At 68.7% G+C, this 112,247-nt stretch carries 110 protein-coding genes and 5 pseudogenes (2 of these 115 only partly in view); 67 read left to right on the forward strand and 48 right to left on the reverse strand.

The window, feature by feature from the left end; genetic code table 11:
* Together RNB18_RS03985 and RNB18_RS03990 are read left to right on the forward strand one after the other, a co-directional pair.
* Positions 1-1,065 carry the 3' portion of a Gfo/Idh/MocA family protein gene (locus RNB18_RS03985; RefSeq protein WP_311712726.1) on the forward strand. Its footprint begins 132 nt before the window's first position, so 1,065 of the gene's 1,197 nt are visible here — the last part of the coding sequence; the start codon falls outside the window, past its left edge; the stop codon is at positions 1,063-1,065.
* 25 nt (positions 1,066-1,090) lie between these two features.
* Positions 1,091-2,089 (forward strand): sugar phosphate isomerase/epimerase family protein, encoded by a 999-nt coding sequence (locus tag RNB18_RS03990; protein WP_311712727.1) that lies wholly within the window; start codon positions 1,091-1,093, stop codon positions 2,087-2,089.
* A 57-nt stretch (positions 2,090-2,146) separates the two neighbouring features.
* Here the strand turns inward: RNB18_RS03990 and RNB18_RS03995 are convergent, their stop codons facing one another.
* Both RNB18_RS03995 and RNB18_RS04000 read right to left on the reverse strand, forming a co-directional pair.
* Positions 2,147-2,419 (reverse strand): pirin-like C-terminal cupin domain-containing protein, encoded by a 273-nt coding sequence (locus tag RNB18_RS03995; protein WP_311712728.1) that lies wholly within the window; start codon positions 2,417-2,419, stop codon positions 2,147-2,149.
* Positions 2,389-3,411, reverse strand: coding sequence for a LacI family DNA-binding transcriptional regulator (locus RNB18_RS04000; protein WP_311712730.1), 1,023 nt, complete (start codon positions 3,409-3,411; stop codon positions 2,389-2,391). The genes RNB18_RS03995 and RNB18_RS04000 overlap by 31 nt, the downstream gene beginning before the upstream one ends.
* 280 nt (positions 3,412-3,691) lie before the next feature.
* Between RNB18_RS04000 and RNB18_RS04005 the strand changes: the two genes are divergently transcribed.
* From RNB18_RS04005 to RNB18_RS04025, 5 genes are read left to right on the forward strand one after another with little or no spacing between them, the layout of a single operon-like run.
* Positions 3,692-5,647, forward strand: a complete 1,956-nt coding sequence (locus tag RNB18_RS04005; protein WP_311712731.1) for a glycoside hydrolase family 127 protein — start codon at positions 3,692-3,694, stop codon at positions 5,645-5,647.
* Between the two features lie 42 nt (positions 5,648-5,689).
* Positions 5,690-6,937, forward strand: coding sequence for a sugar ABC transporter substrate-binding protein (locus tag RNB18_RS04010; RefSeq protein ID WP_311712732.1), 1,248 nt, complete (start codon positions 5,690-5,692; stop codon positions 6,935-6,937).
* A 9-nt stretch (positions 6,938-6,946) separates the two neighbouring features.
* The gene (locus RNB18_RS04015; RefSeq protein WP_059203652.1) at positions 6,947-7,933 is read left to right on the forward strand and encodes a carbohydrate ABC transporter permease; all 987 of its coding nucleotides are present in this window, start codon (positions 6,947-6,949) and stop codon (positions 7,931-7,933) included.
* A complete protein-coding gene (locus tag RNB18_RS04020; protein WP_311712733.1) occupies positions 7,930-8,751 on the forward strand; it encodes a carbohydrate ABC transporter permease in 822 nt (273 codons plus the stop codon). Before RNB18_RS04015 ends, RNB18_RS04020 begins: the two co-directional genes overlap by 4 nt.
* Before the next feature lie 49 nt (positions 8,752-8,800).
* On the forward strand, positions 8,801-10,555 hold the full coding sequence (locus RNB18_RS04025) for an RICIN domain-containing protein (protein WP_311712734.1): 1,755 nt from the start codon (positions 8,801-8,803) through the stop codon (positions 10,553-10,555).
* Between the two features lie 757 nt (positions 10,556-11,312).
* Here RNB18_RS04025 and RNB18_RS04030 read toward each other — a convergent pair.
* The 7 genes from RNB18_RS04030 to RNB18_RS04060 all read right to left on the reverse strand — a co-directional run bounded on the left by RNB18_RS04030 (position 11,313) and on the right by RNB18_RS04060 (position 16,331).
* The gene (locus RNB18_RS04030) at positions 11,313-11,801 is read right to left on the reverse strand and encodes a Rieske (2Fe-2S) protein (RefSeq protein ID WP_311712735.1); all 489 of its coding nucleotides are present in this window, start codon (positions 11,799-11,801) and stop codon (positions 11,313-11,315) included.
* On the reverse strand, positions 11,798-12,265 hold the full coding sequence (locus RNB18_RS04035) for a hypothetical protein (protein WP_311712736.1): 468 nt from the start codon (positions 12,263-12,265) through the stop codon (positions 11,798-11,800). Before RNB18_RS04035 ends, RNB18_RS04030 begins: the two co-directional genes overlap by 4 nt.
* A gap of 576 nt (positions 12,266-12,841) precedes the next feature.
* Positions 12,842-13,939: a HoxN/HupN/NixA family nickel/cobalt transporter gene (locus RNB18_RS04040; protein WP_311712737.1), complete on the reverse strand. Its 1,098-nt coding sequence runs from the start codon at positions 13,937-13,939 to the stop codon at positions 12,842-12,844.
* 153 nt (positions 13,940-14,092) lie between these two features.
* Positions 14,093-14,410, reverse strand: a complete 318-nt coding sequence (locus tag RNB18_RS04045) for a nitrile hydratase accessory protein (RefSeq protein WP_311712738.1) — start codon at positions 14,408-14,410, stop codon at positions 14,093-14,095.
* Positions 14,411-14,443: 33 nt separating this feature from the next.
* Positions 14,444-15,067 (reverse strand): nitrile hydratase subunit alpha, encoded by a 624-nt coding sequence (gene nthA, locus RNB18_RS04050; protein WP_311712739.1) that lies wholly within the window; start codon positions 15,065-15,067, stop codon positions 14,444-14,446.
* A complete protein-coding gene (gene nthB / locus RNB18_RS04055) occupies positions 15,064-15,816 on the reverse strand; it encodes a nitrile hydratase subunit beta (protein WP_311712740.1) in 753 nt (250 codons plus the stop codon). Before nthB ends, nthA begins: the two co-directional genes overlap by 4 nt.
* Entirely contained in the window at positions 15,813-16,331 is a 519-nt protein-coding gene (locus RNB18_RS04060; RefSeq protein WP_311713016.1) for a DUF1097 domain-containing protein, read from the reverse strand. The genes nthB and RNB18_RS04060 overlap by 4 nt, the downstream gene beginning before the upstream one ends.
* A gap of 595 nt (positions 16,332-16,926) precedes the next feature.
* On the opposite strand from RNB18_RS04060, the gene RNB18_RS04065 reads away from it, so the two are divergent.
* The 3 genes from RNB18_RS04065 (at position 16,927) to RNB18_RS04070 (ending at position 21,208) form a co-directional block, all read left to right on the forward strand.
* Complete coding sequence (locus RNB18_RS04065) at positions 16,927-17,994, forward strand: GlxA family transcriptional regulator (RefSeq protein WP_311712741.1); 1,068 nt, start codon at positions 16,927-16,929, stop codon at positions 17,992-17,994.
* A 254-nt stretch (positions 17,995-18,248) separates the two neighbouring features.
* A complete protein-coding gene (locus RNB18_RS53600; protein WP_394817579.1) occupies positions 18,249-18,695 on the forward strand; it encodes a DUF6042 family protein in 447 nt (148 codons plus the stop codon).
* A 245-nt stretch (positions 18,696-18,940) separates the two neighbouring features.
* A complete protein-coding gene (locus tag RNB18_RS04070; protein WP_311712742.1) occupies positions 18,941-21,208 on the forward strand; it encodes a M4 family metallopeptidase in 2,268 nt (755 codons plus the stop codon).
* A 96-nt stretch (positions 21,209-21,304) separates the two neighbouring features.
* On the opposite strand, the gene RNB18_RS04075 is transcribed toward RNB18_RS04070, so the two are convergent.
* The 4 genes from RNB18_RS04075 to RNB18_RS04090 form a co-directional block, all read right to left on the reverse strand.
* Positions 21,305-22,216: an NAD-dependent protein deacetylase gene (locus RNB18_RS04075; RefSeq protein WP_311712743.1), complete on the reverse strand. Its 912-nt coding sequence runs from the start codon at positions 22,214-22,216 to the stop codon at positions 21,305-21,307.
* A gap of 864 nt (positions 22,217-23,080) precedes the next feature.
* Complete coding sequence (locus RNB18_RS04080; RefSeq protein WP_311713017.1) at positions 23,081-23,899, reverse strand: oxidoreductase; 819 nt, start codon at positions 23,897-23,899, stop codon at positions 23,081-23,083.
* A gap of 106 nt (positions 23,900-24,005) precedes the next feature.
* Positions 24,006-27,245, reverse strand: coding sequence for an amidohydrolase family protein (locus RNB18_RS04085; RefSeq protein WP_449657634.1), 3,240 nt, complete (start codon positions 27,243-27,245; stop codon positions 24,006-24,008).
* A gap of 326 nt (positions 27,246-27,571) precedes the next feature.
* Complete coding sequence (locus RNB18_RS04090; RefSeq protein WP_311712745.1) at positions 27,572-27,715, reverse strand: hypothetical protein; 144 nt, start codon at positions 27,713-27,715, stop codon at positions 27,572-27,574.
* 543 nt (positions 27,716-28,258) lie between these two features.
* Between RNB18_RS04090 and RNB18_RS04095 the strand changes: the two genes are divergently transcribed.
* A complete protein-coding gene (locus RNB18_RS04095) occupies positions 28,259-28,384 on the forward strand; it encodes a helix-turn-helix domain-containing protein (RefSeq protein WP_311712746.1) in 126 nt (41 codons plus the stop codon).
* Between the two features lie 27 nt (positions 28,385-28,411).
* A complete protein-coding gene (locus RNB18_RS04100; RefSeq protein WP_311712747.1) occupies positions 28,412-28,570 on the forward strand; it encodes a hypothetical protein in 159 nt (52 codons plus the stop codon).
* Between the two features lie 113 nt (positions 28,571-28,683).
* Here the strand turns inward: RNB18_RS04100 and RNB18_RS04105 are convergent, their stop codons facing one another.
* Entirely contained in the window at positions 28,684-29,739 is a 1,056-nt protein-coding gene (locus tag RNB18_RS04105) for an aldo/keto reductase (RefSeq protein ID WP_311712748.1), read from the reverse strand.
* A 247-nt stretch (positions 29,740-29,986) separates the two neighbouring features.
* On the opposite strand from RNB18_RS04105, the gene RNB18_RS04110 reads away from it, so the two are divergent.
* Complete coding sequence (locus RNB18_RS04110; protein ID WP_311712749.1) at positions 29,987-30,598, forward strand: TetR/AcrR family transcriptional regulator; 612 nt, start codon at positions 29,987-29,989, stop codon at positions 30,596-30,598.
* Positions 30,599-30,844: 246 nt separating this feature from the next.
* On the opposite strand, the gene RNB18_RS04115 is transcribed toward RNB18_RS04110, so the two are convergent.
* Positions 30,845-31,522 (reverse strand): nucleoside/nucleotide kinase family protein, encoded by a 678-nt coding sequence (locus tag RNB18_RS04115; protein WP_311712750.1) that lies wholly within the window; start codon positions 31,520-31,522, stop codon positions 30,845-30,847.
* 69 nt (positions 31,523-31,591) lie between these two features.
* Positions 31,592-31,918: pseudogene (locus RNB18_RS04120) on the reverse strand (IS701 family transposase); the annotation flags it as partial.
* Between the two features lie 184 nt (positions 31,919-32,102).
* On the opposite strand from RNB18_RS04120, the gene RNB18_RS04125 reads away from it, so the two are divergent.
* Positions 32,103-32,765: an HAD family hydrolase gene (locus RNB18_RS04125; protein ID WP_311712751.1), complete on the forward strand. Its 663-nt coding sequence runs from the start codon at positions 32,103-32,105 to the stop codon at positions 32,763-32,765.
* On the opposite strand, the gene RNB18_RS04130 is transcribed toward RNB18_RS04125, so the two are convergent.
* Both RNB18_RS04130 and RNB18_RS04135 read right to left on the reverse strand, forming a co-directional pair.
* Complete coding sequence (locus tag RNB18_RS04130; RefSeq protein ID WP_311712752.1) at positions 32,749-32,970, reverse strand: hypothetical protein; 222 nt, start codon at positions 32,968-32,970, stop codon at positions 32,749-32,751. The genes RNB18_RS04125 and RNB18_RS04130 overlap by 17 nt on opposite strands.
* 45 nt (positions 32,971-33,015) lie before the next feature.
* Positions 33,016-33,912: a phosphotransferase gene (locus tag RNB18_RS04135; protein ID WP_311712753.1), complete on the reverse strand. Its 897-nt coding sequence runs from the start codon at positions 33,910-33,912 to the stop codon at positions 33,016-33,018.
* Positions 33,913-34,568: 656 nt separating this feature from the next.
* On the opposite strand from RNB18_RS04135, the gene RNB18_RS04140 reads away from it, so the two are divergent.
* From RNB18_RS04140 to RNB18_RS04150, 3 genes and pseudogenes are all read left to right on the forward strand, one after another.
* Positions 34,569-34,940 carry a DUF1330 domain-containing protein gene (locus RNB18_RS04140; RefSeq protein WP_311712754.1) on the forward strand — a complete coding sequence of 124 codons (372 nt, stop codon included), beginning with the start codon at positions 34,569-34,571 and terminating at the stop codon, positions 34,938-34,940.
* A 225-nt stretch (positions 34,941-35,165) separates the two neighbouring features.
* Positions 35,166-35,870: pseudogene (locus tag RNB18_RS04145) on the forward strand (transposase); the annotation flags it as partial.
* A 352-nt stretch (positions 35,871-36,222) separates the two neighbouring features.
* The gene (locus RNB18_RS04150) at positions 36,223-36,588 is read left to right on the forward strand and encodes a hypothetical protein (RefSeq protein ID WP_311712755.1); all 366 of its coding nucleotides are present in this window, start codon (positions 36,223-36,225) and stop codon (positions 36,586-36,588) included.
* Between the two features lie 37 nt (positions 36,589-36,625).
* On the opposite strand, the gene RNB18_RS04155 is transcribed toward RNB18_RS04150, so the two are convergent.
* The 5 genes from RNB18_RS04155 to RNB18_RS04175 all read right to left on the reverse strand — a co-directional run bounded on the left by RNB18_RS04155 (position 36,626) and on the right by RNB18_RS04175 (position 41,722).
* Entirely contained in the window at positions 36,626-37,726 is a 1,101-nt protein-coding gene (locus RNB18_RS04155; RefSeq protein ID WP_311712756.1) for a PDR/VanB family oxidoreductase, read from the reverse strand.
* A gap of 23 nt (positions 37,727-37,749) precedes the next feature.
* Complete coding sequence (locus tag RNB18_RS04160) at positions 37,750-38,661, reverse strand: metal-dependent hydrolase (RefSeq protein WP_311712757.1); 912 nt, start codon at positions 38,659-38,661, stop codon at positions 37,750-37,752.
* Between the two features lie 70 nt (positions 38,662-38,731).
* The gene (locus RNB18_RS04165) at positions 38,732-39,664 is read right to left on the reverse strand and encodes an alpha/beta fold hydrolase (protein ID WP_311712758.1); all 933 of its coding nucleotides are present in this window, start codon (positions 39,662-39,664) and stop codon (positions 38,732-38,734) included.
* Entirely contained in the window at positions 39,661-40,797 is a 1,137-nt protein-coding gene (locus RNB18_RS04170; RefSeq protein WP_311712759.1) for an MBL fold metallo-hydrolase, read from the reverse strand. Before RNB18_RS04170 ends, RNB18_RS04165 begins: the two co-directional genes overlap by 4 nt.
* Positions 40,798-40,801: 4 nt before the next feature.
* Positions 40,802-41,722, reverse strand: a complete 921-nt coding sequence (locus RNB18_RS04175) for an SDR family oxidoreductase (protein WP_311712760.1) — start codon at positions 41,720-41,722, stop codon at positions 40,802-40,804.
* A gap of 149 nt (positions 41,723-41,871) precedes the next feature.
* Here RNB18_RS04175 and RNB18_RS04180 point away from each other — a divergent pair, with 149 nt between their 5' ends.
* A complete protein-coding gene (locus RNB18_RS04180; protein WP_311712761.1) occupies positions 41,872-42,513 on the forward strand; it encodes a TetR/AcrR family transcriptional regulator in 642 nt (213 codons plus the stop codon).
* Positions 42,514-43,018: 505 nt separating this feature from the next.
* Here the strand turns inward: RNB18_RS04180 and dgoD are convergent.
* The 3 genes from dgoD to RNB18_RS04195 all read right to left on the reverse strand — a co-directional run bounded on the left by dgoD (position 43,019) and on the right by RNB18_RS04195 (position 46,170).
* Positions 43,019-44,164 carry a galactonate dehydratase gene (gene dgoD, locus RNB18_RS04185; protein WP_311712762.1) on the reverse strand — a complete coding sequence of 382 codons (1,146 nt, stop codon included), beginning with the start codon at positions 44,162-44,164 and terminating at the stop codon, positions 43,019-43,021.
* A gap of 192 nt (positions 44,165-44,356) precedes the next feature.
* Positions 44,357-45,124, reverse strand: a complete 768-nt coding sequence (locus tag RNB18_RS04190; protein ID WP_311712763.1) for an SDR family NAD(P)-dependent oxidoreductase — start codon at positions 45,122-45,124, stop codon at positions 44,357-44,359.
* Positions 45,121-46,170 (reverse strand): LacI family DNA-binding transcriptional regulator, encoded by a 1,050-nt coding sequence (locus RNB18_RS04195; RefSeq protein WP_311712764.1) that lies wholly within the window; start codon positions 46,168-46,170, stop codon positions 45,121-45,123. Before RNB18_RS04195 ends, RNB18_RS04190 begins: the two co-directional genes overlap by 4 nt.
* Positions 46,171-46,668: 498 nt before the next feature.
* Here RNB18_RS04195 and RNB18_RS04200 point away from each other — a divergent pair, with 498 nt between their 5' ends.
* The 13 genes from RNB18_RS04200 to RNB18_RS04260 all read left to right on the forward strand — a co-directional run bounded on the left by RNB18_RS04200 (position 46,669) and on the right by RNB18_RS04260 (position 61,031).
* The gene (locus RNB18_RS04200) at positions 46,669-48,015 is read left to right on the forward strand and encodes an extracellular solute-binding protein (protein ID WP_311712765.1); all 1,347 of its coding nucleotides are present in this window, start codon (positions 46,669-46,671) and stop codon (positions 48,013-48,015) included.
* Positions 48,012-49,055, forward strand: a complete 1,044-nt coding sequence (locus tag RNB18_RS04205; protein WP_311712766.1) for a carbohydrate ABC transporter permease — start codon at positions 48,012-48,014, stop codon at positions 49,053-49,055. Before RNB18_RS04200 ends, RNB18_RS04205 begins: the two co-directional genes overlap by 4 nt.
* Entirely contained in the window at positions 49,055-49,876 is an 822-nt protein-coding gene (locus tag RNB18_RS04210; RefSeq protein ID WP_311712767.1) for a carbohydrate ABC transporter permease, read from the forward strand. The genes RNB18_RS04205 and RNB18_RS04210 overlap by 1 nt, the downstream gene beginning before the upstream one ends.
* Positions 49,877-49,973: 97 nt before the next feature.
* Complete coding sequence (locus RNB18_RS04215) at positions 49,974-50,645, forward strand: bifunctional 4-hydroxy-2-oxoglutarate aldolase/2-dehydro-3-deoxy-phosphogluconate aldolase (protein ID WP_311712768.1); 672 nt, start codon at positions 49,974-49,976, stop codon at positions 50,643-50,645.
* Positions 50,642-51,616, forward strand: a complete 975-nt coding sequence (locus RNB18_RS04220) for a sugar kinase (protein ID WP_311712769.1) — start codon at positions 50,642-50,644, stop codon at positions 51,614-51,616. The genes RNB18_RS04215 and RNB18_RS04220 overlap by 4 nt, the downstream gene beginning before the upstream one ends.
* Positions 51,617-51,662: 46 nt before the next feature.
* Positions 51,663-52,736: a lactonase family protein gene (locus RNB18_RS04225; protein ID WP_311712770.1), complete on the forward strand. Its 1,074-nt coding sequence runs from the start codon at positions 51,663-51,665 to the stop codon at positions 52,734-52,736.
* A 71-nt stretch (positions 52,737-52,807) separates the two neighbouring features.
* Positions 52,808-54,340: an arabinosylfuranosidase ArfA gene (arfA, locus tag RNB18_RS04230; protein WP_311712771.1), complete on the forward strand. Its 1,533-nt coding sequence runs from the start codon at positions 52,808-52,810 to the stop codon at positions 54,338-54,340.
* A gap of 165 nt (positions 54,341-54,505) precedes the next feature.
* Positions 54,506-55,423, forward strand: coding sequence for a glycoside hydrolase family protein (locus tag RNB18_RS04235; protein ID WP_311712772.1), 918 nt, complete (start codon positions 54,506-54,508; stop codon positions 55,421-55,423).
* A 41-nt stretch (positions 55,424-55,464) separates the two neighbouring features.
* Positions 55,465-55,983, forward strand: coding sequence for a hypothetical protein (locus tag RNB18_RS04240; protein ID WP_311712773.1), 519 nt, complete (start codon positions 55,465-55,467; stop codon positions 55,981-55,983).
* Entirely contained in the window at positions 55,980-58,361 is a 2,382-nt protein-coding gene (locus RNB18_RS04245; protein ID WP_311712774.1) for a carbohydrate binding domain-containing protein, read from the forward strand. Before RNB18_RS04240 ends, RNB18_RS04245 begins: the two co-directional genes overlap by 4 nt.
* Before the next feature lie 435 nt (positions 58,362-58,796).
* Positions 58,797-59,444, forward strand: coding sequence for an HD domain-containing protein (locus tag RNB18_RS04250; protein WP_311712775.1), 648 nt, complete (start codon positions 58,797-58,799; stop codon positions 59,442-59,444).
* A gap of 8 nt (positions 59,445-59,452) precedes the next feature.
* Positions 59,453-60,442, forward strand: a complete 990-nt coding sequence (locus tag RNB18_RS04255) for a GlxA family transcriptional regulator (protein ID WP_311712776.1) — start codon at positions 59,453-59,455, stop codon at positions 60,440-60,442.
* Positions 60,443-60,539: 97 nt separating this feature from the next.
* Complete coding sequence (locus RNB18_RS04260) at positions 60,540-61,031, forward strand: winged helix-turn-helix transcriptional regulator (RefSeq protein ID WP_311712777.1); 492 nt, start codon at positions 60,540-60,542, stop codon at positions 61,029-61,031.
* 172 nt (positions 61,032-61,203) lie between these two features.
* Here the strand turns inward: RNB18_RS04260 and RNB18_RS04265 are convergent, their stop codons facing one another.
* Positions 61,204-61,689 carry a winged helix-turn-helix transcriptional regulator gene (locus tag RNB18_RS04265; RefSeq protein ID WP_311712778.1) on the reverse strand — a complete coding sequence of 162 codons (486 nt, stop codon included), beginning with the start codon at positions 61,687-61,689 and terminating at the stop codon, positions 61,204-61,206.
* A 61-nt stretch (positions 61,690-61,750) separates the two neighbouring features.
* Here RNB18_RS04265 and RNB18_RS04270 point away from each other — a divergent pair, with 61 nt between their 5' ends.
* Together RNB18_RS04270 and RNB18_RS04275 are read left to right on the forward strand one after the other, a co-directional pair.
* Positions 61,751-62,134, forward strand: a complete 384-nt coding sequence (locus tag RNB18_RS04270) for an MFS transporter (RefSeq protein ID WP_311712779.1) — start codon at positions 61,751-61,753, stop codon at positions 62,132-62,134.
* The gene (locus tag RNB18_RS04275; protein ID WP_311713018.1) at positions 62,131-62,400 is read left to right on the forward strand and encodes an MFS transporter; all 270 of its coding nucleotides are present in this window, start codon (positions 62,131-62,133) and stop codon (positions 62,398-62,400) included. Before RNB18_RS04270 ends, RNB18_RS04275 begins: the two co-directional genes overlap by 4 nt.
* Positions 62,401-63,086: 686 nt before the next feature.
* Here the strand turns inward: RNB18_RS04275 and RNB18_RS04280 are convergent.
* From RNB18_RS04280 to RNB18_RS04295, 4 genes are all read right to left on the reverse strand, one after another.
* Positions 63,087-64,058, reverse strand: a complete 972-nt coding sequence (locus RNB18_RS04280; RefSeq protein ID WP_311712780.1) for an alpha/beta hydrolase — start codon at positions 64,056-64,058, stop codon at positions 63,087-63,089.
* A gap of 179 nt (positions 64,059-64,237) precedes the next feature.
* Positions 64,238-64,858 carry a TetR/AcrR family transcriptional regulator gene (locus RNB18_RS04285; protein ID WP_311712781.1) on the reverse strand — a complete coding sequence of 207 codons (621 nt, stop codon included), beginning with the start codon at positions 64,856-64,858 and terminating at the stop codon, positions 64,238-64,240.
* Positions 64,859-64,998: 140 nt separating this feature from the next.
* On the reverse strand, positions 64,999-65,781 hold the full coding sequence (locus tag RNB18_RS04290; RefSeq protein ID WP_311712782.1) for an SDR family oxidoreductase: 783 nt from the start codon (positions 65,779-65,781) through the stop codon (positions 64,999-65,001).
* A gap of 81 nt (positions 65,782-65,862) precedes the next feature.
* A complete protein-coding gene (locus tag RNB18_RS04295; RefSeq protein WP_311712783.1) occupies positions 65,863-66,441 on the reverse strand; it encodes a TetR/AcrR family transcriptional regulator in 579 nt (192 codons plus the stop codon).
* 700 nt (positions 66,442-67,141) lie between these two features.
* On the opposite strand from RNB18_RS04295, the gene RNB18_RS04300 reads away from it, so the two are divergent.
* A complete protein-coding gene (locus RNB18_RS04300; protein ID WP_311712784.1) occupies positions 67,142-67,729 on the forward strand; it encodes a TetR/AcrR family transcriptional regulator in 588 nt (195 codons plus the stop codon).
* A gap of 10 nt (positions 67,730-67,739) precedes the next feature.
* On the opposite strand, the gene RNB18_RS04305 is transcribed toward RNB18_RS04300, so the two are convergent.
* A complete protein-coding gene (locus RNB18_RS04305) occupies positions 67,740-67,931 on the reverse strand; it encodes a hypothetical protein (protein WP_311712785.1) in 192 nt (63 codons plus the stop codon).
* 170 nt (positions 67,932-68,101) lie between these two features.
* Here RNB18_RS04305 and RNB18_RS04310 point away from each other — a divergent pair, with 170 nt between their 5' ends.
* The 6 genes from RNB18_RS04310 (at position 68,102) to RNB18_RS04335 (ending at position 72,977) form a co-directional block, all read left to right on the forward strand.
* On the forward strand, positions 68,102-68,935 hold the full coding sequence (locus RNB18_RS04310; RefSeq protein ID WP_311712786.1) for an alpha/beta hydrolase: 834 nt from the start codon (positions 68,102-68,104) through the stop codon (positions 68,933-68,935).
* Between the two features lie 76 nt (positions 68,936-69,011).
* Positions 69,012-69,854, forward strand: a complete 843-nt coding sequence (locus tag RNB18_RS04315) for an alpha/beta fold hydrolase (protein ID WP_311712787.1) — start codon at positions 69,012-69,014, stop codon at positions 69,852-69,854.
* A gap of 125 nt (positions 69,855-69,979) precedes the next feature.
* Positions 69,980-70,570, forward strand: coding sequence for a TetR/AcrR family transcriptional regulator (locus RNB18_RS04320; RefSeq protein ID WP_394817581.1), 591 nt, complete (start codon positions 69,980-69,982; stop codon positions 70,568-70,570).
* 425 nt (positions 70,571-70,995) lie between these two features.
* Positions 70,996-71,814 carry a GNAT family N-acetyltransferase gene (locus RNB18_RS04325; protein WP_311712789.1) on the forward strand — a complete coding sequence of 273 codons (819 nt, stop codon included), beginning with the start codon at positions 70,996-70,998 and terminating at the stop codon, positions 71,812-71,814.
* A 523-nt stretch (positions 71,815-72,337) separates the two neighbouring features.
* The gene (locus RNB18_RS04330) at positions 72,338-72,805 is read left to right on the forward strand and encodes an ATP-binding protein (protein WP_311712790.1); all 468 of its coding nucleotides are present in this window, start codon (positions 72,338-72,340) and stop codon (positions 72,803-72,805) included.
* 4 nt (positions 72,806-72,809) lie between these two features.
* Positions 72,810-72,977, forward strand: coding sequence for a hypothetical protein (locus RNB18_RS04335; RefSeq protein WP_311712791.1), 168 nt, complete (start codon positions 72,810-72,812; stop codon positions 72,975-72,977).
* Positions 72,978-73,605: 628 nt separating this feature from the next.
* Here RNB18_RS04335 and RNB18_RS04340 read toward each other — a convergent pair.
* Entirely contained in the window at positions 73,606-74,523 is a 918-nt protein-coding gene (locus RNB18_RS04340; RefSeq protein ID WP_311712792.1) for an NmrA family NAD(P)-binding protein, read from the reverse strand.
* 369 nt (positions 74,524-74,892) lie between these two features.
* Between RNB18_RS04340 and RNB18_RS04345 the strand changes: the two are divergent.
* Both RNB18_RS04345 and RNB18_RS04350 read left to right on the forward strand, forming a co-directional pair.
* Positions 74,893-75,190 (forward strand): annotated as a pseudogene (locus tag RNB18_RS04345) (aldo/keto reductase); the annotation flags it as partial.
* A 201-nt stretch (positions 75,191-75,391) separates the two neighbouring features.
* Positions 75,392-75,514, forward strand: a complete 123-nt coding sequence (locus RNB18_RS04350) for a hypothetical protein (protein WP_311713035.1) — start codon at positions 75,392-75,394, stop codon at positions 75,512-75,514.
* Positions 75,515-75,569: 55 nt separating this feature from the next.
* On the opposite strand, the gene RNB18_RS04355 is transcribed toward RNB18_RS04350, so the two are convergent.
* Positions 75,570-76,175 carry a CGNR zinc finger domain-containing protein gene (locus RNB18_RS04355; RefSeq protein ID WP_311712793.1) on the reverse strand — a complete coding sequence of 202 codons (606 nt, stop codon included), beginning with the start codon at positions 76,173-76,175 and terminating at the stop codon, positions 75,570-75,572.
* 239 nt (positions 76,176-76,414) lie between these two features.
* Between RNB18_RS04355 and RNB18_RS04360 the strand changes: the two genes are divergently transcribed.
* Positions 76,415-77,263 (forward strand): MBL fold metallo-hydrolase, encoded by an 849-nt coding sequence (locus RNB18_RS04360; RefSeq protein WP_311712794.1) that lies wholly within the window; start codon positions 76,415-76,417, stop codon positions 77,261-77,263.
* A gap of 304 nt (positions 77,264-77,567) precedes the next feature.
* On the opposite strand, the gene RNB18_RS04365 is transcribed toward RNB18_RS04360, so the two are convergent.
* From RNB18_RS04365 to RNB18_RS04380, 4 genes are all read right to left on the reverse strand, one after another.
* Positions 77,568-78,827, reverse strand: a complete 1,260-nt coding sequence (locus tag RNB18_RS04365) for an MFS transporter (protein WP_311712795.1) — start codon at positions 78,825-78,827, stop codon at positions 77,568-77,570.
* 102 nt (positions 78,828-78,929) lie between these two features.
* On the reverse strand, positions 78,930-79,499 hold the full coding sequence (locus RNB18_RS04370) for a TetR/AcrR family transcriptional regulator (RefSeq protein WP_311712796.1): 570 nt from the start codon (positions 79,497-79,499) through the stop codon (positions 78,930-78,932).
* A gap of 122 nt (positions 79,500-79,621) precedes the next feature.
* Positions 79,622-80,626 (reverse strand): zinc-dependent alcohol dehydrogenase family protein, encoded by a 1,005-nt coding sequence (locus RNB18_RS04375; protein WP_311712797.1) that lies wholly within the window; start codon positions 80,624-80,626, stop codon positions 79,622-79,624.
* A gap of 150 nt (positions 80,627-80,776) precedes the next feature.
* Positions 80,777-81,394, reverse strand: a complete 618-nt coding sequence (locus RNB18_RS04380; RefSeq protein ID WP_311712798.1) for a TetR/AcrR family transcriptional regulator — start codon at positions 81,392-81,394, stop codon at positions 80,777-80,779.
* A gap of 257 nt (positions 81,395-81,651) precedes the next feature.
* On the opposite strand from RNB18_RS04380, the gene RNB18_RS04385 reads away from it, so the two are divergent.
* From RNB18_RS04385 to RNB18_RS04400, 4 genes are all read left to right on the forward strand, one after another.
* Complete coding sequence (locus RNB18_RS04385; protein ID WP_311712799.1) at positions 81,652-82,380, forward strand: flavin reductase family protein; 729 nt, start codon at positions 81,652-81,654, stop codon at positions 82,378-82,380.
* Positions 82,377-83,603: an alpha/beta fold hydrolase gene (locus tag RNB18_RS04390; RefSeq protein ID WP_311712800.1), complete on the forward strand. Its 1,227-nt coding sequence runs from the start codon at positions 82,377-82,379 to the stop codon at positions 83,601-83,603. The genes RNB18_RS04385 and RNB18_RS04390 overlap by 4 nt, the downstream gene beginning before the upstream one ends.
* A 26-nt stretch (positions 83,604-83,629) precedes the next feature.
* Positions 83,630-84,520: an alpha/beta hydrolase gene (locus tag RNB18_RS04395; RefSeq protein ID WP_311712801.1), complete on the forward strand. Its 891-nt coding sequence runs from the start codon at positions 83,630-83,632 to the stop codon at positions 84,518-84,520.
* An 82-nt stretch (positions 84,521-84,602) separates the two neighbouring features.
* On the forward strand, positions 84,603-85,391 hold the full coding sequence (locus RNB18_RS04400; protein ID WP_311712802.1) for an enoyl-CoA hydratase/isomerase family protein: 789 nt from the start codon (positions 84,603-84,605) through the stop codon (positions 85,389-85,391).
* A 90-nt stretch (positions 85,392-85,481) separates the two neighbouring features.
* On the opposite strand, the gene RNB18_RS04405 is transcribed toward RNB18_RS04400, so the two are convergent.
* Entirely contained in the window at positions 85,482-85,967 is a 486-nt protein-coding gene (locus tag RNB18_RS04405) for a winged helix-turn-helix transcriptional regulator (protein WP_311712803.1), read from the reverse strand.
* Positions 85,968-86,094: 127 nt separating this feature from the next.
* Here RNB18_RS04405 and RNB18_RS04410 point away from each other — a divergent pair, with 127 nt between their 5' ends.
* Complete coding sequence (locus RNB18_RS04410; RefSeq protein WP_311712804.1) at positions 86,095-86,949, forward strand: alpha/beta fold hydrolase; 855 nt, start codon at positions 86,095-86,097, stop codon at positions 86,947-86,949.
* Between the two features lie 2 nt (positions 86,950-86,951).
* Entirely contained in the window at positions 86,952-87,266 is a 315-nt protein-coding gene (locus RNB18_RS04415; protein ID WP_311712805.1) for a putative quinol monooxygenase, read from the forward strand.
* A gap of 104 nt (positions 87,267-87,370) precedes the next feature.
* Here RNB18_RS04415 and RNB18_RS04420 read toward each other — a convergent pair whose 3' ends face one another.
* On the reverse strand, positions 87,371-87,760 hold the full coding sequence (locus RNB18_RS04420; protein WP_311713019.1) for a TetR family transcriptional regulator C-terminal domain-containing protein: 390 nt from the start codon (positions 87,758-87,760) through the stop codon (positions 87,371-87,373).
* Between the two features lie 44 nt (positions 87,761-87,804).
* On the reverse strand, positions 87,805-87,948 hold the full coding sequence (locus tag RNB18_RS04425; RefSeq protein WP_311712806.1) for a TetR/AcrR family transcriptional regulator: 144 nt from the start codon (positions 87,946-87,948) through the stop codon (positions 87,805-87,807).
* Positions 87,949-88,187: 239 nt separating this feature from the next.
* Here RNB18_RS04425 and RNB18_RS04430 point away from each other — a divergent pair, with 239 nt between their 5' ends.
* A complete protein-coding gene (locus RNB18_RS04430) occupies positions 88,188-88,742 on the forward strand; it encodes a hypothetical protein (RefSeq protein WP_311712807.1) in 555 nt (184 codons plus the stop codon).
* 548 nt (positions 88,743-89,290) lie between these two features.
* Positions 89,291-89,926: a peroxiredoxin gene (locus RNB18_RS04435; RefSeq protein ID WP_311712808.1), complete on the forward strand. Its 636-nt coding sequence runs from the start codon at positions 89,291-89,293 to the stop codon at positions 89,924-89,926.
* Here the strand turns inward: RNB18_RS04435 and RNB18_RS04440 are convergent.
* Together RNB18_RS04440 and RNB18_RS54065 are read right to left on the reverse strand one after the other, a co-directional pair.
* Positions 89,899-90,530 (reverse strand): annotated as a pseudogene (locus tag RNB18_RS04440) (transposase); the annotation flags it as partial. The gene RNB18_RS04435 and the pseudogene RNB18_RS04440 overlap by 28 nt on opposite strands.
* A gap of 1 nt (position 90,531) precedes the next feature.
* A pseudogene (locus RNB18_RS54065) lies at positions 90,532-90,631 on the reverse strand (phosphotransferase); the annotation flags it as partial.
* A gap of 539 nt (positions 90,632-91,170) precedes the next feature.
* Between RNB18_RS54065 and RNB18_RS04445 the strand changes: the two are divergent.
* Both RNB18_RS04445 and RNB18_RS04450 read left to right on the forward strand, forming a co-directional pair.
* A complete protein-coding gene (locus RNB18_RS04445) occupies positions 91,171-93,237 on the forward strand; it encodes a putative Ig domain-containing protein (RefSeq protein WP_311712809.1) in 2,067 nt (688 codons plus the stop codon).
* Positions 93,238-93,406: 169 nt separating this feature from the next.
* The gene (locus tag RNB18_RS04450) at positions 93,407-93,733 is read left to right on the forward strand and encodes a hypothetical protein (RefSeq protein ID WP_311712810.1); all 327 of its coding nucleotides are present in this window, start codon (positions 93,407-93,409) and stop codon (positions 93,731-93,733) included.
* A 464-nt stretch (positions 93,734-94,197) separates the two neighbouring features.
* Here the strand turns inward: RNB18_RS04450 and RNB18_RS04455 are convergent, their stop codons facing one another.
* Together RNB18_RS04455 and RNB18_RS04460 are read right to left on the reverse strand one after the other, a co-directional pair.
* Positions 94,198-95,001, reverse strand: coding sequence for a maleylpyruvate isomerase family mycothiol-dependent enzyme (locus RNB18_RS04455; protein WP_311712811.1), 804 nt, complete (start codon positions 94,999-95,001; stop codon positions 94,198-94,200).
* On the reverse strand, positions 94,998-95,612 hold the full coding sequence (locus tag RNB18_RS04460) for a TetR/AcrR family transcriptional regulator (protein ID WP_311712812.1): 615 nt from the start codon (positions 95,610-95,612) through the stop codon (positions 94,998-95,000). Before RNB18_RS04460 ends, RNB18_RS04455 begins: the two co-directional genes overlap by 4 nt.
* Before the next feature lie 72 nt (positions 95,613-95,684).
* On the opposite strand from RNB18_RS04460, the gene RNB18_RS04465 reads away from it, so the two are divergent.
* The 4 genes from RNB18_RS04465 (at position 95,685) to RNB18_RS04480 (ending at position 101,946) form a co-directional block, all read left to right on the forward strand.
* Complete coding sequence (locus RNB18_RS04465; RefSeq protein ID WP_311712813.1) at positions 95,685-96,473, forward strand: SDR family NAD(P)-dependent oxidoreductase; 789 nt, start codon at positions 95,685-95,687, stop codon at positions 96,471-96,473.
* An 88-nt stretch (positions 96,474-96,561) separates the two neighbouring features.
* Positions 96,562-97,989, forward strand: coding sequence for a coniferyl aldehyde dehydrogenase (locus RNB18_RS04470; protein WP_311712814.1), 1,428 nt, complete (start codon positions 96,562-96,564; stop codon positions 97,987-97,989).
* 918 nt (positions 97,990-98,907) lie between these two features.
* A complete protein-coding gene (locus RNB18_RS04475; RefSeq protein WP_311712815.1) occupies positions 98,908-99,639 on the forward strand; it encodes a flavin reductase family protein in 732 nt (243 codons plus the stop codon).
* 615 nt (positions 99,640-100,254) lie between these two features.
* A complete protein-coding gene (locus RNB18_RS04480; RefSeq protein WP_311712816.1) occupies positions 100,255-101,946 on the forward strand; it encodes a GMC family oxidoreductase in 1,692 nt (563 codons plus the stop codon).
* Positions 101,947-102,056: 110 nt separating this feature from the next.
* On the opposite strand, the gene RNB18_RS04485 is transcribed toward RNB18_RS04480, so the two are convergent.
* From RNB18_RS04485 to RNB18_RS04495, 3 genes are read right to left on the reverse strand one after another with little or no spacing between them, the layout of a single operon-like run.
* Positions 102,057-102,824 carry an SDR family NAD(P)-dependent oxidoreductase gene (locus RNB18_RS04485; protein ID WP_311712817.1) on the reverse strand — a complete coding sequence of 256 codons (768 nt, stop codon included), beginning with the start codon at positions 102,822-102,824 and terminating at the stop codon, positions 102,057-102,059.
* Positions 102,821-103,861 (reverse strand): phosphotransferase family protein, encoded by a 1,041-nt coding sequence (locus tag RNB18_RS04490; RefSeq protein WP_311712818.1) that lies wholly within the window; start codon positions 103,859-103,861, stop codon positions 102,821-102,823. The genes RNB18_RS04485 and RNB18_RS04490 overlap by 4 nt, the downstream gene beginning before the upstream one ends.
* The gene (locus RNB18_RS04495) at positions 103,858-105,051 is read right to left on the reverse strand and encodes an acyl-CoA dehydrogenase family protein (protein ID WP_311712819.1); all 1,194 of its coding nucleotides are present in this window, start codon (positions 105,049-105,051) and stop codon (positions 103,858-103,860) included. The genes RNB18_RS04490 and RNB18_RS04495 overlap by 4 nt, the downstream gene beginning before the upstream one ends.
* A 136-nt stretch (positions 105,052-105,187) precedes the next feature.
* On the opposite strand from RNB18_RS04495, the gene RNB18_RS04500 reads away from it, so the two are divergent.
* From RNB18_RS04500 to RNB18_RS04545, 10 genes are all read left to right on the forward strand, one after another.
* Positions 105,188-105,316, forward strand: coding sequence for a hypothetical protein (locus RNB18_RS04500; protein WP_311712820.1), 129 nt, complete (start codon positions 105,188-105,190; stop codon positions 105,314-105,316).
* Positions 105,317-105,480: 164 nt separating this feature from the next.
* Positions 105,481-105,714 (forward strand): hypothetical protein, encoded by a 234-nt coding sequence (locus RNB18_RS04505; protein ID WP_311712821.1) that lies wholly within the window; start codon positions 105,481-105,483, stop codon positions 105,712-105,714.
* A 392-nt stretch (positions 105,715-106,106) separates the two neighbouring features.
* The gene (locus RNB18_RS04510; RefSeq protein WP_311712822.1) at positions 106,107-106,559 is read left to right on the forward strand and encodes a DUF6841 family protein; all 453 of its coding nucleotides are present in this window, start codon (positions 106,107-106,109) and stop codon (positions 106,557-106,559) included.
* Positions 106,552-107,457: an alpha/beta hydrolase gene (locus RNB18_RS04515; protein ID WP_311712823.1), complete on the forward strand. Its 906-nt coding sequence runs from the start codon at positions 106,552-106,554 to the stop codon at positions 107,455-107,457. The genes RNB18_RS04510 and RNB18_RS04515 overlap by 8 nt, the downstream gene beginning before the upstream one ends.
* A complete protein-coding gene (locus tag RNB18_RS04520; protein ID WP_311712824.1) occupies positions 107,454-108,290 on the forward strand; it encodes an alpha/beta fold hydrolase in 837 nt (278 codons plus the stop codon). The genes RNB18_RS04515 and RNB18_RS04520 overlap by 4 nt, the downstream gene beginning before the upstream one ends.
* A 147-nt stretch (positions 108,291-108,437) precedes the next feature.
* Positions 108,438-109,322: an MBL fold metallo-hydrolase gene (locus RNB18_RS04525; protein ID WP_311712825.1), complete on the forward strand. Its 885-nt coding sequence runs from the start codon at positions 108,438-108,440 to the stop codon at positions 109,320-109,322.
* A gap of 56 nt (positions 109,323-109,378) precedes the next feature.
* Positions 109,379-109,807: a PaaI family thioesterase gene (locus RNB18_RS04530; protein ID WP_311712826.1), complete on the forward strand. Its 429-nt coding sequence runs from the start codon at positions 109,379-109,381 to the stop codon at positions 109,805-109,807.
* Between the two features lie 53 nt (positions 109,808-109,860).
* A complete protein-coding gene (locus RNB18_RS04535; protein ID WP_311712827.1) occupies positions 109,861-110,850 on the forward strand; it encodes an LLM class flavin-dependent oxidoreductase in 990 nt (329 codons plus the stop codon).
* Between the two features lie 103 nt (positions 110,851-110,953).
* The gene (locus RNB18_RS04540) at positions 110,954-111,643 is read left to right on the forward strand and encodes a winged helix-turn-helix transcriptional regulator (protein WP_311712828.1); all 690 of its coding nucleotides are present in this window, start codon (positions 110,954-110,956) and stop codon (positions 111,641-111,643) included.
* A gap of 42 nt (positions 111,644-111,685) precedes the next feature.
* Positions 111,686-112,247: the 5' portion of a long-chain-fatty-acid--CoA ligase gene (locus tag RNB18_RS04545; RefSeq protein ID WP_311712829.1), read on the forward strand. It continues 947 nt past the right edge of the window; the window shows 562 of its 1,509 coding nt (coding positions 1-562); its start codon is at positions 111,686-111,688; the stop codon falls past the right edge of the window.

The raw sequence follows: 112,247 nt of genomic DNA on the forward strand, positions 1-112,247 counted from the left end.
ATCGCCGATGCCAACATCGCACTCGGCGAGGACGCCGCCCGCCGCTACGGCTACGAGAAGGCGCTGCCCAGCTGGGAGGCCGTCGCCGAGGACCCGACGATCGACGCGGTCTCCATCGTCGTAGGAAATGATCTGCACCGTCCGATCGCGGAGGCGCTGATCGCTGCCGGAAAGCATGTGCTGTGCGAGAAGCCGTTGGCCGGGTCGCTCGAAGAAGCCCGTGCCATGGCCGAGTTGGAGCAAAGTGCCGAGGTGGTGACGGCCGTCGGGTACTCCTTCCGGCGTTCGCCCGGCATCGCCGCAATCCGTGAGCATGTGCGTGCCGGTGAGCTGGGTGATCCGACGTTGTTCAGCGGCCGTTACTGGTGCGACTACGCGACCGACCCGAACGGGCCGCTGAGTTGGCGGTTCAAGGGCGGCGCCGGTTCCGGTGCGCTCGGGGACATCGGTTCGCACATCATCGACACCGCCGAGTACGTCGCCGGGCCCATCATCTCGGTCTCCGGTGCCTCGTTGTCGACGCAGATCACCAAGCGGCCGCTGCCGCTGGGCGCGCTCGTCGGGCACAACGCCGCTCCCGTCTCCGACGAGGTGGGCGAGGTCGAGAACGAGGACACCGCGTCCTTCACGGCCCGTTTCGAGTCCGGTCTGGTCGGCACCTTCTCGGTGACCCGCACCGGCTTCGGCCTGCCCAACGGGCTCGCCTTCGACGTTCTGGGCGCGGGCGGGCGGGCCGCGTTCGACCAGCATCGGCCCGCCGAGTACCTCTTCGACGATGCGCAGCCGGCGGGCCGTACGCGCGGGGCCCGGCAGGTCATCGTCGGCCCGCAGCTGCCGTACTTCGCGGGCGGTGTCCCGATGGAGGCGCCGGGTGTGGGCGCCTCCAACGCCGACCACTTCACCTACCAGGCCCGGGCCTTCCTCGACCAGGTCGCGGGGGTCGCCGAGCCGTTGTCGGCCTGCGCCACTTTCGCCGACGCGCTGCGGACCATGGAGATCATCCGCGCGGTCGTCAAGTCCTCCCTGGGCGGTGGCGCCGCCGTACAGGTTCCGCCCGCGGTCTGACCCTCACGTATCAAGGAGCACCCTCATGGCCCTCAAGCTCGGCGCCTACACCGCCTGTCTGCACGACCGCACCCTCACCGAGGCGCTCGACATCCTCAAGGAGAACGGCCTGACCTCCGTCGAGGTCAACACCGGCGGCTTCATCCCCGCCCCGCACTGCCCGGTCGACCTGCTGCTGTCCTCGGCCACCGCGCGGGAGGAGTACCTGGCCACCTTCGCGGACCGCGGGATGGAGCTCACCGGCCTCAACTGCAACGGCAACCCGCTCAACCCGCTCCCGGGTGTCGGCCCCAAGCACGCCGACGACCTGCGTCGCACGATCCGCCTCGCGGGCCTGCTCGGTGTGAAGCACGTCGTGACCATGTCCGGTACGCCGGGTTCGGACCCGGATGCCAAGTACCCCTCATGGGTCGTGAACCCATGGGACGGCGTGTACATGGACGTCCTGGACTACCAGTGGGGTGTGGCCGTCGAGTTCTGGAAGGAGATCGACGCGCTGGCCCGGGAGAACGACGTCCGGGTGGCCGTCGAGATGCATCCGCACAACCTGGTGTTCTCACCGGTCACCCTGAAGCGGCTCGTCGACGCGACAGGCGCGACGAACGTCGGTGCCGAGATGGACCCCTCCCACCTGATGTGGCAGGGCATGGACGTCATCGCCTCCACCAAGTGGCTCGGTCCGCTGGTCTTCCACGCCGCCGCCAAGGACGCGACGCTCTGCCCGGGCGCCGACATCCGCGGCGTGCTCGACACGTCGTTCACCCGCGTGCCGGCCGACGCGCCCGGCAAGGTGCCCACGGGGTACGGCTTCTGGTGCAACGCCTGGCCGGAGAACCCGGCTTGGAAGTTCGTCGCGGTCGGGCTCGGCAACGACGTCCCCTTCTGGACCGAGTTCCTGCGCGCCCTCGCCGAGATCGACCCGCACATGGCCGTCAACATCGAGCACGAGGACGCCGCCTACTCGCAGACGGAAGGGCTTGCCCTGGCCGCCAAGAACCTGCACAGCGCCGCGGCGGCCCTCTGAACGTCCGCTGATGGGACGTCCCGCGCCCACCGATCGACGGGGGCGGGCTTCCTGAAGTCATCGGTGCTGCAGCCGGGCTTGGCGCGGGACGGTGCCGAACCTGCCGGTGTGGAAGTCGCGGAACGCCTGGTCTATCACGGCCCGGGTGTTCATGACCATGGGCCCGCCCATCGCGACGGGCTGTCGGATGGGTGGGCCGCTGAAGGTCAGGACCTCGCTGGTGACGGCGACGCCCGAGAAGGGGATGGCGGGCAGGCGCCGGGCCCGTCGCCGGGGATTGCACGGGCCGGCGCCCGCCTTCAGCTGGATTCGCGCACGACCAGCCGGCACGGCACGGTGTGCGCGCCAGGCCGGGGCTCGGTGTCGATGGCCCGCAACAGTTCCAGGGCCGCGATCCGGCCGATCTCGGAGAGGTTCATGTCGATGGTGGTGAGGGGCGGGCGACTGGCCAGGGCCATGGTGTCCCAGTTGTCATAGCCGACGACGGCCATGTCTCCCGGCACCGCCACCCCGCGCTCACGCAGGGCGTCCGTCACGCCCCGGGCGATCTGGTCGTTGCCGCAGAAGAAGGCGTCCGTGTCCGGCGCTGTGCGCAGCACCGCCTCGGTGGCCCGGCGGCCCCACGCCTCGCTCCACTCGCCGTGATGGATTCGCCCGGTGGACGGTTCCAGCGCGGCGGCCTGCAGCTGTTCCACCGCGTGCCGGGCCCGCTCGCGGGCGGCGGCGTGGTGCTGCGGGCCGGTGACGTGAGCGATCCGGGTACGTCCGGTGGCCACGAGATGCTCGACCGCCAGGCGTGCGCCGCCGCGGTCGTCGGTGACGACAGAGGTGTCGGTCGGGTCGGTGGAGGGGGACAGGGCGTAGACGACCGGGATGCCCTCCACGCCGGGCAACGGCGGCCGGGGATCGGTGCGACGGCCGGTGACGATGATTCCGTCCACCCGGCGGTCCATGAGGTTCTGCAGATGGTGCTGCTCCCGGATGGCGTCGCCCCGCGTGTCGCACAGCAGGACGGAGATCTTCCCCGCCCCGAGCGCGTCCTCGGCGCCCAGCAGCACCGGGGTGCTGAAGCGGCCGATGCCGTCCGTGGTCATGAGGCCGACCGTCCAGCTGCGGCCGCTGTGCAGGCTCTGGGCGTGCTGGTTGGGGCTGAATCCGAGCTGCGCGACCGCGTCCAGCACTCGTTGCCGGGTCTCGGTCCGCATGCGTCCGGCGCCGTTGAGCGCCTTGGACGCCGTTCCGACGCTGACGCCGGCGAGGGCGGCGACGTCGGCGAGCCGGGCCCGCCCGGCCGGAGGAGAGTCTGGAGCAGCAGGAGTCACGGGCAAACCTTTTCCTGGATGAGTCAGACGCCGACATCGTGACAGGCGCAGGGGCGTTGCGCCAGTCCGGGGAAAAGGTGAGAAAAGTCCTGGCGTAAGTCTTGACCTGTCAGGTGGTCTGCCCTCTACATTCTCGGCGAGAAAACGATTGCTCAAAACGGGTTCCAGGTAGTCGGTCACCCGCCTTCGATGCTCCTCGTGCACGGGGAGCGGGCCTTGGCGAAGGCCGCCCGTCACGGCCGTACGCCGGTCTCGTCCCACCACTCACCACCGGAGAGCCATGCCCCGCACACGCTCCGACCTGCCCGCGACGGGACCGGTCCGACTCGGCCCGGACAGCCGGGCCGCACTGCGCCCCGCCGCTGTCGGCATCGATACGGGGTTCTGGCAGGCCCGCCGTGCGAGCAACGCGCATGTCTCCATCCCGCAGGGACCGGCACTGCTGGAGGCCGCCGGAAACCTGCACAACCTGAGGCTGGCGGCCGGCACGGCCGCGGGCGAGTTCCAGGGCGCCTATCCCTTCGTGGACACGGACGTCTACAAGTGGCTGGAGGCGGCCGCCTGGCAGCTCGCCCAGGCCCCGGACGGAGACCTGGCCTCGGACGGAGACCAGGCCCCGGACGATGACCTCGCCGCCGAGGTCGGCCGGATCGTCGCCCTGGTCGCCGGCGCCCAGCAGCCCGACGGCTACCTCAACACCTGGTTCCAGCTGGTCAAGGGCGGCGAGCGCTACAAGGACCTGCGCTGGGGCCATGAGCTGTACTGCGCGGGCCACCTCATCCAGGCGGCCGTGGCCCACCACCGGGCCACCGGCAGCGGCGAACTCCTCGACGTGGCACGGAAGTTCGCGGACCACGTCGACTCCGTCTTCGGGCCGCCCGGCAGCGGCAAGCCCATCGACGGCATCGACGGCCACCCCGAGGTCGAGACCGCCCTGGTCGAGCTGTACCGGGAGACCGGCGAGCGCCGTTACCTCGACCTGGCCGCTTACTTCGTCGACCGCTACGGCCACGGGCTGCTCGGCGGCGAGGCCTACTGCCAGGACCGGGTCCCGCTGCGCGAGGCGACGAACGTCGAGGGCCACGCCGTACGACAGCTCTACCTGCTGGCCGCCGCGGCCGACCTGGCCACCGAGAACGGCGACGCCGAACTCCGCACCGCCGCCGAGCGGTTGTGGCAGGCCATGACCACCACCAAGACCCACCTCACCGGCGGCCTCGGCGCCCACCACGAGGAGGAGGACTTCGGCGACCCGTACGAACTGCCCAACGAACGCGCCTACTGCGAGACCTGTGCCGCCATCGCCTCGATCCAGTGGAGCTGGCGCATGGCCCTGCTCACCGGCGAGGCCCGCTACTCCGACCTGATCGAACGCACCCTCTACAACGGCTTCCTCGCCGGGGTGTCGCTGGACGGCGAGCGCTGGCTGTACGTCAACCCGCTCCAGGTCCGCGACGGCCACACCGACCCCGGTGGCGACCAGTCGGCCCGCCGCACCCGCTGGTTCCGCTGCGCCTGCTGCCCGCCCAACGTCATGCGCCTCCTGGCGAGCCTGGAGCACTACCTGGCCAGCAGCGACGACAACGGCCTGCAGATCCACCAGTACGTCTCCGGGCGCTACGCCAGCGACCTGGCCGTCATCAGGGCCGAGACCGACTACCCCTGGCACGGCACGATCGCCCTCACCGTCGAGGAGACTCCGGCGGAGCCCTGGACGCTCTCCCTGCGTATCCCGCAGTGGTGCCGGGAGTTCCGGGTGCGGTGCGGGCAGGAGACGTACGAGGGTTCCGTGGCCGACGGCTGGCTGCGGCTCGAGCGGACCTGGTCGCCCGGAGACCAGGTCGTCCTCGAACTCCCCCTGGAGCCGCGCCTCACCGCCGCAGACCCCCGCGTGGACGCCGTACGCGGCTGCGTGGCCATCGAACGCGGACCCCTCGTCTACTGCCTGGAAGGGGTCGACCACCCCGGCGGCGGCCTGGACGACATCGTCGTCGACACCACCCGCCCACTCGCCGTGAAGCACCGCCCGGACCTGCTCGGCGGCGTCACCACGGTCGTGGCGGCGGGCAGCCGGCGGCACCTCCCGGACGTGGGCTGGTGGCCGTACGCCCCAGTCGACGAGTCGCCCGACTCCTCCCAACAGGACGGCGAGCCCGTCGAGTTGACCGCCGTCCCCTACTACGCCTGGGCCAACCGCGAGGACGGCAGCATGCGCGTCTGGCTGCCCACCTCCTGAAGCCCCTTGCCTTCCCCTCTTCCACGACAACGAGGTCACCCCGTGATACCCACCCGCCGCACACTCCTGGCCGCGCTCGCCGCCGTCGGCACCCTCGCCTCCCTCACCGCCTGCTCAGGCGGCTCCGACGACGGGTCGGGCTCCACCGACGCGTCCGGAGGGACGTACACCTTCTGGGACCCGTACCCGCAGTTCGACGCCTCCTCCCCGTGGGGCAAGCTCGTCACCGACTGCGGGACGAAGGCCGGGGTGACCGTCAAGCGCACCGGGTACGACACCACAGACCTGGGCAACAAGGCGCTGCTGGCGGCCCAGCAGGGCAACGCGCCCGACGTGATGCTGGTGGACAACCCGGTCGTCTCCACGCTCGTCGAGGCGGGGATCCTCAACAAGACGAGCGACCTGGGCCTCGACACCAAGTCGATCCAGAAGAACATCATCGGCGCGGGCACGATCGACGACGCCTCCTACGGCGTCCCGATCGGCGCCAACACGCTCGCCCTTTACTACAACAAGAAGGTCCTGACGGCGGCGGGCGTAGACCCGGCCTCCATCAAGGACTGGAAGACCCTCACCGCGGCCCTGAACAAGGTCAAGGCGGCCGGCAAGAAGGGCATCACCTTCTCCGCGATCAACACGGAGGAGGGCAGCTTCCAGTTCCTGCCCTGGTTCTGGGGGGCGGGCGGCGATCTGACAAAGCTCAACTCCGACAAGGGAGTTGCCGCGCTCTCGCTGTGGAAGGGATGGGTGGACGACGGACTGGCCCCCAAGGACGTCCTCCAGAACACCCAGACCACCAGCTGGCAGGAGTTCGCCACCGGCGACTACGCGTTCGGCGAGAACGGCACCTGGCAGCTCGGCAACGCCGACAAGGCCGGCTTCGACTACGGCGTCATCAACATCCCCGCGCAGAACGGCGGTTCGGCGCCGGTGCCCACGGGCGGCGAGTTCGTCACCGTCCCCGTGCAGAAGGACACCGCCCGCTACGACATCAGCAAGAAGATCGTCGAGTGTCTGACCAACGACACCAACCTGCTGGCCACGGACACGACCCTGACGTACATCGCCCCGACGGCGGCCGTGCAGGCCAAGCAGGTGGCGGCGAACCCGAAGCTCGAGCCGTGGGTGAGCGCGGTCGCCGCGGCCCGTGGCCGCACCAGCGGCGGTCTCGGTTCGAAGTACCCGACCATCTCGCAGCCGATGTGGACCGCCGTCCAGTCGGCCCTGTCCGGCGGCAAGAGCCCCAAGGACGCCCTGGACACGGCCCAGTCGAGCGCCGAGAAGGGCTAGGCCTCCGCCATGACCATCGCCCGAGTCGACCGCCCGCGGCGGGCCGGGACCGTGTCGAAGGCGAGCGGTACGGGTGGCACCGGCTCCCTGCCGCTCCGGCGCCGACAGCGGCGCCGGAGCCGGCTGACCGCCCTCGCCTTCGTCACCCCGCTGCTCGCCTACCTCGCCGCGTTCTACGTCTATCCCCTCTACCGCAACCTCGACCTGAGCCTGCGCGACTACACCGTCCGGTCGTTCGTGTCGGGGGACGCGCCGTTCTCCGGCTGGGACAACTTCCAGAAGGTGCTGGACGACCCGACGTTCGGCCCGGCGATGCGCCACACCATGATCTTCACCTTCGTGTCGATCGCCTTCCAATACGCCATCGGCCTCGCCCTCGCGGTCTTCTTCAACCGGCACTTCCGCCTGGCCCCGACCCTCCGCGCCCTGTTCCTCATCCCCTGGCTGCTGCCACTGATCGTGTCGGCGTCCTCGTGGTCGTGGATGCTCAACAGCGAGTCGGGCGTGGTGAACTACTTCCTCCACTTCTTCGGCGTGGACCCGGTGGGCTGGCTCACCTCGCCGGACTGGGCGCTCACCTCGGTGATCATCGCCAACATCTGGATCGGCATCCCGTTCAACCTGGTCATCCTCTACAGCGGACTGCAGAACATCCCCGGCGAGCTGTACGAGGCCGCGTCCCTCGACGGGGCGAGTGCCTGGCAGCAGTTCCGCCGGATCACCTTCCCGCTGCTGCGGCCGGTGTCGGCGATCACCCTGCTCCTCGGTCTCGTGTACACCCTCAAGGTGTTCGACCTGATCTGGATCATGACCAAGGGCGGCCCGGGTGACGCCTCCTCCACCCTGGCGACCTGGTCGTACCAGCTGGGCTTCGGCTCCCTGCTGCCCAAGTTCGGGCCGGGGGCGGCGGTCGGCAACATCCTCATCCTCATCGCCCTCGTGTTCGGCCTGCTGTACATCCGCGTCCAGTCCGGCCAGAGGAGGCAGGAGACGTGAAGTCACCTACCGGTTCCCGCCGTTACACCCTCATCGGGCTCCTGCTGACGGCCCTGATGCTGTTCCCGGTGTACTGGATGCTCAACGTGTCCCTCACCCCGCAGCAGGACATGCGCAAGACCCCGCCCGACCTTTTCCCGCTGCACCCCACCTTCGAGGGCTACCGGGCCGTCCTCGACGATCAGATGCCCTACCTCGGTACCAGCCTGCTCATCGGCCTCGGCACGGTCGCCCTCACCCTCGTCCTGGCCGCCCCGGCCGGCTACGCGCTGGCGAAACTCCGCCCGTTCGGCGGAGGCGCCCTCGGCCTGGTCCTGCTGATCGCGCAGATGATCCCCGGCATCGTCATGGCGATGGGCTTCTACGGCATCTTCCTCGATCTCGGGCTGCTCAACTCCTGGTGGGGCCTGATCGTCGCGGACTCCACCATCGCCGTGCCCTTCGGCGTCATGATCTTCACCGCGTTCATGTCGGGCATCCCCGGCGAGCTCATCGCCGCCTCCCGCATCGACGGCGCCGGGACCTTCCGCACCTTCTGGTCGATCGTTTTGCCGGTGAGCCGCAACGCCCTCGTCACCGTCTCGCTCTTCAGCTTCCTGTGGGCCTGGTCCGACTTCGTCTTCGCCAACACCCTGGACGGCGGAGGCGACTGGAGGCCGATCACCCTCGGCATCTACAAGTACATCGGCAACAACAACCAGGAGTGGAACGCGATCATGGCCACCGCCGTCGTCGCCTCCGTCCCCGCAGCGGTCCTGCTGGTCCTCGCTCAGCGCTACGTGGCCGCGGGTGTGACCGCGGGCGCGGTGAAGGACTGAACCGCGCAGACCTCCAATCCCATCCCCTCCGTTGAGGAGAACCCCTGTCATGAGCCGCACAAGACCCCCCACGCCCGGTCGTCTGACCGCCGCCCTCGGCGCCGCCGCACTGACCGTCACGGCACTCGCCCTCACCGTGCCGTCCGCCGAGGCGGTCCCCACCTCCGCCACCACCCTGGTCGTCAACGCCAACCAGACCCTGCGCCCGGTCACCCACGTCGCTACCGGCAGCCTCTACGGCCTCGCCGACGGGACCACCCCCGCCGACAGCGTGGTCCAGGCGCTCAAGCCGAACACCTTCGTGCAAATGGCCCCGGGCGGCAGCCAGCTGCCCAACGGCGAGCCGAAGCCCGCCGGCGACGCGCTCGTCGTAGCGCCCAAGGCGGCACGCGCGGGCGCCAAGGTGGTCGTCCGCATGCCGGACTGGTATCCGAACTTCCCCTACAAGTGGGTGAGTTGGGCCGACTGGCTGTCCGCCGTCGACAAGCAGGTCGCCTCCGTGCAGTCCTCCGGCGCCACCAACATCAGCGCGTACGAGCTCTGGAACGAGCCCGACTGGACCTGGGACACCACCAACGCGGGAACCTTCAACGCGGGTTGGGCACGCACGTACAAGGAGGTCCGCGCCAAGGACACCACGACCCCCATCCAGGGCCCGAGCTACTCGGCGTGGAACCAGTCCTGGATGAGCTCGTTCCTCACCGACGCCAAGGCGAGCGGCACCGTCCCCGACGTGATCGCCTGGCATGAGCTCCAGGGCAGCCGGGACATCGCCGCGCACGTCTCCGCGTACCGCGCGATGGAGAGCAGCCTCGGCATCAGCGCGCGGCCGATCTCCATCGAGGAGTACGGCACGCCCGCCGAGATGGGCAACTCCGGCGCCCTCATCGGCTATGCCGCCAAGTTCGAGCGGACCGGTGTCCGGGACGCCGAACTCGCCTTCTGGAACCACTACGGTACCCTCGGCGACACCCTGACCGACACCGGCGGCTCGCCGAACGGCTCGTACTGGACATACAAGTGGTACGGCGACATGTCGGGGAACATGCTCGTCACCACGCCTCCCGCACAGACCGGCATCGACGGCATCGCCTCCCGCAACAGCGCGGGCAACCAGATCAGCGTCGTCGCCGGCGGCTGCACGGGATCCTGCGCCGTGACGGTCAACGGCCTCTCGTCCCTGTCGGCCTTCGGGAGCACGGTCCACGTCAAGGTGGAGTACAGCCCGGGCACCGGTCGCACCACGGCGTCCCCGGGCCCGATCACCATCTCGGACGCCGACTACACGGTGTCCGGCGGCTCCGTCACCGTACCGGTGACGATGAACGCCACCGACGGCTACCACGTGGTCGTCACCCCCAGCGGCACCAACACCTCACTCGCCGGGCGCTACCAGATCACCAACAAGAACAGCGGTCTCGCCCTGGACACCCTGAACGCGGGCACCGCTCAGGGCACTTCGGTCGTCCAGGCCACATCCACCACCGGCACCGACCAGAACTGGACGCTGGTGGCGGCCGGTTCGGGCCTCTACAAGATCGTGAACCAGAAGAGCGGGCTGGTACTGGGCATCAACACCATGAGCACGGCCGACGGCGGCACGGCCCTGATCTGGGGTGACAACGGCACCGCCGACCACCTCTGGCAGGTCATCCCGGCCCGCGACGGCTACTACAAGATCGCCAACTACAACAGCGGCCTGCTCCTCGGCGTGCAGGACATGAACACGTCCTCCGGCGCCCAGGTCCTCCAGTGGACCGACAACGGCACCGCGGACCACCTCTGGAAACTGACCGCGCGCTGACCCACGGACGTCCGCGTCCCTGGCCGATGTCGGCGGCCGGGGACGCAGGCACGGGGCCACGGAACTCCGTGACCGGGTCAGTCCTTGCGGTCGGGGCGATGCGCCCAGGGCGGCAAATCCGCCGACCCCGACCACGGCGAGGGGGTAACGGCAGGACGAGGACCACCGGAACTGGTCACTCGGCACCCTTGCGGCCGGCGGCTGAGCCGGAAGTGACCACACCCGGCTGGACGGAAAAGTCACAGTGGTCCCTGCCGGGCCGCGCAGCCGCAGCGCTGGACGCCATCCGAGCGACAGCGCCCGGAGCTGGCGACTGGTCCTTGCGCAACGGCTCGTCCTGCAGCGGGGCCGGACGCTACTGGCGGGCCCCGGGTGGGAAGACGATCACTCTCCGGAGTGGGTGCGCCGTGACGGGCACTTCGGCAGCGCATTGACATCTGCGTTGTTGACGTCGCCCCGTCACTCAGAAGTGATCGTCATGGCGCGAGCGTTGACGGTCACGCCGATCAGCCGGCCAATTTTACGGCGAGCGACGCCTGTTGGAAGACCTGACCAGTCGTGACCGGTGTCTCGGCCGGAGTGGCGATTCCCGACGCCGTCAACCGCGGCGGCTACAGCCGTCGCCCCGAGCGAGGCCATCGCTGGGGTGCCCTCCGACTTGCACCCCCGCGGTGATCCGCCCCACACTCCCGCTGGTCGCACGCTCGCGACCACGGACGAGGTGCTGGACTGCTCGAGCGGCCCCGGTGTACGTGCGTCACGCCAGGGCGATCGAGTCCCCGCTCACGGTGATCTGCTCCGCGGGCAGCGCCTTGGTCGCGGGACCCTTCTTCACGCTTCCGTCCGCCACCGAGAACTCGCTCTTATGGCACGGACAGACGATGACGCCGTTGGCGATGCTGGCCACCGCACAGCCCTGGTGTGTGCACTTGGACGAGAACGCCTTGTAGGTGCCCGCCGTCGGCTGGGTGACCACCACGCCCTGGTCCTTGAAAATCTTGCCGCCGCCCTCCGGGATGTCGGAGGTCTTGGCGAAGGCCGTGCCGCCGGAGCCGGACGAGGCGCTGCTGCTCGCATCGCCGCCGCTCGCATTGGCGCCGGCCTGAGTGTTCGAGGAGGAGGAGTCGGAGGACCCGTCGTCCGATCCGCACGCGGTCAGCGCGACGGCGAGCCCCGCTGCTCCGACCGCCGCCACGATGGTACGGCGGGCCGGTGCTCCGGTGGGCTGAAGTGATTCGCTGGTCATGCTGAGGTTCCCTTCGCTGGCACATTTCGTAGATCTGTCCATGGGGCACAGGCGCCGATCGCCTGTGGTTCAGACCGTGTCGAGATCTTGACCTGTTCAAGTCCAGGGGTGAGTAAAAGCGCGCTGTCGCCTTGCTGTCGATTTGGATGTCGGCATCCGTTCCCCGGGGTGTTGTCTGCGCCCACCAACACCCCAGCAACTGGGGCGATGCTCAAGGAAGTCACCGCGACCCGCCGGGCGGCTCGCTGCCGGGGCTCGTGGAGAGCGACGACGGGCATGCTGCCCATCACCTCGGCAAGGCCGTGGGCGCGGAGGCGGGCTGCGGTGAGCTTGTCGATCTCGGCGATCTCCTTGCTCAGCTCCAACACTTCCTTCGCCAGGGTGTGGACCACCCGCGCGCTGACCGTGTCCCCGGGCAGGGCGGTGTGCTGACGTTCGGTCGCCCCGAGCGCGGCTGCGGCCAAGGCGTCGCGGCAGCGGACCTTGCGGTTGCGCAGCCATGCTTCCAGCCGCCTGGGGCCGATTCCGACGCAGCGCGACCGGGGTCAGGTAGCCGCTCAGCAAGACAGTGGGACGAGATTGCCCAGATCCAGGGCACGCTCCAAGACTGGGAGGATGCCGGCGGGTTGCCCGCCCCTACGGTTGATCTTCCGGATGCGGTCGGTGACGAGATCGGCCCGGCGATTGGTGAGCACCCGCAGCGGAGTACCGACGTGGCCGCACCGGGCAGGGGGCGGGCGACGAGGCGCCGTTCGAACAGGGCTGGCAGGACAAGGCGGGCGACACCCTTCGTCACATCCGAATGTGAGACGGGGCCGTCGGCTGGACAGACCCCAGACTCGCGTCGCGGCGGCGACCGCCTCCGCCGGGCTGTCGGCCGCGGCGGCCCGGTGAAATAAGGCTGGTGATGCGGGTGGTGGAGCATGGCAAGATCCTTGGCATGTGAGCGGTTGACGGCCTCCAGGGACGGCGTGTCCCATCGCCCCCAATAGGCGACTCACCGCGCCGTCGGCACCTCGGGGATGAGCCGGAACCGGAGCTCAGGATCGTTGGGGCGGGTCATCAGCGGCGCCTTGCCGGTCGCCGTACTTCTCGGCGAGTCCGCGGAAGCGCCAGATGGCGGCGGCGCAGAGCCAGGAGGCCGCGAAGATGGCGACCACGATGTAGCCGAGCAGTTCGAAGTGGTCGGCGAGGGAGGCGTAGGCGGTGACGAGTGTCCCGGCTCCGGTGGCGTCGGCGACGAGCCCCGCGACGTAGACGCTGGCGATGAACGCGGCCACGGCCACGGTCATGCCGGTGGTGGCGATGTTGTAGTAGAGCCTTCGTGCGGGGCTGCGGTACGCCCACGAGTACAGGCGGGTCATCAGCATGCTGTCGGCGGTGTCGAAGGCGCTCATTCCCGCGGCGAAGAGCAGCGGGAGGGAGAGGACGGCGAGGGTCGGCAGGCCGGACCCGTGGGCGGCGGCGCTGGCGGACAGGGCGAGCAGGGTGATCTCGCTGGCGGTTTCCAGACCGAGGCCGAAGAGAATGCCGACCGGGTACATGTGCCATGACGAACGGATCAGTCCGCGGGCGCGGTGGCCGAGGAGACGATTCATCAGGCCTCGGTTGAGCAGCTGCTGCTCGAGCTCGTTCGGGTCGAGCCCACCCTGCGTCATACGCCGCCACAGGGCAACGATGCCGGTCAGCACCATGAGGTTGAGCACGGCGACGAGCAGCAGGAACACCATGGCCACGATCTGCGAGACCAGGCCTCCGACGTGGCGGAAGGTGTCGATGCCCGTACCGGCGGCGCCTGCGGCGAGGGCGACGACGAAGGCGAGGGCGAGGACCACGGTCGAGTGGCCCATGGCGAAGAAGAAGCCCACGCCGACGGGTCTGCGTCCGCGTTGCATCATCAGTCGGGTGGTGTCGTCGATTGCTGCGATGTGGTCGGCGTCGAAGGCGTGCCGCATGCCGAGTGTGTAGGCGAGGGTTCCGGCTCCGGCGAACGCCCCGGCGCCGGCCGGGCCGCGGGCGTAGAAGAGGTACAGGCTCCATCCGATGACGTGCAGGGCGGCGATGACGCCGACGATGCCCGTGATGCGCAGCCGCTCGGCGCGGGTCCATCGGCCGGCGGTGATGGTCGTTGTGGTCACACACACATCCTTGGCAGGGGCACCGCGCGGTGCCGTCGTCAGCAGTGAGAGGGGGCGGGGCCGGCCGCACCCGCCGGTCGTGAGCCATTGGCGGGTGCGGCTCTGGCGGACGGCCGGAACGGACGTTCTGGGTGGTCCGGGCCTTGATGCGGGTTACGCCCCGAGCAGGGCACGCATCTCGTCGTCGGCGACCAGGTCGTGATCGACCAGTACGCCTTCGAGCGCCGCGAGCCAGTGCTCGTAGTACTGCCAACTGCCCTGCTCGGTCGCTGAGGTGGCCTCCCATGCACCGATGGCGGCGATGAGTCGCTGCTGGAACGCGTCCCAGGGGTAGTGGCCGAACTCCGACAGGGCGACGGCGACGCCGAACGCCCTGCGCTGCCAGTCGGCGTCGAAGGTGGGCGCGTTCATGTCGGTGACGCAGGTGTCGTGCAGGGGCGGAGTGGGCGTGGTGGTGGCGGTGGCCTCCATGGGATTCCCTTTTCTGTGGTGTCCGGGTGCGGCTCAGGCGGCGGGTGAGGGAACCGCGGCGATGCCGATCATCGATTCGGTGGTGACCAGGGCGGCGAGTTCCTCCTCGGTCATGTCGTCGGTTCCGGAGGGCCGCTGCGGAACGACGAACCAGCGGGAATGACCGCTGCTGTCCCACACCCGCAGTTCGACGGACGGGTCGAGGTCCAGGCCGGTCTCCTTGAGCACCACACGGGGCTCCCGGGCCGCGCGGGCACGGAAGGTCGGGTCCTTGTACCAGTACGGCGGGAGGCCGAGCACGGGCCAGGGGAAACAGGAGCACAGGGTGCAGATGACCAGGTTGTGCACGCCGGGGGTGTTGGCCACGGCCTGCAGGTGTTCGCCTTCGGCGCCGTCCATGCCGATGGGGAGGTCGAGTTCCGCGACGGCAGCCGGTGTGTCCTTGACGAGTCGTTCCGCGAACTCCGGGTCGGTCCAGGCACGGGCGACGATCTTGGCTCCGTTGAGCGGCGTCATGTCGGTCTCGAAGTAGCCGAGGACTTTGTCGACCGTGGCGTCGGTGATCACGCCCTTTTCGATGAGCAGGGCTTCCAGCGCCCGCACGCGGGCGGCGCTGCGGGCTTCGCGGTCCTCGGGGTAGTCGAACTGCACGGTCACTGCTGTTCCTCCGTCGCGTGGGTGAGGTAGACCTGGTAGAGCTCGCCGTAGAGCACGGCGCCGGGTTCGGCGAGTTCTCCCCAGAGGTCGGTCGGTTCGAAGCGGACGGCGTAGACGGGCATCGGCGCTCCGATGCCGTCGGGGCCGGTGGAGCAGAAGTAGCCGTAGTTGCCGTCGAAGACGCGCTCCACGGTGCCGGTGCGGCCGCGCAGGTTGCCCGGCAGCCGGGTGTGTTCGGTGGGCGGCACGTCCGTGACGGTCACCCGGTCGCCGACGGCGAAAGCCGGGGACTCGGCCGGACCCTGGCGGGGGGAGTCGCCCTCGCGCAGGTAGCGGATGACCTGGTCGTCGATGCGTTCGTCCCCGCCCTCGGGCAGGTCGAGTCCCGGCTCCTGGAGGTACTCCGCGGCCTTCGCGTCCAGCTCCTCCGCGGTGATGTAGCCCTGGGAGACGAAGAACCCGCCGATGCCGCCGAGCCACTTCTCGTAGTAGCGGTACTGGAAGTAGGCGAAGGGGTGCATGGCCTCGGCGCCCTTGCGCAGGTCCGCCCAGGTCCAGACGGAGGAGAAGGCGGTGGGCACGTCGTCGATCGGGTACTGGGGCACAGCGTCGCCGAGGTGGGCGCTCAGTCCCATCATCGCGACGTGGATGCCGAAGATGCGCTGCTCCCAGTCCTCGACGAAGACGCGGGGCTCGTAGGCGACGGGGCCGAGGTTTTCCAGGCCTCCGAGATGGTGCTGAAGTTTCATGACTGCCCTTCCGGGGTCGGCTCGGCGGCCGGGCGTGCGGTCATCGCGGCTCCCCAGTACTCCGAGGCGATGCCGAACACCGAGCCCAGCACCATGGACAGCGCCGCGACGAGCGCCGGGTTGCTGATGGACGCGGTGGTGATGTCGTGGCCGGTGGCGGCCACGGTGCCGACCGTGGAGGCGAATCCCCACACGATGGCCGGGAGTTTCGAGAGCAGGGGGATCTTCGACGCCTGCACCATGGCGGCGCTGCCGACACCCACGGCGATGGCTGCGATGGCGGTGCCACCGCCCAGCGCGTGGATGACCAACAGCGTGAGCGAGGCGATGACAATGCCGGTCAGGTTCGAGGCGATCGACCTCGCCATGCCGTCGGTGCCGGCTCCGAGAATGAAGAAGGAGGCCCAGGCAATGAAGATGACCCAGACCGGAACGGTCAGGACGGTTGCGGTCATCAGCGTGGCGACTCCGCCGAGTACGCCGATGCTGATCGACAAAGCATTTAGCTGGCGCATGGCCAAACCACTCCTCTGGCGCCGGGGTTCTCACGGCCGGCGGAATTCGTGCCCGAACACGGGCAGGTGATAATTGGCCCGTTGAGGGGCAGAAGAGAATGGGAATCCAAGGCGCGGAAATTTCGCGCGCAGGCTTGGTTGCTGGTGCCGAATCCGGTACTTCGCGTTATTCGATTCGGACGTGGACAGGTGTACTTCTTCGGCTTCTGCTGCCGAATATGTCCTGGCAGGGAGCCCCTCGGTGAGACATCAATAGGTTCCGGCTACCGTGTTTCACGCAAGTTAACGGTGGCTGAATAAATGATGTCCTGAATTGACAGCGGTGGCTTTACCGTGTGAACGCATGAAAAGCCGCCCAGGCCTGTCGGTGAGGCCATGGGAGGCTGCGAAGTCGATATGAGCACTGGACCAATCAGGTCTCTGTGCGGTTAGTATTCCCCACCCGGTATTTCCGGGAACCCGGATACCCGGCCAGGTGATTTGCTTGGCTTCTACGTTCCCGCCTGGAGGGGGCAGGGGCCAAGGGCTGCAACGGACACACGAGCCACGATTTCGGACACGAGGGCAAGCCTCGCTCCACTGAGGAGGTCGGAGTATGAACCGGAGTATCGCGGCCGCGGACCACGGCGCCGAGCGGACCATGGTCTTCGTCCTGTACGACAAGGTGACGCTGCAGGACGTGGCGGCGCCGCTGGAGATCTTCGCCCGGGCCAACGACTTCGGGGCCCGCTACCGGGTGCTGCTGATCTCGCCCACGGGGCAACCGGTCGGGACCACCGCCTTCACCCGGCTGAGCGCGGACATTCCCATGACCGACGCTCCCGACTCCATTGACACCCTCCTGGTGCCGGGAGGTGTACCGGCCGACTTCACGTTCGCTTCGGGCACGCACGACATTCCGGAGGAGCTGACCCCGGACACGGTCCCCGAGGCACTGACGATGGTCCAGGAGCTGGCGCCCCGGGCATCGCGGATCGCCTCCGTCTGTACCGGGGCCTTCGTGCTGGCTGCCCTCGGGCTGTTGGACGGACGCCGAGCGACGACCCACTGGGCGCACTGCGCGCGACTCGCTCGGGAGTACCCCCGTATCAAGGTGGATCTGGACGCCCTCTTCGTCCAGGACGGCCCCTTCGTCACCGGTGCCGGCATCAGCGCGGGCACCGACATGGCCCTGGCCATCGTCGAGAACGACTACGGCACCGACGTCGCCCGCAGGGTCGCCCGGTGGATGGTTGTCTTCCTGCAACGCCCGGGCGGCCAGGCCCAGTTCAGTGTCTGGTCCGAGGCGGGCGCCCCGACCACGCGCGGCCTGCGCAAGGTCCTGGACGCAGTGGTCCTCGACCCGGCCGCAGACCATTCGACTGCCGCGATGGCCGCCCGCGTCGCGGTGAGCGAACGTCACCTGGGGCGGATGTTCCGCGACGAGGTGGGCATGACGCCGGCCCGCTACGTGGAGCAGACCCGGCTCGAGGCGGCCAAGCTTCTCCTGGTGAGCGGCGATGAGAGCCAGGAGTCCGTCGCACGGCGCGCCGGCTTCGGCTCCCCGGAGACGATGAGACGGATCTTCCGCCGCAACCTCGGAGTCTCGCCGGGCGGCTACCGCAGCCGGTTCCGTACCACCGGCATCGACCGCCAGGAGACAGAGCCCGACGAGGATGACTGATCCGGTGATGTCCTTCCCCCCCGCGTGCTCCGGCAACGGCGTCGACCTTCCCGGAAGCGCGCCGCTTCACGGAATCCGGGAGGCCATGAGCTGCGAACCGGACCGGGCTGCCGCTCTTGAGCCGGGGGCGTTCGGGATCGCCGTGGCTCGGGCGGGCGGTCGAGGGGCTGTAGCCGGAGCCGGGCAGCTGACCAGGCCGTGAAGACGGTCCGTTGAGTTGTGACAGGAACGGCGTCGGGTCGGAGTGCAGATTGATGCGGTGGTCGCGGACGACCAGGAGCTGGTGCAGGCCGGGTCCGCCTGATCCCGGACGCGTGGCGTTTGATCCGGTGGGCGTGCGACAGCAGGAGACCACCACGAGCCTTGATCGTCTGCCGCGGGTGATCGACGGGCACTCGCACGACACACGCGAGGCGGTGCGTCTCCTCCTGGAAGCGCAGGATTTCACGGCTGCCACGGACATCTCCGCGCTGCCCCGGCGCGAAGTCTTCCGGCTGCGCTGCGGCTCGGCCAAGTTTGACGCGCACCGGATGCGCGCCCGGTCAGTTGCCAGGCCATGTCGTTGTGGAGCATGTACAGGATGCCTTGCAGGCACAGCCGGTCCGCCACCTGCCGTGGCTCCGGCGACCGCTCCGGCCAGGGCGGCAGCGCAGCGTTCGTGGGAGGCCGAAAACCGGCGACGTGTGTACCGATTTGCCTGACCTGCCTGATCAATTCAAGCCGTTGGCTTGAGGCTTGCATGACAAGAACGCGTCCGCGGTGTCACTCTGCTCCGGGAATTCACAGCTCCCTTACAGGTTCATCACGCGGCTCAGCCGTGCTTCCTCCACCCCCCACCTCCTTCCACCCGCATGCCGTGCAGCGCTCCGGACCGGCCCACCCCGCCGATCCGTCTCGTCCACGGCCCCCACCACGGGTCGGCCGTCGTACCGAAGGAGAACCCCCCTTGCCCCTGCGACAGAACGCCCTCGTGCGCCCCAGACGCCTCACCGCCCTCGCTCTGGCGGCCGTGGGCTCCCTGCTCGCCCTGGCCGTCCCGGACTCCGCCACCGCGGCACCGGCGCACCCGGCACGCGCGAAGATCGCCGCCACGCCTCGGGCCGACGCCGCCCAGACCCCGCTGTCCCCCGCTCGCCGCACCGCCCTGATCAGAAGCGCCCAGTCCGAGGCGGCCGGTACCGCGCAGCGCATCGGCCTCGGCGCCAAGGAGAAGCTCGTCGTCAAGGACGTCATCAGGGACGCCGACGGCACCACGCACACCCGCTACGAGCGCACCTATGCCGGGTTGCCCGTCCTGGGCGGCGACTTGGTCGTACACGACGACAGCGGCCGTACGACCGTCACCAAGGCCAACGCGGCGCAGCTGTCGGTGCCCTCGCTCAGCCCGAAGATCACAACCGCAGGCGCCACCGCCAAGGCCCTTACCGCCTCGAAGCAGGATCAAGTCAGGGGCGCCAAGGTGGCCGACGCCTCCCGTCTGGTCGTCTGGGCCGGAACCGGCAAGCCCGTGCTGGCCTGGGAAACCGTCGTGGAAGGCGTCCAGCGGGACGGCACGCCCAGCGAGCTCCAGGTCGTCACCGACGCCGCCACCGGCAAGCAACTCCTGGCTGCCGAGAAGGTGCACACCGGCACCGGCACCGGCCAGTACGTGGGCACGGTCCCGCTCGGCACCACCCCGTCCGGGCCGACGTACCAGCTCGCAGACCCCGACCGCGCCGGGCACCGGACGTACGACCTGGGCCAGGGCACCTCGGGCACCGGCACCCTGTTCACAGACGACAACGATGTCTGGGGCGACGGTCTGCCGTCCAACCGCCAGACCGCAGGTGTCGACGTGGCCTTCGGCGCCGCGGCCACCTGGGACTTCTACAAGGAGGCCTACGGCCGCAACGGGATCCGCAACGACGGCGTCGCCGCCTACAGCCGCGCTCACTACGGCAGCAACTACGTCAACGCCTTCTGGCAGGACTCCTGCTTCTGCATGACGTACGGCGACGGCTCGGGCAACACCCACCCCCTGACAGCGCTCGACGTCGCCGCCCACGAGATGAGCCACGGCGTCACCGCCGCCACCGCTGGCCTGGTCTACTCGGGCGAGTCCGGCGGCCTGAACGAGGCGACCTCCGACATCTTCGCGGCGGCCGTCGAGTTCCACGCGAACCTCGCAGCCGACCCCGGTGACTACCTCGTCGGCGAGAAGATCGACATCAACGGCGACGGCACCCCCCTGCGTTACATGGACAAACCCTCCAAGGACGGCTCCTCCCGCGACAGTTGGAGCTCCACCCTGGGCAGTGTCGACGTCCACTACTCCTCCGGTCCGGCGAACCACTTCTTCTACCTGCTCTCCGAGGGCAGCGGCGCCAAGACCGTCAACGGTGTCTCGTACGACAGCCCGACCTACGACGGTCAGGCCGTCAGCGGCATCGGCATCGAGAACGCGGCCGCGATCTGGTACCGGGCGCTGACGACGTACATGACCTCGACAACGAACTATTCCGGCGCCCGCACCGCCACCCTGGCGGCCGCCGCCGACCTGTTCGGCGCCTACAGCCCGACCTACCTCGCCGTGGCCGACGCCTGGGCCGCGATCAACGTCGGCAACCGCATCGCCCTCGGCGTGAACGTCGCCCCGGTGGCCGACCAGATCAGCGGCGTCAACCAGGTCGTCAGCCTGCAGTTGGACGCCTACACCACCAACACCGGAGCCTCGCTGACCTACGAGGCCACCGGCCTGCCGGACGGTCTGACCATCAGCCCGGACGGTCTGATCAGCGGCACCCCGACCACGCTCGGCACGGGCGACATCACGATCAAGGTGACCGACAGCACGGGAGCGACCGCCTCGGTCACCTTCAGCTGGCAGATCGCCTACGTCTACGCCAACGCCTCCCGCGTGGACATCCCCGACAACGGGGCCGCCGTGGAGTCCCCGGTGACCATCACAGGCCGCGACGGCAACGCCTCCGCGACCACCAAGGTCTACGTCAACATCGTCCACACCTACCGCGGTGACCTGACCGTCGACCTCGTCGGCCCCGACGGCACCGTCTACTCCCTGCTCAACCGCAGCGGAGGCTCCGCCGACAACGTCGACCAGACCTTCACGGTCGACGCCTCCACGCAACCGCTCAACGGCACATGGAAGCTGCGCGTACAGGACCGGGCGTCCATCGACGTCGGATACATCGCCCGCTGGCAGCTGACACCCTGACCCGGCGCCCTCGCCGCCCGGGCCCCTCGGGACCCGGGCGGCGAGGGCGGAACACCAGCACGAGCGAGGCGGCGTCGAACGGTTCCCGCGCGTTTGTCAGGGCTCCGAGCGGAGGATCATCCCTCCGTCGACAGGAATGTTCAGAACATCTGCGACAGAGTGCAGGGCGGCTCCCAGCGGGAGGCTGACCCGGGAATGGGCGAGCTGGTCACCGCGGGTGGGATCCCGGTTGATGATGAGGACGCGCTTGCCCGCCTGAGCGGCTTGGCGGACGAACCTGAGCCCGGACATCACCGTGAGCGAGGAGCCCAGAACCAGCAGCGTGTTCGCCTCACGGACCAACTGGCGGCAGTACTCGATCCGTTGCGCGGGCACGGTCTCGCCGAAAAACACCACATCGGGCTTGAGTATGCCGCCACAGTCCGTACAGGGCAGGACACGAAAGTCGGCGACCTGTTCATCGGACAGGTCGGCGTCACCGTCGGGGTTGATTCCCGCGGCCACCGGCTCGAAGGCCGCATTGGCCTCTTCCAGCCGTACGGAGAGGTCCTGGCGTGAGGTGATGGCGTCGCAGTCCAGACACCGAACTCTTGCCAGGCCCCCATGCAGCTCCACGACCCCCTCGGTGCCGGCGGCCTGATGGAGACCGTCGACGTTCTGGGTGATCACTCCCGAGAGCAGACCGTGCTGAACGAACGCGGCGACGGCCTGGTGCCCCGCATTGGGACGAGCCCGGCCGAAGGTACGCCACCCGAGATGACTGCGTGCCCAGTATCTTCGCCGTGCCTGGGCGGAGGCCGTGAAGTCCTGGTACGTCATCGGCGTGTGCCGACTCAGACTTCCGCCTTCGCCCCGGTAGGCGGGAATGCCCGACTCCGTGGACATGCCCGCCCCGCTGAGCACCAGCACCCTGCCGGCACTCAGCGCATCGACCACCGGCTGGAGGTCGGAGGTACCCGGCGGCAGGTCCGGGGGAGGGGACCAGTGAAGTGTGGGACGCGTCCGCATGCGTGCAAGGGTACGAAACCGGGCCCGCTTGGCCCCGAACTTTGCAGGTCGCTGACTCGGATGACCTGGCCACTACCCCACAGCTCACCTGCCGGCGGGGACAGAGCCCGCATCGCCGTGACGACTTGCCTGACCGCGGCCTCGCCGCCACCGAAGACACCGGCATGGACGAGGATGCCACCGTCGGCCGACACCGCGAGCCCGGCATGGGCCTGCCGCAGGTCGAATCGCCGGTCCGTCAGGCCCGTAGCCGATGAGCGGGTATTGCTCGTCCTGGTCCTGCTCTGGGTGGGCGCCATGAACCGGCACGGCTGCCCGAAGTTCGAGTGCTGGGCATCGACGAGACCCGGCGCGGTGGCAACTGCCGGGAGCGGAATCTCGACAAGGGGAAGTGCAGCCGGCACGGGACCGCTGGCACGCCGGATTCGTCGACGCACACGGCACCGGTGTGCTCGGCCAGGTCGAGGGCCGCACCGTCGCCGATGTCCTGCCCCTGGTCGCGGCAGGCGGCGGCCACCTCGTCCAGGTGCCAGGCCATCTCGCCGACGACAGTGCGGCGCGGGCCGCGGGCCGCGGGCCTCGGCGGTCCCGTCCAGTTTTCCGAACGCCACAGTGTCCGGAATGATCCTGAGCTGCATGTTCGCGTGGCGGCCACATACGGATGGACGAGTAACGAGGGCCGGAGACCGGAAACGGCCGCAGGCCGGACCGGCGAGACGCCGGCCCGGTCCGCGTCGGCCCTCTCAGAGGCCGCTGCCGCTGTCCATAATCACCGAGACCTCACCCTTGACCCGCTCGATGAGTTTGTCCAGGAACCGCAGGATCCCCACTCGCGCGCAGTCAGGTCGATGTTCGGGGGCTGTGTCAGACGGGCAGCTGGTTGAGTTTGCGGATCTGCTGGTCGAAGACGCGGGCGGGGACGAGGCGACGGGCTTTGCTGACGCGTGAGGCCACGGGGCCGGCGGTGTAGCGCAGGTTCGGCTTCTTGTCGGTGGCTGCCTCGACGATCACCTTGGCGACGACGGCGGGGTCGTCGCCGTTCTCTATTCCCGCCGCGATGCTCTCGTCGAAGACGCGCCGCCGCCGCTCCGCGTACAGAGGCAGCGGGGTGTCGGGCTGGGAGACGTTGGTGTCGAAGCCCGTCTTGGTGAAGGCGGGCTGGACGAGGAGGACCCGGACGCCGTGCTCGCGGACCTCGTGGTCCAGCGATTCGGAGTAGCCCTCGATCGCGTGCTTCGTCGCGACGTAAAGGGCCATGAAGGGCTGGGGGGTGACCCCGAGGATGGACGAGATGTTGACGACCCGTCCGCTTCCCTGGGCGCGCATGTGCGGCAGGACGGCCCTGGTCATACGGAAGACGCCGAAGACATTGACGTTGAAGATGCTTTGGGCCTGGGCGAGGGAGTTCTCCTCGACGGCACCGGCCGAACCCATACCGGCGTTGTTGACGAGGACGTCGATCCGCCCGAACCGGTCGATCACCTCTCCGACCGCAGCGGTGGCCGACTCGTCACTGGCCACGTCGAGATCGAGGTACGTCACCCCGGCGGGCGGGGTGAGCCCGGAGGTCTTGCGGCCGGTGCCGATCACTTCGAAACCCGCCGTGACGAAGGCGCGGGCCGCCTCCTTGCCGATCCCCGATGAGGCGCCTGTCACGAGCGCCACCGGCCGAGTTGTTGCCATCATGAACTCCTTGAAGCATTGGATTGCGACCGTTTGTCTTGCTGCTGTAGGGCATTGGGGGAGGGCGGCGAATGGCAAGTGGTCGACTTGATCCGCCGGACTGCCCCTAGACGTGGAAGGCGTGCCGGGAACAGCAGGGTTCGCGGCGCAATTCTCGGCTGACGGTGAGCCAGTCGGTGTGGTCTGCGGTGCGTTGTTCAGCCGACTTCGTGGCGAACGCGCCGACCAGGTCGTCCTGGCGGTGCACAACGCCGTCGCGCATGACCCACGACGTACGGATCAGGTCGTCGAAGTCCTGGAAGGGGTTGCCGTCGATCGCCACGAGATCGGCGAGCTTGCCCGGTTCCAGGGTTCCGAGGTCGTCGCTGACCCCGAAGAGTTGCGCGGGGACGGAGGTGGCCGTGCGCAGCGCTTGCGCGGCGGACAGGCCGACGTTGTCGTGCAGGGCGCGGAGGCCGAGATGGAGGTGGAGGCCGATGGGGGTCAGGGGGGCGTCGGTGCCCAGGGCGAGTGTGCCGCCGTCGGCGACGATCTTCCGGAAGACAGCCGCGTCCTGCTGGAGGGCGCGGGTGGCGGCATCGCTGAGCGGGGTCGCCGCGATTCCGTTGACGAAGGCGGTGTCCCACGGGGGCATGAGCGTGGTGACGCGTGGGTCCTTGGCCAGGGAGGGGTCTGACATGAGCAGCGCCAGAGCGATGAACGGCGTGACAATGATTTTGAAGTCGTCGCCTGCGTACATCTCGTGGACGTCCTGGTAGGCGTGCCCGGTTGGGGAGAGGGAGTGTCCGTACTCGGCACGCTCGGTGGCCTGCAGATGAGAGGTGAGGTCCTGGCCGACGGCTGCGCCTGGCGACAGGAAGTGGCTTCCCGAGAGGACTCCGAGTTTCTCGTGAGCGGTTCGGACGGCCTCCCGCATGATCCAGGTAGGGGCGCGTACGTAGGTCTTGACGAAGTCGTAGTCGAGGTCGACCGCCCGTTCCAGTGATCGCCTGACGCCGTCCTGGGTCCGGTGCGCCCTGCCCATGCTGTAGGCCACCCGGCTGCCGTCGATCAGCTCACCGGTGGCGAACAGCCGAGGTCCGTTCATGCTGCCTGCGGCCACGGACTCGCGGATGCGCACCGCCTCGTGAGCGAAACCGCCCAGCGAGACGTTGCTCGTGATGCCGTAGGCGAGCATGAGGCTGTTCTGCCGGCCGCCGTAGGTGTACTGCCACGGGTGCGTGTGGGAGTCCCACAGTCCCGGGATGACCGTGGAGCCGGACGCGTCGATCAGCTTCTCGCCCGCCGCTGTCCGTGCGCGGTGGGGTTCGACGGCGGCGATGCGGTTGCCGCGGACGACGATGTCGACATCCTCTCGGACCGTCTCGCCGGTCCCGTCCCACAGGCGTCCGATGTGCACTCTGGTGACGTCGGAACGGGAGGGCAGGCAGCGGCGGTACCGCAGCGGTACGGGGATGGTGCGTCGGCCGGTGCCGTCGCGGTCGATGAGCCTGAGCCGACCGCTCGATTCGTAGAGCAGGCTGTTGGAGTCGCCCGACCAGGAGGGGTGGTCGGCCGCCTCGTCGGTGAGGCGCGATGGATCACCGGCGGGTGTGCCGTCGGGGTGCACCGGCATGACCCACAGCGCGGACTCCATGATGAACGCCATGGCCGAGCCGTCCGGCGACCACGCCGGCCCGCCGTGACCACGGTCGGACAGGGAGGCGTGCGGTGCGGGCTGATGGGCGGTCCACTGCCCGGTAGCGGTGTCGACGACGCGGATGACGTTGTATCCCTCGCGGAACCGGGCGTTGAGCTGGTTGCGGTCGCAGAACGCGATGTACTTGCCGTCGGGCGACCAACTCGGGGGACCGGGCAGGCCGTTGGCGCCGAGCGGCGCGACGAGCGTCTCCTCGCTTCCCGTGGCCAGGTCACGGATGAGGAGGTTGCCCGTGGAGTCGTGGCAGGCGAGTCGCGAGCCGTCGGGGGAGAGCACGGGGTGCAGGCGGCCGCCGGTTGCCAGCACATCGGCGCGATCGCTGCCCAGCCAGTGACGGTGGACGCTGATCAGGCTGCTGCCGTCCGGGTCTCCTTCACAGGAGAACAGGACGCTCTCTCCGTCCGGTGCCCAGGACGGCATCTGCACATAGGCGGACGCGTGCGCCTGCACCAGCTTCCGGGGACGACCGCCGATCGGCATCACCCACAGGGCATTGAGTGCGGCGAAGGCAACGGATTTCCCGTCGGGGGAGAGCACCGGAAGGTGGATTCCCCGCACCTCGCGGTCGGCCAACGAGTCGAAGTCGTAGCGCTTTTGGCGGTACTCCGGCCGGGAGAGGCTCAGTGACGCTGTGAAGGGGATCTGTTCCGGCGCGGAGTGTGCGGTGCCCGGACGCCGGACCTTCACCTGCCCGTCGCCGACATAGAAGAGCTGACCGTCCGGGGACCAGCAGGGCGGGAACGGAGAGACGTCCTCACCGTCGGTCAGGGCCTTGCCGTCCACCATGAGGACGGAACTCGCCGCATTGAAGGGGGCGGCGAAATCGCCCACGTGGACGTAGGCCACCCTGCCGTCCATGGCGACCGCCGGACCGACCAGTGTGCCCGCGTCCACCGTACGTTCCACCGACACCTCCCCGCCCCCGGCCGGGACAGAGGCCAGGGTCCGTCCGCCCTTGGCCCCGGCTCTGACGAACACCAGCCGGGTGCCGTCCGGGTGCCAGGCCGGGTCGTAGTCCTCCACCTCCGCATCGTCGGTGAGCTGCGCCAACTCGCCCGAGCGCACATCCACCGTCCAGATGCCGTAAGAACTTCCGGCTACCGGATCCCCGCCGCGCTCGGACGAGAACGCGATCCGCGAACCGTCGGGCGACCAGGACACACCCCGGTCGTCCCAGGGGCCGGATGTCAGCTGACGTAGACCGGAACCGTCCGCCGCCATCGTCCACACATGGAACCCGCCCCCCTGATACGCGCAGACGGCGACCCGCGAACCGTCGGGCGACCAGGACACACGGGCCGGTTCCAGGTCCGCCGAGGTCAGCGCCGTCGCCGTCCCGCCCGCACGTGGAACCGACCACAACACACCCTGCACCGCGGCGATCAGCCGGCCGTCGGCGGGCGAAGCGGACACGAACGCATTGGTGCCGGCGGTGAACTCATAAGTCCTGGCCGGTGCCGAAGGCGCAGCCGCACCGTTGGCAGAGGAGGAAACAGAAGAGGAGGAATCGGGGGAGGAGGAGTCAGAAGTGGGGGAAACAGAAGATGCCGAGGCTTGTCCTGAAGGCAGCGAAACGGCTGCGCCTGCCAGCCCGCCCAACCCGGCCCTCAGAGCGCGTCGACGAGACAGTTCATCGTGCTGGTCCATCAATCCTCGCAAGTAATCAGTGCATCGGCAGGGGCCCGGTAGACGGGATTCGGGCGTGGCTGGCCACTCGTTCTCCGTCGGCCGGACACCTGCCGACGCCTCTTGGTTTCTTCGGAAGTACCGTGCGGTGACCGGGCCCGGCGGCCGCTGCTGGGACAGGGAATCGGCCGCCGGGCCCGGTCCAGCGCGCCAATCCCCGTCCCCACGGGTCGGCACGCGTCGGGGCCGTCCTCCTCCGCTCTGGGATACGGCCCCTGTCTTTTCGCGATGGCTTGGCGCCGGTATGCCGAGCTACCGGTATGCGCATCGCATCCCGTTGACACGGGTCATCGCGTGGCTTGCGCCGACTTGAGCGGCCAGAGCAGCGCCGACCGGGTCGGCGCCGCTGCGCTTGCCGCGCGGGAGGCGTCGTCGAGGAGCGCGGCCGCTGTCCGGCCGGCGCTCCCGGCCTCGGCGATCGCAATCGCCACGTCATCCTCCTGCGGTGGGGCGCGATGGGAGTGATCACGTCCCACGCTATGGAGGGCGGCCCGGAAGTGGATCTGTCACCGTATCCGTCAGCGCGTCACCAGATCGGGATGAACCGGGCCATCGCGAGTGGCTCCGGCGGCAGCAGACCCCTAGTCACAGCGGCCTGGGGCGAAAAAACCGAAAGTGCCTTCCGAGCTTGGACGATGAACCTTGTCGAGAGGTTCTGTCGGTCCAAACGGAAGGCACTTTCTACGCGCAGGGCATCGGTTCTCGTCCCAAGCTCCCGATCTACGTGTCGAGGTGATCGACGCTCAGGAGCTGATCGGCATGGACAGCCTGCTGCGAGAGCTCGAGAGTGTGCAGCCCCGGAGCGACCTCCGCCGCCGGCTCCATCTGCCGGGCGGCCGCACCGTCGCCGTGAACTGGCCCACGTCCTGCTCGGCCACGAGGCACGTGAAGGCAACAGACCGGCGGGCACCCGTGGTATGCCCCGGTTCTGATGCCGGGCTGCTGGACGATTGACGATCCGGCAGCCTTCGGAGGTGACGGTCGGCAGCTGTCCGCCCGAGTTCCGCCGCAAGGTCCTCGACCTCGGCGCATCCGGAAGGAAGGTCGCCGAGGTCGCTCGGCTCCTCGGCATCAGCGACCGGACGATCTATGCCTGGTGACGCCAACTGATCATCGATACGGGGCAATTGACCGGAAGGACCAGCGCCGACCAGTCGGAACTCGCTGAGGCCCGCAAACGTATCGCCGAGCCGGCGACCGAGTTGGCCATCCATCGCCGTGCCGCCGAACCGGCGGGCGAGGCGGCCGCAGGCAACGCACCATGGCTCCTCGAGGAGATTTATTGACACGATGAGGCTCTGGCAGCTGGCGGGACGTGCCGCGGCCGGGCAGACGGCACCGCCCCGGACCGTGGGCACGATGCGGGACGGAAAGTGGCGTCGACGCCAGGATCTGCGGCTCAGGCCAGAGGTACGGCGGGCTGGACGACGCGGGAGGCGGAACCGCCCTGGACGGCGTCTCGGGCAGCGGCGGTCGCCTCGTGGGGCACGCCGAGGGGGATCGCGCTGACCTCGGACAGACGCGCGAACTGCTCCGGAGCGAGTCGGACGTCCAGGGCGCCCAGGTAGTCGTCGAGCTGGGTGAGGTTGCGCGGGCCGATGATCGGGACGAACGAGGTGGACGCCTGGGCGGCACGCTCGCGGAGCCAGGCCACCGACACCTGGGCGGGCGTCGCGCCGCTCTCCTCGGCGACGGCCAGGACGGTGTCGACGACGGCGGTCTTCTGGTCGGTGCTCTCGGTGTGCACGAGCGTCTTGAAATCGCTCAGCCGTCCCTCGGCGCTGCGGCGGTACTTGCCGGTGAGAAGTCCGCCGCCGAGCGGGGACCACAGGGCGGCGCCCAGGCCCAGGCTCTCGGCCATCGGCAGCAGCTCGCGCTCGGGGGTCCTCTCGACGAGGCTGTACTCGATCTGGATGCCCGTGACCGGTGCCCAGTTCTTCAGGTCCGCGAGGGTGGCGGCGCGGGAGACGCGCCATGCGGGGAAGTTGGACAGGGCGGCGTGGAGGATCTTGCCGGAGCTGACCAGGTCGTCCAGCCCGCGCAGGATCTCCTCCATGGGAGTGAGATCGTCGGGGAAGTGGACCCAGTACAGGTCGAGGTAGTCGGTGCCGAGGCGCTTCAGGCTCGCCTCCAGTGAAGCGACCATGTTCTTACGGCTGTTGCCCGTCCTGGAGATGCCGGGCTGCGGGCTGGCTCCGTTGGTGAACTTGGAGGCCAGGACGAAGTGGTCCCGGTCGGCGGCGACAAACCTGCCCACCAGTTCTTCGGACTCGCCGAACTGGTAGCCGTCCGCAGTGTCGAGAAATGTTCCGCCGGCCTCGGCGAACCTGTCGAACATCCGGCGCGCTTCGTCCGGCTCGGCACCGGCACCCCAGCCGGTGCCGAAGTTCCCCGTGCCGAGTGCGTACTCGGAAACGCGCAGTCCGGTCCGTCGTCCGAAGGTCGTGTAACGCATCAGGTCTCCTTGGTGCTGATTTCGCATCGGTGGTCGGGGCGGGTGGCGGCGGTCGGATGCCGGTCCGGACGTTGACCCGGTCAGGCGTGAAAGGAGCGCGGAGCGCGCCCTGAACGGGTGCGGTGCCGACGAACGGCCCGTCTGCGTGCAGCGATGCCGACGTGGCTAAGTAAGAAGATCGGTCTACTTAAGTCTCCACCGTAGCTGGCCCACCGGCCTATGTAAAACGATCGGTATGCTTAAGGATGTGACCGAACCTTCACCCGTACGTCGGCGTCGCGGGCGTGGCGCCCGGGAACGGATCCTCAAAGCGGCGACCCAGCTGTTCACAGCGCAGGGGATCAACGCGACCGGGATGGACCAGCTGTCGACCGTCGCCGAAGTGTCGAAACGCACCCTCTACACGCACTTCCCCAGCAAGGACGAGCTCGTCGGGGCATACCTCCAGTCCTTGGTGGACGATCTCCTGCCCAACCCCCCGTCGCCCGCCCAGCCGACACCGAGCCCGCGTGAGCAACTCCTCGCCGTCTTCGACCGGAAGCCGCCGGAAACCACCGCTCCGTTCCGGGGATGCCCGTTCCTGAACGTCAGCGTCGAAGTGCCAGACCCCGGGCATTCCGCCCATCAGCTGGCCGCGGCATACAAGAGGGAGTTCGCCCGCCGCCTCACGGACATCGCACGGCAGGCCGGGGTCGCAGACCCGGAAACCCTCGGTGAGCAACTGGCACTGCTCTTTGACGGCGCGGCCGCACGCGGCATCGCACTCAACAGCAGCCACACCCGCGCGTGCGCGCGATCCATCGCAGAGTCGTTGGTCGATGCCGCCCTCGCCGATGCCGGCCCTGCGTCCCTGGGGTGAGGTGAGGGGCGTTGAGGTCGCTCTGATCCTTGCCTGGTGAGTTTGCGCGGAGCTTTCCGTTCGGAGTGCGGGTGGCTGCCTTGGCGATTTTCGTTGCGGAGTGGGGTTCGGCGCGCCCCTCGAGCGGCGAGGAGCACATATCCCGCTAGTTACGGTTTGTACTCATAGTGCGACTCCGTTGGTACGCCAGCCGTAGATCGTTACGGTCGTGGCGGCGTGCGGCAGTTACGCATTGCCAGGCCCGTCCTATTCAGGTGGGGCGGGTCTTCCCAACCACGGCCTTAGGCCCCGCTGCGCGACCCGCAGCACGTCATCAGGCGGCAGTCCATCGGCTGGTTCGATCACAACGAGTCCCCAGTTCTTCCGGCCGACGGTGTCGAGCGTCACCGCACGCTCGCGGAGCAGGTACTTCACCGCCGACGCGACGTCAGCCACCGGAGGGCTTACCTCGGAGCGGGCGAGCTTCTCGACATACCAGTCCAGCCAGTGCTCCCCTTCTCTGCTGGCGGCTCGGGACAATGCGGCTTCGGCGTTCCCATCGAGAAAGACCATGACCGGGCAGATCGGCGCGAGCACCTCTGTGAGGTCAGTCATGAATGCATCGATCGTCTCTTCGCCGTGCCCCATGGCCAGCAGTGTCGGCACGAACGGCATCAGGGCGTCCGCGATCACCACGTCATCGCCGGTCGCCAGAACCGAGTCAACGAACTCGGCAGTTGTTGCGATCAACGTCCCCAGGTCAACGGCGCCGGTCGCCTTGAACTCCTCAGCCACCGGGGCAAACTGCGGCCTGGTCAAGATCTCTTCCTCGCGGAAGTGGTCCACCCGCAGTCCCGCATCGGCCAGCCATCGGGACAGGCCGGCGCATAGCGTCGACTTGCCCACTCCGGGAGATGCTCCCCACACGGTGATCAGAACCGTCATGGCAGCCGAGCCTAGAAACGGCAGTCATCGCTGCCAACCCCGCCGCGTCTCTGCCACAGGTCCTGCCCTTCATGCCGGAGCGGATCGGCGCTGGTGGTGGCTGGTCCGGGATCGGGCCTGATGGCGGCGGCGCCAGCCGGACCAGATGAGCCGATGGGCGATGTCGGGGGCGGGCCGGACGACGAGCGTAATGAACAAGCGCTGGATCTCGTTGCAGGTGAACTGTATGAGGCCGTCCGGTGTGGGGCTGCGGGCGTGTTCGTCCCCGCGGACGACGGCCAGGAAGGCACGCGCGAGCATGGCGAGGGTGACCCAGCGGGACCAGGATGCGTAGCGACCACAGCGCCTGACCCCAAAAGTGCCCACGCCGGACTCACCCTGTACCAGGTCCTCGACACCCTCCAGAACACCCTGAAGTCCTGGACCGGCACCTGCACCACCTGCCAACAGCCCCTGCCCGCCAGGTCCTACACCACACCAAGATCGAGACAGACCCGACGGAGTCCTGCCAGGGCGTGTATCGGAAGTACGCGGGGCGCCCCGGATCTGGCGTCTCGCGTGGCGGTGACATCCTTGGTCGGTGTTCTCATCCGATCATGCGGGCGCCGTGTTCTTCGATGTCGACGGCACTCTCGTCCCACGCACGAGTTCGTCGGTCTTTCTTGCTGGCTTCCTTGGCCATCGGGACGCGTTGGCCAAGGCCGAGGACGCCTACGCCTCCGGCGACCTGGACAATCGACAAGTCTCCGAGCTGGATGCCAAGGGCTGGGCGGGTGTGTCCGAAGAACAAGTCTCTGGCTGGCTCGATGGGCTTCCCTTGGTCTCGGGCATCACGGAGACCGTGGGCTGGTGCCGGCGGAACGGGCTGGTGCCCGTGCTGGCAACTCTCGCCTGGTCGCCGGTCGGCAGTTACCTGACCGACCGCTTCGGCTTCCACGCGTTCAGCGGACCTCGGCTGGAGACCATCGACAGCCGGTTCACGGGCCGCGTCGCCTGCCACTTCGACGAGTACGACAAACGAGATTTCGCCCTCGCGCGAGCCCGAGAACTGGGGTTGGCTCCCCACTCGTGCGGGGCCATCGGAGACAGCCGTTCCGACCTGCCCTTGTTCGCTTCCGTCGGGCTGAGCGTGGCGTTCAATGCCTCGACAGGAGCACGGGCGGCGGCGACCGTCACGATGGATGGCGGCGACCTACGATGCGTGCTCCCCGTCTTGAGCCGCTTGGTCACAGCCACTCGTTGATGGCCGCGACGAGGACGGTTGCCTCGTAGCGGAACGCGAGCTTGATGCCCCTATGGATATCAAGCAGCTGCTCTTGGCTTGTCCATATTCGGTCGGAGCGTGACGATCGCCTGGTCCATCTCGGTGGCCGCCCGGCCTTCTTGCCCGTCGGCGACAGCAGCTCCAGCGCGGCCCATTGCTCGTCCGTCAGATCTCCCCGCGCCACGAATCAAGATCACCTCATGTCCAAGATCCACTTTCGACGCACGCCCTAGACGCCCTTCAGAACACGATCGAGTGCCGCCCGGCCTGCAGGTCCCCAGTGCGGCTTCCCGCCGGGAAGACCCCGATCTCCGTTCTGCCCCATGAGCATCAGGAAGAGGCTCTTCATCGCGGCCAGCCCGCGGGCGCGCCGGATGGCTCCCTCGTCTGCATGCGCGTACGTGTCGAAGAACCGTGAAGCGGTGCCCGCAGGTAGCAGCACCCATGCGGCGGCAAGGTCCCATGCCGGATCGCCGGCGAACATGTCACCGAAGTCGACGATGCCGGAGAGCGTCCCGTCCGAGACGACGACGTTCGCGGGATGGAGGTCGCCGTGCACCCACACCGGCGGTCCCTGCCACGCAGGTGCCGCAACGGCGTCGTCCCAGACGGCCCGGACGTCGGCAACGATGTCGTCGAGGGTCACGGCCTGGAGGAAGTTCTCGAAGCCGTCCGTGCAGTTCCTCGGATGGGCGCCGCGGTCGGCAGCGATCGGCGCGTCGGCGGGCGCCTCCACATGGAGCGCCTGTAGGAAGCCCGCCAGCGTGTCGGCCGCGTGGTCGCCGCGGCTGATCGACCCGTGGTCCAGCGGCTCGCCGGCAACCCACGTCATCACGGTCCAGTGCTTGGGGAAGCGCTCCGACGGTTCACCGAACCGCACCGGGAGGGGCACCGGGAGCGGCAGGCGCGGGGCCAGCACCGGGAGCCACTGCCGCTCCTTGAGCTGGAGTTCCGGGGTGGGGTCCATGCGCTGCATGCGCACGGCCAACTCGTCCCCGAGGCGCCACATTTGGTTGCCCCAGCCGCCCGCCACCTCGCGGATGGCCAGCCCCGCAAGGTCTGGATGCTGCTCCTGCAGCAGGTCGCGCACCAGGTCTGCGGTGATCTCGATCTCGGTGTCGGTCATGCGACGTCACAGTACTGAGGCGGCAGGCGGAGCGGCTCTCGCTCTCCGAACATCTCACTGTGATCCTTCCGGCATCACCAATTCGGTTTCTGAGAGCTGCAGATCAGGAGATGGCGCCGCTCCGGATGGTTCGGGGCATGGCGCAAGCTCCGCAGTACACCCGACCCCTCTCAGCCTGAAAGCCGCACCCACCCCGGCTCCCCGCCGAACACCGGGCCGCATCACCAGTCTCACCGGGCTGGCTGGCGCATGCTCCGCCGCTCGTCAGGGACATGTGCCCTCTCGGCCGTAGGTCCGCTGCCGGAGCGGGTTCCAGGAGGCCAAGGTGGATCCGGCCGGTGGCGAGGTCCTCAGGGGTGTCGCCATGGCTATCTGTGAGCACGCTGCCCATCTGCGACCTTGAGCTTCCGGGGGGATCGGGGTGGCCTCTCCAGGGCCGCCTGCACGCTCAGAGCGCCAGAGCGGGCGATGGACATGACGCTGTCGTTGCCTGGATGCCCATGCGCGCACTTGCGCGCGGAAACCGATCGGTTTACGATGATGGAACCGATCGGTTTCCCATCGCGGAGGAGTAATGACGGCGTCCTGCTGCCGGTGCCCCGCGCCTGCCTAGAGCCGCGAACACCAGTTTCCTGAGACCGGAGAGGGTATTGGTAATGAGTGCGAATCCACAGAAGAAGAAGTTCTACGCCCTGAATATGTTTGACGTGGTCGACTTGGAGAAGTATCTCGCGTACTTCAGCCGTTTGCCCGAAGAGGCTCCACAATATGGCGGTCGAATGGTGGCGTTTGGCCGTTTTCGAGACAACGTAGCCGGCGACCTCACGCCGCGACAGGTTCTGTTTCTCGTTGAATGGGAATCCGAGGAGGCGTTCAGCAGCTTCCGGGACGATCCGGACTTGGCCGACTTGCATCCGCTGCGGGAGAGCGGGACGGCGTCCTATGTCTGGCAGACCTTTGATGGCCCCGATATGAGTGACCCCGCCGACGTTTCGCTCGACGATGTACTGGCGGTGCTCAAGCCTTAAATCCCGCATCGCTACGGAGCCGGATGAGCCAGCTGACGAGTCGTCGGGTGGCGAAGGACGCCTCCGGCAAGCGCGGACTCCATCGGAGGCTCGGCGGTCCAGTTGGTATTCCAGCAGAGTTTCGCAATCTGGCCAGGGTCAGGAGGCATCGCCCGGAGTGTAGTCGGCTGATGGCGTGTCAGGAGGTCTTGGCGGACCGCCCCTCCAAGGAGTGGATCCAGAAGGCTCGCCAGGCGAGGACGATGGCTGTCCTACTCGGTCGGCATGGTGATCACCGAAGCGAACCACGAACACGTGCTGAAATTCCCCGCCTCAGCCTGGACCCCGACAGCCGAGGCCGACGGTGAGGCCCGTGTTGACGGGGCCTGGGCCGCCGAGCTCACCGGCAAGCTCTTGGACGGCTGGCTACAGGCATGCGACTGATCCTCCGAAAGGAACGGCCTCATTTTGGCGCCCAGTTGAGGATCACGGACGCGGGCGGCATGCGCATCCCGTGTTTCGCGGCCCACACCCCTGACCGGCCGATCGCCGAGTCGGAGCTCCGTCACCGGCTGCGGGCCCGGGCCGAGGACCGGATCCGGGTCGCCCGGCCACCGGCCTGCGCCGCCTGCCCCTCCCGCACGCCGGGGGAACCTCGCACCGCACGCAGCCCAGGGTCTGGCTGGAGATCGTCCAGATCGCCCTCGACATGCTGGCCTGGATGCCCGTGCCTACCCTCACCGGCAGGGCCCGACGCTGGGAACGCCGCCGCCTGCGATTCCGCCTGTTTTCCGCGGCCCCCAACTCGTTACCACCTGTCGGCGCAGGATTCTCCGCCTCACCCAACACTGGCCCTGGCCCGGCGAGACCACCACTGCCCTCGAACGACTCGCGCTGCTGCCCACCCACGGCCGACCAGCAACTTACCGTCCCGACGACAACATCACCTGACCCGGGCAGTGGAACCCGACGCGACAACCGGCCGCCGGCCTGCCCACCACACCATCAGTTCCGGATAGCGAAAGGGTCCAGCGACACCGTAGGCAGTCCCTCAAGAGAGTCATCCGGACCTCTGGCGACGACACCCTGGAGTCGTGAAAATCGGGGTGGGCGACCGCCCGGCTGACGTCTTTCGATCTTGGGGCCGATTCGAGCCTGTACGAAAGTCTGGCTCTGAGGACGTGGCGCAGGCACCCCGAAGTGTTGCCGCGAGCACGCGGAGCAGATTCTTCCCTCCTGCCGGATCCTCGCCCGGCGGTCGTTCGCTGCGACGCGTCGGACGGTGCGAGAGGGAGAAACCAGCATGGATCTTGTCCATGAAGGCTGCGCGGGCATCGACATCGGCAAGACCGGCATGCGCATCACGTGCTTCGGTCGGAATGGAGGCAACTGGGTCCTACTGGAAGCCCGTGTTTTTGTCCGCCAGCAGGTCCCTGATACGTGCGTCAACCTCCTGGCGGTCATAGCCCCGTCCCACGATCTGGAACGGAGGCGGGCCGACCGGCGAGTCGGCTTCGGACAGGGCCTTGAGATAGCGGTCGACCTGGTGGCGGTTGTAGCCCCGCCACACCAAATTGAAGCCACGGAACTCAGACGATTGCGGCACTGCGAGTACCACTCCAACCCGGTAGGGAGACGGGTGCGGCCACCATCGATCATCGGTGTGTGAAGACTGAAGATCATGTTGTGGCCGTGGGGCAGCCGGCTCACACCTCCAGCACCAACCGTTCTCCTTCCGGTGCACGGGAGACGCAGGGCAGCATGGCGCCGGCCGCACGTTCGGTGGCGGTGAGCCGGTGGTCACGGTGATCGACATGGCCATGGGACACCCGTACCCGGCAGGTGCCGCAAAACCCCTGGCGGCAGGAGAACGGCAGGTCCGGCAGGGCCTCGTGGAGAACATCCAGGGCGGAGCGGTCGTACGGCACTGGCAGAACCCGTCCGGTGTCGCCCAGTTGGAGTTCGAAGGGACGGCCGTCCGTGATCGGGGCCGGGGCGAAACGCTCGAAGTGCAGGGCTGCCGCGCGGCTACCACCGAAGGCGCGCCGAACGCCGTCGATCATGGGCGCGGGCCCGCAGCAGTACACCGCACCCGCCGCCGGGATCGAGCTCAGCAGATCGGCCGCTTCGGGCACGCCGGACTCGTCGTCAGGACGGATGGAGACCCGGCCAGGGGCTGCGGCCGCGAGTTCGGCCAGCTCTGCCGCGAAGGGCATCGAGCCGCGGCTGCGGCCGGTGTGTACGAGCCTCCAGTCCAGCCCGCGTCGGGAGGCTTCCCGAGCCATCGGCAGGATCGGGGTGATTCCGATGCCGCCCGCGATGAGCAGGATGGATGCTTCGGCGGCGAAGGGGAAGGCGTTCCGGGGCCCGGTGATGGCGACCCGCATTCCGTCTGAGAGGGCGTCGTGTACCTCGGCCGAACCGCCTCCGCCGTCGGCGATGCGGCGCACCGCGATGCGGTACCGGTGCCGGTCGGCAGGATCGCCGCACAGGGAGTACTGCCGCTTGCGGCCGGAGGGCAGGTGCAGTTCGATGTGGGCGCCGGGCTGCCAGGGCGGGAGTGTTCCCCCGTCGGGTGCTGCCAGCCGCAGGGAGACGACATCCTCGGCCTCCTGGTGCTTGGCGGCGACCACCAGTTCCCGGATCACGGCCATCTCGGTGGCCCGCGGGCGCCTGGGAGGAGTGCTGCGCCGTGTGAGGCGCGTGACCGCGTTGTCGCTGAAAGCCGCCAGCTTCTGCATGAAGGAGTCGCTGCGCGGCCTGCCGTACAGGTCCGGCGGCCGAGTGACGGGTGTGCTGGTGCCCATGGGATGCCTTGCTGGTTGCCGGGTCATTGGGCAGCCGCTCGGGCGGCGGGGGACGCCGCCAGGTAGGCGACCGCCTGCTGGGTCGAGCCCTCCTGGGTCGGGTGGTAGCCGGGGCGGAAGTAGCGCAGCACCGAGCGTGCGAACGCGCCCGGCCGGGGCAGCAGGTCCTTGCGGGCCGCGGCCAGGTAGTCGCGGAAGCGGGCCTTGACCCGGTCGTCGAGTTCGGGGTCGGCGCTCATCAGGAAGCGGACTCCGCGGATCCACAGCCGGGTCAGCACCGGAGCGGTGACGAGCATGCCGCCCACTCGGCGCCGGTACCGGGGATCGAGGTGCACCAGCAGGTCGAACGCGACCGAACGGTGTTCGACCTCCTCCGCACCGTGCCAGCGGAACAGATCGAGCATCGCGGGGTCCGCGCCGGCCTGGTCCAGGTGCCCGTTGCTGAGAATCCAGTGACCCATGTACGCGGTGAAGTGCTCGAAGGCCGAGATCAGGGCGAGCCGTTGGAGGAGGTGCGCGTGTGCGGCGGCCGGCGTCAGCTCCGGCCGGTCTCCGAGCACCCTTCGGAAGATCCATTCGGACTGCAGGGTGTACGGAGCCGGGTCCAGCCCCTTGGTGAGCAGGTGCTCCAGGACCTCCTGGTGCGCCTCGGCGTGCATCGCTTCCTGGCCGATGAAGCCGCGTACGTCCTCGCGCAGCCGGTCGTCGGTGATCAGTGGCAGTGCCTGCTCGAAGGTGCGCACGAACCAGCGTTCGAGCTCGGGGAGCATGAGGTGGAGCACATCGAAGGTGTGGGTCGCGAAGGGCTCACCCGGCAGCCAGTGCAGCGGGGTGGCGCCCCAGTCGAAGGTGACGTCCCGGGGTTGCAGCACCAGGTCGTGATGGTCGATGGGCTCGGACGGACGTTCCGGGTGGGCATGTGCGGCTCGGAACATGACAGGTTCCTCCATCAGCGATGGGTGTGGGGGAGGGGCGGTCAGACAGTCGTCCAGTACTGCTGGTCCGTCAGATCGGGTGCGCGGTGCGGTCCGGATCCCTGCGGGAGCCGTCTTCGATGCGGTGCGCGAATTCCGCGATCCGGGACGCGACCTCCTCGGGGTGGCTGAGCTGTACCCAGTGCCCGGCGTCGATCGGGCGCCGTTGTATCCGGTGCGTCCAGTGCTCCACTCCGTACGACAGCACCGGGGTGACGCAGAAGTCGCGCGTGGGGATGATGAGTTGCACCGGGACGGTGGTCGGTCGGTCCCGGGGACGCAGCAGGCGGGGCAGCATGTTGGCGCGGTACAGCGCGGTGCCGGACACGGCGTCGCGGGCCAGCGTCGGCGCGGGGTAGGGGGTGTGCCCGGGTACGCCTTGGGAGCCGGTGAGGAAGGCGCGCCAGCGGTGGCCCAGTGCTCGCCAGGTCAGGGCGGGCAGGAGCGGGAGATGGAAGTAGGCGATGTACCAGGACCGTGCGGCCTGCCGCAGCATCTTCGGCAGATCCGGATGCCGCGGCCGGAGGCGGGCACGGATCATGTGGCCGACGTGGTCCAGGCAGGGTCCGGAGATGGACGTGAACGAGGCGATCCGCCCGGCCAGGCGGGTGCCGGTGACCGACTCCCAGGAGTGGATCGATCCCCAGTCGTGTCCGACCAGGTGCACCGGGCGGTCGGGGCTCACGGCGTCGAGAACCGCCTCCAGGTCGGCTTCCAGGCGGGACATCCGGTAGGCGCGGAGACCCCTGGGCCGGTGGGATGCACCGGCTCCCCGCACGTCGAAGGCAGTGACGTGGAAGCGGTCGGCCAGGCGCTCGGCGACCGGGCGCCACACGGCGCTGGTATCTGGATAGCCGTGGACCAGCACCACCGGAGGATCCGTGGACGCTCCCCATTGGTAGGCGGCCAACTCCACGCCGTCCGCAGCGATCCGGCGCGGCCGGCGCGCGGCCGGGGCGGTCATCGGCGACCACCGGCAGGGGTCAGTTCGCCGTAGTTCAGACCACCGTGGAAGAAGCTGGGCAGCACCGGCCACTGCCGCTTGAAGGGCGCCAGCTCCGAGGAGGGCAGGATCTGCAGCCAGCGCGGATCGCGCCGGCTGGGGTCGGCGAGGGTCTTCTCCTTGACCATGGAGTCGTACTGGTCGAGGGAGTCCTCCAGGGTGTTGGCGTTGGGCACCACTTCATGGCCGTAGAAGGCGGCGTGGCGGCGTACCCCGGGGATGCGGGAGAGCTCGGGCTGCCAGTTGTCGGCCGAGATGCCGTTCTCGGAGGAGACCCACACCCCGTCGGGGGTGTTCAGCACCAGGGAGTGGTTGCCGTCCGTATGGCCGGGGGTCCACAACAGGCTGACGCCGACACCGAGTTCGACATCGCCGTCGAAGGCGGTGACGCGCTCGTCCGGTACCCCGTCCATGCCTCCGTCGACGTACCAGGCCCACTGCATCGGATGCACCGATTCGAAGGTGCCCAGCTCCCTGCGGTGCACCAACAACCGGGCACGCGGGAACAGCGCTTCGCGGGGCGCCCGTTCGCCGGGAATCGTGCTGGTACTTCCCATGATCATGCGCACGTCCTGGACGTGCAGATGGTCGAAGCTGACGAAGTCCACGTCCTCGGGTCGCAGACCGCAGGAGGGCAGGACGGTGTTCGGGTCCTGGTAAAAGCGGGCGAAGACGTGGTCGGTGAGAAAGTCCCCCGCCAGCCGCTTGAGCTGGGCGTAGAACGGCGCTTGAGCCGTTCCGGCGGCGACGGTCGGCTCCCACACCAGTGTTTTCGGCTCACCGTCGAAGCCGTCGAACTGCACGACGAGCATCCGGTTGACGATGCTCACGAACGGGTTGACGGCGAGCGCGGCGCCGTGGAATCCGAACCGGGTCGGGTACGGGGCGGCGGCGATGTCGAAACTGCGGACGGCGTGGATGCGGCCCTGCTGGACGAACCGCTCACGGTAGGTGGCCGCGGCGCTGCGTACGGCGCGCAGCCGGTCACCTCGGGGCCATACGTCGTGGACACCCTCGAATTCGGGGATGGGACGCGGAGCGGCGAGGTCCTCAGCCCTCTTCGCGCTGGGCACCGGCTTGGGCGTGGTGGTCACGGGCTCATCCTTCGGGCAGGCGGGCAGTCCGGGTGCGCTGTTCGTAGGCCGCGCGGACCGTCCGGTCGGACAGGGCGGCGAGCTGGTCGGGGACAAGGAGGCGATGCAGGGCGTCGCGGGCACGGCCCGGAAGCACCGCGGCCAACCGGGTCAGGGCGGCCACCTGGCGTGGAACGAAGACCTCGAACCGCGGGCGCAGCACGACGTCGAGCACCGCGTCGGCCACCTGATCCGTCGTCAGGCGTCGGGTGGGGCCGGTCGCGGTGCCCACGGCCAGCTCGGTGTCCACGACGCCGGGCATCACCAGGGACACGTGCACGCCGGTGCCGCGCAGTTCGGCGCGGACGGCCGTGCTGTAGCCGTGGACGGCGTGCTTGGTCGCCGCGTAGGTCGCCTCGCCGGCCGGGGCGACCTTGCTGGCGGCGGAGGCGATGTTCACCACGTGGCCGCGACCGCGTTTCCGCATCCCCGGGATCACGAGTTTCATCCCGCGCAGTGCGCCGTGGACGTTGACGTCGAACTGGCGAAGGGCGGCTTCCTCCGGTTCCTCCGCGAAGGGGCCCACCCACATGATTCCGGCGTTGTTGATCAGTACGTCGATCGGCCCCAGCCGGGTCTCGACGGTGCGCAGGAAGTCATCGAAGGAATGTGTGTCGGTGACGTCGAGAGACAGCCCGAGCAGTCGGCCACCGGGATGCGCGCCGAGGGCGCCGATGGCACCGGCCGCCTCCGTGGCGAGCGCCGCGTCGAGATCGCCGATCGCCACGGCGGCTCCGGCCGCGGCGAGCCGGGCTGCGACGGCCCGCCCGATTCCGCGGCCCGCCCCGGTGACCGCGATCACTCGGCCGGTCAGCGGTTGTGTGCGGGGGAGCCTGTCGCGGCCTCTTCGGCTGAACCTGTACGGGTGCCTGGGCGGTGCTGCCACGGTCGAGCCCCTTCCTTGCCCTGAGCATGAGCGGAACGCCGAGCGGCGAGCGACCCTGCGTTTCTGACATGAAGCCATGTCAGATGAACTGACAAGCTAGAGTGTCAGTTCAGAGCACACCGGTGTCAACACCTCTGCGAAGGGGAAAAATGACCGGCACACAGACAGCCGGGCGGCGCTACGGCGGACGCGATGCGGCGCAACGACAGCAGGAGCGCCGCACCCGCCTCATCCAGGCAGGCCTCGACCTGTTCGGCACGGCCGGATACGCCTCGGTCTCCGTCAAGCAGGTGTGCTCGCAGGCCGGACTGACCGAGCGCTACTTCTACGAGTCGTTCCGCGACCGCGAAGACCTACTCGCCGGCGTCTACAACGAGCTGATCGCTACGATCACAGCCGAAACCGCGCAGGCCGCAGCCGCTGCCGCACCCGACGTCGACGCCCAACTGCGCGCCGGCCTCGAGGTGTTCATCCGCACACTGACCGGCGACGCCCGCAAGGCGCGCCTGGTGCTCATCGAGGTCGTGGGCGCCAGCCCCCGCCTCGAAGTGCGCCGCCGCGAGGTCCTGCACGAATTCGCCGCGATGGTGGCCGCCGTCGTCGCATCGCCCACTGGCCCGGAAGCCTCTTCCAGCCGGCTCACCATGACCGCGATGAGCCTGGTCGGCGGAGTCAACGAACTCCTCGTGGACTGGACGCTCGGCCACCAGAACGCCACCGTCGAAGAACTGATCGACCTGTGCCACACCCTGTACATCGCGGCCTACCGAGCCATCAGCGATCAGCCCTGATCACGCGGCCCGGACTCCTTCAGGAGCCCTTCTGCACCTGCACCGGACGGCAACCCACGACCTCAACCCACGACCTCTGTTCAACTGCCCGGCGCACCTGTCGGCCATCGACTGTCGGACGAGTCCCATCATCCATTCGGAAGCGACGCAAGGCGATCGGGCTGAGGGGCTGCGAACCATGGCGGGCCTGTTGCGTCGTGGGAGCTGCTGAACGACGGGGGATCACCCATCGCCTGTGCCCCCGCTGGCGCGCGCCCCGGGACCTGGCCCGCGCCGGACCCGACCCTGCCGTAGTCGCTGGGCGCCTGCGCATGCCCAGGCCCGCCAAGTGCCCTGTGTCTCCTGACCGCGGTCACTTTCGGTGTTCGCGTGGGGACGCATTCAGCAGAATTGAGTACTGCGCGTCGCCATGACCTAAGGGACGACTCCGGGACCTGGAGGCTTGGCGGGTGGATGGCCCGGGCCGGAGGCGGATGCGGCCGTCCGGCCGGGACCTGCCCCGGGGCTACCAGGAGGCCAGTGAGCCGTCCGTGTTGCGCCAGACCGGGTTGCGCCAGCGGTGGCCGCGTTCGGCGGCGGCGCGGACCGCGTCCTCGTCGATGGTGATGCCCAGACCGGGCGCGGTCGGACGGTCGATGTAGCCGTCGCGGAACGTGAAGGGCGTGATGTCGGCGAGGTAGTCCAGCAGTCCGCTGCTGTCGCCGTAGCCGATGCCCAGTGCCTGTTCCTGGATGAGGAAGTTGGGGATCGCGAAGTCGAGTTGCAGGCTGGCCGCGAGGGCGATCGGGCCGAGCGGGCAGTGCGGGGCCACCATGACGTCGTACGCCTCGGCCATCGCGGCGATCCGGCGGGACTCGGAGATTCCTCCGGCGTGGCTGATGTCCGGCTGGGCCACGGCGATGCCGTCGGAGAGGACCGAGCGGAAGTCCCAGCGGGAGTACAGCCGTTCGCCGGTGGCGATGGGGATGGAGGTGGAGCGCACTACGGCGCCGAGGTCCCGGGAGAACTCCGGCAGTACGGGCTCTTCGACGAAGAGTGGCAGGAGCGGCTCCAGGAGCGGCAGGACGCGGCGGGACATCGCCCCGCTGAACCGGCCGTGGAAGTCCAGTGCCAGGTCGCGTTCCGGTCCGATGGCCTCGCGGACGGCGGCCACCCCGTCCACGATGGCGTTGATGGCGGCAGGTGTGGCGAGGGGTTCCAGCTGGCCGCAGGGGTTCAGCTTGACGGCCGTCATGCCCTTGGCCACCTGCTCGGCCGCCGACTCGGCCAGTTCCTCGGGGGTTTCGCCACCGACCCAGCCGTAGACGCGCACCCGGTCGCGCACGTGGCCGCCGAGGAGTTGGTGGACCGGGACGCCGTGGGTCTTGCCCGCGATGTCCCACAGGGCCTGGTCGATTCCGGCCAGGGCGCTGTTCAGGACGACGCCGCCGCGGTAGAAGCCGCTCTTGGCAAGGACCTGCCAGTGCTCCTCGATCCGGGCCGGGTCCTGGCCGAGCAGGTAGTCGAACATCTCCTCGACGCAGCGGGCGACGGTGTGGGCCTTGCCCTCGACTATGGGCTCGCCCCATCCGGAGACGCCCTCGTCGGTGTCGATGCGGAGGAAGAGCCAGCGCGGTTCGACGAGGAAGAGCTCGTATCCAGTGATCTTCATGGGGTGGTTCTCCGGGTTCTGTGTTCTGTGCTGTGTACGGCCCCGAGCCCGACGGCTCCCCGCGCGGAGGGGGGAAGGGTGGGTCCGAGGAAGGGTTGCGGGCGTCCGTGCGGCGGGAGCCGTCCGCCGGGGTGGCGGCGGTGTCGGACGGAGAGGGCGGTCGGCCGCCCGGAACGGGAGAGGCCCGGCGGCCTACTCCTGGGAGCTGATGCTGCGGCCGCCGTCCGCGAGCAGGTTCTGTCCGGTGATGAAGGAGGCGTCCTCGGAGGCGAGGAAGGCCACGGCGGCGGCGATGTCCTCGGGAGTGCCCAGCCTGCCCACGGGTGTGCGCGCGGCGGTCTGTGCCTTGTACTCCTCGGATGCCTCGGCCCACAGGGCGGTGACCACCGCTCCGGGCAGGACGGCGTTGAACCTGATCTGTCCGCCGTACTCGACGGCCAACTGGCGCACGAGGGCGTCGATTCCGCCCTTGGCCGCCGCGTATGCCGGGAAGCCCTTGAAGCCGACGGCCGCGTGGACGGACGAGGTGATCACCACCGCGCCCCTGGCCGTCCTGAGCAGCGGCACCGCGGCCCGGACGCCGTAGAACACCGAGTCGAGAGAGAGCCGCAGCTGGTCGTGCCAGGCGGCGTCGTCGAGTTCGTGTGCCGCTCCCGGCAGGTTGCGACCGGCGTTGAGGTGGAGCACGTCGAGGCGTCCGGTCCAGGACTCGGCCTCGGCGACGGCCGCCGCCCACTGGGTCGGCGAGGTGACGTCCAAAGGCAGGTCGCGTGCCTGCCTGCCCTCGGCGCGGATCTCATCGGCGACGCGATGGGCGCCCTTGACGTCCACGTCGGTGACGAGAACGGACGCTCCCTCCGCCGCCAGCCGGCGGGCGGTGGCCGCCCCGATGCCGGAGGCGGCCGCGGTGAGCAGGGCCGTACGGCCGGTGAAACGTGCCGGTGCGGCGGCGACGGTCATGGCGCTTCTCCTGGTCGTGCTGGTCTGGCCGTGGAGCCGCGCAGCACCAGCCGCGGCTCGGTCGGTACGACGACATCTCCCGCCGGCTTGCCCTCAATGGTGGCCACCAGTGCGTCCACCGCGGCGGTACCCAGCTCGTGCAGGGGCATCGCGACGGTGGTCAGCGGGGGATGGAGGTGCGCGGCCACGGGCAGGTCGTCGTTGCCGACCACGGAGATGTCCTCCGGGATCCTGAGGCCGAGGTCCCTGATCGCCGCCATGGCGCCTATCGCCTGGGCGAGCGAGCTGGTGTAGAGGGCGGTGACCGGTGGCCGTCCGTCGCCGTCGGCGGGGCACAGCAGGGTCCGCGCCGCGGACGCGCCGCCGTCCTCGGTGAAGTCCCCGGACGCGACCGGAGCCGCGTCCAGACCGAGTGTGTCGGCGTGCCGCAGGAACGCCTCCTTGCGGATCTCGCTGGGTGTGATCCCGGGAGGGCCCGCGATGTGTCCGACCACTCGGTGGCCGAGGCCGTGCAGGTGGTCGAGCGCGGTCACGCTGGAGCGGGCGACGTCCATGGTGATGTTGCGGCCGGAGCCCTCGACCGAGCGGTTGAGGAAGACGTGCGGGATCGCGCTGCGGCTCAGCGCGTCCAGCAGGGGGTGGCCGGGGCGGGCCGAGGCGATGAGCAGCCCGTCGACCCTGCCCTCCTGTACCAGGTCGTGGAAGGACTCGTCTGCTTCCTGCCCGTCGAAGTCCTCGGCCAGCAGGGAGAGATAGCCCAGTTCGCGGGCCCGCTGGTAGGCGCCGCGGGCGATGGTGACGTACGTGGGGTTGGCGAGGGCGGGGATCAGCAGGGCCAGCGCGTGGGTGCTCGCGCCGGCCAGGGCCCGGGCCCCGGAGTGCGGCCGGTAGCCGAGTGCCTCGGCGGCCTCATGGACGCGCTGACGGGTCTCCGGCCGTACGGACAGGTCCTGTCGGCCGTTGAGCACCTTGGACACGGTGGCCTTGGAGACCCCGGCCGCATGCGCCACATCCACGAGCCTGGCCCGGGCGGGCTGTTCCGGCACGTGCTCCCCCTCTCCGGTGGGCGTTGCCCGGTCCGCGCTGCGGACACAGGTGACGCGTTTTTGCCTCTTGACACCTTCTGGCGACGCAACCTAACGTTCGCGAAAGTTTCAGTCAACCGGTTTCCTCAGACGGAAATAAGCGACAAGTCTGAGCAGGGCCCTAGAAACAGGTCATACCGAAACAGCAAGATGTCGGCCAGAGTTGACCTCAAGTCAACTGGGCCGGGGAGTCGCCCTCGGGCTCACCGCACACGCGACCACCGTCGCACCAGCGGTCCCCAGTCATCGGTGTGCGCACCCGTCCACGCAGACGGATGTGCTCGGTCCCGGGTACCTCGCACCACCGCCGAGCGAGCCGGCGTTCCGCCGCCGCCGCGCACCCCCGTTCGCTTCCCGCGGCAGCCCCTCCTGCCGCCATGACCCCCGTCGCACGTCCCCGCAGCCGCCGTACGTCTCCCACTCGCGAACGTCCCGCACGAAAGGCTTTTAAGCATGCCCATGTCAACGACGACATCCCTCGACAGGCGACGCTTCCTCGCCGTCTCCGCCGGAACCGCGCTCGCCGCGACCGGTCTGTCCGCCTGCGCCGGCACCGCCGGCAACAGCACGGGCGGATCGGGGAGCGGTAAGACGACGCTCACCGTGATGACGGTGCAGAACGAGTGGGACAAGAAGGCCCTCAAGGCCGCCGAAGAGGCGCTGGGGATGAACCTCAACGTCATCATCTGGGACCCCACCAAGCTCAACGCCATGCTGGCCGCCAAGAACCCGCCGGACGTGGTCCGCGGCTTCGGCGCGACCGAGACCCCGTACTTCGCCGCCCGCGGCCTGATGACCGACCTGGACTCGTACTTCGCCAAGAGCTCGGTGCTGAAGGCCTCCGACCTCGACCCGGTCAACGACGTGTGGCGCTACGACGGCAAGAAGCAGGGCGCCGGCCCGCGCTACGGCATGGCCAAGGACTACTCCCAGGACTCCATGTTCTGGTACCGCACCGACCTGTTCGAGGCCGCCAAGCTGGACCTGCCGAGCGCGACCGAACCGATCTCCTACGACGAGTGGCTCGACCTGGGCAAGAGTCTGGTCAAGCGTCGTCTGGGCAAGGTCAAGGTGTATGGCCTGAATGCCACGGGCATGGGTGTCTTCCCGCAGCTCATGGGCATGACCGCCTCGGCCGGCGGCAGCCTGTTCGCCGAGGACCTGGCCACGGTGGACTTCTCCTCCCCGGAGGCGCTGAAGGCGCTGCAGTGGTACCTGGACTACGCCAAGGCCGACATAGGCCCGAGCGTCACCAACCCCAACCCGGACGGCTGGGACGGCCCCACCTACCAGGCCAACCGCATGGCGATGAGCTGCAACGGCTACTGGTTCGGCGGACTCATCGGCGGTGACCCCAAGCTCGCGGCAGTCTCCCGCTTCGCGCCCGCCCCGCAGCTCGGCAGCCATCGCGTCAGTTCCTGCTTCGGCGCCACCGGCTTCTGGATCCCGAGGGACGCCAAGAACAAGGAAGCGTCCTGGAAGTTCTTCGAGTGGTACTTCGGCGGCAAGCCCGCCCAGGAGCGCGCGGCGAGCGGCTGGGGCATCCCCTCCCTGACCTCGCTGCGCTCGAAGATGCCGCAGACCAGCGCCTTCCAGAAGCAGGCCTTCCAGGTGCAGGAGCAGGAGCTGCCGCACTTCTCGGTGCTCAGCTTCACCCCGTACGCCCAGCAGGCCGCCCTGGAGGGCGTGCTGACCAAGGTCCTGCCGGGTGCGCTGAAGTCCGGAACCTCGGCGGGCAAGGTCGCCGACACGCTCAACTCCCGGATGAACGAGCAGCTCGCCCAGGGCAAGGAGCTCGTGGGGTGAGCACCGAACAGATCACCGCGCCGGGCGCGCCGTCCCCCTCCGGGGCGACGGCCGCCCGGCCCGGGCCCGGCACCGGCGCGCCCACCGGCCGCAGGCGCAGCTCGCTGACCACCCGCCGCGCCTTCTCCTTCTACGTGTTCGCCGGACCCTGGGTGCTGGGCTTCCTCGCCCTGACGGCCTTCCCGCTCGGCTACGCGCTGTGGCTGAGCCTGACCAACTCCGACGGGTTGTCGAACAACTCCCGCTTCGTGGGCCTGGCCAACTACCGGGAGGTCCTCACCGATCCGGAGACGCTGGCCTCGCTGGCCCGCACCGGCGTGTTCACCGCGATCTCCGTGCCGCTGACACTCGCCGCGGGACTGCTGCTGGCGGTGCTGGTCAACCAGCCGATCCGGGCCCGAGGGCTGTTCCGCACCCTGCTGTACCTGCCCGCGGTCGTCCCGCCGGTCGGCGCCGCCCTCACCTTCAAGCTGATCTTCGACCGGGACTCGGGCGCCGCCAACGGATTCCTGGACGCCCTGAACATCGACGGCGTGAGCTGGCTGATGGACCCCTACGCCCGCTGGGTCCTGATCACCTTGACCCTCTGGGGCGCCGGCAACGCCATGATCGTCTCGCTGGCGGGCTTGCAGGACGTCCCCAAAGAGCTGTACGAGGCCGCCCGCATCGACGGGGCCAACACCTGGCAGACCTTCACCCGGATCACCCTGCCACTGCTCTCCCCGGTGCTGTTCTTCCAGGTCATCACCGGCATCATCGCCGCCGTGCAGAGCTTCCTGCCGCTGCTGATCTCCCTCGACCCCACCCCCAGAGGCGTCACGGCCGTACCCGAGGGCAACTACCTGTTCATGATCCACGTGTTCGCCCAGTACTTCGCCAACGGCCGCTACGGATACGCCTCCGCGATGCTCTGGGTGCTGTTCCTGATCATCATCATGATCACCTACCTGGTCTTCAAACTCAGCAAAGGCGCGGTCTTCTACGCCGTCGACCCGGAGCCGGACAAGCCGTCCCGGCCGCGCACGCTCGGAGGCAAGTGATGGTGTTCCGCCGCAGAAGTGCCGTCTACATGCTGCTGGTCGGCGCCCTCGTCCTCTTCCTGGGCCCGTTCGCCTGGCTGCTGGACACCGCGCTGAAGGCCCCCGACGAGCTGCGCGCGTTGCCCGTCCACTGGTGGCCGCACCACCCCAGCCTGAACAACTTCCGGGACGCGCTGACCCAGATCGACTACTTCGGCTACGCCCGCAACTCCCTGACGATCGCCACCCTTTACGCCGTCCTGGTCACCCTGGCCTCGGCATGGGCGGGCTACGGATTCGCCCGCCTCAACGCGCCCGGCAAGCGGCTCATCTTCAACGTGCTGCTGTCGACGATGATGCTGCCGCAGATCCTCACCCTCATCCCGACCTACCTGCTGTTCGCCAAGCTGCACCTCACCAACACCTATGTGCCGTGGGTGCTGTGGGGCCTGTGCGGCGCCCCGTACCTGATCTTCCTGTTCCGGCAGTTCTTCTCGAACATGCCCAAGGAACTGGAGGAGGCCGCGATCATCGACGGCTGCGGGCAGTTCCGCATCTTCTGGCGCATCTTCCTGCCGCAGTCCTGGCCGGTCATCGCCACCAGCCTGATCCTTTCCTTCAGCTGGACCTGGGGCGACTACATCGCGCCCGCCCTGCTGCTGGACGACGCCCACACCACGCTCGCGGTCAAGCTCGCGTACGGCTACGTCAACGAGCACGGCTCACCGCTGGGGAACCTGGTCGCCGCGGGCGCGGTGATGTACGTCGTCCCGGTGCTGGCCCTGTTCCTGATCGTGCAGCGGGGCTTCGTCGCCGGCGTCGCCACCTCCGGCCTCAAGTGACCCACGTCTGACTCACGTTCACCAACGCACCTCGCTGCAAAGGAACTTCCATGACCGACACCCAGGCAACCGCCAAGTCCCCTGCGGCGGTGGGGGCATGACAGCGCGTCCCGCCCTCACCCCGCAACTCGGCCGGACCCGGGTCATGGCCATCCTCAGGTCGGCGGACGCCTCCGGGCTGCCCGCGGTGGCCCGGGCACTCGCGGTCGGCGGCGTCACCTGCCTGGAGGTCACCCTCACCACCACCGGAGCGCTCGACGCGCTGACCCGCATCCGGGCGGAACTCGGCCCCGACGTCGCGATCGGCGCCGGCACCGTGATCACCGGCGGCCAGGCCCGGGACGCCCTGGCGGCGGGAGCGGAGTTCCTGGTCGCCCCCGTAGTGGACACCGCCGTCATCCGGCACGCGGCGGACCGTGGCATCCCGTGCTACCCGGGCGCCTGGACTCCGACCGAGGTGTGCCAGGCGTGGCAGGCGGGCGCCGCCGCCGTCAAGCTCTTCCCCGCGAGCACGGGCGGACCCGCCCATCTGCGCCAACTGCGGGCGCCGCTGCCCGACATCCCGCTCCTCGCCGTCGGCGGCGTAGGCATCGACGAGGCGCGCGACTACCTGGACGCGGGCGCCTGTGCGGTCGGTATCGGTTCCCCGCTGCTGCGCGGGGCGGACCAGGATCCGACTCCGGAGGCACTGGACGCCCTCACCAGGAGGGCACGCACCCTGCTGGACGCAGTAGGGGCCACCGCACGGGCCGGGGAGACGACCTCATGAGCAGATCCTCACCCCCGCCCGGCGAGCCCTACCTCGTGACCCTCGGCGACGTGCTCGCGGTCATGGCGGCCAACCGGGATCCCGGCCCGTTCACGCTCGGCACGACACTGCGCCTGGGAATCGCCGGCGCCGAGTCCAACGTCGCCGTCGGCGTCAGCCGTCTCGGCGGATCCGCCACCTGGATCGGCCGGGTGAGTGACGACGAACTCGGCGACCTCGTCCTGCGGGAGCTACGGGCCGAAGGGGTCACCACCGTCGCCGCGCGCGACCCCGCACCCACGTCCCTGCTGCTGAAGGAACGCCGCACCTCCACGCACAGTCGTACGCGCTACTACCGCACCCACACGGCCGGCGCCCGGCTGACCGCCGACGACATCCCCGAGGACCTCGTCGCCGGAGCCGCGGTCCTGCACATCACGGGCATCACCCCGGCACTCGGAGAGGGACCCGCCGCGGCCGTGACCCGGGCCGTGGACATCGCCGCTGCCGCCGGAGTCACCATCTCCCTGGACGTCAACTTCCGATCACTGCTGTGGAGCGAGGCCGAGGCCCGCTCGATCCTGCGGCCCCTGCTGTGCAGGAGCGACCTGGTCTTCGCCGGACCGCACGAGGCCGCCCTCGTGGTGCCCGGGGCGGCCGACGGACCGGAGGAACTCGCCAAGGGCATCTGCGACCTCGGACCCGCCGGAGCGGTGATCAAGCTGGGCGAGGAAGGCGCGTACGCCCTCCTCGACGGACAGCCCCACCGGCAGCCCGCCGTACCGGTCCGCGTCCACGACACAGTGGGTGCGGGAGACGCGTTCGCCGCCGGGTACCTCGCCGAACTGCTCGCGGGGGAGCCCCCGGAGCGGCGGCTGCGGACCGCCGCCCTGCTCGGCGCTTTCGCGGTGAGCACCGCCGGCGACTGGGAGGGCCTTCCCCGGCGCTCCGAACTGGGACTGCTGGACCACCACGACGACATCGTCCGCTGAAACCTCTCCTCCTACTGCCCCGCTCGACCAACTTCCAGGACCCCCCATGCCCTCAAGTCCCGCCACCGGCGCGATCCCCGTCCTCACCGGCTCCTACACCACGGACTCCGGCGGCGACGGCCCCGGCATCGCCGCACTCCTGCTCGATCCCGCGACCGGCCGCCTGGCCTACGACGACGAGGTGAAGCCGCTGGCCGTCAGCGGGGCCTCCTTCCTGGCGGCGCACCCGTCACTCGACGTCGTCTACAGCACGAACGAGACCGAGACGGGAACCGTCAGCGCCGTCGCCCGCGTCGGCGACGGCACCCTGTCCCCGCTGGGCGACCCGGCGAGCAGCGGCGGGGCGAACCCGTGCCACCTCACCGTCCACCCGAGTGGGGAGTGGCTGCTGACCGCGAACTACGGCAGCGACATCGCGCCCGGCACCGTCGCGGTGCACCGGCTCGGCGCGGACGGACACCTGCTGGAGCCGACCGACCTCGTCGTTCACCAGGGGTCGGGCCCGGTCACCGGGCGGCAGGAGGGCAGCCACGCCCACCAGGTCCTCCTCGACCCCGCGGGCCGTTTCGTGCTGGCCACCGACCTGGGGGCGGACGCCGTTCTCACCTACCGGCTCGACACCGTCACCGGAACCCTGGAGCAGGCCGCGGTGAACCGTATGCGCACGGGATCCGGCCCCCGCCACCTCGCCTTCGCGCCCGGCGGCGAACTGGTGCTCAGCGCCGACGAGCTGTCCTCTACCGTCACCTGCCACCGCTACGACGCCACCGACGGCACCCTGACGGCTCTCTCCTCCGCTCCCGCCACGACAGCGAAGGACATCGTCAACCAGCCCGGCGGAATCGTCGCGTCGCCCTGCGGACGCTTCGTGTGGGTGACCAACCGCGGTGCGGACACCATCGCCGCGTTCCGCCTCGTCGGCACCGCCCTGGAACCGCTGGGCGAGGTTCCCGCAGGCGGCACATGGCCCCGCGGCCTCGCTCTGGTGGACGGTCATCTGCTCGTCGCCAACCAGCACAGCGGCACGCTCGCCACCCTGCGGGTCCTGCAGGACGGAACCCTCGACCGGCCCCACCAGCCGATCTCCGCCCCTTCGGTGGTCTGCGCCCTGGCGCTCTGACCGCCCTCCGCTCCCTATGTCCTCCTTCCACATCCGAAATTGACGTCCGAAGTGACGTCCGAAAGGCAGTCATGTCCGAGCCCGGCACCACCACCCCGGCCGCCCGCTTCACCCTCGACTCGGCCTTCGCGGTCGGCAGCGTGAACCCCCGTCTGTACGGATCGTTCGTCGAGCACATGGGCCGCTGCGTCTACACAGGCATCTACGAGCCCGGGCACCCAGCCGCCGACGCGGAAGGCCTGCGCCAGGACGTCCTGGAGCTGGTCCGTGAGCTCGGTGTCACCACCGTCCGCTACCCCGGCGGCAACTTCGTCTCCGGCTACCGCTGGGAGGACAGCGTGGGCCCGCGCGAGGAGCGGCCGGCCCGGCTGGACCTGGCCTGGAAGTCCACCGAGACCAACGAGTTCGGCCTGGGCGAGTTCATGGACTTCTGCGGCAAGACCGGCATGGAGCCCATGATGGCCGTCAACCTCGGCACCCGCGGCGTCGAGGACGCCGTACGACTGCTGGAGTACTCCAACCACCCCGGCGGTACCGAGCTGTCCGAACTCCGCGCCGCCCACGGCGACAAGGAGCCGTACGGCATCCGCATGTGGTGCCTGGGCAACGAGATGGACGGCCCCTGGCAGACCGGGCACAAGACACCCGAGGAGTACGGTCGCCTCGCCGCCGAGACCGCCCGTGCCATGCGGCAGGTCGACCCCGGTCTGGAGCTGGTCGCCTGCGGCAGTTCCAGCTCCTCCATGCCGACGTTCGCCTCCTGGGAGGCGACCGTCCTCCAGGCCACTTACGACCTCGTGGACTACGTCTCCCTGCACGCCTACTACGAGGAGATCGACGGCGACCGGGACTCCTTCCTGGCCTCCGCCGTCGACATGGAGCACTTCATCGAGTCGGTCGTCGCCACCTGCGACCACGTGCGGGCCCGCCTCAAGGCGAAGAAGCACATCAACCTCTCCTTCGACGAGTGGAACGTCTGGTACCAGAAGCGGCCCAACCCGCACGCCGTGGAGGAGTGGCAGCAGGCGCCGCGCCTGCTGGAGGACGTCTACACCGTCACCGACGCCGTGGTCTTCGGCTCGCTGCTCATCGCGCTGCTGCGGCACGCCGACCGGGTCACCTCGGCCTCCCTCGCACAGCTCGTCAACGTCATCGCGCCGATCATGACCGAGCCGGGCGGCCCGGCATGGCGCCAGACCACGTTCTACCCCTTCGCCCAGGCGTCGGCGTACGGACGCGGCACGGTGCTGCGCGTCGAGGTGGACAGCCCGACGTACGCCACCGCCCGCTTCGGTGACGTACCACTACTGCACGCCACCGCGGTGACCGACGACGAGAACGGCGACATCACCGTCTTCGCGGTCAACCGCAGCCAGACCGACGCGCTGCCGCTGGAGATCGACCTGCGTGGGGTCGACGCCGGCGTCGTGGTCGAGCACCTGGTCCTGGCCGACGGCGACCCGGAGGCCACCAACACCGCGGACCGGACCGACCGTGTCACCCCGCACGCAGCCACCGGCACCACCCTCACGGAGGGCGTCCTGCACGCCGAACTCGAACCACTCTCCTGGAACATGATCCGCCTGACAGGCCGGCAGAACTGACGACGAGGTACTGACCGCCCACGGGTCGATGCCACCGCCGTCCTCAACGCGATCGACGGGCACACCCTGACCGCGCCACCGCAACCGGTGAAACGGGACACCGCCAACACTCACGCCTGGGATGAACCGATGACAACCGTTGCCCGACCTCTGTTCCGAGACCCCATGCACGACGGCGCGGCCGACCCCACCGTCATCTGGAACCGGCACGCCGGCGAGTGGTGGATGTTCTACACGAGCCGACGCGCCGACGCGCCACCGATGAGCGACGTGAGCTGGGTGCACGGGACCGACATCGGGATCGCGTCCTCCTCGGACGGCGGAGCCACCTGGCTGTACCGGGGAATTGCCCAAGGGCTGGACATCGAGCCCGGGCGGCACACCTACTGGGCCCCCGAGATCGTCGACGACGGAACCGAATACCACATGTTCGTCAGCGTGATCCGCGGTGTTCCGACCCAGTGGGCGGGCCACGCACGCGTGATCCGTCACTACACGAGCCGCGACCTCTTCTCGTGGACCTACCGTTCCACTCTGCCGCTCTCGTCCGAGACAGTGATCGACGCCTGCGTCCTGCGGCTTCCCACCGGCGGCTACCGCATGTGGTACAAGGACGAGGCCGATCACGCGCACACCTACGCGGCGGACAGCGACGATCTGGTGCGGTGGACCGTCCGAGGACCTGCCGTCGAGTGCTCGGAGCACGAGGGCCCGAACGTCTTCGAGTTCGGCGGCAGCTACTGGATGCTCGTCGACGAATGGCACGGCCTGCGGGTTCTTCACTCGCGGGATCTGGAGACCTGGGAACCGCGAGGACTCGTTCTCGACCGGCCGGGGCAGGGCCCGGACGACGCGTCATATGGATTCCACGCCGATGTCGTCACCAGTGAACTCGGTGCCTTCGTCTTCTATTTCACGCATCCCGGGCGATCCGACGTGGGTGCTGTGCACCACAGCACCCACAACGACCGCAGAAGCTCGATCCAGGTCGCGCGCCTGCGGGTGAACGGAGACACCCTCGTGTGCGACCGCGACGAAGCCCTTGAGGCCCCCGTCCTGCCTCTCGAAGGGCCGGTCCGGTGAGGCGGGAGTCGTTTATCCCCAACCGGTCCCGCCTCACAAGGATGATCCCGTTCGTCGCCGCGCTCCTCCTCGTCACCGCATGCCGCGCCGAAGTGCCGGCCGGCTCCGGCTCCGGTGTGACCCTGCTCGACGGGGACCGGATCTCCGTCTCGGGCCCGACCGTCGTCTCGGCCATTCCCATCGACGACCAGGGTGATGTCGACGCGGCGGCCGCTCGAAGCCAGATCCCCTCGCTCAAGAGCGTGGCGCTGCAGTATCCCGGTGTCCGGGTTCTCATCACCGACGCGGACGGCCGTACGACCGACGCCGCGTTGCAGAACTTCGCGGCGAACTGGGCGATCCGGCCCGCACTCGTGGTCGCCGCCGACTCGGCCTCCGCCGGCACCCAGCTGTCCAGGGACGGACAGCTCCACACACTGCTGATCGGCGCCGACGGACACGTGGCCGCCGATTGGTCGAACCGTCCTGCCCCCACGCAGGCGATCGTCGCCGCGCTCCGCAAGGCCGCGGTGAGTCCCACCACCCATTCCGACAACGTCGTACGGAAAGAAGCATCATGAGACACCCCACAGAGATAAGACGTGCCTTCACAGTCGCCGTCGTCACGCTGCTGATGGCCTGCGCCGCTGTCGTGCTGACACCGGCCGTGCGGGCTCACGCGGCGGGCTCGACCTACTACGTGGACTGCTCGGCGGCATCCAACGGGACCGGCACCTCCGGCTCGCCGTGGAACTCGCCGGCGGGCCCGAACGCGACGACCTTCGCCCCAGGGGACCAGTTGCTGTTCAAGCGGGGCACGACCTGCTCAGGACTCCTGCACCCGCTGGGCTCGGGCAGCGCGACAGGCGGGTCGATCACCATGAGCGCCTACGGCACCGGCGCCCTGCCGATCATCGCCGGGGGCGGCGGCACGGACACGATCTACCTCTACAACCAGGAGTACTGGGAGATCTCCGACCTGGAGGTGACGAACACCGGCGCGGTGAAGGGCGCGAACGAGCGACGCGGTGTCTACGTGGTCCTCGAGAACTACGGGACAGGGCACCACTACAAGGTCAGCAACCTCACCGTCCATGACGTGAACGGAACCCAGTCGAAGGCCGTCGACGGCAGCTCCGGCATCCAGTTCTCCGTCATCGGGACCACGACGCCCAGCGCCTTCGACGACATCGTCATCGACGGCAACACGGTGTCCAACGTCGCCCGCAGCGGTATCAACATGGGAAGCCTGTGGGGATGCCGGCCGTCCATCGGCTGCAACAACCCGGTCTGGACCCCCTGGACCGACGTCGTCGTGCAGAACAACACCGTCCACGACACGGACGGCGACGGCATCGTCGTGCAGAACTCGCAAGGCGCCGTCATGCAGCACAACGTCGTCTACAACGCCGCGAAGGGAAACACGGCGAACGCGGGCATCTGGGCCTGGGACTCCGACAACACCGTGATCCAGTACAACGAGGCGTACGGAACGCAGAAGAACTCCGGAAACTCCGACGGCCAGGGCTTCGACGTCGACTACGGGCAGGACGGCACCGTCGTCCAGTACAACTACAGCCACGACAACGCGGGAGGATTCATCCTCTTCTGCGGCTGCGGCGGGGGATCACACCTCGCCAGCAACGCGGTGGTCCGCTACAACGTCAGCGAGGACGACCGGCTGCGCGCCATCACCATGGACGGGTCGCAGGACTCCAAGCTCTACAACAACACGATCTACCTCCCGTCCGGATCCACCGCGAACGTCCTAGAGGTCACGGGCGCCTGGAACGACCTCACGCTCGCCAACAACATCATCTACAACCTGGGCAGCGGCGGCTACGTCTACACGTCCGGCCAGCCTGCCTCGAACTTCGCCTGGCGGAACAACCTCTTCTACGGCAACCACCCGGCCAGTGAGCCCTCCGACCCCGGAAAGATCACGGCGGATCCGCTGCTGAGCTCGCCCGGCACGGGCGGCACCGGCATCGGCAGTGTCACGGGCTACCAGCTCACCGCGTCCTCTCCGGCCATCGGCGCGGGAGTCGTCATCCCCGACAACGGCGGCCAGGACTACTGGGGATCGACCGTTCCCTCGGTCTGCGCGCCCGACATCGGCGCCGACCAGTACAGCTCGCCGAACGACGCGACCTGCCTGGCGAACGAGAACCTCGGCTTCGAGAAGGGGACGACCACCGGGTGGAGCAAGTGGAACTCGGCCTCGGTGGTGAACACGACCTCCCACACCGGAACCTGGGCGGCCAAGATCTCGTCGTCGCCCGCCTCCCTCGAACAGTCCGTCCCTGTCGCGCCCCGGACGACGTACCGTGTCTCGGGCTGGGTGAAGTCGGATGTCGCCGGTGAGGTCATGAACGTCGGCGTCAAGAACACCGGCGGCCTGGAAACAGTGGTGAACTCCAGCGGCACCTCGTGGACGTTCGTCTCCGCCGACTTCACCACCGGGGCGACCAACAACACCGTAAGGCTGTACTGCTACAAGAGTTCGGGTACGGGCAACGGCTATTGCGACGACATGACCGTCACGCCCGTCAGGAACTACGCGATCAACGGCAACCTCGAGTCCGGCCACACCGTGCCCTGGCGCAACGGCGACTTCTCGCTCACGAGCACGGCGTCCAACGGCAACGCCGCCGCTCTGACGAACGCGTCCCTGAGCGGGAGCACCCTGTTCCAGATCATCACCGGCCTCACGCCGAACACCACGTACCGGCTGACCGGCTCCCTCGCGAGCCAGACCGCCGGCACCACGACGGCACTGGAGGCCAAGCTCTACAACGGCACCGCTGTCACGAGCGCCTCGACCACGTCGAGCACCTACTCGAAGCAGTCGACGACCTTCACCACGGGCGCAGGCGTGACCACCGCTCGCATCTACTGCCACCTTGTCTCCGGAAGCGGTGACGGCTACTGCGACGAAGTCACCCTGACCCAGCAGTGACCGACATTTCTCCTTCGGCGGCGACCACACCGGCGGCATCCGCCGGCCCACCGGCCATTGCTGTCTGCATGAGGGTGTCGACGTCCTAGTGGTTCACCAGAAACCCAAAGCCCCGGTGGAAGCACAAGTTGCTGCCTGTGCCGAACGGTGCGCCGTTGGTGGGTTCGGCCTTCGAGCCCGGCAGTGTCTCGGGCGCCATCGGGGGCCGTACCCGCGCACTGCGACGAACTCGTGCAGAAATGGCGCGCCCTGCAGCGCGTGATGCTGAGTCTGGGCGGAGCCCAGGCACAGTCCGCGGCACCCGCCGTCTCTGGAGCATGTCCTTATCTGTGGGATAGGTGTCTCGATCGTCATGGCGCAGCAAGACCCGCCGACGTCAGGCTGGAGGCGGCGCCGCCGAGTGGACGGCGAGCGCACACAGGGAAGGCAGACACCATGGGAATCCAGAGCGCCGGGACGGCCGACGTCGACGTGCCGGACACGAAGCTGGTCCGGGAGGCGACAGAGCTGATCCGGGACACCACGAGCGAACTCATCTACCACCACTCCCGCCGGGTGTACTTCTTCGGCAGCCTGCAGGGCCGCAACCGCGATCTGAGCTTCGACCCGGAACTCCTCTACCTCGGCGCCATGTTCCATGACGTGGGCCTGAACGACACCTTCCACAGCAGCGGCCGCCGCTTCGAAGTGGACAGCGCCGAGGAAGCGAAGCGGTTCCTGCAGGCGCACGGGGTTGCGGACGACAGCATCCGCCGGGTCTGGACGGCGATCGCCCTGCACACCACGCCCGGGATCCCGGAGTTCATGGAGCCGGAGGTGGCCCTGGTCACCGCTGGGGTGGAGTACGACGTACTGGGCATCGGGTACGGTGCGATCCCGGAGGCGGACCGGGCCGAGATCGTGGCCCTGCACCCTCGCCCGGACTTCAAGCGCCGGATCCTTGAGGCATTCACCGACGGTATCCGGCCCAAGCCGGAGACGACGTTCGGCAACGTGAAGGCCGACGTGCTGGAGCACTTCGTTCCCGGTTTCCAGCGCGGTGACTTCGTTCGTACGATCCTCGAGTCCCCGTGGAAGGAGTAGGTCCGCCGGTGTCCCACCGCCGCCACACGGTCGCCGTCGTCGCCTTCGACGCGGTGCAGCTTCTCGACGTCACCGGCCCGGTCGAGGTCTTCACGACCGCCAATCGCTACGGTGCGCACTACGACGTGCGGGTCGTCTCGCCCACCGGCGCGAACGTCGTCACCTCCTCGGGACTGGCCCTCGGCGTCAACGGCCCGCTCTCCTCGCTGCCGCGCAGGATCGGCACCCTGGTGGTGCCCGGGAGGCGGGACTGGCGGGCCGCTGTCGGCGACACGGACCTGGTGGAGTCGGTAGCGGACCTGGCCGGCCGGGCCGTGCGCGTGAGTTCCGTATGCGCGGGAGCGTTCGTTCTGGCCGCGACCGGCCTGCTGGACGGCCGGCGTGCCGCAACGCACTGGGAGCTCGCGCCCGACCTTGCGGTCGCCTTCCCGGAAGTACGGGTGGAGAGCGATCCGGTGTTCGTCCGGGACGGCCACGTCGTCACCTCGGCCGGGGTGACGGCGGGTATCGACCTCGCGCTGTCCCTGGTCGAGGAGGACTGCGGGGCCGAGGCGGCGCGCAGCGTGGCCCGGCAACTGGTCGTCTTCATGGCCAGACCCGGCGGGCAGGCGCAGTTCAGCGCCCGCATGGTTCCCGGCCGGCCTCGGCACTCGGCGGTGCGACACGTGATGGACCACGTGGGCAGCGACCCCTCGGCCGCGCACACCCTCGATTCACTGGCAGCCGTCGGCGGTGTCAGCGTCCGGCACCTGGCACGGCTCTTCCGCAGCGAGATCGGCATGTCGCCCGGGCAGTACGTCGACTCCATCAGGACCGAGGCCGCCCAGGCTCTCCTGGAGAACGGCGACGGCACTGTGGAGGAAGTGGCACAGCAGGCGGGGTTCGGTTCCTCGGAGTCGCTGCGCCGGGTCTTCCAGCACACCCTCGGCGTCTCTCCGACCGAGTATCGCGCCCGCTTCCGCAGCACCGCCGTAAGTCGCCGTATCGTCGCTGCCTGAGAGAAGAGCCACCCGTAAGCGAAGAGTCCGCCTCAAGACCCAGGCCCGCCTTGTTTCAGTTTGGCCTCCAAACCGAATTGCGTGGCAGTATGGAGGCATGGTTGTCCGACGTGATCCCCTGACCCTGGCCGGCCGGCCGTGCGCCATCGCGGCGTCCGTGCAACTGATCGGTGACCGCTGGTCGATGCTGGTGATCCGCGAAGTGATCTTCGGTAATCACCAGTTCAGCCAGATCGCCCGCAATACGGGTGCCCCGCGTGACCGGCTGACAGCGAGGCTGCGCAGCCTCGTCGAGGCAGGGGTGCTCGAACGCCGCCCCGTCAGCGAGGGCGCCCGCCACGAGGGCTACTACCTCACGGAGGCCGGCGAGGACCTTCGCCCCGTCCTGCGGGCCCTGCTCGCCTGGGGCGACAAGTGGGCCGTGACAGCTCCTCCGCTGAGCCTGGCCCACCACGATCACCCGCTGGAGCTGGAGAGTCGCTGCGCCACCTGCGGCGAGAAGGTCGACGACGCCGATCTCGCCGAGGAAATGCTTACGCCCGGCTGGGACATGCGAGGGCGGCTGGACGAGGTGGTCGCCGAGGAGTGAGGGCCAGGCCGTCGCAGGCGCGGGTACGGCGGCCTTCCCCTTCGACCGGGCGGCTCTCACGATCCGCCGCGTGCCGCGACGAGTGCCGGTGACACTTGGGAGCCTGTCCGGCCGTGCACAGCGGATCTGTCGCCCCTGCGCGTCAGACCGGCCGGAAAGAGCCCGGCAGACCCTAACGCCGGGCCGACCGCACCGTGACCTCCTCGGCTTTCACCTCATGCCCCGCGGCACACACCAGCCGCGCGGCCACCGGCTCTTCGCAGGCCGTGTGGTGCAGAGTCAGCGGGGGCCCGGAAGGCCGGGCCAGGTGCTGGTCCCCCCATTGCATGAGCGCGACGAGGGCCGGCTGCAGGTCCACGCCGGCCGGGGTCAGGACGTATTCATGACGGGTGCGCTGTCCGGGTTCCTGGTAGGGGCGGCGCTCGAGGAGACCTGCGGCCACCAGTTCCCGCAGGCGCGCCGCGGCGACGGCCTCCGTGATGCCGACATGGCGTACGAAGTCGTCGTACCGGGTCGTCCCGTAGTGCGCCTCCCGCATGATCAGCATGGCGGACCGAGTGCCCAGAACGCGCATGGTTCCGTCGATGGAGCAGTCCTCGGCAGTCCACTGTGACCGGTCGGCCAGTTCACCCGCCAAAGTCATGTGCGTCGATTCCATGACCACCTCCCTCTGGCTGTGATTTTACATAGCCAGCAGAGGTTGGGTACGGTTCCTGACTATGGCATCCTCAAGTCAGGTGGCTGTGGAGTCGACACCCGGTCGCGTGCAGCGGCGGCCGGGTGTCGTACTGACCGTGCTGAGTGCATCCGGCTTCATGGCGGGCCTGGACGTGTTCGTCGTGAACGTGGCTCTGGACGACATCGGCCATGACTTCCCCGGCGCCTTGCTTGCGGACATGAGCTGGATACTGAACGCCTATGCCATCGTCTACGCCGCGCTGCTGGTGCCGCTGGTCAGCCTGGCCGACCGCTACGGCAGCACGCGCGGCTTCCTCCTGGGCCTGACGGTGTTCACCTCGGCCAGCGCCGCGAGTGCAGCCAGCCCGGACTGTGGGCCCTGGTCGTCTTCCGTGGACTGCAGGCGGCGGGAGCGGCGGCGCTGACCCCGGCCAGCCTGGGCCTGCTGCTCGCGGCCACGGCTCCCGAGCGGCGCACCAGGGCGGTGCGGATCTGGTCCGCTTCCGCAGCCCTGGCCGCGGCCGCCGGTCCAGGGCTGGGCGGACTGCTGGTGCAGTCGTCCTGGCGGTGGATCTTCCTGGTCAACGTGCCCGTGGGCGCAGTGGCACTCGTTGCCGGCGCCCGCCTCCTCCCCGACGTCCGCAGGGCCGGGACGGGCCGGATCCCGGACGTCTTCGGCGCGCGAAGATGACCTTTCTCGACCGCAGGTCCAGGGGGCTCTACGCGGACTGGCGCGAGCACGCACGGGAAAACGCCGGCCTTGCGCCTGGAGGCCGGACGTTGCCTGTCCAGGCCGGCGCCGCGGTCGCGTCGCTGCCCGACCACAGATCCGGGACCGGTTCCGCGGTGAGCCAGAGTTTTCCGGCAACTGGGTGCCGTGCTCGGCATCAGTCTGTTCGTCGCAGTCGTCGGGAATCCCGGGCCGGCGCAGGCCGTCCGTGCCTTCCAGCACATATGGTAGGCGTTCGGCGTGATCGGACTGGTCAGCGGGCTGATGGTCTGGCTCCCGGTGCAGACCCGCAAGGGCGGTGGGTCATCCGGCAACGCGACGCCGGCCGGGACCGCCGGCGCATCGGCCGGTCGCTCGCGCTGAGCCGTGCTGAGCCGTCCCGAGCCGCACCAAGCATCTGCGCAAGGTCGGCCGTCCGCGGGGGCCCCGCGGGTGCCCTCCGCGGGGAAGGGGAATTCGGGCGGGTGGGCGGTGGCTGCCGAGCCCGGCCACCCGCCCGGATCCTGTCACTGCCGCGGTCCCTGGAGCAGCGGTTGCATGCATACCTGGTGCCCGCTGCTCACGAAGGGACGTTGTCCGACCGCAGGTCGGCTGTGCTGGAGCCCTGCGCCTCACCTCCGCTCGTGGCAAGGGGACAAGGACGTCGCTCAGAGGCCCAGCGTGCGGCGCACCCAGTTGGTGCGGGCCTCGCGGGACGCGACCGCGATGGCCGTGTCCGCGGCGACGAGCTCGTAGAGGTGGAAACCGCCCGCCCAGACGTGCAGTTCGGCCGAACCGCCGGCCGCCCAGATCGCCGAGGCGTACGCGGCGCTCTCGTCACGGACAAGGTCCACGCTGCCGACCTCGATGTAGGCGGGCGGCAGGCCGGAGAGGTCGGTAGCCCGGCTCGGGGACTCGTAGGGGGAGACGTCGGCGGTGCCGCGACGGTCGCCGAGGGCGGCGTTCCAGCCGGTGAAGTTGCTGGTGCGGTCCCAGACGCCGATGCCGTCGATCTGGTGGCTGGAGACCGTGTCGTTGCGGTCGTCGAGCATCGGGTAGGTGAGCAGCTGGCCGGCGAGATCGGGGCCGTCGTTGTCCCGGGCCTTGAGCGCGACCGCGGCCGCCAGGCCGGCGCCCGCGCTCATGCCGGCCGCGATCAGCTTGTCCGGGGCGAAGCCGAGCTCCTCGGCGTGCTCCGCGGTCCACTTCAGGGCGGCGTAGGAGTCCTCGACCTGAGCGGGCGCCGGGTTCTCCGGGGCCAGCCGGTATTCCGCCGTGACGACGACGGCGTCCAGCTGCTCGACGTAGTCGACGATCGGGGCGATGCCGACAAAGCGGTCGCCGAAGATCAGGCCGCCGACGTGGGTGAAGAAGAAGCCCGGCCCGGGGGTGACGTGGTCGGTGCGGCGGAAGACGGAGACCAGCAGGTCCGGAGCGCCCTCGGGGCCGGGGATCGTGCGCTCGAAGTGCTCGATCGGACGGCCCTTGATGAGCTCCTCGACGCCGGGGGTGAAGCCGCCGGACCGCAGCGCCGGGATGTCCTCGGGGTACAGCGAGGAGTTGAACGACTGCAGAACGACGTCGAGGACGGGCTTGAGCTCGCGGTCGAACGGCGGGGCGGGGTACTTCGCGTTGGGCATGGTGACCTCAGGGATACAGGCCGCACGAGAGGCGGCTACGACGCCTGCTGACTTGCAGGTTGTGAAGTCAGCCTAACAGTGACTGACCGCCAGTCATTCGCTGGTCCGGAAAGCGCGCTGTGATGCGCGTCACCCCGCAGGTGAGGTGCCGAATACGTCCCTGGTGCCGGGGCGGGCGGTTACCCGCGCCCGGTTTCCTTAAGTCCGAACACCGCACGGGTCATGTGCCCCGAGGCCGTCACCACTTCCTCGTGGGAGAGGGGGGCGTAGCCGGTGATCGCGTCCGTGACGGCTCCACAGAACCCGTGGAAAAGTGCACGGGCCATCATGTCCGGCTGCTCGCAGATGACGTCGCCGCTTTTGACGCCCTCCTGTGCGGCAGTCGCGATCATGCCGATCAGGCGTTCGTTGGCGGCCGCGTGCACCTCCTGGGCGCCCGCGCCGTCGTACAGGACCCGGTGCAGGTCGGCGTGCTCGAGTGCGAAGCGGCAGAGCGATTCCAGGACGTCCACGAGCCGCCGGGCCAGGGGCACTTCCGCATTGCCGAGGATCTTCTCGCCGACGCCGGCGAAGTTGTCCATGTGGCGCTCCCACAGGGCCGCCGCCGCCTCGTCCTTGGTCTTGAAGTAGAGGTAGAACGTCCCCTTGGAGACCTCGGCGAGGGTCGTGATCTCCTCGATCCTGGCGTCGGCGATGCCCTTGCGGGTGAACACTTCGGCCGCGGCGTCGAGGATGTCCTTGCGGCGCTCCTCCGGCGGTTTGGCGACCCGTTTCCGCTTGGCGGTGGCGGGTGTTCCCATCGGCGCTCCTTTTGTCGTCGCGCCCTGTTTGCACGACCGAATGACTGACTGCTAGTCAATCGTACGCTCCTGGCGGAAACGCCGGTCTTGAGGCCGTGCGGAGGCCCGGGCCACGCGTCGGCTGCCCGCACCGGCAGCAGTCAGGCCGCCTTGTGCTGGCCGCCGTCGACCAGGTAGTCGGCACCCGTGATGCTGGCCGCGGCGTCGGACAGGAGGAAGGCGATGGCGGACGCGATCTCCTCGGGCTCGACGAACCGGCCGGTGGTGATGCCCAGCGCTCCGGGTGCCTGCTGGAGGAAGGTGGGGATGTCCATGCCGAAGGCCGCCGCGATCTGGCCGCCGAACTTCTCCGGGCCGTCGTAGATGGAGCTGCGGACGAACCCGGGGGAGAGGGTGTTCACGCGGACGCCCTGCGGGCCGAACTCCTCCGCGAGGGCCTTGCCGAGCGCGGTGACCGCGGCCTTGGCGGTGGCATAGGCCACCGGGCCGAGGCCTGGCAGGCGAGCGGCGACCGTCGACACGTTCACGATGGCGCCCTTGTGCTCCACGAGGCTGGGCAGGGCGGCCCGGGTGACCCGGACCGTGCTGAGCAGGTTGATGTCGAGGATGGCCGTCCACTTCTCGTCATCGGTGTCGAGGAAGCCCTGGACGGCCAGGTCGTCACCGCCGCCGACATTGTTGACGAGCAGATCGATTCCGCCCAGCTCGGCCAGAGCCTGCTCGACCAGGGTGTGCGCACCCTCCGCGGTGGAGAGGTCGGCGGCCACCCCGATGGCGCCCGTCTCCTTCAGCTCAGTGGTGATCGTGCGGGAGGCGCCGACGACCCGGACTCCCTCGGCGACGAGTGCCTTGACGGTGGCCAGTCCGATACCGCGGCTGGCGCCGGTGACGACGGCGGTCTTGGAGGCGAGCTTCAGATCCATGAGGCATCCTTTTCTTGAACTCTAGGTACAAAATGTGGGTACGGACGCACCCCGCCCTGGCCGCACGTCGCGGAGGTGCGGTCAGAGCAGGTCGATGGTGGTGTCGATCACCCTGACGAGCCGGTCGGTCCCCGGTTCGACCCGGCCCATGAGCCGCATGCCGGTCACCGTGTTGAGCAGCAGGCTGGCCAGCGCTTTCGCGTCACGCCCGGTGCTGATCTCGCCCGCGCGCTGGCCTTCTTCCAGCAGGGCCTGGAAGGCGTCCTCCGTGCGGTCGAGCATGCCCCGGACCTGGGTCGTCACGGACTCGTCCGTGACGCCGAACTCGGCGGCGCTGTTCATCGCGAGGCAGCCGCGGCGCCCGGGGTCGGCGAGGTCCGTCTCGGCGAGGACGTGCAGCGCCCTGCGCAGGCGCTCCTTCACCGGACCGGAGTCCTCCAGGAGTTCTTTCACGGTCGAGGCCTGGATCTCCAGGTAGCGGCGCATCGCCAGGTCGAACAACTGGCGCTTGCCGCCGAAGGCGTTGTAGAGACTGCCCTTGCCGATGCCCAGAGTGTCGGCAAGACACTGAGGCGTCGTGGCGCCGTATCCCTGACGCCAGAACACCCGCATCGCCTGCTCGACGGCCGTGTCCGGGTCGAACTCCTTGGGCCTTCCCATGGCGGGACCTTAACAGGATTTAGGACCTGGAGGTCAAATACCCTTGAGAACCAGTCGGCCGGCCGCCGGCCGCACAAGACTGGGCCGTCGTTGAGGTGACGAGCGAGGGCCCTTGGGTCTGTGACGTGCCGCTTTCTGTAAGCGGCAGTTTCTCCCCGGCTGGCTATGGCAGACTAAAGTCAGAGGGGATGGGTGCTGCTGACACCGCCGGGATGAGTCCGCAAGGCCCTGACCCTGTCCGAGGCAATCAGTTGAAGGGCACGCCAGTCATGGCACTTGAGGTCCGCCCCCCTTCGAGGCGACGGCAGATCCGACCGGGACGATCTTTCTGTCCATCGCATCGGCTGCGGAGCGATGCACGGTCGTCAGCGTCTTGCGCCGGGCTGTTGGCCTGAGTGTCGACTCCACCGGCACGGCGGACCTACGGCCCGTTAGTGAGTGAGTGGTTGGGATTTTGTTCCTGAGACGCGAGTCCCAAGCCGTGTGCGTCGATGGCGAGTTCGTCGATGGGGGAGAGCTCCAGGACGAGGCCGCCCGTGAGCAAAGCCTTGGCGGACTGCCCATGTTCGGAGATGTGTTCCCTGAGGAGCGCCGAAGACCGGACGGGGCCCCCGGCTAATCCCCAAGTGTGTCCGCGCCGTGCTGAACGCAGGATCAATCGGCCAGCCGGACCCTACGTGAGAGAGAAGAGGAGCGTGCCGTGCGGTACGGCAAAGAGCACAAGCAGGCGACGCGACGGCGGATCATCGAGAGGGCCGGCCGCCGCTTCAAACGGGACGGCTTCGACGGTTCGGGGATGTCAACGCTCATGGCGGACGCGGGGCTGACCACGGGTGCCTTCTACGGCCACTTCGCATCCAAGGACGACCTGGTGGCCGCCGTGGTCGCCGACCAGCTGGGCAAGCAGAGTGAGAGCTTCCACTCGCGGGCACCTGGCCGCGCCGGACTTGAGCAGCTTGTGCGTGAGTACCTGTCCGTGCAGCAGCGTGACAACCGTGAGGACGGCTGCCCTTCCGCAGCCCTGCTCGACGAGATCGGGCGCTGCACGGACACCGCCAAGCAGGCATACACCGACGGCATGCTGGCCGGCATCGAAAACATCGCTGCCCGCTTGGCGCCGCACGATCCGCCGTCGGCTCGCATCAAGGCACTCACCGTCTTCGCCATGATGGTCGGGACGCTGCAGCTCTCCCGGGCCTTGACCGACCCACGGCTTGCAGCCGACATCCTCGAGCAGGGCATTGACAACGCCCTCACGCTGTTCGGCGCCGACGAGCATCAGAGGTGATGCGCCGCGGTCATGCCTGCTCGCGGCCGGAGACCCGGCCCCGGCTCTCCGGCCGCTCGATGCGGAAGGTGAGCGCGGGCCAGAGCACGAGCGGCCGGGGCAGGTGCCCGCCCACGGAGCCCTGTACGTGAATCGACTGAGCCCGGCGCCGGCTGTCGAGACCGCCGTGAGCATCGAGTGCGTGGTCCAGGAGATCGGACATGTCGCGATTCCTCTCGTGTTCATGGTGCCCATGGAGGCGAGACGCCGGCTTCGGCTCAGGAACTGGCCCTACAGAGTCGGTTCGAGAATCAAACCAGATTTCCTTGACTCGGATCCCCGCGCGTGCCTACTGTTCTAAGTAGACAGAACGTTCTCCCTCTTGGAGTCGACATGACGTTCAACGATGCCCACGACGCCCCGGCGGTGGTGCTCATCCACGGGTTGTGGGTGACTCCTCGCAGCTGGGAGCACTGGGTCGCGCACTACACCGCCCAGGGGTTCCGGGTGCTGGCTCCGGCCTGGCCCGGAGTGGAGGGGGAGGTCGAGGACTTGAGGCTGGACCCCTCCTCCATGGCCGGCATCGGCCTGGAGGAGGTGGTGAACCACTACGAGGCCATCGTGCGGAACCTGGACCGGCCCACCGTCCTGGTCGGTCATTCCTTCGGCGGGACCATCGTCCAGCTCCTCCTCGACCGCGGCCTGGGCGCCGCGGGCGTGGCCATCGACTCGGCGGCGGTCAAGGGGGTCCTTCCCCTGCCGCTGTCCACCCTTCGCTCCACCTGGCCGGTGCTACGCAGTCCGGCCAACAGGGGCAAGGCGATAGGGCTTTCCCCCCGGCAGTTCCACTACGCGTTCGCCAACACCCTCAGCGAAGAGGAGTCACTGGCCGCCTACGACCGCTACCACGTGCCCGGTTCGGCCCGGGTGCTGTTCCAGGGCGCCTTCGCGAACTTCAATCCGCGGGCGGTCACCCGTGTCGACTTCCGCAACGACAGGCGCGCACCGCTGCTGTTCATCGCGGGGGGTGCGGACCACATCGTGCCGCCCAAGGTGAACAGGGCCAACGCACGCCTGTATCGGAAGTCCGCGGCGCTCACCGACTACCAGGAGTTCGCCGGCCGGTCCCACCTCACGATCGGTCAGGACGGCTGGCAGGAGGTCGCCGACTACGCCATGGGCTGGGCCCTCAACCGCGCTCTGCTCCTGGATAAGCCGCTCACCTGATGCCCGGCGTCCCCCAGAACAGAGGCCGGAATTGCCCGGCCTCTGCCATCAAGCGACACAAGGAAGTACTCACCTCATGAATCGTCGTTCCTTCTCGATCGCGGCGGCCGCGACTGCGGCAGCGGGCCTCGCGGCCACTGGAGTGCTCACCCAGACGGCCGACGCCACCACCCCGCAGACGCCCAAGCCCACGGTGGTCCTCGTGCACGGCGCCTGGGCCGACGCCTCCAGCTGGAAGGGCGTGGCCGAGCGGCTGCAGCACGACGGCTACCCGGTCGTCGCTCCCGCGGTCCCGCTGCGCGGTCTGTCGAGCGACGCCGCCTACCTCGCCGACTACCTGAAGACCGTCAGCGGCCCGATTGTGCTCGCCGGCCACTCCTACGGCGGCTCGGTGATCACCCAGGCCGCCGCCGGCAACTCGCACGTCACCGCCCTCGTCTACCTGGCGGCCTTCGCCCCCGACAAGGACGAGACGGCTTCCGCGCTGACCGCGCAGTTCCCCGGCAGCCACATCAGCGACGACCCCAACGCCTCCATCCCGACGGCCCTGAGTCCGGTGCCCTTCACCCAGAACGGCACCACGAACGTCGACCTCTACATCAAGCCGGACAAGTTCCGCGACGTCTTCCTCAGCAACCGCCGCAGTGCCCAGGAGGCCGCCGTGCTCGCCGCGGCCCAGCGGCCTGTCACGCCCCAGGCACTCGGCGAGCCCTCCGGGACTCCCGCGTGGAAGACCATCCCCTCCTGGTACCTCGTAGCCGGTGACGACCAGCTGATCCCGCCGGCCGCGGAGCGCTTCATGGCCCAGCGCGCCCACTCCCGCACGAGCGAGGTCAACGCGCCGCACGACGTACTGCTCACCAACCCCGGCACCGTCACCCACGTGATCGAGGACGCGGCGCACACCACCGCCCACTGATCACCGAGCCCGTCACGGCCTCCCGGCCGCCCATCACCGGGCAGCGCCCCGGGAGGCCGTGACGGGGCGAGTATCGCCGCCGGTGACCTGGCGGTCGCCCGCGACTGAAGGAGGGCCCATACGATATGAGCGTGCCAGCCGAACGCGATCACCAGAAAACCCCCCAGCGGTCCGCAGCGCGCGACCGCCTGCTCTCCACGGCCGCCCGGCTGTTCTACGCCGAGGGCATCCGGGCCGTGGGAGTCGACCGGGTCATCGAAGAGGCACAGGTGACGCGGGCCACCTTCTACCGCCACTTCCCCAGCAAGGAGGACCTGGTCTGCTCCTATCTGCAGGCCGAGGACCAGCGCATCCGGGACAGGGTGCAGAACGGTATGACACACGCCGGTGCTCACGCGGACGCGATGGGTCTGCTGGTCGACGGCATCGGCCAGGAAATCTGCGCTCCTGGGTTCCGCGGCTGCCCCTTCATCAACGCCGCAGCGGAATACCCGGACAAGCGGAGCCCGGTGCACCAGGCCGTGCTGACGCACCGGACCTGGTTCCACGGCGCCATCGCGGAAGCACTGCGAACCAGGGGCCACCCGGAACCGGATCACACGGCGGATGTGCTGGTGGCCCTCCGCGACGGAGCCATGGTGGCCGGCTATCTCGGCGACAGCGACACGGCCGTGGCCTCGTTCAGCCGGGCCGCCCGCTCGCTGATCCCCGCCTGACGGGCTCGTACAAGGCCGGCGGCGGTGCCTCGGCCTGCCGTTGAGCGACCCCACCCGCCGACGCATCGACTCCTGGCCTGTCCCGGCCAGCTCTGACGGTGCGCCCCGCGAGCACAAATGCGCGTACGCACACAGACCTTCAGGAATTGGCGGGCTGACCGTCAGCCAGTTGCCACAGAGAAACAAGCCCCGCATTCTGCCAGCGACAAATGCCACACCGCTCCAGCGGTGCAGGCGGCGGAGCCGCGCCCGGGCACGGGACGCGGCTCCATTGAGCACAGGGTGCCCGCGAAGTTGATCGCTGCCGGCGTCCCGCAGCCACTGGTCTGACGGGCCCGACTCGTTCCGTGAGGCCGTTCTCGCTGTTCCTCACCCGCTGCCGCAAGCAGAGAAGTAATCGAATCGATCCGGTGCGGAGAGATGTCATGGATGAACTGACGCATCCCAAAGTCATTGCCCAGCAGCTTGCCAACGCACGTGAGTTCTGGCTCGGTTATGGAGCTGAAGGAAGACGGCGCAGCGGCCTCTTCATGTACCGAAGCGGCGTCGCCGACGCCCAGTTGAACGGCGTCGTCACCTTTTCCGGCGGCAGTTTCAAAAGTGCCCTGGAAGAGGCGGAAACGGCCTTCTCTGGTCTGCCGTGGCTCTGGTGGGTCGGACCTGACAGCCGACCGGGCGTCGTCGGGGATCTGGAGTCCCACCGGTTCTCGCACGTCGGCTCGATGCCGGTCATGGCGATCCGCCTGGACCGCGTCCGCCGACCGTCCCCCACGCCCAGCCTGGAGGTCAACGTTGTCGAGGACGCAGCCGAGTTGGCGGAATGGGTGCGCTGCTGGACCTGGGCGTTCGGCATGGACACCGACCTGACCGCGAAGATACTGCGGATCGAGGCGGCGCGGCCCGAGAGTCCTGGCAGGCTGACCCGGTTCGCCGCCCGGCTCGACGGCCGGATCGTCGGCACCGCGGCGCTCTACAGCAGCCAGGGCGTGGCCGGTGTCTACGTGGTCAGCACGCTCAAGGAACACCGTGGCCGGGGGATAGGGATGCAGCTCACGGCGGCCGCTCTGCAGGCGGGACACGAGCAGGGGCTGAGTATCGGCACGTTGCAGGCCAGCAGTCTGGGCCTGCGGGTCTACGAACGGATGGGTTTCGCGGAGGTCTCCCGCTACCGGCTCTTCGCCGCACGGAATGCGGAGCCGGCGAGGACGCCGAACGCGCCGCGCTCAGTTGGGCCGAGGCTGTGACCGGGCTGGCTGCTGCCACGCCCGGTGGCCACTGGCGACTTGGGGACGGGGGATCCGTACTGGCCTGCACCGGGGCCCCTGTGGCCGGGCCGAACGGCGTGCTCAACGTGGCTGCCCTTCCCTCCGCCGACGGCATCGAGGAACTGGCCGCCCTGGCGGCCAGGGAAATGGCCACAGTCACTGGAGCATTCGGGGCTGACCGTGAGGTCTCAGCAGCGTTCATGCTCAGATCACTCAGAAACGACGACCCATCCCCACATATATGGTTTGAAAGTCAAACCGAACCGTGATTGACTTCACTCAGGCCCGGAGAACAGGCCGTCGAGGTCTGACCGCCCACACAAGGGTGCTGCTCTCCGCGTGCCTCACCATCGTCCCCGGCCGGCCACCCCCCGGGCCGGCCGGGGACCGATCGCCGACGGCGTCCCACCGCCCAGTTGCTGATGGGCGTGGGTCCGCGGTGCCCATCGTCTCGGCCACTGCCAGGAATCCGTCGAACCTAGTCCCGAGGAGATGGGACCTCATGAGTACCAGCCGTCTGCTTGCGCGGCCCTCTGCTGACACGGGCTCGCCGTCAGCCATCTGCGTGATGGCTGCCACCGATGCCGCGGTGCCGGCTCTGCGTGCGTTCACCAGAAGAACGGTGCACGCCTGGCACCCCGGAGAGCGGACGGCGACGGAAGCCCTCGCGCTCATCGTCACCGAGCTTGTGACGAACGCCTGCCAGCACAGCGGAAGCCCGCAGGTGAGCGTGCATCTGTTCGCCCACGACCGGACGCTGGGAGTGGAGGTCTGCGACAACGGCGCCTGGAAAAGGCCGGCCGGCGACGCGGGCCCCGCCGAAGAGGCCGTGAGCGGCCGTGGACTGCAATTGGTCGAGGCGTACGCCGACACGGTCCGCATACGGCGGAGTGGCGATGGCACCAGTGTGGTGGCCACCGTGGGTATCGAGACGGATGGCAGCGGCACCGATGAGAACCCTGGAAGGTAATCGGATGCCCGACTGGACCGACGCGCAAGCAGTCGCGGAGCTGCTCCACCGGCTGGCCCACGACGTACACGCCGCATCTGAGCTCATCGCGGAACTGGACGTCGCGCAACTGCGGGCCGTGTCCGACGCCGCACTGCTCCTGCATGAGGCCGTCGAAGACCACCTGATGTGACTGTTTTCCTGCCTGAGGGAGGGGAAGGGCCCGTGGGCGGCACCCTTTCATACTGCCAACTGGTCCTGCCATGCCGCTACTTCGTACCATCCGACGGCCAGAAGCCGTAGGCAAGGCCGTACGGTTGCGGCGCGCGGAGCGGCCTGCGGCCGCAGGGGCGCGGGACACCACTGGATGCCCCGTCTGTTCGAAGGACCAGGAGCGTGGCCTGTGTGTGCTTGGCCCACTTGCGGGTGGTGTACTGGCGCCGCCGCCACCTTCTGGTGCCGCTTGACGGCCCCCGGCTCCTTCGCCGCCCGGAACCCCTTCGGTGCGGCCTGCCCTTCGCCGGCAGGCTTTTGGCGGGCCGTCATCCGTTGGTAGTGGGCCGGTCTCGCGGCGCTCTTGGCCAGGTCGCACCACTCGCGACAGCAAGTGCAGTGCCTGGGCCGGCGCACGGCTGAAACACCGCGCATGCGCTGGGCTTCGTGCAACCTGTCCCTTCTTCCGCGTCACGGCATTTCGGCACACCGGTCGCCGGGGCCGGAAGGCACATTCGTCGAAGGCCTCCGATCCCGGACCGGTTCCCGACTGGCCCCTTTCAGGCCTGGAAGAAGTCCTGAAGGCCAGGCCCGAAAAGGCGGCCGGTTCAGTTCTTCTTGGCGGGAACGAAGTGCGAGCCGCTCTGCGCGAAGGCGTCCTTGCGGCTGGTGACGAACTCCTCGACGGTCAGGGGAGTGCGGTTGCCGATGACCTCGATGAGGTTGTTCGTGCCTTGGAAGATCCCGTTGCGGTAGTCGATCGCGATGTTGCTCAGGTGCTGGATCAGGTGAGCCCGCTTGCCCAGGGAGGTCAGGCCCTCCGCGAACTCCTCCACCTCGGTGGGCTCGTAGGTGACCGGGATGCCCAGAGCGCGGGACATCGCCCCGGCGATCTCGTGGTGGTCCATCTCCACCGGCCCGTGCAGGGGGTACGCCTGCCGGTCATGCGGCGCGGGGTTCTCGAGGACGGCGGCGATGACATACGCCTGGTCCACGCCGGCGACGGGGGCGTGCCGGCCGGCGCCGAGCGGAAGCCTCAGCACGCCCTCGTCGTCCTGCCGTCCCCACCACCAGCTGATCCACTCGGCGAAAAGGGTCGGCCGCAGGTGCGTGGTGAGCAGCGGGGTGCGGTCGAGCAGGCGCTCTGCCAGCCAGTGCTGGCGTGCCGCGTTGCTGGCGGCTTCGCGGCGGGCAGAGATCTGGGACATGTTGACCACGGACGTGACGCCGGCCTCGGTGGCGGCCTGGGCGAAGACGACGGTGGCGTCCAGCAGCCCGGCGGCGATCGGGTAGCAGAAGTAGGCTCCGCCGACCCCGCGCATCGCTGCGCTCACATCGTGGAAGTCGAGCAGATCACCTATGACGATCTCGGCGCCCGCGGCCGCGAGCATGCGCGAGCGGTCATCCTCTCGATGTACGAGGGCGCGCACACGGTGCCCCCTTTCCAGCAGCAGCCGCACGGTTTCGGCTCCGGTCGTACCGGTGGCCCCGGTGATGAGGAAGAGTCGGTCGTCCTTGGTGGTCATAGCGATGTCCCTTCTGAGGGTCATTGGCTCTCGCGATCGCGCGCGGGAATGCGAAAGTGGCGGATCGGGAGGCGGGGCGCCGCCGAGAGCCTGAGGCGAGACCTCGGGGATCAGCGGGCGGGCGGGGGATGCGGCTGCGGCTTCTGGTGTCCGGCGCAGTTGGACGCGAAGACGTCGCTGTCCTTGCCCTTCACCTAACTTCCCTTTCCTGTAGTCAGCAATGTACATGGCGAGCCTGGCTGGGTAAAACCATAGTCAGGTGGGCTAAGGTGTCTCGGGAAGCGACGGCGACAAACGCGCGGGTCCGGCCTGTCCGCAGGAGGTCGCACCCGCCCGTGCGGACGGCTCGTCCGAAAGGGAAAATCGATCATGATATTCGCGGATTCGCGCCCCGCTGACGCCGCAGGGGTCCTGCGGCTCGGAAGGGATCTCCCTGTCAACCGGCTCGGCTTCGGCGCCATGCAGTTGACCGGACCCGGGGTGTGGGGGCTCGGACCCCCAGGAAGCCGTCCGTGCGTTGCGTCGAGCGGTCGGTCTGGGTGTCAACTTCATCGACACCGCGGACTCCTGTGGCCCGTGTGCCAGTGAGCAGTTGATCCGCACGGCACTTCACCCCCACCCCGAGCGTCTGGTCATCGCGACCAAGGCCGGCCTGAGCCGATCGGGCCGCTGGAACATCACTTCACTCGCGGCTGCCTCTTCGGCAACTTCGGGAGTGAGATGGCAGACCACGGTGAGGTGCTGCGCAACGGCGTCGAACACTGCCTGGGACGATGCGAGCGGCAGTGACCGGGGTCCTCGCCGAAGCGGTCAGCAGCGAATCGGTGAGCGCGGGGTTCGATCCCGGGCGGACCGCTCTCTTCATCCTGTGCCCTGGGAGGGCGCTGTCACCGCCGCCCGTTGCGGTCGCTCGGGCGAGGCGCTCACCGCGTTCTTCCGCATGGTCTTCGGCAGTGTGCTCCAGCCCGGGCAGGCCGGCACTCCGTTCTGAGCCTTCACGAGGCGACCCGCCGATCCCGCGTCTCCGGTGGCGGAGGGGCTCCGTCTCAGTGCCGGATACCCGACGGCTCCTGGGTGCGCTGGCGGGCGCGGTAGGCGCGCAGGTTGGCGGGGTGACCGCACTTGCGTACGTCGTGCCAGACGCCGCTGTTGTTCCGTGACCGGTCGAAGAACGTCACTCGGCACCGCTCGCTGCGGCAGACCTTCAGCCGCCGCCAGGTGTCGGCCCGTTGGGCGTGGAGCATCTCGATCAGGATCAGTGACACCATGCCTCGCCAGCCGCTGCCGGCCGGTTCCACGTGGACGGTGCCGTCAGGGTCGAGCCGCAGGGCCGCGTCGAACGGCACGTGCGGGAGTGCACCGCGCTCGCCGGCCGGCTCTTCCTCGGCCTTGATGAGCTGGTCGCGCAGTCCGTCGCGGAAGGCGCGCAGGTGCTGCACATCGTCGCCGTCGAGTTGGATCGGCGGCTGGTCCTGCGCCGGGTTGCGGTCGCGCCAGATGGCATTCAGCCAGGCCTGGGCATCGTCCCGGTCGAGCAGGAGATCTGTCTCCCGGGGTTTGCCGGCCGACAGGGTGTTGAGCAGGTCCTGGACCAGGGCCAGCCCGTCGGGGGCGGGCTCGGTGTCGTATCGGTCGGTGGCGGGCCATGTCATGAGGAAAACGACTCCAGCAGCGACTGAACCAACGGGCGGAAATAGGCGTAGAGCTATCACATATTACCTCATCGCGTCGGTGGGCCCGGTGGGGCGATGTGGCCGGCCTTGCGTGGAGGCATGCACACCAGTAAAAAGTAATAAGCAAAAGCGTTTTGCCTATAACGTTCTCGTTTGATCATCTGGCGCTCTTCGCCGCCTGACCTCCTTCCCAGCCCTGACCGAACAAGGGAGCTCTCATGCCACAGAGTCAACTCACGTACGAGGTCTTCGTCGCCCCGGGAATCCCCACGACGGTCACGGATCTGCCGCCCGACCTGGACCGCCGGATGTGGTCGCCGATCTCCTCGACCCTCATCCAGGGGGAGAGGGACGCCGTCCTCGTCGACCCGCTCATGACGGTCGCCCAGGCCGATGCGCTGAGCGAGTGGGTGGCCGCCCGGGGCAAGCGCCTCACGGCGGTGTACATCACTCACGCTCACGGTGACCACTGGTTCGGACTCGCGAAGATCCTTCGGGACTTCCCGAAGGCCCGTGCGCTGGCCCTTCCGCATGTGGTGGAACGCATGCAGGCGCAATCGAGCCCGGACTTCGTGAAGTCCTTCTGGAACGCCCGTTTCCCCGGCCAGATCCCCGAGGACCTCGTGCCGGCACAGCCCATGGACGAGCCGTTCATCGAGCTCGAGGGGCACCGGCTCGAAGCCATCCCGCTCGGGCACACGGACACCGACGACACCACGTGTCTGCACGTGCCTTCCCTGCAGCTGGTGGTGGCCGGGGACGCCGTGTACAACAACGTCCACCTGTACCTCGCCGAGTCTTCCCAGAAGGGCAGGCAGGAGTGGCTCGCGGCGCTCGACCGCATCGAAACCCTCACACCACGGCTGGTCGTGGCCGGCCACAAGGACCCTCAGGCGCCGGACACGGCGGCCGCCATCGAGGAAACGCGGGCCTACATACATGACTTCGCGCGCCTGGAGCAGGACGCGACCTCAGCCCTGGAGCTCTACGAGGCGATGCTCAAGATCCACCCCGACCGGATCAACCGCGGGGCGCTGTGGGGGTCGGCGCGGGTCGCTCTGGGATGACCGGCGAATGCGCGTGAGGAGCACTGAACGCCGGGGACTGCTCCGGCAGTGCTGAGGGGTTCCTGAAGAGCCCGGCCCACCGCGGGCCGGGCCTTCGGCGCGTCCGCGCCGTGCACACCAGTGGACGGCACAAGGGCCGTACCGCTGCGCGGAGACGATGCCGTCAGGAGCTCCTGCGACAGCGTGGGCGGAGCGAACCCCCGGGGCGGTTAGCTCCCCCCACGCCGTGGTGCTGGATGGGCTCATGGCGCGGTGGTGCCAGATGCCGGCCGGGGGAGAGGACGCCGTCAGCCGGCGGTACTCGTCAGTCCAGGGCGACGGCCCGGACCTCTTCGGGGCTGACCGCGACGAGCGTCTCCTGCGCCGTCGCGCGACGCGCGGACAGGGCCATGAATCCGAGAGCGAGGACGCAGGCGACCGCGCTCGCGACGGTTCCCAGCGCCGCGGAACTGCGGACGCCGACGGCGTTGACCGCGACGCCGCTCAGCAGCGAACCGCTCGCGACGGCCACCTGCACCACGGCCGTGAACGTCGCGTTGACGGCCTCGGTGGAGAACCTGTCCTGCCCGTAGGTGTAGAGCCAGTGCTGCAGGGCCACCGGCGCGTTGCCCCACGCCAGCCCCCACAGGGCGAGCCCCACGCAGACGGAAGCCGTCACCGTGCCGCCCGCGCTCAGTGCCAGGAGGCCGCCGGCGCCGAAGACGAGAGTGGCGATCACGGTGCCACGGATGCTGCGCCCCAGGAGAGCGCCGCCGCCGAAGTTGCCGACGATGGTCAGCGCGCCGTACCCCAGCAGCAGACCGCTGGCCAGTCCGGCGGCGAGGCCGGTGACGTCGTGGAGGTAGGGCACGACGAAGGTGTAGGCGCTGAACTGTGCGAACACGACGAGGAAGACGACGGCGAGGATGACGTTCGCGGGCACCGAGCGCAGCAGCGGACGGAAATGCGCCATCGTCACGCGGTCCGCGGTCGGTATCTTCGGGATCGCCAGCGCCTGGACGAGGGCGGCGATGACCGCGACCGCGGCGGCCGCGAGAAACGTCGTCCGCCAGCTGGTGTGGGTGGCGATGAGGCTGCTGCTGGGCACACTGACCACGGATCCCACCGCGATGGCGCCGAAGACGACCGACGACGCGGTGTGCACGATCCGTGCGGGGACGAGCCGGGCCGCGGCGGAGACGGAAGTGGCCCAGACGCCCCCGATGCTGATGCCGAGGATCAGCCGGGAGACGAGCATCATCGTGAAGCCGGTCGTCGCGGCGGACAGGACGCACGACACGGCGATCAGTGCCGTGAGCCCGATGATGGCCAGTCGCCGGTCGAGGCGTCGCATGAGGACGGTCGCGGCGGGTGCGGCGAGGGCGCCGGAGAGGGCGGGCAGGGTCACGAGCAGGCCGGCGGTGCCTTCGGTGACCCCCAGTCCCTCGCTGATCTGGGGCAGCGCGCCGACCGGAACGAACTCCGAGACGACCACGGCGAAGGAGCCCAGGGCGATGGCCACCACCGGTACCAGCGGATGCCTGGAGCGCGGACGGGCGTGGGTGGCGGAGGGCGGTGAGGACATGACGGTGTTGCCTTTCTCGGGGAAACGATCTTTTGAGACCGATCGGTGCGGAATTAGGGTGTGCGAAAGACGGGACGGACAGGACTGGTAGAAAGCGGAGAGTCAGCGCACGGACGACAGCAGATCGTCCGCGGCCGCGTCGAGCTCCGGCTCCGACGCCCCCAGACGTGCCTGCACGCGCAGGCCGAGCCAGCCGTTGTGGACCGCCTGTGCGGCCCGGTCGAGCTGCTGCGGCCGGACGGTCGCCCACCGCTCCTCCTGGCGCAGGAGCCAGGCGATCCGCTCGGCGGAACGAGTGAAGTATCCGCAGACGGCGGCGTGAACGTCCGGGTCGTCCGGCCGCTCCGTCGCCGCGTTCACCGCGAAGCAGCCCGCAGGACAGCCGGGCAGGGCCACGTGCGACCGCAGCAGCGCGCGTACGCCGACGAGTCCTTTGCCCGGTGCGGCCTCGACCGCCTGTGCGTGGGACTCCTCCGCGTGCTCGATGTAGGTCGTGAGCGTGCGCAGGTAGAGGTCGTGCTTGCTGCCGAAGGTGTCGTACAGGCTGCGCTTGCCGATTCCCATGGCAGCCATGAGGACGTCGGTGGAGGTGCGCTCGTAACCGTTCCGCCAGAACTCGAACAGCGCCTTCCGCAGTGCGTAAGCCGGTTCGAAGCTCTTGGTCCGTGCCATGAGGGCCCTCCTGACGAGAACAGTAGGTAATGAGACCGGTCGGTGCAATATGTTGCGGGGAGACGGACGCCACACTTCGCCACCGGCCCGGCAGGCGTGGAGCCACTCCCGCCGCACCGCGGTCACCACTCGATGGCGACCTTGCCCAGGTGTGCACCGGAGGCGAAGTAGCGCAGCGCTTCGCTCAGGTCTTCCAAGGGGAAGGTCCGGTCGATCACGGGCCGCAGTCCGGAGTCCTCTACCGCGCGGACCAGGTCGCGCTGCTGCTCGTGGTTGCCGACGAGGACGCCGTTCAGCCGGATCTGCTTCATGTTGATGGCGCCGGTCGGGATGTCCCCGGACAGCCCGGTCAGGACGCCGATCACGCTGATGCGGCCGCCGACGCGGACCGCCTGGATGGACTGGGGCAGGGTCGACGGACCGCCCACGTCCAGTATGAGATCCGCACCGTTGTCGTCCGTCAGTTCGCGGACCCGGCCCCCCCACTCGGGCTGGGACCGGTAGTTGACGACGTGGTCTGCTCCGAGCGCCTTTGCGCGGTCGAGCTTCTCGTCGGAGGAGGACGTGACGATCGCAGTGGCACCGGAGAGCTTCGCGAGCTGCAGGGCGAAGACGGAGACACCGCCGGTGCCCTGTAGCACGACCGTGTCGCCGGGCCTGATACCGCCGTTCTCGTGCAGGGCAGTCCATGCCGTGAGACCGGCCACGGTCAGGGTGGCGGCTTCGGCGTGGGAGTAGCCGTGCGGGGCTCGCTCGAACTGGGCGGCGGGCGCGACGACGATCTCACGCGCGTAGCCCGGCACACCTATGCCGGGAGTGGTGCCGAAGTGGTCGATCACCGCCCTGCCCGCCCGCCATCCGGGGAAGAAGCGCGCGAAGACCGCGTCGCCGACGGCCAGTTCGGTGACTCCTTCACCCACGGCCTCGACCACTCCCGCTCCGTCCGCGAGGGGGACATGGCCGACCGGAGTGTCCGTGCTGCCCATGACGATGGTGTCGTGATAGTTCAGGGCGCTCGCGTGGACGCGTACCCGCACCTCACCTGGTCCGGGGCGGCCCGGATCCGGGAGGTCGGTGACCTCCAGGACGTCCATTTCCCCGGGATGCCTGACGATGACGGCCTTCATGGCGCTTCTCCTTCACATGACGACGGGTGGGTCGCCGGAACGCATGGCATTGGCACGCCCCGACGGCCGAGAAAAATAGATTACATACAAAATCTATTTTGAATGCGAGGGTCCGGAGGGGGGCGAACTGCCGTGCGGTCGGTGGAAGCGTCAGCGGTCCGGCGTCGCGACTGCCGTGCGGGCCGCGGCCAACAGGCGCTCCGACAGGGGGGATCCGGCCGTCGCGCGGGCCAGTACCAGCGCTCCGACCATGGTGCAGAGCGTCGTGAGGGCATCGTCGGACACCGGCGAATCGTCGGGCTCGTCCGCGCGCGGGTGTGCCGCCGTGTCAGGCGCCGTACCGGTGAGCCAGCCGGCCAGCTCGCGGACTCCGCGGACGTACCCCTCCTTGGCCGGTGAGCCCGGCGGCTGTCGGGCGACGTCCGTGCTGAGGGCGGAGGCGGGGCACCCGGTTGCCGCGCCGTCGCGGTGCTCTGGCGAGAGGTAGTGGTCGATCAGCGCCTCACGGGCCGCGGTACGGTCGCCGCCGCCCGCCGCCTCGAACCCGGCCAGGAGTGTCCGCAGCTGCTCGAAGGCGTGCTCCGTGGCCTCACCTCGAAGGGCGTCCTTGGAAGGGAACTGCCGGTAGAAACCGCCGGGCGTCAGGCCCACCGCGCCGGTCAGCGCCGCGAGGCTGACCTCGAAGCCCTGTTCCCGGAACATCCTCGAAGCGGTGGCGACGATCTGCTCCCGGTGCTCGGCCGCCTGTGCGCGTGATGCCCGGCCCATGGTGCCCACCCCTTCCCGTCGGCCTTCGATCCTACGGCCGCCGTATCCGGCGCCCAGCCTTGCGCGAAATAGGCATAGCCCATACAGTTATTTCACTCTGTGGGTGACGGCGACGTTCCCCGTCGGTCCCCCCCGCGGCGGCGTCGGCAGACGCTACGGCTGCCGCAGCGCGCAGGCCGAGGACGCGGACCACGTACACCCCGGAGATTCCGCCCGGCAGTCAGGACCGGGCGGGAATCAGCGTGAAAGGTGCACAGATGTTCGTCGATGCCGCAGATCTGGACGCCAAGTCGGCCTACAAACTCCTCATCGGGGGGATCATTCCTCGCGCGATCGCCTGGGTGAGCACGGAGTCCGTCGACGGCGTGGGAAACCTCGCACCGGTGTCCTTCTTCACGGCTGTGGGCCGCAAGCCGCCCATGCTGTCGATCTCCCTGCAGCCCCGGGCGGACGGCGTCACACTCAAGGACACGTTCATCAACATCCGCGACACGGGTGAGTTCGTGGTCAACACGGCGACGCTTCCCCTAGCCGGCCACCTGCACCGCTCGGCCTTCGAGTTCGAGAGCGACGTCGACGAGTTCAGCGCGCTGGAGCTGGAGACCGAGGCCTCGCAGGTGGTACGTCCGCGCCGGGTGAAGGACACGCCCATCGCCTTCGAATGCCGGCTGCGGCGCATCCTGCCCATCGAGGGCAGCCTCGACCATGTGGTCTGGGGCGAAGTGGTGCGCTTCTACGTCAGGGACGACCTCTACCTGCCGGGCGGGCGCATCGACACGGCCGCCATTCCTTCCGTCGGCCGCCTGGCGGCGGAGTACACGTTGGTGAACACAGTCTTCACCACACCGCTCGACGACGACCTCGTCGCCCGGCATGCGCAGACACGCATGCACCGTCTCGACGAACACGCCTCGGACTGGTCGCCCATCGACACCGACGCGTGGTCTGCGTCCGGCTCCACCATCACCGAAGGGCCCAAGTCATGACCCAGACAGCTGGTTTGACGAGAACGGAGCGGGTGGCGGACACCGACATCCGGTTCAGACGGCGAGGCACCGGAGACACGGCTCTCGTGTTCGTCCACGGCTTCCTGGACGACCAGTACGTCTGGGACGGGGTGATCGACGCCCTGACCGTCCCGGGCTTCGAATACGTCCAGCTCGACCTGGCCGGCAGCGGCGACCGCACCGAGTCCGGCGGACCGTTCCACCTGACCCGCTTCGCGAACGACGTCGGCGCCGTCGTGGAGGCACTGGACAAGCCGTTCGTCCTCGTGGGCCAGAGCATGGGAACCCTCGTCGCCGAACTGGTCGCGGCAGGCCACGCCTCCCGTGCGCTCGGCCTGGTGCTGCTCTCGCCCGTACCCCTGGCCGGTGTCGGCCTACCCGTCGAGGCGGCCGAGCAGTTCCGCTCACTGGGCGGCGACGCCGACAGCCAGCGGGCGGTGCGCCGGCAGCTGTCCGTCGCTCTGCCGGAGGCGGAACTCGACCGGCTGGTCGTGACCGGCACCCGGATCCCCGAATCCGTGGTCCGTGATCTGGTCGGCTGCTGGAACGACGGGGACCCGCGCGGGCAGACGCCGAGTGAGTATCAGGGACCGGTCCTGGTGGGCCGTGGCGCCGCCGACGGCTTCGTCACCGACGCGCTGGTGAAAGCCCACGTGCTGTCCCGGTTCCGGACACCGGAGTCCTTCGCGGTCCAGGGCGCGGGTCACTGGGCCCATGTGGAGGCGCCCGCGGAGGTCGCCGCGCGGATCGAGGCATTCGTCACCGGCCTTCCCGCAGCGGCCGGCAGTACGCCGCAGGCGCCCGGCCGGGGCTGGCGGGACGCCTTCGCCAGCAAGACCGACGCCGCCTTCGCCGCCGCGTTCGCCGAGGACATCGTCCTGGAGGCGAGCGTGCTGGCCATCCCCGTCCATGGACGCGACCAGGTCAAGGCCACGATGAGCGCGGCGAGCCGGATCTACGAGTCCCTGGAGTTCGTCCGGGAGACCACCGAGGGCCCGCGCACCTACCTGGAGTGGGAGGCGACCGCCTTCGGCGGTCACGAGATCCTCGGCGTCACGGTCCTCACCAAGGACGACGCGGACCGCATCGCCCACGTGGCCATCCACCACCGGCCCCTGGAGGCGGCCTTGAGGTTCTCCGCCGAACTGGGCGAGCGCCTCGCCGGCACCGTCGACCCCGGCCACTTCTACAACCCCCACTGACGACCCTCGGAACGGAAAGTACGCCCATGGCCACACGCGAAGACGTGGAGTTCGAGGCAGAGCCCGGACTGACCCTGCGCGGATGGATCTACCTGCCCGACTCACCGGGCCCTCATCCGGCGATCACGATGGCGCACGGCTTCGCCGGCGTCAAGGAACAGCGCCTGGCGCAGTTCGCCGAGGTGTTCGCGCAGGCCGGTTTCGCCGTCCTGGTCCACGACCACCGCAACTTCGGCGCCAGCGACGGCACCCCGCGCCACGACATCGACCCCTGGCAGCAGATCAAGGACTGGCGCCGGGCCATCTCCTACCTGGAGAGCCGCCCGGAGGTCGACCCGCAGCGCATCGGCGTGTGGGGCACCAGTTACTCCGGCGGTCACGCCCTGGTCCTGGGCGCCACCGACCGGCGCCTGCGCTGCGTGGTCGCTCAGGTGCCCACCATCAGCGGATACCAGCAGGGGCTGCGCCGGGTGGCTCCGGACGCCGTCGCGCAGCTGAACGAGGTCTTCGCCGCCGACGAACGCGCCCAGTTCCGCGGCGAGGAGCCCCGCACCCAGGCGATCGTCAGCTCCGACCCGTCGGTGCCGGCCTCCTACCGGGCTCCCGACGCCGTCGACTTCTACCTGAGCACGGCCCCGGACGGCTGGGAGAACAAGATCACTCTCCGGTCCAACGCGGCGGCCCGCATGTACGAGCCCGGGGCATGGATCTCCCGGATCTCGCCGACGCCACTGCTGCTGATCGTCGCGAAGAACGATCCGATCACCCTCACGGATCTGATGCTCTCCGCCTACGAGCGCGCCCTCGAACCCAAGCGACTTCAGCTCGTCGAGGGCGGCCACTTCGCGTCCTACCTCTCCCAATTCCCCACGACGAGCACCGCCGCCCGCGACTGGTTCGCCCTCCACCTGGGCTGACACACCGGCCGGTTATTCCGCTTCCGCATCCCCTCCGCACGCCCGGCCGCCGACAGCCGGCTCATTCCCCGAGAAGGACCTCATGCCCCGTCTCACGTACACGATCGACGACCGTCTGGCGACCGTGGTGCTGCAAAACCCGCCCCAGAACCGCCTGGACAAGCCCCTCGTGGAGGAACTCGCCGAAGCGCTCGCCGCCATAGCGTCCAGTGACGCCCGAGCCGTCCTCCTGCGCGCCGACGGACCCGACTTCAGCTTCGGCGGAGACATCATGGACTGGCCCGACATGAACGTACGCGAGCTGCGCACCCTGTTCGAGCGGTACATGAACGTCTTCAACGAGTTCGAACGGCTGCCCATCCCCGTCGTCGCCGCCGTGCAGGGCCTGTGCGCCGGCGGCGGATTCGAACTCGCGCTGCGTGCTGATGTCATCTTCGCCGCCCAGAGCGCGCGGTTCGGCCACCCCGAGCAGTCGCTCGGACTCGTCACCCTGCTCGGGGGGATCTACCGGGCCGCCGAGCGGGCCGGACAGGCACGCGCCTCCGAGTGGGCGCTGACGTCGGAGCAGATCTCCGCCACGTCCATGGCCGAGGCGGGCGTGGTGAACCGGGTCCTGGCCGACTCCGCCCTGGACAAGGAGGCGACGGCGTTCGCACGCCGGCTCACCAGCGGCCCCACCCGGGCCTACGCCGCGCACAAAGCACTGCTGCGGGCCTGGCGCGTGGGCGGAACCGCGGCGGCCGACGAGGCGATGTTCGACATCGCCCTGCCCCTGTTCGAGACCGAGGATGCCCAGGCCGGTCTGACATCGGCCGTGAACGCCCTCAGGGCCGGGCAGCCGCGCCCGGTGCTGGACTTCAGCGGGCGCTGACCCGGCCGCCGGGAGGACGAAACGGCGGACGGCGGGGCGGCGGGCAGCAGGTCCCACCGCCCCGGGACCGACCGCCTGGTGGGGCGGCGGTCAGGCCTGGCCCGCGCCCGGCACGGCGAGATCCGACTGGTGCACATCGCGGTCCGCCGTGATGACGGACGAGGGACCCAGAACCTCGCCACACGCCGCACAGTGGGTCTCCGGGTGCAGTACGGCACCGCAGCTGTGGCGGAAGGTGACGATGTTCTCGGGGTCCGTCCGGGCGTACCTGTCACCCCAGTCGCGGATGGTGTGCAGGATCGTGATCAGCTGGTCACCCGCCTCGGAGAGGCCGTACTCGTAGCGGGCGGGGCTGCTCTCGTACTGCTGTCTGGTGATGACCCCGGCGGCCTCGAGGGACTTGAGTCGACTGGCGAGGATGTTCCGGGCGGCACCGGTGTTGAAGACGATGTCGTCGAAGCGGCGGACGCCGAACGCGATCTCGCGCAGGGCCAGCAGGGCCCACTTCTCGCCCAGGATGCGCATCGCCGCGTCGATGGAACACACGCGGGGGTCTGGAGTCCTGGCTCTTCTCACGCGACGAGGATAGCCGCACCTTTGTGGATTGTCCAATGCTACTCAGCAGGTCACCGGCTTGACGAAAGGAGTCGGCCGGTCTTAACTGAAGTGGATAGCAAAACGAAACCCACTAGGGAGGGCCTTCATGGCCTACATCTCCGACACCGCGGACACCCGCCACGTGAAGGGCCGTCTGGCCCGTTACGCCTACCGGGACTTCGGCAAGGACGCCCCGGTACCCCCGCTGGTCCTGCTGCAGCGCTTCCGCGGCACCCTCGACCACTGGGACCCCGCCTTCCTCGAAGTCCTCGCCCAGGACCGGCGGATCATCATCTTCGACAACGCCGGCGTCAGCGAGAGCACCGGCGACGTCCCGACGACCATGGAGGGCATGGCAGAGTCGGCGTTCGACTTCCTGACGGCTCTGGGCCTCGGCGAGGTCGATCTGCTCGGCTGGTCGGTCGGCGGGTTCGTGGCGCAGCTGGTGACGCTCGACCACCCCGGTCTGGTCCGCAAGCTGATCGTGGCCGGAAGCGGTCCCGGCGGCGTGCCCGGCACCCCCGAGCTGGAGCAGCGCGTCGTGGAATACATGACCTCACCGGTGCCCTCGGAGGAGGCCTTCCTCTACCTCTTCTTCGGGCTCGCCGACGAGGGCGTGCGGCTCGGCAAGGAGTCGCTCGCCCGTCTCGAAACCCGTCTTCAGCACTCCAAGGCGGACGTCCCGCCCGAGCAGTGGACCAACCAGCTCCAGGCCATCCAGCGCTGGAGCAGCGGTACGGGCTCGGCCTGGTCGCGGCTTGCGGAGCTGAAGCTGCCGGTTCTGGTGGCCAACGGCTCGCACGACGTCATGGTCGACTCCGGCAACTCCTTCGCCATGGCCCAGAAGCTTCCGAACGCCAGAACCGTGTTCTACAGCGGCGCCGGCCATGCCTTCCTCTTCCAGCACCCCGAGGAGTTCGGCGGTGTGGTGCTGGACTTCCTCAACCGACAGGAGAAGTGACCATGCCTGCATACGGATTCTTCGTGGAGTTCGAAGCCAAGCCGGGCAAGGAAGACGACGTGGCTCAGTTCCTCGTCGACGCCAAGACACTGGTCGACGCGGAGCCGGGCACCCTGGCCTGGTTCTCCTTCCCGCTCGGCCCCAGCTCCTTCCGCATCTTCGACGCCTTCGAGACCGAGGACGACCGCGAGGTGCACCTGCAGGGCAAGGTGCGCGAGCAGATCGAGGCCCGTGCCGACGAGCTGTTCAGCGCCTTCCCCACGATCACCCCGGTGAACCTGCTCGCCGCCAAGCTCCCCGGCCAGGCGGCCGAGTAAGGGATCGGACGGCGGCCGGCTCGGCCAGGGAGAACCACAGGCCGGTGGGCCCATCCGGTCCACCGGCCTGCGGCTGTCCAGCCGGCCCGGACTGCCGCACGGCTTCAGCCGCGGCAGGGACAGGTGAGGAAGCGGTCGTAGGGGGCCCGGCTGCGGTCGACGCGACCGCGCATGGCTGCGCCCTCCCACGCCTGGATGACCGTGGATGCCAGCTCGCCGGCCTGGGCGTTTCGGTCATGCCCGCCCTGGTTCCTGGCTTCCGTGAGGCAGGACGTGACGAGGACCGACCATCGGGCCATGATGGAGGCCAACTCCTTGCGCGCCTCTTCGTGTTCGGCGGACAGGTCGAGGGCGAGGTCGCCGATCAGGCAGCCCAGCGCGAACCCCTGCTGGGCGTGGTCCTGGGTCAGGGCCTCGAGAATCGGACGAGTTCTGCCGGGGGGAGGGACGCGTCGCTCAGTATGGCGCCGTGAGTGTGGACGATGCCGGTCCAGTAGCGGCCGAGGACGGCGGAGGCGAAGGCGTTCTTGCTGTCGTACTAGCTGTAGAACGACCCCTTGGGCAGGCCCGCCGTGTCCGTCCTCTCCTTGATGCCCACCGCGTTGAATCCCTGTGCGTGGAAAAGGGCCAGTCCCGCGTTGAGGAGGTTCTCGCGGACCAGGGGGTTGGCGGGTCGGGGCACGTCATGGGTTACCCAACGCCGTGCGAGGCGGGCCCGGCCCGCACGCGGCGAGCGCAGAGCTTGTAAGTGTTCGCCGGTCTCGCGCCGGCGTTGACAACCGTTCTGACCAGGCCAGCTGCCCTCACCACCTACGCTGTATCAAGGGGCCCTGTTAGTGGGTTGGGCGGCGGCGGATGGTGCCGTGTGCCCGAAAGGGGCGAGCCGCCGCTGCGACGTGATGGATGAGAGGGCAAGTGGACATGTCTGATGGTGCCGCTCAGGCTGATGGCCTGGTGTCCCAGTACATCGCTCGGGTGGAACAGGACCTGGCACACAATGCCGAGGAACAGGAGCGCGTCGGGCGGGAGATGGAGGCGCTGCAGCAGCGCTTGGATGCCCTGCAACAAGATCGCGGTGTGCTGCTGGGTGTGAGGCAGGCGCTGGGCGGCCAGGGTACGGATCAGGCCCTGCCCTCCACGCCGGCCGCGGCGTCAGAGGAAACGGCCCACCGGGAGCAGGCTGATGCTTCGGGCAAGCCGGGAACCCCACAGACGCACCAGGCACGCAAGAGCTCCAAGCTCACCTTGGTGGACCTGGTGTACCGCCACCTGGCCGGTCAGTCCGAACCCCGCTCGGCCGCCGAGGTCTCCACGGACATCGCCGGGGCTCACCCTGACCGGCGAGTCAAGGCCACCGTGGTGCGTTCCACCCTGGAGGCGCTCGTGGCGCAGGGCCGGGCCAGACGGACGAAGCAGGGCCGGTCGGTCTTCTACAGTTCCTCCGCTCCGGCCAAGGCGACCCGCTCCTCCAGCTGAACTCGCCAGCCGATGTCCGCAGGTGGCGTCCGGCCCTTCGAGACGTTGTGCACATGACGCTCCACGTGCAGAGGCAGAACGCTCCCGCTGCGGAGGGTCGTATGCCCCGCACGGTGCGGAGGCCGAGCACCGGCAGGCCGACTCGATCGCTCGCGGCCGTAAGGTTCGAGCACCCTCGGTATGAGTATCGAACTGGTGTCGGTCCGGCGGCATCTCACCCACAGCTGTGTGAGGCATAGGCGTCCCGGGTCAACGTACTGGCCTTCCCCGGGGTCTTCGCCGGCGCGCTCCAGGTCCGGGCTTCCGCGATCGCCGAGGCAATGAAGCTCGCCGCCGACCGGGTCGTCCCCTCCCCGTTCGACCCCCGAGTCGCCCCCGAGTCGTCCCCACCGTCACCGCCGCCGCGCGGGCGGACGGCGTGGCGCGTCTGTGACGCAGCTGCGGGTGCCGGGCCTGGCGGTCGCCGGTCCGGCAGTCGGACCTTGTGTGCAATAGCCGTAATGGGTACGGTTATATCGACCTGGTTGTCATCGAGGAAGGAAATGACAGTGGCGCTGCAACTGGGAGACACCGCCCCCGATTTCACGGCCCCGACCGCCAGTGGTGAGATCCGCTTCCACGACTGGCTGGGCGACAGCTGGGGGGTCCTCTTCTCGCACCCCGCCGACTTCACCCCCGTGTGCACGACGGAACTCGGCACCGTCGCCTCGCTCACCGACGAGTTCGCGCGGCGCGACACACGCGTGGCGGCGGTTTCCGTCGACAGCGCCGAAGACCACAGGACCTGGTCCGAGGACATCGCCGAGACCCAGGGCCACAGCGTCGACTTCCCGATGATCGCGGACGTGGACCGCACGGTCTCCGAGCTGTACGGGATGATCCACCCCAACGCCTCCGAGACCGCCACCGTGCGGTCAGTGTTCGTCATCGGCCCGGACAAGCGGATCAAGCTGACGCTCACGTACCCGGCCAGCACGGGACGGAACTTCGCCGAGATCCTCCGCGTCATCGACTCCCTCCAGCTCACGGCGGAGCACAAGGTCGCCACGCCCGCGGACTGGCAGGACGGCGAGGACGTCATCATCACGCCGGCCGTCAGCGACGCCGACGCCGCCGAACGCTTCCCCGGGTACCGCACCGTCAAGCCCTACCTGCGCTACACCGCGCAGCCGGGCCGCACCTGACCGGCCGACGCGGCCCGGTCACCGGCCCCGATCGGGTGGAGGCGGGCCGTGGCCAGTAGGTCGAGTCCCATGTAGCGGCGGGTCTCGGTCCATTCGTCGTTCTGCTCGGCCAGTGCCGCGCCGACCAGACGGATCAAAGCGGTGCGGTCGGGGACGATGCCGACCACGTCGGTGCGACGCGCGATCTCCTTGTTCAGCCGCTCCTGCGGGTTGTTGGACCAGATCTGCCGTCAGATCTCGCGCGGGAACGCAGTGAACGCCAGGAGATCGTGCTGGGCGGTGTCCAAGTGGGCTGCGGTTTGGGGAACTTGGCCGCCGGCACGTCCAGGACGTGCCGCATCTGGGCCTGGACAGCCGTCGTGTCGGGTTGTTCGAAGACGGTGCGCAGGAGCGTGGCCACCCACGGCTGGGCCGACTTGGGCACCTGGCTCAGCAACGCGCGGGCGTAGTGAGTGCGGCTGCGTTGCCACGAAGCGCCGGGCAGCACTGCTCCGATCGCGTTGACCAGACCGGCATGGGCGTCGGAGACGACCAGCTGGGCGCCGGACAGATCACACGCGACCAGGGAACGCGGGAAGGCGAGCCAGCCGGCGCCGTCTTCGCTGGGCCACCTCTCGGATGGCAAGCCCCGCAAGATCTGGATGTTGTTCCTGCAGCAGATCGCGCACCAGCTCTGCGGGTGATCTCGATCTCGGTGTCGGTCATGCAAAGTCACAGTGCCGGCGGCAGGTGAAGTGGCTTTCGTTCTCCGGAACATCTCGCTGTGATTCCTCCGGCGCCACCAATTCGGTTTCAGAGAGCTGCGGATCAGGAGATGGCGCCGCTCCAGATGGTTTGGGGCATGGCACAAACTCCGCAGTACACCCGAGCCCTCTCAGCCTGAGAGCCGCACCCAACCCCGGCACCCCGCAGAAGACCGGGTGGCATCACCAGCCTCAAACGCTGCAGGGGCAGTCCCGGGGCCGGTCCGGCTTCAGTCTTTCTCTCCTCTGCGCCAAGCCCGCCCCTGTCACCTCCAATGAAGTGGCCAATCTCATCCTATGGCGGAGCAAAGAATTCCTTGCGGTACTGCCGGTTCGCCCGCCTCGGATTTACGTTCCTCTCGCACCCTGTCATGTCACGTTCATTGGGCATTTCGGGTCAGTTGAGTGTCATGCTCATGGCTGCGCGGTTTCGCCGCCGCTACGCGCGTCACGGGCCTGCCAATCCAGTGCGCATCCCCTCGTCAACGGAGGCAGAACCCCATGCGTGAGTCACGTCTGAGCAAGCGGAGACGGAGTCTGCGAAGACTCCTCGCCGTCTCCCTCCCGGCCCTCGCCCTCACCGTCGCCGGACTCGTCGCGGCACCGACGGTTGGCGCCCAGCCCGCCGCAGCCCACCTGCACAACACCAAGGTCACGCAGAACAACAAGGCGCTGACCGACCCCGCGCATCAGACCTTCCACTCCACCGGCAAGGCGGGCCAGAAGGTACCCACTACTCACCTGTGCGCCACCGCCGAGCCGGGCCACGCGTCCTGCTTCGCCCAGCGCCGCACCGACATCAAGCAGCGCCTCGCCTCGGCGCTCGCCGCGGCCCCCTCCGGCCTCTCCCCGGCCAACCTGCACAGCGCCTACAACCTGCCCACCACCGGCGGCAGCGGCCTGACGGTCGCCGTGGTCGACGCCTACAACGACCCCAACGCCGAGTCGGACCTCGCCACTTACCGCTCCACGTACGGTCTGTCCGCCTGCACCAAGGCCAACGGCTGCTTCAAGCAGGTCAGTCAGACCGGTTCGACCACCTCGCTGCCGACCAACGACAGCGGCTGGGCCGGCGAGGAGGCCCTCGACATCGACATGGTCAGCGCCGTCTGCCCGAACTGCAACATCATCCTCGTCGAGGCCACCTCCGCCAACGACAGCGACCTCGGCATCGCCGAGAACGAGGCGGTCTCGCTCGGCGCCAAGTTCGTCTCCAACAGCTGGGGCGGCGACGAGGCCTCCTCCCAGACCAGCGAGGACACCTCGTACTTCAAGCACCCGGGTGTCGCGATCACCGTCTCCTCCGGTGACTCCGCCTACGGTGCCGAGTACCCGGCGACCTCCCAGTACGTGACCGCAGTCGGCGGCACCGCCCTGTCCACGTCCACCAACTCCCGCGGCTGGACCGAGTCCGTCTGGAAGACCAGCTCCACCGAGGGCGCCGGCTCCGGCTGCTCGGCCTACGACCCGAAGCCGAGCTGGCAGACCGACACCGGGTGCACCAAGCGGATGGAAGCCGACGTCTCCGCGGTCGCCGACCCTGCGACCGGTGTGGCCGTGTACGACACCTACGGCGGCTCCGGCTGGGCGGTCTACGGCGGCACCAGCGCCTCCGCCCCGATCGTCGCCGGCGTCTACGCCCTCGCAGGCACCCCGGGCTCCAGCGACTACCCGGCGAAGTACCCGTACACCCACACCTCCAACCTGTACGACGTGACCAGCGGCAACAACGGCTCCTGCTCCCCGTCGTACTTCTGCACCGCGACCACCGGCTACGACGGCCCGACCGGCTGGGGCACCCCCAACGGCACCACCGCCTTCGCCTCCGGCAGCACCTCCGGCAACACGGTCACCGTCACCAACCCGGGCAGCCAGTCGACGACGACCGGCGGCTCGGCCAGCCTGCAGATCAGCGCGAGCGACAGCGCGGGCGCGACCCTCACCTACAGCGCCAGCGGGCTGCCGACCGGCCTGTCCATAAGCAGCTCGACCGGCAAGATCACGGGAACGGTGTCCACCGCGGGCACCTACCAGGTCACCGTCACCGCGAGTGACTCGACCGGCGCCTCCGGCTCGACGTCCTTCACCTGGACCGTCGGCTCCGGCAGTGGTACCTGCACCTCGACCCAGCTGCTCGGCAACGCCGGGTTCGAGTCGGGCAACACCACCTGGACCGCCTCCAGCGGGGTCATCACCAACTCCACCAGCGAGGCGGCACACGCCGGTTCCTACTACGCCTGGCTGGACGGCTACGGCTCCGCGCACACCGACACGCTCTCCCAGTCGGTGACCGTGCCGAGCGGCTGCAAGGCCACCTTCACCTTCTACCTGCACATCGACACCGCGGAGACCTCGACCAGCAGCGCGTACGACAAGCTGACGGTCACCGCGGGCTCGACGACCCTGGCCACCTACTCCAACCTCAATAAGGCCTCCGGGTACGCCCAGAAGTCCTTCGACCTGTCCTCGTACGCCGGCTCCACCGTCACCCTGAAGTTCAACGGAGTGGAGGACTCCTCCCTCCAGACCAGCTTCGTCGTGGACGACACCGCCCTTACGACCAGCTGACCCTCCTAGGGGAGAACCGGATCCCGCACGCGGAGACCGTCCGCGTGCGGGACACCCGTTATTTATCGCGCTGATGGCCCAGCCCGACGGGGACCGGGCGGCGACGATCCGGACGACCACTCGATCGGGGGCGCGCCGGCGAACACCGTCGGTGTTAGGAACCATGCCCGTGGGCTTCGTGGTCATGGACATATCGAGGCGGTCGTCTGCCTCCAACGCCAGATACACGGCGCTGAACGAACAAGCCAACCGCCAACGTCAGCACCAGGCGCAGGAACTGCACCGAGCTTTGTCCACGACAGCCACACCGGCTCTCGCCTACTGGCTCATCCACCAGCCCCTAGCCGCCGACCAGAACACCATCGAAGCCCTGAGCCGGCTGTCACGAGAAATCACCACCTATGCCTCGCGCCCTGTTTGGGTTCAAGTCGCCCACCTGATCCAGACCTTCGTGCAGGACCTCGATTCAACAGCCTCGCCCAGGCTGCGTTCCTGAAACGGTGACGGGGAAGGCGGGGACAGGCCGCAAGGATGCGCCGACCACGGGTGGCCACAGGGCGAGCGTGCTGCGTGATGAACCACGGCCTACTCCACGGTGTATGCGAAAGCCGCTGCTCGGCGCCCGGCGCCGAAGACCGCCAGGCGCTCGCCCCTCTGTGTGACGCTCGCCACCAGGCACGTGCGGCGCGGGCCTGTGCGGCCGGGCTGCGGGCCGGGTTCGACCAGGTCAGCGTCCAGGTCCAGGTCTGCGGGCCGTAGATCCGGCCTCGGTCGGAGATGCCGTGCGCCGTGACGAAGCCGTCCGTGCTGCCACGCGGTGTCGACTTCCAGCTCGGCCACCATGTCCGGAGCGAACCGGAGTGTGCTCGAAGCCGAGGCACCCCGGCCAGAACTCGACGCCACCAAAAGTGGCGGACAAGCGGTCCGGGGCTGCCTGGGGGAGGGCTTCCCGTGTCCCGATCAGATGACGTTGACGGTGTCGAGGAAGCGGGCGGCGAGTTCGGTGTCGCCGGTGACCGTCACGTCGCTGTCGCGCCAGGACGACCGCTGCGTGCCCCAGTCGGGGAAGGTCAGCGCGGGGGCGGTGACGTGCGCCGCGACCGCGCCGTCGGACGGAGCCAGGCCGCCTGCCTCATCGAACCACCAGGTCCCGCCGCCGGGGCCGGTGAGTGTCAGTGCGACGCGGGCGTCGAGCCCGGCGACCGGCGCCTTCGCGACCTGATTGCTCAGTACGGCAATCATCCACGTCAGGACCGCGCGCATGCGGTCCGCGTCGGTGGACGGCACGGGCCGGCCGAGCGCTGGGGCCATGTCGTGGCGCAGGTGGGTGTGGTGGTCGAAGACGAGTGCGCCGCCGATCATCAGACCCAGGGGGTGGCGGCCGAGGTCGGCCAACTGTGCCCGTACTCGCGTGGCGGGTGTGCGTCGGACGACGTCGAGGAGCGTGGTGGCTCGCCGGCCGGCGCGCTGGTACTCGGCCATGACCTTGGCACGGCTCCAGTCTCGCCGTCGGTCGACGGGGTCTTCGTTCGCCTGTTCGAGGCTGGCGGCGAAGCTCGTGCGCAGCCCGGCGGGTGTGTACAGGCTCCGCGCCGTCGCACCGATGTGGGCGACGACGTCGGCGATGCGCCATCCGGCTGCGGCGCTTGGCGCGGTCCATTCGTCGTCGGTGAGGCTGCTGGTGAAGTTCAGCATCTCGGCGCGTTCGGCGCGCAGGGCGGCGGCCATGTTGTGCAGGTCGGCGGGGGGCAGGCGCTTGCTCATGTCGTTGTCTTCTCTGGTGGTGAGGCGGGGCGGCGGATGGCCTGTACGGCCGTGTCGTAGAGATCGAAGATCTCGGCCTGTCCGCCCAGGCGCATCCACTCTTCTGTGGCTGCCTGGAGGCAGGTGATCGCCGCGGCCGCGATCGCGCGCGCCTGCAGGGTGCGGTGGTCACAGTCGGGCAGTCGCGGCTCGATCAGCGGTGCGAACAGGTCCTGCCAGCGGGCCTGCTTCTCGGCGTGGCCGGCGCGCAGGGATTCGTTGCCGAACAGCAGCGTGGTCATCTCGAGTCGGCGCTCGGCCGTGAGGTCCATCTCCTCGAGCACCTGGAACGCCGCACGCAGCGACGTCCACGGGTCTTCGTCGGCCGGGCGCTCGGCGAGCCGCGCTGCTATCAATTCCCCTTGCTCGGACAGGCCGTTGAGGGCGAGGTCCTCCTTGTTGCGGAAGTAGTTGAACAGGGTCCGTTTGGAGACACCCGCCGCGGCGGCGATCTCATCGAGGGTCGTGTCGTCGTACCCCTTGGTCGCGAACAGTTCGATCGCGGTTTTGGTGAGGAGCGCGCGAACCACCGAGCGGGTCTGTTCTCGGATGGGCGTCGGTTTCTGAGCCATGCACCGATGGTACATCCCTTCGCTAGGTGCAACCACTTGCACTCAGTGCAAGCAAGTGCGTAGAGTGCAGGCATGAGCAAAATCGACTATCGCCGCCAGACCGTCATCGTCACCGGAGCCAGCTCCGGGCTCGGCGCGGAATTCGCCCGCCAACTGGCCCGTCGCGGCGCGGATCTCGTACTCGTCGCCCGCCGCGCGGACCGGCTCAAGGACCTGGCCGACGAACTCACCCGCGCCCACGGCGTCACCGTGACCGTCGTCGCCCGCGACCTCGGGCAGCCCGACGCCGGCCGCACGCTGCGCGCCGAACTCGAATCCCGTGGCATCTACGCCACCGGACTGGTCAACAACGCCGGCTTCGGCACCCACAACGCCCTCACCGATGAGGACCCGGACCGCCTGCAGAGCATGATCGCGCTGAACGTCAGCGCGCTGGTCGACCTCAGCCGCGCCTACATCGACCCGCTGAACTCCGCCGACACCGGCATCCTGATCAACGTCGCCAGCCTGCTGGGCTTCCAGCCGACCCCGTACCTGAGCGTCTACGGCGCCACCAAGGCCTTCGTCCTCAGCTTCACCGAATCGCTGTGGGAAGAAAACCGTGGCACCGGCCTACGCGTCCTCGCCGTGTGCCCCGGCGCCACGAAGACCGAGTTCTACGACGCCGCCGGCAGCGAGACGGCCGACTACGGCGCGAAGCGAGTCACCCCCGACTACGTCGTCAAGACGGCCCTCGACACGCTCGACCGCCGCTCCGCGCCCCCGTCGGTGATCACCAACGGCCGCCCGATCGCCCTCGCCGGCAAGATCCTCCCGCGCCGCCTGATCGTCCGGTTCATGGGCCGCACGGCCCGCCCCTGACCGGAGGTCGCCGCTCTCGGCGACCCGCTCCACATCCCAGGCGGCACTGCTCCTCCGTCGTCCCCACCAACAGCAAAGGACCATCATCGTGACCATCACAGAAGTCACCCCACAGCCCACGGACGCGGAGCGCTTCGGCCACATCCTCGCCGTTCAGCGCGCTGCCTACCGCCGCGACGGAGCGCCCTCACTGGCGGCGCGGCGCAGCGATCTGAGCAGGTTCAAGGCGGCACTGATCGCCCGGCGGAGCACCATCGAGGAGGCGATCAACACCGATTTCGGAAATCGCTCGCGCCACGAGACCGCGATGATGGAGCTCGGCGGCGTCGTCCAGGGCATCGACTACCTGGAGCGCAATCTGCGGCGGTTCATGCGCCCGACCGGCCGCCACACCGCCTTGCACATGCGTTGGGGCACCAACCGCATCGAGTACCAGCCGCTCGGCGTGGTCGGGGTCATCTCACCGTGGAACTATCCCGTCATCCTGTCGCTGATGCCGGTCGTCACCGCGATCGCCGCCGGCAACCGCGTCATGCTCAAACCGTCGAAGTTCACCCCGGCGACGAACACCGTGCTCGCGTCGATACTGGGCGAGCTCTTCCCACCGGAGCAGGTCACGATCGTCAGCGGTGACGGTGCCGCGTTCTCCTCCCTGCCCTTCGACCATCTCGTCTTCACCGGCAGCACCGAAGTCGGACGAGCCGTGATGAAGGCGGCGAGCGAGAACCTCGTCCCCGTCACGCTGGAACTGGGCGGCAAGTCTCCGACCATCGTCGCCAGGGGACACGTACAAGACCGGACCGTGTCCGACATCGTCTTCGGCAAACTCCTCAGCGGCGGGCAGACCTGCATAGCCCCCGACTACGCCCTGGTGCACGATTCCGAGATCGACACCTTCGTCGACAGCTACGACAGGCTGGTGAAGGCCGCCTACCCCGGTGGTCCGACGAGCAAGGACTACACCTCGATCATCAACGACAAGCAGTACGCGATCCTCACCGACCTGATCGAAGACGCCCGTAGCCGTGGGGCACGGATCATCGAGGTTGGTCACCGGCCGGGCGAGGCCGCCCAACGCCCGCACACCCTCGCACCGACCGTCGTTCTCGGCGTCACCGACGAGATGCGGATAGCCCACGAGGAGATCTTCGGCCCCATCCTGCCGATCTTCCCCTACCGCGACATCGACGAGGCCATCGACTACGTCAACGCACGACCACGACCGCTCGCGCTCTACTACTTCGGCAGCAACGACGCGGACCGGCGCAAGGTCCTCGACCGCACGACCTCCGGCAACGTCACCGTCAACGGCACCGTCATGCACGTCGGGCAGGACGACCTTCCCTTCGGCGGCGTCGGCGCCAGCGGGATGGGTCAGTACCACGGGATCGAGGGGTTCCGGACGCTCAGCCACCCCAAGGGCATCTACGTGCAAGGCCGCTTCAACGCCGTCCGCCTCCTGTATGCCCCCTTCGGCAAGCGCACCGACGCTCTCCTCAACTTCTTCCTTCGATAACCGGTGGCTCCCGCCGCCGAAGCCTCACCCGCGTCGAAGCACGGGCCCGCGAGTAATCCGCAGCCAGGCGGTGCCGGCGTCCCAGGACGCCTGTGGCCTGCTTTTCCCGCCAGTTGTTCGCGGAGGACGGCGTTCTCGGCGAGGAGGGCGACAAGGACGGTCGCTGTGGCATCATCCTGCTGCTGAAGTCGTTGGCGCTCTTGCCGGTCGCCCCTCAGCTGTCGGCGGAGGCGGGTGAGCTCCTCCTGCTGATTTTGGTCGCGCACGCCGACGCGGTTGTCCTACCCCCCTCGCCAGAAGGTGCTCTTGGTCGGGGCGGGTGCAGCGAATGGCACAAGGGCCGGCCGTGCCGTTGGAGCGGTCGACCTCGGCCAGGGTGGGCGGGGGCCCAACACGGAACCGTCCGGGCCCACCGTGTCAGCTTCGCCGGAGTCCGCGCTGCCTCCCTCGGCGTCGGTCGCAGAGAAGAGACGGGCCAGATGAAGCTACGCCGCCTGGCACCTGCAGTTTTGGATCTTGGTCTCCAGCCGGCACCCGCCGCTACTGAGCCGCGAGCGCCAAGGTCTGAACCATCTCTTCGAGACTATACATCTCGTATAGTTACTGCTAGCTTTCTCGTTGAGGACGAAGGAGTCTCTCGAGGGCCTGCCTTGCTTGCCCGCGATGGTCTGGGAAGGAGAACTGCGTGCCCTGATCTCCTGCGCGGTGTCCCGCCCAGGGCTCGTGGCTCGTTTTGCGGTACCCAGGACATGCGGAAGAGGTCCCCTCCGTAGGACTTTCGAAATGGACTTCTCTACTTGATCTGCAACTACCGTTGCCGGGTGGTTGAGCAGTACAACGGGATTGTTCGCGTCATCGCACTCATGGAGCCGAGGTCAAGCTTGGCGGTTTGGCCGAGTTGCTGAAGGGATCGCTAAGTTGTACATCGACGCCGAGAATCTCACCGCTGAATCAGCGTACAAGTTGCTGATCGGCAGCGTCATCCCGCGGCCCATCGCCTGGGTCAGCACCCTGTCGACCGACGGGGTTGGAAATTTGGCGCCGATCTCGTTCTTTACTGTGGTGGGACGCAAGCCGCCTATGGTCTCATTGTCCATCCAGCCTCGGTCCGATGGCGTCACGCTCAAGGACAGCTTTGTCAATATGCGCGACACCGGGGAATTCGTGACTCACCTGGCCACGCTGCCGCAGGCGCTGCCTCTGCATCTCAGCGCGAATGAGTTCCAACCCGACGAGGACGAGTTCGACATGGTTGGGCTGGAGAAGGTGCCGAGCGCTGCCGTGAAGCCGCCGCGTATTGCGGGTGCGCCGATCGCATTCGAGTGCGCGGTCGAGATGATCGTCCCCTCGCCGGACGGGCTCAACCACCTTGTGGTCGGGCGGGTCGTGCAGTTCTACGTCCGCGACGACCTCTACCTGTCACGCGGACGGATCGACACCGGTGCGATTGCTCCCATCGGTCGGCTGGCCGCCGAGTACACGGTGGTGGACAACGCGTTCGTTCCACCGCTGGACAGGGAAACTCTTGAGCGTTTCGAAGGACGTCGGATGGAGCGGCTCGACAAGCGACCTGACGACTACTCGATGATCGAAACCTCGGAGTGGTCGCCGTCCGGATCCATCATGCGCGCGGAAGACGACGCCGGCTGATCGACTTTCGATGGCCGCTCGCCCCGAGTGAGCGGTCCCCCCAGGTTCCGTGGGTGTCGCCTTGATGATTTCAGGCGGGCGGCACGGACTCGGCACCGCGCGCCGGATTGCCGACCGCAAGGGCCGGGTGCTCTACGCGCTGCTTCCCGCGATCCTCCATGAGGACAAGGACGGCTGCGCTGCGCCGCCCGATTGTCTACATCCTGCTCAACGTCGGCACCTGCGCCGGGAGTTGGGCGCGGAGGCCTGTCGCGATGACTCCATGCGGTGCCGGCCTGCTGCCGTAACGGCCGGGCACAAGACCGTGGCCCGCCCGGTGTCCGTCAATCGTCGAACGGACCCCTGAACCCGTTGCGAGATGGGCAAGGGCCGATTGGCCACATACACCGCACTCCGGTTTCTGACGAAATGATCGCCTGCCGCCGGGACCGCTCATGTCGGCTTGCCTGCTATGGCGCGCATGGCTTCCTCGGTACCCCGCTTTCCGCAGTGACCGCGGACGAACCAGACTGAGCGAGAGACAAGAGGCAGCACATGGCACACCCCTTGCCCGGCAGATCCTCCGACCGAGACGGATCGACGAACGCGAGTAACAGCGGTGCGCCCGACGGCGAGATGGCAGCCGATTACGACGTGATCGTGGTCGGGTCGGGCTTCGGGGGCAGCGTCGCGGCCCTCCGTCTCACGGAGAAAGGCTATCGGGTCGCCGTGATCGAGGCGGGGCGTCGGTTCGCCGACGACGAGTTCGCCAAGACGTCGTGGGATCTCAAAAGCTTTCTATGGGCGCCCGCGCTCGGCTGCTTCGGCATTCAGCGCGTCCACCCGCTCAAGGACGTCATAGTGGCGGCGGGTGCTGGTGTCGGTGGTGGTTCGCTCGTGTACGCCAACGTGATGTACCGGCCGCCCAAGCCGTTCTACATGGATCGGCAGTGGGCGCACATCACCGACTGGGAGTCGGAACTGGCGCCTTACTACGACCAGGCCAGCCGCATGCTGGGCGTGGTCACCAACCCGACCGTGACGGCCTGCGACAAGGTGATGCGTGCGGTCGCGACTGACATGGGTGTGGCGGACTCCTACCAACCGGCACCGGTGGCGGTGTACTTCGGCGAGCCCGGCAAGGCCGCCGACGATCCGTTCTTCGGCGGCGCCGGGCCGCGGCGCACCGGCTGCACCGAGTGCGGCTCCTGCATGACCGGGTGCCGGGTCGGCGCGAAGAACACCCTCGTCAAGAACTACCTGTACATCGCGGAGCGCGCCGGCGCGGAGGTCATCCCGCTGACCACGGTGGACGCGGTGCGACCGAGGCCGGACGGGTCGTTCGTGGTGGACGTTCACAGGACGGGCAAGCGGTCGCGTCGCTCCCGGCGGAGCCTGACGGCAGCCCGGGTTGTGCTGGCTGCCGGCACCTGGGGTACGCAACGGCTGCTGCACCGCATGCGGGACAACGGCGTGCTGCCGGAACTCTCGCCGCGGTTGGGGGAACTGACGCGCACGAACTCGGAGGCGATCATCGGTGCGAGCCGGGCCGTGGCCGACCCCGAGCGTGACTTCACCCGCGGTGTGTCGATCACCTCGTCGATTCACCCGGACGAGAACACGCACATCCAGGCGCTGCGCAACGGCAAGGGCAGCAACGGGATGAGCCTGATGCAGACCATCGCCACGGACGGCTCGCTGCCCACGCCGCGGTGGCTGCAAATGCTGCTGACGATCCTTCGAGAGCCGGTCAAGTCGATGACGTTGTTCAACGGCTACCGGTGGAGCGAGCGGACGATGATGCTGCTGGTGATGCAGAGCCTGGACAACTCGCTCACCACGTACACCAGGCGAGGCCTGTTCGGGCGCCGCAGATTCACTTCGAGGCAGGGACGCGGCGAGCCGAACCCGACGTTCATCCCAGTCGGGCACGAGGCGAACCTGCGCACCGCCGAGCACATCGGCGGTGTCCCGGGCGGGATGTGGGGCGAGATCTTCAACAGGCCGATGACCGCTCATTTCTTCGGTGGAGCGCCCATCGGGACCTCGTCGAAGGACGGCGTGATCGACCCGTACCACCGGGTGTTCAACTACCCGGGACTGTCCATCGTGGACGGAACAGCGCTGACCGCGAACCTCGGGGTGAACCCGTCGCTGACCATCACGGCCAAGGCGGAGCGTGCCTTCTCGTTCTGGCCCAACAAGGGTGAGGCCGATCCACGCCCTGCTCAGTCGCAGCCGTACCGCCGGCTGGACCCGGTTGCTCCGGTCAACCCTGCTGTTCCCGCGGAGGCCCCGGCCGCACTGCGGCTGCCCATCGTGGGCTGAGCCGCCGCGCACTGCTGACACCGAGCGTAGGACGAAGAAGCTCCCGGCCGACTGGTTGTCGGTCGGGAGCTTCGTACTTCGGGTGTCGTGCTGCACAGCCACGCCCGCCGTCAGTGACCGGACATACCGCCGTCGACGGCGAGCGTGATGCCGGTGATGTAGGACGAGGCGGGGCTCGCGAGGAAGACGACCGCGGCGTCAAGTTCGCGCTGCAGCCCCACTCTGCCCAGCGGGCTGGTCTGCTGGATGAACGCCATGACCTGGTCTTGGGGGATCTCGGAGGTCATCTCGCTGGCGAAGTATCCCGGGGCGATGGCATTGACCCGGATGCCCCGGCGCCCTGTCCACTGCTGGGCGAGATCACGGGTGAGGCCGATGAGGCCGGCCTTGCTGGCTGCGTAAGCCGCCTGTGGGGCGTACGACTTGATCAGACCGAGCACGCTGGCGATGTTGACGATGCTGGAGCCGGGCTCCATGACGCGGGCGCATGCCTGTGCCGCCCAGTAGGCGCCGTTGAGGTTGATGTCGATGACGCGGCGGAACTCTTCCGGACTCTCCTTCAGGGCCGGAACCGCGGTGCCTATGCCGGCGTTGTTGATCAGAATATCGACGCGGCCGAACTCGCCGACTGCCGACCGGGCCAACGCCTCGCACTGCTCCGGATCGGCGACGTCGGTGGGCACCGTGAGGGCGCGGCGGCCGGTGTCGTGCACCTGCTTCGCGACATCTGCCAGCCGGTCGGCGCGGCGAGCGGCAAGGACGATGTCGGCGCCCGCTTCGGCGAGCGCCTGGGCGAACCCGGCGCCGAGACCGGAACTCGCCCCGGTCACCACGGCAACCTTGCCGTCGAGTCGGAAGAGGTCAAGGACGTTGCTCATAGCCGCTCCTGGTGCGACAGAGCTCGAAGTCCGGCGGCGGTCAGTGGCGCGACGGCCTGCCCTACCGTGTCGAATCCGGTGCCGCGGGTCAGCCCCTGCTGGAAGCGGGCGTGGATCCCCTCGGCGATGACGGCGATCTTGAAGTAGCCCAAAGAGAGATAGAAGCCGAGCTCGCCGAGATCCCGCCCACTGGCCTCGGCGTAGCGCTGGGCGAGGTCGGCCGCTGCGGGAAGCCGTCCGCTGGTCGACGCGGCCGATCCGCTGAGCACGGGAGCGAAGGACGGGTCGGCGTAGACAAGGTGCAGACCGAGATCGGCGAGAGGGTCACCGAGGGTGGCCATCTCCCAGTCGACCACCGCACGAATGGTGCCCGGGTCGGCGGGGTCGAGGATGGTGTTGTCGATGCGATAGTCGCCGTGCACGATGGACGCGCCGCTTTCCGCCGGGCAAGCGGTGGCGAGTCGCTTGTGCAGCAGCTCCATGTCGCCGAGCTCCCGGGTCCGAACGCGTTGCCACTGGTCGTACCAGCGCTGGACCTGGCGCGCCAGATATCCCTGCGGGCGTCCGAACCCGGTCAGCCCCACCGCGTCCGGATCGACGGCGTGCAGGCGCGCGAGTACGTCGACCAGACCGTGGGCGCAGCGGGTGATATCGCTGTCCCGCAGTGCGTGCAGCTGCTCGACCGTCCGGATCACCGTCCCGTCGACGTACTCGACCACCGCGAAGGGCACGCCGAGCACATCGGCGTCCGCGAAGGTCACCGCACGTGCCACGGGGACGCCACTGTCGGCGAGTGCGGCCACCATCCGGTACTCGCGCCGCATGTCGTGCGCGGAGGGGGTGAGCCCGCCCAGCGGAGGACGGCGAAGAACCCACCGCGTCCGTCCGTCGGTGACCGTGTAGGTCAGGTTCGACCGGCCGCCCTGCAACGGCTCGGCGGTGAGCCGGCCCCGGAACTCCGGCACGTACTCGTCGAAGTACCGCTCGAGTGCGGCCAGGTCGAGACCGTCCACTGCGGTGTGACCGGCGGCGCTCACTGTGCCGCCGCCTCGGTGTGGCGGCGCATGACGCGGCGGGCGATGGCCCAGCGGTGGGTTTCGGATGGCCCGTCGTAGATGCGGAAGGGCCGGACCTCCCGCAGGAACCGGCCGAGCAGGATGTCGCCGGACACACCGAGCGAGCCGCAGATCTGCAGCGCGCGGTCCACCACCCGCCACACCGCTTCGGCGCAGAAGGTCTTGGCGATCGAGGTGGACTGCGAGGCCGAACGCCCCTGATCCAACTCCCAGGACGCCTGAAGGATCAGTCCCCGGGCGGCGGCGATATCGATTTCGTTGTCCGCGATCATCTGCTGCACCATGCCGAGATCGCCGAGCCGTGAGCCGAACAGCCGGCGGTCGCCGGCACGGCCGACGGCGATGTCCTGCGCGCGTCGGGCGATGCCCAGCCATCGCATGCAGTGCGTCATCCGCGCGGGGCCCAGCCGTACCTGTGCGTAGCGGAAGCCCTGGTCGACTTCGCCGAGCACCGCCTCGTCCGGTACGACGCAGTTCTCGAAGAGCAGCTCGACGTGCCCGCCGTAGAGGCTCTCGTCGAGCGTCTCGATGTGCCGGACCGTCTTCATGCCGGGGTTGTCGGCGTCGACCAGGAACATGGTCGCGCCGCCCTGGTCCCCGGGTTCACCCGACGTCCTGGCCATGCAGATGGCGAACCCCGCGCCGTCGGCACCGGTGATGAACCATTTGTGCCCGTCGATGCGCCAGCCGCCCCGAACACGTGCGGCGCGCGTCGCCAGCGCACTGGGGTCGGAACCCGCGCCCGGCGCCGGCTCTGTCATCGCGAAGCACGACCGTATGGCCCCAGCCGCGAGCGGGCGCAGATACCGGTCCTTCTGCTCGGCGGTGGCGATGGCTTCGAGCATGTGCATGTTGCCCTCGTCGGGTGCGGCGATGTTCAGCGCAAGCGGGCCCAGCAGGGAGTACCCCGCCTCCTCGAAGACGGCAGCCCTGCCCCGCATGTCCAGCCCGTGCCCGCCGAACTCCTCGCCGACGTGCGGCGCGAACACGCCGGCATCCTTCGCGGCCCGCTGCAGCCCGAGCCGCACGTTCTCGGTGCGCGCGACGCCACGGTGCTGTTCCTCGGCCGGGATCACCACCTCGCGGACGAAGTCGGCAGTGCGGCGCGCGAGGTCCGCGACGACGGGATCCTGGGCGAGGTCGACTGTCATGGCGCATCCCATCCGGCTACTGAGTATTAGCCAGAACCCTAAGCGAGCGCTTGGCAACCCGCAATCCCCCATGGTGCAGCTCACAGTTACCACCAGATTCAGCTATCATCCGTTAGCTCTGCAGGTGGAGGCGAAGATGGGCCGATCCGACGACATCCGTGCCGCGGCGCTGGAGCTGTTCACGCGCCTCGGCTGCGAGGCGACCACGATGGCCGACATCGGGGCCGCCCTTCACTGCTGGCGACGGCCGCACGGTGAGCGCTGAGGAGGTCTTCCATCGTGGCGGTCATGATCCGGGCGAGCAGGTGTTCGGTGGCACGCCTTCGCCGCGCCACCGAGGCGCACGTTCGGTACCACGCCCGGCACCGGTTCTAGGCCTTCGTCGGCAATCGCGAGATCCGCAGCCTCGTCGAGCCGCATCGCGGTCGCGTGCTGGCCTTGCGCGCGGAGTACGAAGCCGGCTTTCGCCACATCGTCAACGCAGGCGTAGCCGAGGGGTGCTTCAAGGTGGCCTCGGCGCGGCTGGTTTCCTACGCCATCCTCGACCTCGGCATGGGAGTCGCGGCGTGGTATCGCGAAGACGGCGAGCTTGCAGAGGATGCCATCGTCTGGCAGTACAGCGACTTCGCCCTGCGCCTTGCCGGCGCGAGCCCTGAGGGCTAGGTCGCCACGAAGCCCGCCCAGCAGGCCGTGGGTGACGACTGGTGATCTCACTTTCGGCGGCAGGCTCGAGGCGGGTGTCCGGGTCGCTGACATCTCGTAAGGTCTTGACGCTATACAAGTCGTATAGTCGCTGCTAGCGTCCTCGGTCATGACGAAGGAGTCGCTCGGTGAACTGCGGTTCCGATCGCCGCTGCCGCCTCAGTCCTGGCGCAGCGAGTGATCGAGAGACCGCCGGGCGTCGGCTACTGAACGGCGGGCTGCCGCCGAGGGTCGACCGGCCAGGGCGCGTGAAGAGGGTCCCCCCTCGATTTCGAATTCATCACCGCTGAAATCCTTCTCGGAAGGAATCTGCCGTAATGTCCAATGATCAAATCGCTGCCACTCGGGCCGAGGTGACCGAATGGTTCTTCGAGGACTATCTGCCGCGATGGGTGGCCGTGGCTGCGGGCACGTCAGACGAGGGCCCTGAGTTCATTCATGACTACTGGGGCACTCCGTTGCACGTCACGGGACTGGAGCAGTCCTTCTGGTGTCTCGATGACGAGAGCGTGCGCGGCTTCCTGGACCTCAATTACGCGCCGCTGCGCGAGTCCGGATACAGCCACACCGTGGTGCCCGACCGGCGTGTGCTTGTCTACAACTCCGTTGGTGCCGCCATTGAGGTGATCTGGTCGCGACGCCGCGCCGACGAGACCGAGATCCAGCGCTGGGCGGTGCAGTTCAGCGTCGCCAAGTCCGATCGGGGCTGGCGTGTGGTCGGCATCCACTCGGCGGCGACGGACAAGGACAGGCTCGCTGAGGTCTGGCCCGCCGAATCGGCCCTGGAGGAGGCGAGCCGTGGCTGAAAAGGTCTATCCGCCGCTGGTCATGCCCGACGGGGTCGGCCGGCAACAGGTCACTGTGTGGAGCAATGGCATCGCGCTCGACGCGGACGTGTACCGACCGACGACCGTGGACCCCGACGCCGCCCTGCCCGCTGTGGTGTTGTGTCACGGGTGGGGTGGCAGCAAGCTCACCGCCGAACGCTACGCGGCGCTCTTCGCCGCAGCAGGCATGATCACCCTGACGTTCACCCAGAGCAGCTGGTTCGGCTCCGGTTCTCCGCTGCAGTTGGTCGGAGACACCCCCGACCTCGATGACGGCAATGAGGCACTCACCCGGGTGCGGTTCATCCGGGAGCTCGTGGATCCGTTCGCATGGACGGCGAACCTACGCTCGGCCCTGGACTACATCGAAGGTGAGCCCAACGTCGATCCCGCCCGGATCGGGCTGTGGGCCACCAGCTTCGGCGGCGGCGTCGCCGTGCATCTGGCCGCCAACGACGACCGGGTCAAGGCGCTGGCGGTGCAGGTGGCCGCCATCGCCCCACTGAGTGGACCAGTGGCAGACTTTGCCCGCAAGCGTGCGATCGACACCGCGCGCGGCGACGCGCCCGCGATTCCCCAGGGCGTCGATCCCTGGCCGAACATGGCGGGCACCCCGTACATGGCCATGTTGGCGCACTTCGACCCGCTCGCCCAGGTCGAGCGACTGCGGATCCCCACCCTGATCATCGATGCCGGTGACGAAGACCTGTTCCCCATCGCCGACAACGGCGGCCGCGCGGCGAAAGTACTGGAGACCATTCCGGGCAGCGTCGTCGACTATCAGGTCATCCCCGGCATCGACCACTACGGCATCTATTTCGACGGCTATGAGCCGGGCAGTCGTGCTGCCCTCGCCTGGTGGGGACGTTACTTGTGACGACGCCGACCTCCCGCAGCCTTTTCGTGCCGACCACGCTGGGCCGACTCCACGTCCAGGACGCCGGACCCGCCGACGGCCCTGTGGCGCTGTTGTGGCCGAGTGTGTTCATGGACGGTGAGACCAGCTGGGGCGCACAGCTTGCCGACCTGCACGCTCAGGGCCGACGGACCCTGCTGGTCGATCCACCCGGTACTGGCCGCAGCGAATCGGTGTCGCGGTTGTTCACCATGGAAGAGTGCGGCGCCGCCGCCGTTCAGACGCTCGACGCTGCCGGCGTCGACCGGGCGGCCTTTCTCGGGCTGTCGTGGGGCGGCATCGTCGCGCTGCGGGTCGCGATCACCGCTCCGGACCGGGTCACCGCGCTGGTTCTGTCCAACACCACTGCGCGCAGCGTGGTCCTCCGCGAACGTCTGGCAGTCCGCCTGAACGCCCTTCTCATACGTTCCGGGATCGCCCCGGGCGGACTGGGCCGGCTGGTCGTGTCCGGAATGCTCAGCAAGCAATCCCGCAACCAGAACCCCGAGTTCACCACGCACCTCGCCCAAGCAGTCGACGCCCTCGACAAGGCAGGACTGGCGCGCGTCGTACGGTCGGTGCTGGCCGGTCGCAGCAGCGTGGTCGATGCCCTCGGGAGAATCACCGCGCCCACCCTGGTGATCGGTGGCGCCGAGGACCGGGCGTTGCCGCCAGAACCCCATTCCGGCGAACTGGCCGAGCGCATCGCCGGCGCACATCTCGAGGTGTTGCCGCGTGTCGCACACCTGGCTCCCCGCGAAGCGCCCACCGAGGTGGCGGTTTTGATCAGGAAGTTTCTCGCGCCGCTCGGTTAGCCGTGCTCCTGGCGATCGGCCCTGCCGGCGAGGCGTTCGCGGCGTCCCCGGTGATCCGACGGCGCGCCGTCTGCTTGTGCCGCTGCCGGCTGGGCCATGCGCTCGTACGGCATATCAACTCGAACTACCAAGAGGGAGACGAAAAGTATGGCTGAGCTGAGCTACGACGTGTACGTGTGCGACGGGGTCCCGCGCAGCCGACCCGAGAGGTTGCCCGACGGCAGCGGCATCGTGTCGTCTCCGCTTGCCTCGACGCTGATCACCGGTGAACGGGAGGCCGTGCTGGTCGACCCGCCGTTCACCCGCGAACACACGCAGCATGTCGGCGACTGGGTGGAGCGCTCCGGCAAGCGTCTGGCCTACATCTATGCGACGCATGGCCACGGCGACCACTGGTTCGGCACCGGCCAGCTCCTGGAGCGCTTTCCCGACGCCGTCCCGTACGCCACGGAAGGCACCATCGGGATCATGCACCGCAACGTCGAAGGGCGCGAGAAGTTCTGGGACGCGGACTTCCCCGGCATGATTCCCGACACCCCACTTGTCTACCGGCCGATCCCCGTCGGCGGGTTCGAGCTGGAGGGGCACCAGATCACGGCGGTCGAGGTCGGGCACACCGACACCGACGACACGACCGTGCTCCACGTCCCCTCGATCGGCCTGATCGTCGGAGGCGACGTCGTCTACAACGGCGTGCACCAGATGCTGCTGGAGACCCCTGGCGGCGGATTCGAGTCATGGCTTGCGGCGCTCGACGTCCTCGAGTCCCTCAACCCCCGTGCCGTGGTGGCCGGGCACAAGAACCGTGACCTGCCCGACGACCCGGCGATCATCGACCAGACCCGCCAATACCTTCGCGACGCGCGGCGGTTGCTCGCCGAGAAGCCCACACCGCAGCAGTTCTTCGACGAGATCACCACCCGCTATCCCGACCGGCTCAACGTCGGCCCCGTCTGGTACGGCGCACACGGTCTCCTGGGAGTGCCGATGCCCGTCCCGCCCGCGGGCCAACATGATTACGCGAACGAGTAGGCCGGCACATGGCACAGCACACAACTGATGCAACCGCTGACCCGGGCGGAGCCCTGATGTCAGGTTCCGACGTGTTCCAAAGCGCGTTCGTGGCGGCTGTAGGTCTGCGTTTCACCGAGGTCACGTCCACGCGGGTGCGAGGGGAGATACAGCTGGGCCCTGGGCACCACACCCCCTGGGGAGTGGTGCACGGCGGGGTCTACGCCACCGCCGTGGAATCCGCTGCCAGCGTCGGCGCGTCGGCCGCGGTAGCCGATCGCGACCAGGTCGCCGTGGGGGTGGCCAACAGTACGGACTTCCTCCGACCGATCACCTCCGGGACGGTGGAGGTGGTGGCCGAACCTGTCCAGCAAGGGCGCAGCCACCAGTTGTGGCAGGTCACCGTCACCAGCATCAGCAGCGACAAGCTCATCGCCCGCGGCCAGGTGCGCCTGGCCAATGTGCCCGCCACCGGCCTCCCGAGCACCTTGGGGCAGCAACTATGACCACCTCCACTTCTCCTGCAGCCGGCCAAGGCCGAAGCGCAGCGGGCTTGGACGTGTCGGCAGCGTTCGCGACCACGCTGGAAACACCGCAGCACGTCCAGATCGCCGAGGAACTCGGCTTCCGGCGTGCGTGGTTGTACGACACACCGCAACAGAGCCCCGACGTGTGGATGACACTGGCGCTGGCCGCCGAACGCACCCACTCCATCGGGCTCGGTCCCGGCGTTCTCGTCCCGGCGCTGCGCCACCCGATGGTCAGTGCGAGCGGGGCGGCGGCCCTCGAGCGTTTGGCCCCCGGACGGGTCGCGGTGGCCTTCGGCACGGGTTACACCAGCCGACGGGCCATGGGGCAGACGCCCGCCTCGTGGACGTACATGACGCGCTACATCACGGTGTTCCGCGCGCTGCTCAGAGGTGAAACGGTCGAATGGGAGGGCAGCTGGCTGCGGATGCTGCACCCCGATGAGTCGCTGCCGAGTGCACCGGACGCCATTCCGGTCTACATCGGAGCGATCGGTCCCAAGGGCATGGAGATAGCCGCATCGCTGGGGGACGGCCTGTTCATGGCCGGAGCGCCCGTGCCCGAACAGGCCAAAGAGTTCTCACACGTCTCCTACCTGGCCCTCGGGACCGTGCTCGATGACGGTGAAGCTCTCGACAGCGACCGGCTCCGCACAGCCGCGGGCCCCGGACTGGCACAAGCCTTCCACGTCTCCTACGAACTCGGCGGCGAGGAAGCGGTCAAGGCGCTGCCCGGAGGGCCGGAGTGGCTGGCCGTCCTGCAGAACACACCGGAGGGCCAACGTCACCTCGCCGTGCACAACGGACACCTGCTGCATCTGAACGAGGCCGACACGGCTGCCTGGAACGCCGGGGCCCACACGCTGGTCGAGCACGTCACGCTCACCGGCACTGCCGACGAGGTCCTGGCCAAGGTCCAGCAGCTGGCGGCGAGCGGTGTCACCGAGATCATGTACCAGCCCGCCGGCGACATCCGCCGTGAGCTCGAAGCGTTCGCCGGCGCGGTGGGATTACGACGATGAGCACGACGTGCATGCGCACGGCGGCAGCCCAGCTGTCCATGTCGGGCACGGGCGGAGTGTACAAAGCGTATAGCGAGAAGTTATAGAGCCGTACAGTAGATCCATGACAACCGCAAGAACATACGGCCAGATGTGTCCGCTCGCCCGCTCCATGGACCTTCTCGGCGAGCGATGGACGATTTTGATCGTGCGCGAGCTGTGCCTTGGGCCCAAGCGATTCAAGGACCTCCTCGACGTACTCCCGGCCATCGGACCGAACCGCCTGACTGCCCGCCTTCGCAGCCTTGAGGCCGCGGGGGTCGTTCGCCGGAGCACGCTTCCGCCTCCCGCGGGTGTGGCTGTCTATGAGCTCACCGAGCGAGGCGAGGGACTCCGTGCCCCACTCATCGAGCTTGGACGATGGGGCCTTGGGCTCCCGCCGTCGGAGGAAATCGATCCGGCGACCACCCGCGCGGACCTGATCGCCCTCAGCGTTTCCACCTTTGCAGCGCCGGACAAGCTCGTCGGCCTCAAGGAGATCTACGAGCTGCACGTGGGCAGGGAGACGTTTCATGTCGAGATCGCCGAGGGTCGAATGTGGACCAAGAGCGGTCCGGCGCCAGTTCGCCCCGACCTTGCAGTGACCTGCCGTTTGCGCACGTTCCTCGCTGTGGTCTTCGGCCACACCCAGGCGATCGACGCAGTCGAGTCGGGCGACCTGACGGTGACTGTCGGATCCAGCGAACTGGCCGAGCGTGCGTTTGACCTTTTGTCCGGTTCCGATCTTGGTTATCCGGTGTACCTGGGGGTGTAGCGCGAGAGCGCTCCTGCCGCCGGAACGTGAAGGAGAGATGCCATGAGCTTCAATCTGGCGGCGATGTTCGTTGAGGCAACGCGCGCACAACCGCTGAGCCCTGTCCTCTGGGCGGGTGATGACAGATGGGACTATCAGCGGCTCGACACGGAGTCGATCCGCTTCGCGAACGGACTCCTGGAGAGCGGCTGGTCAAGGGGCGATGTGGTGGCGGTTCAGTCGCCCAACGTCCCGGAGTTCCTGGTCGCCTACTTCGGGACGCTCCGCGCCGGCATGGTCCTGCTGCCCCTCAATCCCCTGCTGACCGCGACGGAGACCGCGTTCCTCCTGGGCGACGCCCGTGCGGTGGTGCTGTTCGCGCACGAACTCGCCGTCGGTGCCGTCCTCGGGGCCAAGGAAGCCGGCATTCCACTCGTGACGGTTCCCGCAGGGATACGTCACGACGGTGACGACGGCAGGCTCTTCTCGGACTTCCTGTCGGATCGCGACCATGGGGGAGCGGACGTTGCCGCCACGGCACCCGAGGACACCGCGGTCCTGCTCTACACGAGCGGCACCACAGGGAAACCGAAGGGAGCCGAACTCACTCACTTCCAGCTGTTCA

Origin of the sequence: Streptomyces doebereineriae, from assembly GCF_031845645.1 — a bacterium.
Lineage (GTDB): Bacteria > Actinomycetota > Actinomycetes > Streptomycetales > Streptomycetaceae > Streptomyces > Streptomyces canus.

Excerpts from the sequence above, each read along its gene's own strand:
- RNB18_RS03990 (WP_311712727.1), top strand. The coding sequence starts at position 1,091 with ATGGCCCTCAAGCTCGGCGCCTACACCGCCTGTCTGCACGACCGCACC.
- RNB18_RS04005 (WP_311712731.1), top strand. The coding sequence starts at position 3,692 with ATGCCCCGCACACGCTCCGACCTGCCCGCGACGGGACCGGTCCGACTC.
- RNB18_RS04015 (WP_059203652.1), top strand. The coding sequence starts at position 6,947 with ATGACCATCGCCCGAGTCGACCGCCCGCGGCGGGCCGGGACCGTGTCG.
- RNB18_RS04025 (WP_311712734.1), top strand. The coding sequence starts at position 8,801 with ATGAGCCGCACAAGACCCCCCACGCCCGGTCGTCTGACCGCCGCCCTC.
- RNB18_RS04030 (WP_311712735.1), bottom strand. The coding sequence starts at position 11,801 with ATGACCAGCGAATCACTTCAGCCCACCGGAGCACCGGCCCGCCGTACC.
- RNB18_RS04045 (WP_311712738.1), bottom strand. The coding sequence starts at position 14,410 with ATGGAGGCCACCGCCACCACCACGCCCACTCCGCCCCTGCACGACACC.
- nthB (WP_311712740.1), bottom strand. The coding sequence starts at position 15,816 with ATGAAACTTCAGCACCATCTCGGAGGCCTGGAAAACCTCGGCCCCGTC.
- RNB18_RS04060 (WP_311713016.1), bottom strand. The coding sequence starts at position 16,331 with ATGCGCCAGCTAAATGCTTTGTCGATCAGCATCGGCGTACTCGGCGGA.
- RNB18_RS04065 (WP_311712741.1), top strand. The coding sequence starts at position 16,927 with ATGAACCGGAGTATCGCGGCCGCGGACCACGGCGCCGAGCGGACCATG.
- RNB18_RS53600 (WP_394817579.1), top strand. The coding sequence starts at position 18,249 with ATGCGGTGGTCGCGGACGACCAGGAGCTGGTGCAGGCCGGGTCCGCCT.
- RNB18_RS04075 (WP_311712743.1), bottom strand. The coding sequence starts at position 22,216 with ATGCGGACGCGTCCCACACTTCACTGGTCCCCTCCCCCGGACCTGCCG.
- RNB18_RS04080 (WP_311713017.1), bottom strand. The coding sequence starts at position 23,899 with ATGGCAACAACTCGGCCGGTGGCGCTCGTGACAGGCGCCTCATCGGGG.
- RNB18_RS04085 (WP_449657634.1), bottom strand. The coding sequence starts at position 27,245 with ATGGACCAGCACGATGAACTGTCTCGTCGACGCGCTCTGAGGGCCGGG.
- RNB18_RS04105 (WP_311712748.1), bottom strand. The coding sequence starts at position 29,739 with ATGCGTTACACGACCTTCGGACGACGGACCGGACTGCGCGTTTCCGAG.
- RNB18_RS04115 (WP_311712750.1), bottom strand. The coding sequence starts at position 31,522 with ATGACGGTTCTGATCACCGTGTGGGGAGCATCTCCCGGAGTGGGCAAG.
- RNB18_RS04135 (WP_311712753.1), bottom strand. The coding sequence starts at position 33,912 with ATGACCGACACCGAGATCGAGATCACCGCAGACCTGGTGCGCGACCTG.
- RNB18_RS04140 (WP_311712754.1), top strand. The coding sequence starts at position 34,569 with ATGAGTGCGAATCCACAGAAGAAGAAGTTCTACGCCCTGAATATGTTT.
- RNB18_RS04150 (WP_311712755.1), top strand. The coding sequence starts at position 36,223 with ATGGATCTTGTCCATGAAGGCTGCGCGGGCATCGACATCGGCAAGACC.
- RNB18_RS04155 (WP_311712756.1), bottom strand. The coding sequence starts at position 37,726 with ATGGGCACCAGCACACCCGTCACTCGGCCGCCGGACCTGTACGGCAGG.
- RNB18_RS04160 (WP_311712757.1), bottom strand. The coding sequence starts at position 38,661 with ATGTTCCGAGCCGCACATGCCCACCCGGAACGTCCGTCCGAGCCCATC.
- RNB18_RS04165 (WP_311712758.1), bottom strand. The coding sequence starts at position 39,664 with ATGACCGCCCCGGCCGCGCGCCGGCCGCGCCGGATCGCTGCGGACGGC.
- RNB18_RS04180 (WP_311712761.1), top strand. The coding sequence starts at position 41,872 with ATGACCGGCACACAGACAGCCGGGCGGCGCTACGGCGGACGCGATGCG.
- dgoD (WP_311712762.1), bottom strand. The coding sequence starts at position 44,164 with ATGAAGATCACTGGATACGAGCTCTTCCTCGTCGAACCGCGCTGGCTC.
- RNB18_RS04190 (WP_311712763.1), bottom strand. The coding sequence starts at position 45,124 with ATGACCGTCGCCGCCGCACCGGCACGTTTCACCGGCCGTACGGCCCTG.
- RNB18_RS04200 (WP_311712765.1), top strand. The coding sequence starts at position 46,669 with ATGTCAACGACGACATCCCTCGACAGGCGACGCTTCCTCGCCGTCTCC.
- RNB18_RS04210 (WP_311712767.1), top strand. The coding sequence starts at position 49,055 with ATGGTGTTCCGCCGCAGAAGTGCCGTCTACATGCTGCTGGTCGGCGCC.
- RNB18_RS04215 (WP_311712768.1), top strand. The coding sequence starts at position 49,974 with ATGACAGCGCGTCCCGCCCTCACCCCGCAACTCGGCCGGACCCGGGTC.
- RNB18_RS04220 (WP_311712769.1), top strand. The coding sequence starts at position 50,642 with ATGAGCAGATCCTCACCCCCGCCCGGCGAGCCCTACCTCGTGACCCTC.
- RNB18_RS04225 (WP_311712770.1), top strand. The coding sequence starts at position 51,663 with ATGCCCTCAAGTCCCGCCACCGGCGCGATCCCCGTCCTCACCGGCTCC.
- arfA (WP_311712771.1), top strand. The coding sequence starts at position 52,808 with ATGTCCGAGCCCGGCACCACCACCCCGGCCGCCCGCTTCACCCTCGAC.
- RNB18_RS04235 (WP_311712772.1), top strand. The coding sequence starts at position 54,506 with ATGCACGACGGCGCGGCCGACCCCACCGTCATCTGGAACCGGCACGCC.
- RNB18_RS04240 (WP_311712773.1), top strand. The coding sequence starts at position 55,465 with ATGATCCCGTTCGTCGCCGCGCTCCTCCTCGTCACCGCATGCCGCGCC.
- RNB18_RS04245 (WP_311712774.1), top strand. The coding sequence starts at position 55,980 with ATGAGACACCCCACAGAGATAAGACGTGCCTTCACAGTCGCCGTCGTC.
- RNB18_RS04250 (WP_311712775.1), top strand. The coding sequence starts at position 58,797 with ATGGGAATCCAGAGCGCCGGGACGGCCGACGTCGACGTGCCGGACACG.
- RNB18_RS04260 (WP_311712777.1), top strand. The coding sequence starts at position 60,540 with ATGGTTGTCCGACGTGATCCCCTGACCCTGGCCGGCCGGCCGTGCGCC.
- RNB18_RS04265 (WP_311712778.1), bottom strand. The coding sequence starts at position 61,689 with ATGGAATCGACGCACATGACTTTGGCGGGTGAACTGGCCGACCGGTCA.
- RNB18_RS04270 (WP_311712779.1), top strand. The coding sequence starts at position 61,751 with ATGGCATCCTCAAGTCAGGTGGCTGTGGAGTCGACACCCGGTCGCGTG.
- RNB18_RS04280 (WP_311712780.1), bottom strand. The coding sequence starts at position 64,058 with ATGCCCAACGCGAAGTACCCCGCCCCGCCGTTCGACCGCGAGCTCAAG.
- RNB18_RS04285 (WP_311712781.1), bottom strand. The coding sequence starts at position 64,858 with ATGGGAACACCCGCCACCGCCAAGCGGAAACGGGTCGCCAAACCGCCG.
- RNB18_RS04290 (WP_311712782.1), bottom strand. The coding sequence starts at position 65,781 with ATGGATCTGAAGCTCGCCTCCAAGACCGCCGTCGTCACCGGCGCCAGC.
- RNB18_RS04295 (WP_311712783.1), bottom strand. The coding sequence starts at position 66,441 with ATGGGAAGGCCCAAGGAGTTCGACCCGGACACGGCCGTCGAGCAGGCG.
- RNB18_RS04305 (WP_311712785.1), bottom strand. The coding sequence starts at position 67,931 with ATGTCCGATCTCCTGGACCACGCACTCGATGCTCACGGCGGTCTCGAC.
- RNB18_RS04310 (WP_311712786.1), top strand. The coding sequence starts at position 68,102 with ATGACGTTCAACGATGCCCACGACGCCCCGGCGGTGGTGCTCATCCAC.
- RNB18_RS04315 (WP_311712787.1), top strand. The coding sequence starts at position 69,012 with ATGAATCGTCGTTCCTTCTCGATCGCGGCGGCCGCGACTGCGGCAGCG.
- RNB18_RS04320 (WP_394817581.1), top strand. The coding sequence starts at position 69,980 with ATGAGCGTGCCAGCCGAACGCGATCACCAGAAAACCCCCCAGCGGTCC.
- RNB18_RS04325 (WP_311712789.1), top strand. The coding sequence starts at position 70,996 with ATGGATGAACTGACGCATCCCAAAGTCATTGCCCAGCAGCTTGCCAAC.
- RNB18_RS04330 (WP_311712790.1), top strand. The coding sequence starts at position 72,338 with ATGAGTACCAGCCGTCTGCTTGCGCGGCCCTCTGCTGACACGGGCTCG.
- RNB18_RS04335 (WP_311712791.1), top strand. The coding sequence starts at position 72,810 with ATGCCCGACTGGACCGACGCGCAAGCAGTCGCGGAGCTGCTCCACCGG.
- RNB18_RS04340 (WP_311712792.1), bottom strand. The coding sequence starts at position 74,523 with ATGACCACCAAGGACGACCGACTCTTCCTCATCACCGGGGCCACCGGT.
- RNB18_RS04355 (WP_311712793.1), bottom strand. The coding sequence starts at position 76,175 with ATGACATGGCCCGCCACCGACCGATACGACACCGAGCCCGCCCCCGAC.
- RNB18_RS04360 (WP_311712794.1), top strand. The coding sequence starts at position 76,415 with ATGCCACAGAGTCAACTCACGTACGAGGTCTTCGTCGCCCCGGGAATC.
- RNB18_RS04365 (WP_311712795.1), bottom strand. The coding sequence starts at position 78,827 with ATGTCCTCACCGCCCTCCGCCACCCACGCCCGTCCGCGCTCCAGGCAT.
- RNB18_RS04370 (WP_311712796.1), bottom strand. The coding sequence starts at position 79,499 with ATGGCACGGACCAAGAGCTTCGAACCGGCTTACGCACTGCGGAAGGCG.
- RNB18_RS04375 (WP_311712797.1), bottom strand. The coding sequence starts at position 80,626 with ATGAAGGCCGTCATCGTCAGGCATCCCGGGGAAATGGACGTCCTGGAG.
- RNB18_RS04380 (WP_311712798.1), bottom strand. The coding sequence starts at position 81,394 with ATGGGCCGGGCATCACGCGCACAGGCGGCCGAGCACCGGGAGCAGATC.
- RNB18_RS04385 (WP_311712799.1), top strand. The coding sequence starts at position 81,652 with ATGTTCGTCGATGCCGCAGATCTGGACGCCAAGTCGGCCTACAAACTC.
- RNB18_RS04390 (WP_311712800.1), top strand. The coding sequence starts at position 82,377 with ATGACCCAGACAGCTGGTTTGACGAGAACGGAGCGGGTGGCGGACACC.
- RNB18_RS04395 (WP_311712801.1), top strand. The coding sequence starts at position 83,630 with ATGGCCACACGCGAAGACGTGGAGTTCGAGGCAGAGCCCGGACTGACC.
- RNB18_RS04400 (WP_311712802.1), top strand. The coding sequence starts at position 84,603 with ATGCCCCGTCTCACGTACACGATCGACGACCGTCTGGCGACCGTGGTG.
- RNB18_RS04410 (WP_311712804.1), top strand. The coding sequence starts at position 86,095 with ATGGCCTACATCTCCGACACCGCGGACACCCGCCACGTGAAGGGCCGT.
- RNB18_RS04415 (WP_311712805.1), top strand. The coding sequence starts at position 86,952 with ATGCCTGCATACGGATTCTTCGTGGAGTTCGAAGCCAAGCCGGGCAAG.
- RNB18_RS04430 (WP_311712807.1), top strand. The coding sequence starts at position 88,188 with ATGTCTGATGGTGCCGCTCAGGCTGATGGCCTGGTGTCCCAGTACATC.
- RNB18_RS04445 (WP_311712809.1), top strand. The coding sequence starts at position 91,171 with ATGCGTGAGTCACGTCTGAGCAAGCGGAGACGGAGTCTGCGAAGACTC.
- RNB18_RS04455 (WP_311712811.1), bottom strand. The coding sequence starts at position 95,001 with ATGAGCAAGCGCCTGCCCCCCGCCGACCTGCACAACATGGCCGCCGCC.
- RNB18_RS04460 (WP_311712812.1), bottom strand. The coding sequence starts at position 95,612 with ATGGCTCAGAAACCGACGCCCATCCGAGAACAGACCCGCTCGGTGGTT.
- RNB18_RS04465 (WP_311712813.1), top strand. The coding sequence starts at position 95,685 with ATGAGCAAAATCGACTATCGCCGCCAGACCGTCATCGTCACCGGAGCC.
- RNB18_RS04480 (WP_311712816.1), top strand. The coding sequence starts at position 100,255 with ATGGCAGCCGATTACGACGTGATCGTGGTCGGGTCGGGCTTCGGGGGC.
- RNB18_RS04485 (WP_311712817.1), bottom strand. The coding sequence starts at position 102,824 with ATGAGCAACGTCCTTGACCTCTTCCGACTCGACGGCAAGGTTGCCGTG.
- RNB18_RS04495 (WP_311712819.1), bottom strand. The coding sequence starts at position 105,051 with ATGACAGTCGACCTCGCCCAGGATCCCGTCGTCGCGGACCTCGCGCGC.
- RNB18_RS04500 (WP_311712820.1), top strand. The coding sequence starts at position 105,188 with ATGGGCCGATCCGACGACATCCGTGCCGCGGCGCTGGAGCTGTTCACG.
- RNB18_RS04525 (WP_311712825.1), top strand. The coding sequence starts at position 108,438 with ATGGCTGAGCTGAGCTACGACGTGTACGTGTGCGACGGGGTCCCGCGC.
- RNB18_RS04530 (WP_311712826.1), top strand. The coding sequence starts at position 109,379 with ATGTCAGGTTCCGACGTGTTCCAAAGCGCGTTCGTGGCGGCTGTAGGT.
- RNB18_RS04540 (WP_311712828.1), top strand. The coding sequence starts at position 110,954 with ATGACAACCGCAAGAACATACGGCCAGATGTGTCCGCTCGCCCGCTCC.